The organism is Crossiella sp. NPDC003009, from assembly GCF_053591555.1.
Window position 1 is genome coordinate 1 of record NZ_JBSFUA010000016.1, and the last position, 114,843, is coordinate 114,843.

The window sequence follows — 114,843 nt, forward strand, 5'->3', positions numbered from 1 at the left end:
TTGCGAGGCTTTGGCGGCGGTTGCTGTGAGCGTCTGCTCGGCGGGATGCGGTACGCAGTCTCCAGGCCGTACGGAGAAGACGAGAGGACCTCTTGTGTGTCAAGCCAAAACCTCGCCAGCCTCGGGCTTCGCCCGCCCGCTAAGACGGGCGCATCACCGGCGGGTCGTCGTCAGCCGGGGGTTCGGGGTCGCGCCATTCTTCGGCGCGGGTGGGGCGGTTGGCTTTGATCATGCCTTGGGTTTCGGCTTCGAGTTGTTCGTCCTGCCGGGGGCCATGTTTGGTGTTTCCGCGTTCCATCGTGGGGTCCTTTCTCAGCTTCGGAGGAGGGCGGCTACGCCGTCGCGCAGGCCGGGGGTCACCTGGAGTTGGGCGCCGGTGGCGGCCGTGGCGCGCAGCAGGGCCGCGTCGGCGGGTTCCGGTCTGGGGTTGGGGACGCCCAGGTCGCGGAGCTCTTCTTGGGCCACCGCCAACTCGGTTGGCTGGTCGCCGACCCAGATCTGGTGGGCGCGTTCGGCTTCCGGGTCCATCAGCAGAGTGTCTACTGTGGACATTCGCAGGGCCGCTGTGACCTCGGGCAGGCCGCTGACGGCGTGGCCGCCTGGGCGGTTGAGCTCCTGGACGAAGCGTTCCTCGATCTCGCGGCCGTGGGCGGCGGCGATGTTGGCCACCAGGGACTGGACGGCCTCGGTCACCGTCTCCTCGTTGGCGTCGGCGCGGCTGGCGCCGGAGAGTTCGACGGCGATGGTGGCGCAGCGGTGGTTCAGGCTGTCGCGCACGTCGGCGCGGGCCTTGGGGTCACCGGCAAGCACCACCAGCTGGGCGTTCAGCGCCCCCACCATCCGGTCGATCTCCTCGGCGACCTGTTTGGCGTTGGCGTGCCAGGTCTCCTCGACCCGGTGCTGGATGTGGCCGTGCGACATGCCGCCACCGCCCACCTTGTGCACCGGGTGCCGGTCCCCTTCGACCTCCGGGCTGGCTGCCAGGCTGCCGTCGGCGGCGAATCCACGCAGGTCAGCGCCGGTTCGGTCGATCAACGCGACCACGTGCGCGATACCGGGAGTGCGGCCGGCGAGCAGGGGGCCGAGGTCGGGCAGTGCGCCGTAGCGGGCCAGGGGCTGGGGTGGTGGCACGCGCAGGGGCTCGTCCAGCCAGAGCTTGCCGCCCCCGGCGACCAGGGCCCGGCCGGCGCGGCCGACGGCGGGCGGGGCCTCGGTGAGGGCGCGGTCCAGCGCGGCCAGCGTTGGTGGGTCCGCGCCCTGTTCGGCGAGGCTGACTCGGGCGCTCTGCCAGCGCAGGTCGATCTGCTTGCCGGCCTGCGCGGTGTCGTGTGAGACGTCCAGGTACACCGTGGCGAACGGGCCGGTGGCCCCGGCCAGTTCGCGGAATGGGCTCAGGTCCATGCCGCCGGGTTACCCGGTCCGGCATAGTCCATTCAGCTCAACCTGTCTGGGCCATGGGCTCCTGCGCGAACTGGGTGCGGTACAACTCTGCGTAACGCCCGTCCTTGGCCAGCAGCTCCTGGTGCGAGCCCCGCTCCAGGATCCGGCCGTCCTCCACCACCAGGATCACATCCGCCGCCCGGATGGTGGACAACCGGTGCGCGATGACCAGCGCGGTCCGGTTGGCCAGCGCCTCGGTCAGCGCCTCCTGCACCGCCAGCTCCGAGGCCGAGTCCAGGTGCGCGGTGGCCTCGTCCAGGATCACCACCCTGGGCTGGGCCAGCAGCAACCGCGCGATGGTCAGCCGCTGCCGCTCGCCACCGGAGAGCCGGTAGCCGCGCTCCCCCACCACCGTGTCCAGCCCGTCCGGCAGTGAGGCGACCAGCTCGGCCAGCCTGGCCTGCCGCAGCGCGGTCCAGACCTCTTCGTCGGTGGCCTGCGGGCGGCCGTAGCGCAGGTTCGCGCCAATGGTGTCGTGGAAGAGGTGGCCGTCCTGGGTGACCACGCCGACGGCTTCCCGGATCGCGTCGAAGGACAGGTCCCGGACGTCCACATCGGACAGCCGGATGGATCCGGCGTTCACGTCGTACAGCCTGGGCACCAGGGAAGCTATCGTGGACTTGCCCGCACCGGAGGAGCCGACCAGCGCGACCAGCTGACCCGGTTCGGCGCGGAAGCTGATGCCGTGCAACACCTCCTGGCCGCCGCGCTTGTCCAGGGTCTCCACATCCTCAAGGGAGGCAAGGGAAACCTCGCTCGCGGCCGGATAGCTGAAGTGCACGCCCTGGAACTCCACGGACACCCCGCCCGGCGGCACCACCGTGGCATCGGGCCGCTCGGTGATCGACGGCGGCAGGTCCAGCACCTCGAAGACCCGCTCGAAGGAGACCAGCGCGCTCATCACGTCCACCCGCGCGTTGGCCAGCGCGGTCAGCGGCGAGTACAGCCGGGTGAGCAGCAGGGCAAGGGAGACAACGGTTCCCGCCGCCAGCTCACCCTGGATCGCCAGCCAGCCGCCCAGTCCGTACACCAGCGCCAGCGCCAGGCTGGACACCAGGGTCAGCGCGGTGACGAAGGACATCGTGGTCATCGCGTTGCGCACGCCGATGTCGCGCACCCGCGCGGCCCGCCCGCCGAACTCCTCGGCCTCTTCCCCCGGCCGCCCGAACAGCTTCACCAGGGTCGCCCCCGGTGCGGAGAACCGCTCGGTCATCTGGTTGGTCATCCCGGCGTTGTGCCCGGCCGCCTCCCGCTGCAGGTCCGCCATCCGCCGCCCGACCCGGCGGGCGGGCAGCACGAACACCGGCAGCAGCAGCATCGCCAGCACGGTGACCTGCCAGGACAGCGTCAGCATCACGCCGAGGGCCAGGGCCAGCTGGATCACGTTGGTCAGCACCCCGGACACGGTGGAGGTGAACGCGCGCTGGGCGCCGACCACGTCGTTGTTGAGCCTGCTGACCAGCGCGCCGGTGCGGGTGCGGGCGAAGAAGGCCACCGGCAGCTGCTGCACGTGCTCGAACACCGCGCGGCGCAGGTCGTAGATCAGGCCCTCACCGATCCGGGAGGACAGCCAGCGCTCCACCAGGCCGATCGCCGCGCCCAGCAGCGCGATGGCGGCGATGAGCAGCGCGATGCGGACGACAAGGCCCGAGTCCTTGCCGTCCACGATCGCGTTCACGACCTGCCCGGCCAGCACCGGGGTGCTGACCGCGAGCACCGCGGAGATGACGGTCAACGCGAGGAAGACCAGCAGCTTGCCGCGGTGCGGGCGCGCGAAGGTGAGCACCCGTCTCAGGGTGCCGCGCCGCACCTTCTTACTGGCGGCGTCCTGGCGCATCGCCCCACGCATCAACATCCACGTGCCGTCCACAGCCCCTCCTCGTGCTGGTTCGACCAGCACAACAACCGGAGCCGTTGAACTATTCCGTGGTGAAACTATTCAGCTGTGGGACCGGTAAGGGTTCAGGAACCGGCCGGGTTCATCAAGGCCCGCAGTTCGTTCAGCCTGCGCAGCTGGGCCGAGCGCTCGGCCGCGGTCTGCTCGGACAGCGACGGGCTGCCCGCGGCCTTGGCCAGCAGGGCCAGGGTCTCCCGGCTCGCACCCGGCATGGGCGCGACCAACCGCGCCACCAGGTTGGCCACCGCGGCATCCAGCGCGTCGGCTGGCACGACCTCGTTGACCAGCCCGATCCGCAGGGCCTCCTCGGCGCCGACCCGTCGGCCGGTCAGGCAGATCTCCACGGCTCGCGCGTATCCGACACACTGCACGAGCGGGAGGGTGCCGCCGAGGTCGGGAACCAGCCCGAGGCTGGTCTCGGCCATCGCGAACTGGGCGTCCTCCGCCGCGACCCGCAGGTCGCAGGCCAGGGCGAGCTGGAAACCCGCGCCGATCGCGTGCCCATGCACCGCCGCCACGGTGATGAAGTTCGACTCGCGCAGCCAGGTGAAGCCCCGCTGGAACTCGGCGATCACGGCATCGGAGTCCTCGGGCGAGCCCGAGGCGAGGGACACCAGACCCGGCTGCCCGTCAAAACCCTCCGCGGTGAACAACCGCCGGTCGAGGCCAGCGGAGAAGGCGCGGCCGACCCCGCGCACAACCACGACCCTGACCTCGTCCGACAGCGCCGAGCCGATCTCGCGCAGCGCGTCCCAGGTCGCGGGGGTCTGCGCGTTGAGCACCTCGGGCCGGTTCAGCGTGACCGTGGCAAGCGGACCTTCCACGGCGAGCTGGACACCCCCGCGCTCCAGCAGGCCAGCGTCGATCTTCGATTCATCTGGCATGGGGAACTCGTCGGCTCCTGGATTCTGTTGTGTGGTGGGAAAAATTCGCAGTCGTCGGTTGTCCCGACGTCACTTCTTCTTGGTGCGCGTGGCGCCGCCCCGGCCCCGCAGCGTCACACCGGACTCGCTCAACACACGGTGCACGAAGCCGTACGAACGGCCGGTGGACTCGGCCAGGGACCGAATGCTCGCGCCCTTCTCGTACTTCTTCTTCAGGTCAGAGGCAAGCTTGTCCCGAGCCGCGCCGGTGATCCGGGCGCCCTTCTTCAGGTCAGTCGCCACCTTGTCCCGCCTTCCGTCCGAGCAGGTGGGTCGATCAACGACCCCTTGGGGGCAATGATCGAACAGGAAGGCAGTAAATGCTAGGCGATCATGGAAAAACGTCGCCAAATGGTACCTGCCTCACCGATAGTTGATCGACGAAGCACGCTAAGTGTAGTCAGCACCGCCCGATCGGCGGTCGCGAACAGGGCCTAAGCGAGTTGCACCAGCTCCAGGTAGTCCGCTGACCAGTGATCTTCGGTGCCATCGGGTAGCAAGATCACCCGTTCCGGCTCCAAAGCCTCCACCGCTCCGGGGTCGTGGGTCACCAGCACCACCGCGCCGGAGAAACTACGGAGCGCGTCCAGCACCTGCTCACGGCTGGCCGGGTCCAGGTTGTTGGTCGGCTCGTCGAGCAGCAGCACGTTGGCCGCGCTGGAGACCAGACCGGCCAGCGCGAGCCTGGTCTTCTCGCCACCGGAGAGCGTCCCGGCCGGCTGGTCGAGCTGCTCGCCGCTGAACATGAAGGAGCCGAGCAGGGTGCGCAACTGCTGCTCCGGCGTGTCCGGGGCGGCGTGCCGGATGTTGGACCACACGCTCGCGCCGTGGTCCAGCGTCTCGTGCTCCTGCGCGTAGTACCCGAGCCGAAGCCCGTGACCTGCGACAACGCGCCCCGCGTCGGCCTTCTCCTGGCCGCAGAGCAGCTTGAGCAGGGTGGTCTTGCCGGCGCCGTTGAGGCCCAGCACGACCACCTTGGCGCCGCGGTCGATGGCCAGGTCCACCCCGGCGAAGATCTCCAGAGAACCGTAGGACTTGGACAGGTTCTCCGCGGTCAGCGGGACCTTGCCGCAGGGCGCGGGGTCCGGGAAGCGGATCCGGGCCACCTTGTCGGCCACCCGTTCCTCGTCCAGCCCGGCCAGCAGCTTCTCCGCGCGCTTGGCCATGTTCTGCGCGGCGACCGCCTTGGTGGCCTTGGCCCGCATCTTGTCGGCCTGGGCCATCAGCGTGGAGGCCTTCTTCTCCGCGTTGGCCCGTTCCCGGCGGCGGCGCTTCTCGTCGGTGGCGCGCGCGTCCAGGTACCGCTTCCAGTTCATGTTGTAGACGTCGACCTCGCCGCGGGTGGCGTCCAGGAACCACACCCGGTTGACCACGTCGGCGAGCAGCTCGACATCGTGGCTGATCACCACCAGGCCGCCGTCGTGCGCCTTGAGGAAGGAGCGCAGCCAGGTGATCGAGTCGGCGTCGAGGTGGTTGGTCGGCTCGTCCAGCAGCAGCGTGGTGGCCGACTTGCCGCCGCCGTCGGAGGCCGCGAACAGGATCCGGGCCAGCTCGACCCGGCGGCGCTGACCACCGGAGAGGGTCAGCAGCGCCTGCTCCATCACCCTGGGCGGCAGCCCGAGGTTGGCGCAGATCCGGGAGGCGTCGCTCTCCGCGGCGTAGCCGCCGAGGGCGGAGAAGCGCTCCTCCAGCCGGCCGTAGCGGCGGACCGCGCGCTCGCGCTCGGCGTCGTCGACCAGCTCGGCCATCTCGGTCTGGGCCTTCTCCAGGTCCCTGGCCAGCTGGTCCAGGTTGCGCGCGGAGAGCACCCGGTCCTTGACCGAGACCGAGAGGTCGCCCTCACGCGGGTCCTGCGGCAGGTAGCCCAGCTCGTCGGCGAGCTTGACCTCACCGGCGTGCGGCTCGCCCTCGCCCGCGAGCACGCGCAGGGTGGTGGTCTTGCCCGCGCCGTTGCGGCCGACCAGGCCGATCCGGTCGCCGGGCTGGATGCGGAGGTTGGCGCCGGAGACGAGGATGCGCGAACCAGCGCGCAGTTCCAGCCCGGTGGCTGCGATCAAGGGAAGCTCCAGGAAGTATTTGTGGTCGGCCAGGCCCAGCTGTCGTCGGCCCGCCTGTCGTAACCGGCGGGCTGTCGAGCGGCCTACAGCATCAGAACCACGGGACCATCTTACCCGGCGCGCGCACCTCATTTACCGTGCGCCCGCGCACACCTGGCCCGGACACCCCCGATCCGGCTCTCGTACTCGCGAGTAAGTTGACCTATTGTCTGGGCCATGAGCCAGCCGAACACGCCAGCGCGCACCGACTTCACCGGCAGGACCGCCCTGGTCACCGGGGCCAGCAGGGGTATCGGCCTCGGTATCGCCGAGGAGCTGCTCGGCCGGGGCGCGAACGTGGTCATCACCTCCCGCAAGCCCGAGCAGGTCGAGGCCGCGGTGCGGCACCTGGCGGGCACGGTGGCCGACGGCGACAAGCGGGTGCTCGGCCTGCCCGGCAACACCGGGGTGGACGTGGACCGGGAGGCCGCGGTGGACGGCACGCTGGCCCGGTTCGGCTCGCTGGACGTGCTGGTCAACAACACCGGCATCAACCCGGTCTTCGGCTTCCTGATGGACGCCGACCTGAACGCGGTGAAGAAGATCTTCGACACCAACGTGGTGGCCTCCCTGGGCTTCATCCAGCTGGCCTGGCACCGCTGGATGGGCGAGCACGGCGGCTCCGTGGTCAACATCGCCTCGGTCGGCGGCATCCGCTCCACCGGCGCGATCGCCGCCTACGGCGCGTCCAAGGCCGCGCTGATCCGGCTGACCGAGGAGCTGGCCTGGCAGCTGGGCCCGAAGGTGCGGGTCAACGCGGTGGCCCCGGCGGTGGTCAAGACCAAGTTCGCCGAGCAGATCTACACCGGCCGCGAGGACGACATCACCAGCGCCTACCCGATGAAGCGGCTGGGCACCCCGGAGGACGTGGCCCGGCTGGTGGCCTTCCTGGCCTCGGACGAGGCGGACTGGATCACCGGCGAGACCGTGCGCGTGGACGGTGGCCTGCTCGCCACCGGCACCCTGGGCTGAGCCGTGCTGAGGGTCGACCCGGACAGCCCGGCCCCGCCGTGGCGGCAGCTGCACGACCAGGTCCGCACCGCGATCGCGGCGGGCAGTCTGGCCCCTGGCATGCCCTTGCCGACGGTGCGCGGCCTGGCCGCTGAGCTGGGCATCGCCGCGGGCACGGTGGCCAGGGCGTACAAGGAGCTGGAGGCGGCGGGCGTGGTGCGCACCGCCGGTCGCAAGGGCACCGTGGTGGCCGACCAGCCGCCCGCCTTCGCCCCTGATGAGCTGCCGAACCTGGCCGCGCAGTTCGTGCACCAGGCCAAGTTGCTGGGCGCGGACCGGGTGGCGGTGTTCAACGCGGTCAACCACGCCTGGCCGGTGGACGGCTGAAGAACTCCGCCAGCGCGGCCGCGGTCTCCGCGGGTGCTTCCTCCGGCAGGTAGTGGTCACTGGGCAGCGCCTGCCCGGTGACCTCCCGCGCGTACTCCCGCCAGACCGCGGGCACGTCGTAGGTGCGGCCGACGAAGCTGTCCTGTCCCCACAGCGCGAGCAGCGGCACCTCGATCAGCCTGCCCGCGTCGGCGTTGTCGTGGGTCAGGTCGATGCCCGCGGCCGCGCGGTAGTCCGCGCAGGAGGCGGCGATGGCGGCGGGGTCGCTGAAGCAGCGCACGTACTCCGCGATCGCCGCTTCGTCGAAGGGGTCGCCGCCGTGGTGGCGGGCGGTCATCCTGGCGCGGATCCAGAACTCGGGGTCGTTGCCGATGAGCCGTTCCGGGATGCCGTTGCCCGCGGCCAGGAAGAACCAGTGGAAGTAGCCGAGCCCGAAGTGCTTGTCCGCGTGGGAGAAGGTGTGCCGGGTGGGCACGATGTCGAGCACGGCCAGCCTGGTCACGGCTTCGGGGTGGTCCAGGGTGAGGCGGTGTGCGACCCGGCCGCCGCGGTCGTGCCCGGCCACGCCGAACTCGGTGAAGCCCAGCTGCCGCATCACCGCGAGCTGGTCGGCGGCCATCGCGCGTTTGCTGTACTCCGCGTCCTCGGGGCCGGGCGCGGGTTTGCCGCTGTCGCCGTAGCCGCGCAGGTCGGTGAGCACCACGGTGAACCGCTCGGCCAGCCGGGGCGCGACCTCGTGCCAGATCAGGTGCGTCTGCGGGTAGCCGTGCAGCAGCAGGAGCGGCGGGCCGTCGCCGGCGGTGACGCAGTGGATGCCGATGCCGTCGGCGTCGACGGTGCGAGCGGTGAAGTCGCTGGGCAGTGGGACGCTCATGGCAGGAACTCCAGCAGGGCCGTGGTGAACTCCTCGGTGGTGGCGGTGCCGCCCAGGTCCGGGGTGCGGATCCCGGTGCCTGCCAACAGTTCCGCCAGCGCGGTCTGCACGGTAGCGGCCGCCTCGGAGTGGCCGAGGTGGTCCAGCAGCAGCGCCGCGGCCCAGATCGCGCCGATCGGGTTGGCGATGCCGCGTCCGGCGATGTCCGGGGCGGAGCCGTGCACCGGCTCGAACATGGACGGGAAGTCGCGCTCGGGGTTGAGGTTGGCCGAGGGGGCCAGGCCGATGCCGCCGGCGACCGCGGCGGCCAGGTCGCTGAGGATGTCGCCGAAGAGGTTGGAGCCGACGATCACGTCGAAGCGGCCGGGGTCCAGCACCAGCTTGGCGCACAGGGCGTCGATGTGCTCCTGGTCCCAGGTCACGCCGGGGTGCGCGGGCGCGGTCTCGGCGACCAGCTCGTCCCAGAACGGCAGGGTGTGCACGATGCCGTTGGACTTGGTGGCCGAGGTGAGCCGTCCGCGCCGGGTCGCGGCCAGCCGGAAGGCGTGCTCCAGCACCCTGGTCACCCCGGCCCTGGTGAACACCGCCTCCTGCACGGCCAGCTCCTCGGGGCAGCCGCGGTGCAGCCTGCCGCCGATCTCGCTGTACTCCCCCTCCACGTTCTCCCGCACCACCACCAGGTCCACCGCGCCCGGTTCCGCGCCGCGCACCGGGCTGGGCACCCCCTCGAACACCTTGATCGGCCGCAGGTTCACGTACTGGCGGAAGCCGCGGCGGATCGGGATCAGCAGGCCCCACAGCGAGATGTGGTCGGGCACGCCCGGTTCGCCGACCGCGCCGAGGAAGATCGCGTCGTGCTCGCGGAGCCGGTCCAGGCCGTCGGCGGGCATCATCGCGCCGAGCTCACGGTAGCGGGCGCAGGAGTAGTCGAACTCCTGGTAGCCGAACCGGATGCCGTGCCGGGCGCCGACCGCGTCCAGCACCGTGCGGGCCGCCGGGGTGACCTCGCGGCCGATGCCGTCGCCGGGGATCAGGGCGATGCGGTGGTGGGTCGTCATGCCCTCGATCGCACCAGTCCGGCCGCCACCGGGTCCAAGACCGGTTGCCGGTCATACCGATAGGCGCGGCCTATCAGTCGCCGGTGGCGCCGCGGCGCTCGATCAGCACGGTGTCCTGCCAGCGGCCGTCCAGCCGGGCGATCCGCTCGCGGATGCCCACGGTGCGGAACCCGGCGGCGCGGTGCAGCGCCAGGCTGGCCTTGTTCTCCGGGAAGATCGCGCTCTGCAGGGTCCACAGGCCGCCCTCGTCGGCGGCGGTGACCTGGCGGTGGATCAGCGACTTGCCCACGCCCCGGCCGCGGAAGGCCGCGCCGACGTAGAGCGAGGTCTCGGCGACCCCGGCGTAGCAGGCCCTCGGCGAGACCGGGGTGAGCGCGGCCCAGCCGGCGACCCGGCCGTCGGCCTCGGCGACCCAGCGGTGGCCGGGCAGCCACTTGCGGTCCAGGATCTCCCGGCGCGGTACCTCGGTCTCGAAGGTGGCCCTGCCGGTGGCGATGCCCTCGCCGTAGATGCGCCGGACCGCGGGCCAGTCCGCCTCGGTCATGGCGCGCACGGTGACATCGGCCGGCAGGTCGGCCAGGCCGCCCGGCCGCGCGGCCAGTGCGCCCATGACCACGTCGGCGGCATGCGGAAGGCCGGCCGCGCAGGCCTCGTTGACCGAAACCAGCGTGGTGGCGCCGACCTTCCGCAGCCGGAGGAAGCCGACCTCGGCGAGCTTGCGCAGGTGGTGCGAGCAGGTGGGCTGACCGACGCCGATCTGCTCGGCGAGCACGCCGACCGGTGCTTCTCCGGCCACGGCGACCGCGTGCAGCAGCCGGACCCGTGTCGGATCGGCCAGGCTGGCGAACCAGCTCGCGTAGGTGTCAGCGTCCTGAACAGCCAGTAGCGGCGTTTCCTCGATCGCGGTCATCCGCTCAGTATTGACGGCAATCAATACTCACGTCATCTACGGAGTCCTGTCGCCTCCGTCACGCCATCGAAACTTGTCGATGGATAGATGTTCACCAGAGGTGCGCGACGTCCACCACGACCCGGTTGGGCAGGGTGAAGACCCGGAACGGCAGCCGGGCGCGCACGCCGAGGCCGACGTGGGTCTGGCCCTCGAAGGAACCGGCCCAGGCGACCTGGCGGAAGGTCTGGTAGCCGGTGACGTCGACGAGCTCAGCGCGGTTGGCCGGGTGGTAGGTGAGGTTGCCGTGCTGGTCGTAGGCCGGGGCGTCCACCCGGATGAGCAGCTTCGCGCCGCCGCGCAACGGGACCGGGTTGCCAGTCGGGTCCTCGGTCACCTCGGGCACGTAGGACACCGCGTAGCCGTTGACCGTGCCGCGGAAGTCGAAGACCAGCCGGTCGAAGCAGTCCTGCCGGCCCGCGCGCAGGTTGGTCATCTCCGCCGTGGTGGTCAGCGCGGCGCTCTTGTCCCCCGAGCCCCAGTCGATCCCGCAGTAGCCGGGCGTGGCCGAGGCGGCCAGCGGCGCGGCCAGGCTCAGCGCGGCCAGCGCGGACAACAGCAGGGCCATTCGTCGTAACACCATGTCGTGCTCCCCTCCAGAAGCCGGAAGTTCGGCTGCCCCACAGACGTCCGGCGGGGACCGGGCGTTGTCCGCCCGCGGCCACCGTGTCCGGTTCGTGCCCGGAACGACATCTGGCCGGGCGGGCTGCGCGCCGCTCAGTCCACAGTGGACTCGGTGGCCACGGCGAGGAAGGCGGTGGCGGCCGGGCTGAGCGGGGCCTGCCTGCTGGCCAGCGCAAGGTCGAGGCAGGCGGGCGGTTCGAGGTCGAGCACCAGCGCGCCCGCGCGGCGGGCCAGCTCGGCCCAGGAGTCGGCGAGCACGGCGACACCGACCCCGCCGAGCACCAGCGGCAGGATGGCCTCGCGGTGCTCGGTCTCCACCACCTCGGTCAGCTCGACCCCGGCGGCCCGGATCTCCTCGACCAGGCGGCGCATGCCGGTGCCGGTCTGGCCGACCACCATCCGTTGCCCGGCAAGGTCTTCCGCCCGCACCACCTGACCGGCCCGGAACGGCCCGCCGACCGGTGCGATGAGCACGAAGCGCTGGCGGCCCAGCGGGGTGAGCCGGACGTCCACCGCGGGCGGCAGCCGGGTGGCGCCGAGCAGGCCGAGCTCGGTGACGCCGGTGCGGACCAGCTCGAGGACCTCGGGCGCGGTGAACGCGGCCCGGATGGTCACGGTCAGGCCGGGGTGCCGGGCGGTGAAGGCGGTGACCAGGTCGCTGAGCGGTTGCACCGCCTGGGAGGGCATGGCGGCGATCTCCACCCGGCCCACGGCCAGCCCCGCGGTGGCGGCCACGCTGGCGCGGGCGATGTCCAGGTCGCGCACCACCTGCCGCGCGGGTTCGACCAGCGCGCGCCCGGCGTCGGTGAGCACCAGCCGGCGACCGGCCCGGTGGAACAGGTCCTGGCCGAGGTCGCGTTCCAGGGCGCGGATCGCCTGGGACAGCGAGGGCTGGGCGAGGTAGAGCGCGGCCGCGGCCCGGTGCACCCCGCCGTGGTCGACCACCGCGAGGAAGTAGGCCAGCTGCCGGGCGTCCATGGCCCCGACGCTACCGCTCAGTGCCGCAGCGCGGGCAGCAGCCGGTCGGCCAGCACCGGGGCCAGCGAGGTCATGAAGCTGGCGGAGAGGTGGTTGTTGTCCAGGTACACCTGGATGTTGCCGATCACCGGCGGGCAGACGTCCGGGGTGCACATGTGGTCGCTGAGGTCCACAAAGGACACTGTGGGTGGGAGGTCCGGAATGGACAGATAGGGCGGTGGGTCGGGGTAGATCTCGGCTCGGGGCGCGGCGCAGACGGGTTCGTCGGGACCGAGCTCGTAGGCGCAGGTGGACGGCCAGTGGTCGAAGCGCGGGTTGTCCCGCAGCGCGACCACCGGGATGTCCGCCGCGGCCAGGCGCCGCCACTGCTCGACGAACCCCGGCGGGGTGACCTCGCTGAGGCCGATCCGCACGTCGCGGCTGGCCAGGGTGAACACCGCGTCCGGCTTGAGGTCGAGGATCTCGGCCGCGGCGGCGGCGTTCCAGGCCACGCAGGGCGCGTCGCCCGGCATGGACTCCGAGGCGGTGGAGAACGGGCACAGGCCCTTGAACATGGTGACCACCCGCCAGCCGCGCTGCTCGGCGATCGGCCGGACCGCGGCCAGGTACTGCTGCATGTGCGAGTCGCCGACCAGCACCACGGTCTTCGCGGGAGTGTCCACTGTGGACGTCGAGCACATCTCCAGGTCGCGGTTGCGGGCCGAGCGAGCGCAGTCCAGGCCGTCCAGGCTGGCCCAGTCCTCGGGCAACGCGATCCGCGGCGGCATCGGCGGCAGCTCCCCCGCGCCGCGGAACCCGGGCGTCATGGCCAGCGCGCCGGGGTAGTCGCGACTGCCGATGGTGATCGAGTACCGCGCGTCCCGCACCGCCAGCGCCTGCCAGGAGGCGGCCAGCGCCAGCGCGGGCACCAGCAACAGCACCGCGGCCCGGTAGGCCCCGCGCGGAACGGGCCGCTCGACCAGCCGGTGGGTCAGCACCGCCAGCCCCAGCGAAACCCCGATCACCAGCACCCCGCCCCGCCAGCCGACCTGGTCGCCGCCGCGGACGACCAGGTAGAGCACCAGCACCGGCCAGTGCCAGAGGTAGAGGGCGTAGCTGAGGTCGCCGAGCCGGACCAGCGGCCGCGCGGAGAGCACCCGCTCCGCCCCACCGGCGAGGATCACCAGCACCGCGGCCATGGTCGGCCAGAGCGCGGCGTAGCCGGGGAAGACGGTGCCGACGTCGAGCACGAGGCCGCAGCTGACCAGGGCGAGGATGCCGGCCCAGCCGAGGAACCAGCGCAGGCGGCGGGGCAGGGCGATCCGGTCGGCGACCAGGGCGAGCAGGCCGCCGAGGGCGAACTCCCAGAGGCGGGTGAAGGTGTGGAAGTAGGCGAAGGGCTGGTCGGTGGCGGTGAGGTGGATGGAGTAGGCGAGGGAGAGCGCGGTGAGCAGGGCGAGGGTGACGGCGACGGGGAGGCGGAGCCCGGGTGCGGTGGTGCTGGGGATGCGGTGCCCGGGTGCGGTGGCGGCGCGGCGCTCGGGTGGGGCGGCGGTGGCGGGGCTGCCCTTGGGCGGCACGACGGTGGCAAGTCGGCCCTCGGGTGACGCGGCGGCGGAAAGGTCGCCTCCGGCTGCCGCGGCGGCGCTCGGCCGCGATCCCCTCCCCCGCCATCGCTGGACCATCAGCGCGACCAGGGCGATCAGCACCGGCCACAGCACCATCAGCTGTGCCTGCACCGACAGCGACCAGAAGTGCTGCACCGGGCTGGCCAGGTTGTTGCGCGCGAAGTAGTCCACCGAGTCCGCGCCCAGCCGCCAGTTCTCCAGGAACAACGCGGCCGCCACCACCTCGCGGATGGTCTGGAACCAGCGCTCCGGCGGCAGGATCGCGTACGCCGCGACGCAGGTCGCCGCCAGCACCACCGCCGCGGAGGGCACGAGCCTGGTGAGCGTGCGGCCCCACTGGCGCGGGATGTCCAGGGTGCGTTGTTCCGCGGCGCGGAGGAGCTGGGCGGTCAGCAGGAAGCCGGAGAGCAGGAAGAACACGTCCACGCCGCCGGAGATCCGGTCGGAGTAGACGTGGTAGATCACCACCAGGGCCACCGCGAGGGCGCGCAGGCCCTGCAACTCGGGGCGGAACACCCGGCGTGGGGCGGCGGTGATCACGGCTCGGGTCACGGATTCGAGCTTGCGGCGTGAGTCTGAAGCGGCCCTGAAGAGCGGGCGCTGATCATAGGATCGCGCCATGCTGCCGAAGGTGACCGACGCCCGGCTCCGCGAGCTGCGCAACCTGGCCGACGACGTGCGCGACACGCTCGCCGAGGCCGGGCTGCCGATCACCGGCGACCTCGCGCCCGGACTCCGGGTGGGCGTCCGGGTGGAAGTCGATCCCGCTGACGACGAGGCGGGCGGGGTGTGGGTCGACTGGCACACCCATCCGCGGATGGCCACGGCGGCGGCGGACTGCGTCAACGAGGGGCGGCTGGACGACCCGGTGCTGACCCGGCAGGGGGAGGTGATGGAGGCGATGCAGCAGGCGATGCTCGCGATCTTGACCTCAGCGGGCTTCCAGGCCCGCGATCCGGACCACGACTACCGGCCGTACGAGCTGCAGGTCACCGCAGGCCCGGCCTAGGGCTCGGTCACCACCACGTCGACGCAGCGGGCGCGCAGCGCGGCCTCGTCCAGCACGGTGCGGCGGGGTTCGGGCACGTCCAGCACCCGTTCCTCGGCCCGGTTCATCAGCTCCGCGATCCGCCGGTCGGCGCGCAGCTCGGCCAGTGCGGAGCGGTCGCCGCCCAGCACCACGGCGTCCACAGTGGACAGTTGGGGCACCAGCACCCGGAACACGTCGTCGGCCGCGGCCTGCAAGGCGACCCTGGCCTGGCCCTCGCGGCGGCGGGCGAAGCGCTGCTGGGACCAGCCGCCGGCCTTGTTGCGGCCGTGCACCTGGCGGCGGTCGGTGGTGGAGAGCACCACCTTCCCGCCCTCGGCCACGCCGAGGCTGTGGCCGCCCAGGCGGACCAGCACCAGCGCGATCCGGCGCGGGCGCAGCAGGTGCGGCAGCAGGGGGTCCAGGTGCAGGCCCGGGGTGATCACCGGGTCGCCGGGCAGGCCGCCGAAGGGGATGTCGAGCTCGGCCTTCGCGCCGTCGGTGGCGGTGAACACCGCCTGCGCGGGGCCGAGGCGGGACTCGGTGACGCCCTGGTGGCGGGTGGCGAAGCGGTCCAGGAAGCCTTGCAGGCGTTCGGGTTCGACCTCGACGGCGCGGCCGCCGCCGGCGACCTGGCGGACCCGGCTCATCGGGGGGCCAGCGCGACGCACAGCGGCAGCGGGTGACCGCTTTCCGCTGGGGACAGGCATTGCACGGCGGCGAAACCGGCGTTGGTCAGCGCCTCAGCGACCTCCTCCACCGAGAGCACACGGTGGTGGGTGGACACCGCGCCCGCCACCGCCCAGCCCTCGGCGCTGCGCACCAGCTGCACCACGTCCAGGCCGTAGGAGCCGCCGTCCTCGGCCCAGTCCCACAGCTGCACGGTGACCTGGCGGTCCGGGCCGGAGCCGGTCACCCTCGGCGGGGGCGCGGTGGGTCGCAGCACACCGAGTTTGGCCAGCTCGGGCACCGCGGCCACCAGCACGCCGCCGGGGCGCAGCAGCCTGCGGATCTGGGTGAGCACGGTGTCCAGCGCGTTCTCGTGCGCCAGCCTGGGCAGCAGGTCGTCGTTGGCGCACACCGCGTCCACCGGGCCGCGGACCACCCCGTCGAGCAGGTCCATCAGGTCCACACTCAGGTGTCCGCCCGGACCGAGCACCGCGGCGGCCACATCGGCCAGCACGTCCTCTGGCGCGCGGGGCACCGGCACCACCTCCGCGGGGGCGACGGGAGCAGGTTGCGAGCCGGTCACGATCGCAACACTAGAACGACGGCGCCCCGCAGCGACGACTGGGTCACTCCGGGGCGCCGGTGTTCAACCGAGGGTCACTCGTATCCGTTGATGTGCAGCGAGACGTTCCGCAGGTGGCCGGCGTCGGTGCGGACGTTGTCCACCACCTTCAGCGTCCAGTTGCCGTCGGCGCCGCTGCGCAGCGTGGGCGCCAGTGGGGCCACCGGCCGCCAGGTGCCGGTGAACGGCGCCTGAGTCGCGGTGACGCCGCTGAACGGCTGGGCGGCGCCGTCGTCGAAGACCACCTGGCAGAGGTTGTTGCCGCCGCCGCCCTGCCGCTGGAACAGGGTGAGGACCTGGCCCGACGGCGAGGTCAGCGTGCCTGCCAGGTCACCGACGTAGGTGTGGCTGATGCCGGCGGTGGTGGAGCCCTCCGCCGCGGAGCAGTCGGTGCCGTCCAGGGAGAAGGTGACCTTGGACGGCCTGCCTGCGCCGGTCACCGGGATGGTGACGGTGACCCCGGCGGAGTCGCCGTCCGGGATCGCCACCGGCTCGCCGGCGTAGGCGAAGTTCTTGGCCACCGGCGAGGGACGGCCGATCGGGATGCTCAGCGCGGTGGTGGTCGGCGACAGCGAACCCGCGAAGGTCACCTTGGCCGAGAGCACCACCGGATCCCCGATCGGGTGGGCGGCGGGCACCGTGATGGCGAACTGGTTGAGCCCGGTCTGCCCGGCCTCGATGGTGCCGTAGTTCTTGGTGCGCGGCGCCACGGTCACCCCGGGGCTGGTCGCGGTCAGCGCCACGCTGACCGAGGCGGCGGTGCCGTCGCCGTTGTTGAGCACCGGCAGGAACAGCGCGGCGCTCTCCCCCGGCTCCAGGAACGCGTCGCCGTCACCGCTGGTCGGGCTGACCGTCGGCGACTGGGCCACGGCCCTCGGCTGCGGGCTGGCCCCGGTGTAGGCCAGCACCTTGTCGGTGAGCACGATGCCCGCGCCCGCGCGGTTGTCCACGCCGGGCGCGCCGATGTCCACCGCGGTGCTGGTCAGCGCCTGCCGCACCTCCGCGGCGGGCAGGCCGGGGTTGCCGGAGAGGATCAGGCCGGCGATCGCGGCGGCGTGCGGCGCGGCGGCCGAGGTGCCGTAGAACGGGCTGAAACCGGGGGTCTTGGTGACCACGCCGTCGGCGGCGGTCAGGTCCGGCTTCTGCCGCAGCTCACCCTGGGGCGAGGCGACCGGGGTGCCGTCGGCGTTGAAGAACACCCGGCGCGGCCCGTCGGAGCTGAAGCGCTCCAGCTTGGAGTTGCCGTCGAAGGAGCCCGGGTAGGGACCGGCCGGGTTGGCCGGGTCGCCGACCTCGCCGCCGGTGAAGGCCTTGGCGGCGGGGGCGGCGGCGACGCTGAAGGCATCCTTGGCCGCGGAGTGGCCACGGGTCACTCCGGCGGTGGCGAAGCCCTTAAGCTCACCGGCGTCCTTGAACCGGCCGCGCAGCACCGACAGCGACAGGTACTTGTCCTCGCCGCGGTACTTCACCACGGCCAGCCGCTGGCCGCCCGCGGTGGTGTTGACCCGTTCGTAGGGGTCCTGCAGCCCGTCCTGCACGCCCTGGCTGAGTGCGACCACGTTGCCGTTGCCGTCCAACAGGTACAGGTCGTAGTCGTTGGTGGCGCGCTGCAACGGGTCGGCCCAGAACAGGGTCACCGGCTTGCCGTTCGAACCGGCCGACATCGGGTTGATGATCTGCACGCCCGCGCCGGGGTCGAAGTCGTGCGCGGTGCCGACGAAGCGGCCGACCCCCTTGCCGGAGTCGGCGAACTTGCCCTCCCAGTGCCCGGAGGTGCCGTCGGCGAGGTTGCCCTCGTTGCCCGCGGAGGAGAAGAACAGCGCGCCGTTGGCGGTGACGTCGTTGACCGCCTGGGCGATGATGCCGTCCTGGAACGGCGACTCGTTGAAGTAGAGCACGTCGTCGACGATCACGTCGCACTTGAGCTCGAAGCGCAGCTTGCGGATGTTGTCGGCGAAGCTGGCGTCGCCGTTGAAGGCGGTGGCGAAACCGAGGCTGGCGCCGGGCGCGACGTCGTGCAGGATCTCCAGCATCGCGGTGCCCTCGTCACCGTCGCCTTCCTGCCCGGCCAGCACGTCCACCGCGGGCAGCTCGCCCAGGGTGCGCATGGCGGCCAGGGAGTCCACGCCGTCGGACATGGCGCACAGCTTCGCGCCGACGCCGGTGACCTTGTAGTCGCGGCGGGCGTTGTCCGCGTTGTGCGCCCGGTCGCCCTCGGAGGTGACCGCAGCGACCCCGGCGCGCTGCTGCTTGGCGGCCAGTGCGGCGCGGGCCTGCTCGGCGATCCGCTTGCCGCGCGCTTCCTTGGTCTCGGCGGACTTCGGCGCGCCCGCGCGGGCGGTCATCGCCTCGCTGGCCGGTTCGATCTGCCGGATGTCACCGCGGGCGGCGAGCTTGGCCAGCGAGGACAGCGGCAGCTCCGCGCGCACGGTGCGGGTGGCCGGGGAGACGTGCCGGAGCACGCCGCCGTGCCTGCGCACGTCGGCGACCAGCTCCTCACCCACCCGGTCGGCGCGGATCTCCACCAGCACGGATCCGTTGCCGCCCACCGCGATCCCGGTGTTGAGCTCAGGGGCCGCGTTCAGCAGCGAGCGGTCCTGGCGCAGCCGCTGCTCCACCACCAGTCGACTGTCCACTTTGGACTCAGCCTTGGACTGGGTGGCCTTCACCCGCTGCAGGACGTTGATCTGCCGCGCGGTCCGCTCGGACAGGCCCCCGTCGTCAGCGGCACTGGGCGCCGCCACGGCGGGTGTCACGGCGCCCAGAGCCGCTGCCAGACAGGTCGCCCCGGCCACCAGCACGGTGGTCAGCCGGGATGGACGTAACCGTAATCGCACGCGCCCTCCACGTGTTGTGCGTGCCCCGACACACGCGACTCGATCACCGGGATCCCCGGTGATCGGTAAACGTACGGTCGCGATTGACCCTGGTCAGCAGCCGTTCGGGGGAAGTACCGACGGGTGGGATAAGAGGTTTGACAAATGCCCACCGTTACACCGGCCGGCAAAGTTCCACCCAACGGCCGAAGGCACTGCTGCTACCGTCCGAACATGAGCGACGCGGTGCCGATCATCGACCTCACCCCCTGGTTCCAGGGTGATCCGGCCAGCCGCCGCGCGGTGGCCGCGGAGGTGGACAACGCCTTGCGGCGATCGGGATTCCTGCTCATCACCGGACACCGCGTGCCGGACGAGCTCCGCGACAACGTACGCGCCGCGGCCAAGGAGTTCTTCGCGCTGTCGGCGGAGACCAAACGGCGGTACGCGGTCAAGGTCGGCGAGCACGGCTGGCTGCCGCCGGGCGCGGAGGCCAACTCCTACGCCGAGGGCGCGGAGTCCCCGCCGGACCTCAAGGAGAGCTACTCCGTCGGCGCGGACCAGCCCACCGGCAACCCGGAGCTGGACCGGGAGTGGTTCGCGCCCAACGTCTGGCCCGCCGAGGCGCCCAGGCTCCAGGAGCTGGCCGAGGAGTACCTGCGGCACATGCGCCGCCTGGCCGACGAGCTGCTCACCGTGTGCGCGGTGGCCCTCGACCTGGCCCCGGACTTCTTCACCAGCCGGGGACAGCACCCGTCCTACACCATGAACATCAACTGGTACCCGCCACTGTCCACTGTGGGCAGTCCGCAGCCGGGCCAGTTCCGGATCGGCGCGCACACCGACTTCGGCACGGTCACCATCCTGGACCGCCAGCACGGAGTCGGCGGGCTGCAGGTGCACACCCTGGACGACGAATGGGTGAACGCGCCGTTCGACCCTGCTGCCTTCACGGTCAACATCGGCGACCTGCTGGCCCGCTGGACCGGCGACCGCTGGCGCTCCACCCGGCACCGGGTGCTGCCGCCGGATGCCAGCGCGCCGGATGAGGAGCTGATCTCGCTGATCTACTTCTACGAGACCGATCCGGAAGCCCGGATCGCCTCGCTGGGACCGCCGATCGGCAAGGTGGACTACCCGGAGGTGCGGGCCGCGGACTATTTGCGGGCGAAGCTGGACGCCATCACGATGGACTGACCGGCCGCGAGGAGGCGGGATCCATGCGCACGCTGTTGTTGGTCACGCTGGCCGTCACCGGCCTGCTTGCCGCCTGCGGCACCGGCGCGCCCGCGCCCACCAGCGGGTCCAGCCCGGCGCCGACCACCGCGCCACCCCAGCGGCCGCGCGAGGTGGCCGCGCACACCGTGCCGCCCTGCGAGCTGCTCACCTCCGCCCAGCAGAGCGACCTGCGGGTGAGCCGGATCGAACCGGGCCCTGCCGACGGTTCGCAGGACCCGTGGTGCGCCTTCGTGGTGGACCCGCCCGGCTACCGGTTCGTGGTGACCCCGTGGGCAGGGGCCGGGATCGAGAGCTGGCTGGGCATCTCCAGCGCGAAGGCCAAGCTCGTGGGCATCGCCGGGTTCCCCGCGGCCAGGGTGAGCTCCCTGGAAGGGCGCGCCGCGCCGTGCGGGGTGCACGTGAGCGTGGCCGACGGGCGGACGCTGAGCGTGACGGGCAGCGCCAGCAAGGACTCCTTCAGCGAGGACGAGCTGTGCCGGGAGACCGAGCGGGTGGCCGGGGCGGCGCTGGCCACCGCGCTGACCAGGTCCCGGTGACGCGAGAACCCGAATCTTGTCCCGTGCCACCGGTTTCTGCCATGGTGGGGGCAACGACGATCTGGGGGGTCGCATGGTCAAGACCGCTGCGCTGCTGCTTGCCGCCGGAGCGCTCACCGGGGTGCTGGCCGCGCCCGCCTCGGCCGCGCCGATCCGGGAATGCCTGACCTACGACGACTTCCCGAACCAGACCTGGGCCGTGGTCTGCGCGGAGACCCTGGCCACCGCGGACACGGTGGCCGGCTCCGGCAGCTTCGTCTTCAGCGACAAGACCGTGGCGCACCGGCTTGAGGTGCAGTTGCAGCGCCGCGCCGCCGCTGACCCCACGGCCGGTTTCACCGTGCTGGCCACCGCGACGGCACAGGGCGCGGGTTCGCTGAGCGCCCGCACCGCCGAGGCGGCCAAGGACAGCGACGCGGTGCACCGGACCTGCACGGTCGCCGTCGCCGAGGTCAGCGGCAAGCGGTACTCGGTCTGCGGACGCGCCGAATAGGCCCGCTACAGCACAAAAGCGTCGGTCCAGAGCTGGCCGGTGCGCCCGGAGAGCGCCTCCAGCATGGCCACCGCCTGCGAGTCGGTCAGCGAGGCGACGAAGTCCACCACCGCCCGGCCGCGGGCCAGTCGCCGCAACGAGTCCCGGCCCTCGGGCAGCTCGCCGGTGGCCCCGGCCAGCACCTGCGGCCTGGTCTTCGCCAGCGTCGTGTACTCCTCCTGGGCCAGCTCCACCAGGTCGTTGAGCCGCCTGGGCAGCCGGGAGCGCTCGTAGCGGTCGCTGAGCCACTGGTCGAGGGCCTCCACCAGCGAGGTCAGCAGCCGGGCCTGGCCACGCTGGTGCAGCGCCAGGTCAGGGCGGCCCAGCACGAAGCGGTGGTGCACGAACTTGAGCACCTGCACCTCGTGCCACTGATCGGGCGCGAGGGCCACGTGCGCGGTGCGGGTGCTGGGTTCGGCGAGCATGGTGACGCCCTCGACCAGCCGGGCGGTCCAGCGCACCGAGAAGTCGGCGACCAACTGCTCGGCCTCCACCGAACCGTCGAACGGGGTGGAGAGCAGGCCGTCGACCAGGTCCCTGCGCACCCTGGCCACCGCGGCGGCGAAGGCCTCGTCGTCGACCACCCAGCCGTCCTTGAGGTGCAGGCGGCGGCGCAGCAGCTCCAGCGACCGGCCGGGCCTGCGGGACTGGGCCTGGAGGTCGGGGCGGCTCAGCCCGGCCAGCTCCACGCACTCCCGCTGCCAGACGTCCAGCTCGGCGGCGACCGTGGCGTGCTGCAGGACGCCGACCCGGTGGAAGTCCTCCAGGTCGTGGATGGCGTAGGCGATGTCATCGGCGGTGTCCATCACCGAGGCCTCGACGGTCTGCTGCCAGTCCGGGATGCGGCCCTGGAAGGGCAGCCGGGCCTGGAGCATGTCGTCGATCTCGGAGACGTAGACGGAGAACTTGGCCGACCCGGTGCCCGGCGCGTCCGAGGGCTCGCCGGCGCCGCGCGGCGGCTGGGCCATGGTGCGCGGGTGCGGATCGGGGTGGGACAGGCGGGTCCACGGGTACTTCAGCATCGCCGCGCGCACCGCCACCGTCAGGTCCAGGCCGACCGCGGCGGGCCCGCGCACGTCGGTGGTGGTGACGATCCGGAAGGACTGCGCGTTGCCCTCGAAGCCGTCCGGCAGGCCGAGGCGGTGCCGGGCCAGCCGGTCCAGCACCTGCTCGCCGAGGTGCCCGAACGGCGGGTGGCCCAGGTCGTGGGCGAGCGCGGCGGCCTCCACCACGTCCGGGTCGCAGCCGCCCAGCTTGTCCACCAGGTCGGCGTGGAAGGGGTTGCGGCGCAGGCGTTCGGCGATCGCGCGGGCCACCTGGGCCACCTTGATGCTGTGCGTGAGCCGGTTGTGCACCAGCAGCCCGGAGCCGGAGGGGCTGATCACCTGGGTGACGCCGCCGAGCCTGGCGAAGAACGGGCTGGCCGCGACCCGGTCCCGGTCCACCCGGAACGGGCTGGCGGCCAGGTCCAGCGGCACCGCGACGGCCCCGGAGCTCCCGGAGCGGCGGAGCGCTCGCGCGTCGGTGGCGTGATCGTGCATGCGACGACGGTAGACGCTCGGTGGCCGGTTCGCCCCGCCGTATGGGCGCAGCGGCTGATCGGATTGGGCTCACCGGGTCGAACAGCCTTGCAGACCTGGTATTTCGTCAATTCTTGGCGGATTCTCGATCTATGGAGCTGAGCGGGGCGCGGATTCTCGTGGTGGGTGCCACCGGTGTCCTCGGTGGCCGGGTCAGCCGTGGGCTGGCGGATCGGGGCGCGAAGCTCGCGCTGGCCGGACGTGACCGCCGAAAACTCATCGCGCTGGCCCGCGAGCTGGGCGGCTGCCAGTACAAGCGCTTCGACGCCTACGACGTGGAGGGCTGCCCCTGGCTGGTGCGCGATGCCCATCAGGTGCTCGGCGGGCTCCAGGGCGTGGTGGTGTGCTCGGGCATCGTGGCCTTCGGCACCGCGGAGAACACCCACGACGTGGTCTCCGAACAGCTCTTCGCGGTCAACACCCTCGCCCCGATCGCCATCCTGCGCACCGCCTTGTCGGTGCTGCACCGGGGTTCGGCGATCGCGGCGATCACCGGCGTGGAGTCCGACCGGCCAGCCGCGGAGCTGGCCACCTACTCCGCGAGCAAGGCCGCGCTCTCGGCCTGGCTGGCCGCGGTGCGCGAGGAGCAGCGGCCGCGCGGGGTCACCGTGCTGGATGCGAAGCTGCCGCACGTGGACACCGGCATGGGCGAGCGCGCCGCCGCGGGCAGACGGCCCAACCGGATCGGCCGGGGCGCGGATCCGCAGTACGTGGTGGACCGGATGCTGGACGCGCTGGCCGGCGGCGCCGAGGAGATCCGGGTAGGGCCGGACGGCCGGACTTTGGAAATGAACTAACCACGCCGAGCGACCGGCTTCTCACCCGTTTGTCGTATTCCCGGGTATCCCAACGTTTGCCAAGATGGACGTGGTCTAGACCACACTTTGGCGAACGTTGATTCCACTTCGCCGCCGCCACGGTCCTCGCGGGACCGACAACCGGAATCTGCCGTTCTGTCGCCTCCACCCTGTGAAGGAGAGACATGAGCGTGAAAAGCAAGCTCGTCGCGGCCGCCGCCGGTATTGGCATGGTGCCCGCCATGTTGGTCGCCCTGCCAGCCACGGAGGCGAGCGCGCACGGCTACATCTCCAACCCGCCGAGCCGCCAGGCCCAGTGCGCCGCCGGCACGGTGTCCTGCGGTGACATCAAGTACGAGCCGCAGAGCGTGGAGGGCCCCAAGGGGCTGCGCAACTGCCACGGCAACGTGGGCCGCTTCGCCGAGCTGAACAACGACAGCAAGGGCTGGCGGGCCACCTCGGTGGGCCGCAACGTCACCTTCAACTGGCGGCTGACCGCCCGGCACCGCACTTCCACCTGGGAGTACTACGTCGGCGGCACCAAGGTCGCCACGTTCAACGACAACGGCGCCACCCCGGGGGCCACGGTCTCGCACAACGTGAACCTGGGCAACCACTCGGGCCGTCAGAAGGTGCTGGCCATCTGGAACATCTACGACACGGCGATGGCCTTCTACAACTGTGTCGACCTGCAGGTGAGCTGACCCGGTGACGCGGGCGCGGCGACGGAGACGGGACCGCCGCCGCGCCCGCACCGGTCAGCTCCGGAAACGGAACAGCCTGGTCGCGGCGGTCAGCGGATAGGACCCGGACGCCGGGACCGCCTCGCCTGCCGCCGTGGTCACCCCGCCGGTGACCAGCACCCGGCCGTCGGCCAGTTCGGCCAGCCCGAAGTGCGCGCGGTCCACCCGCAGCCTCGCCTTGCGCCCGGTCCCGGCCACCAGCACGGTGCCGTCGGCCATGGCCAGCGCGCGGTCGCCGGTGCGGCCGACCTCCCTGGCCTCGGCCAGGATGCGCGGACCGGCCTCGGCGTCGTAGTGCTCGGTCCTGGTCCACAACCCGCGGTCCGGGTCGTACAACTCAGCCGTCTGCAACGCGGTGTAGCCGCCCGCGCGGGTGGTGCTGCCGCCGGCCAGCAGCACCCTGCCGTCGGGCAGCAGGGTGGCGTGGTGGAAGAACCGCGGCTCGGCCATGGTTCCGGCCGGTGTCCACTCCCCGGTGGCCGGGTCGTAGAGCTCCGCGGTGGCCAGGCCCAGCGCGGGGAACTCCCTCGGCCCGGTGAGCCCGCCCGCGACCAGGATCCGGCCGTCGGCCAGCACGGTGGCGGAGTTGCGGCGGCGCGCGGTGGCCAGCGGCGCCAGCTCGGTCCAGCCGCCGTCTGCCTCGTCGAACCGGTAGACCTCGGCGCGGGCGCCGCGGCGGGCGTCCTCGCCGCCGATGGCCACGATCCCGCCGCCGGGCAGCCGGAGCAGCCCGTCGGAATGGCCCCACCAGGCTCGGGGGGACGGCAGGGGGCCGGCGCTGGTCCACTCCCCCGCGGCGCAGTCGAGAACAGCGACGCTTCCCATGCGATGACGGTGCCAGGCGGGTGCCACTCGAACGGCGGATCCGGCCAAGGTCCTCCCTTTCGGGCAGCGGGCATTCGACCAACCTCGCTCGGGTGTCGGGGACGCTGACTACTGTGGTAGGCCACGCGGTCACTTTCCGCGCAGGACTTCCTGGGGGTGTCACTGGTGGCGTTGGAGCCTGACCTCGGCCTGGTGGGTCGGGACAGCACGGCCGCGTTGCTGGCCTCGCTGATCGACCGCAAGGCCCGGCGGCCGCTCCCGCTGGTGGTCGCCTACGGGCCCGGCGGCAGTGGCAAGACCACGTTGCTGGACCACCTGGAGCGCCGCTGCCGGCCGGACGTGCCGCTGGCGCGGGTGGACCTGGACGAGACCGGCTCCAAGTCCTGCCGGGACGTCCTCGACGCGGTGTTCGGGCAGCTCCGCCGCTACCAGAACGTCCACTTCGGACGGATGCGACTGCCCCGCTACGAGCTGCTGCGGCTGGCCCAGAGCACCGCGGCCGAGCCGGAGGAGGACGGCGACCCGCACCGCAGGGCCCGCCAGCTGCTCGCGCACCGGCTCACCGGCCTGCCCAGGATCGCCGACGTGGTCGGCTCGATCGCCGAGTCCGCGCCCGCCCCGCACTGGCTGACCCGGCTGGCCAGGCCGCTGCTGGGCTGGCTGACCACGCTGGCCGTGGTGGCCCCGCCGCGGATCCGCTGGCTGCTCGCGCCGCGCCGCTTCGCCGCCACCTGGCGCTGGTACGAGAAGGTCGCCGGGGAGGGCGTGCTCGGGCTGGCCAAGGGCTGCAAGGTGGACGAGGTCATCGCCCAGGTCTGGCACCTGCTGCGCAGCGAGGAACGCCGGGACCGCCTGGTGGTGGACCGGCTGCTGGTGGCCGCCTTCCTGGCCGACCTGGACGGCGCCTACAAGGGCCACCGCAGGCGGCGGCGCCGGGTGAACTGCGTGCTGCTGCTCGACGGCGCGGACCTGTTGTCCCCCTTCGAGGTCAACCTGTTCCCGCCCGGCCGCACCACGCCGGAGCCGCCGGCCAGCGACCTGCTGGAGCTGCTCGCCGAGGCCAAGCTGCGCAACCCGGAGGTGCCGCTGCTGGTGGTGGCCACCAAGCAGGCCACCCCGGACCAGCAGGACATCCCGCCGCCGGACAGCGAAGACCTGGATCCGGCCGATGCCGCGCACGCCCGCTACCACGGCTGGCGGCAGCGCTTCGAGCAGGCGCGGGCCAACCACGGCCCGGCCGCCGCCGCGGTGCTGCCGGTGCGGCTGCGGCCGTTCACCCTGGCCCAGACCCGGCAGTTCCTGCACGAGTGGAACCGCAGCCGGGACTCCACGGTCCGCTCCGCCGCGCTGGTGGCCGAGCTGCACGAGGTGACCAAGGGCCATCCGCTGGCGGTCCGGCTGGCCACCCAGGTGGTGGACCGGCTCTACCGGCGGGACCGGGTGATCCCCTCGGTGCGCGCGGTCTTCGCCCAGCGGGTGCCGCGCGAGGAGGCCGCCGCCGAACCGGATGAGAAGGTCGGCGACTACCTGCTGGTCCGCTTCCTGCAACGCTTCCGGGGCTCCGACCTGCCCGAGCGGGCGCAGACCCGCAGGCTGCTGACCCGGCTGGCCGCGCCGCGCAGGCTCGACCTGGCCACCATCCAGCGGCTGGTGCCGGACCGGGACGCCGAGGAGATCTGGGGCAGGCTGTCCACCTACAGCTTCGCCGACCGCAGCGCCGACGGCCGGTGGATCGTGCTGCACCCGCTGCTGCGCGACCTGCTCGGCGCGCAGCTGCTCGCGCACGGCGCGGGCGCGGAGTACCCGTACGAGCACGTGCACCGCGAGCTGCGCAACCACTACACGATGCTGGGCCGCCAGGGCGACCGGCTCTACCACGCGCTGGCCCTCGGCGACACGCATGTGGTGGCCAGCCACCTGTCCTCCCGGCTGACCAGGGGCGACAGCCGGTGGGTGGCCGACCTGGAGGTGATCGCGGAGGCGCCGGGCTGGCGGCACAGCCGTCAGCTGCGCAGCCGGTTGAACTGGCCTCGGGTGCGCCGGGTGGAGGAGCTGCTGATCGCGGTGTGGAAGCTGCGCTCCAACACCTCCACGGTGCGGCGCAGCGCGGAGCTCTTCGACGACGTGCTGCGCGCCTACCGCAACCTGGACGCCGCAGGCCAGCCCGCGGTGGCCGACCAGATGTCGTTCTACCGCAACCAGGTCCGGCTGGCCGAGGACAACTCCATCGCCGAACCCGGTCCGGCGCTGCCCCCCTACAGCACCGGCGAGGACCGCCACCCGTATCCGACGGTGTGGCCGCCGCCGCACACGCTGCGGCGCAGCGCGGTGGCCGCGGTGGCGGTGCTGCTGCTCGGCTACGGCGGGATCTACCTGCGGCACCAGCTGGTGCACTGCGACCGGGACGGGGTCTTCGCGCCGGGCCGGGTGCTGGACTCGGTGTTCGACCCGAGCCTGATGCTGACCAAGTCCGCGCAGGGCGAGTGCTACGGGGTCACCGACGGCATCGGCAACTTCATGCACAACGCCAACGAGACCCTGCCCGACGACATCGAGGTGGCCGAGCTGAGCCGCCTGGTCGCCGAGCAGAACGCGCAGGTGCGCCGGGAGGCCGACCGGCCCAGCACCGACGACCGGCGGCGGCCCTACCTGACCATCGTGGTGGCCTCGATGCTGAGCTCTGCCAACGAGGTCCCGCGCCGGGACCTGTCGGCGGGGGTCAACGAGCTGCGCGGGGCCTATCTGGCCCAGCGGGCCTGGAACCGGTTCAACACCCCCACCATCAAACCGCCGTTCCTGCTGCGGCTGGTGCTGGCCAACTTCGGCGGCAACTCCGAGTTCGCCCAGCACACCGCGGAGAAGATCCAGTCCCTGGTGGACAGCGACCCGACCGTGATCGGGGTCAGCGGCATGGGCCAGACCCGGGACTCCACCATCCGGGCCGCGGAGATCCTCGGCTCGGCCATCGGCCACTGGCAGGGCATCCCGATGGTGGCCTCCGCGCCGACCGGGAACGCCTTCACCGGCAAGGACTTCTTCTTCCGGATCGCGCCGCCGAACAAGCGGCAGGCCGAGGCCGCGATCACCTTCGCCACCACCGAGCCCCGGCTGCGCACCCGCCAGCCGTTCCTGCTGCACGACCCGAACGACCGCTACAGCGCCGACCTCAAGGACGACTACCTGCAAGAGCTGCTGCGCCGCCGCAGCGGACTGGGCGAGCCGGTTGAGCAGCCGTATGAGGCGGGCAAGAGCAACACCGGCAACGTGCTGGCCACCAGGGTCAAGGAGATGTGCGAGCTGGCCGCCCAGCGCCGCCGCACCCCGCTGCTGATCTACTCCGGCCGCGCCAACGAGCTGCCCACCCTGATGGAGAAGCTGGACGAGTCCGACTGCGACCGGGACACCGTGGTGCTGGGCGCGGACGACCTGTCCCAGCTGGAGACCGCGGGCTACGCCGACCTGGCCGGCAACGAGCAGCAGCGCCCCCGCCGAGTGTCCTTTGTGGACGGACGGCTGTACTTCACCACGCTGGGCCCCACCGAGGACGGCTGGCGGCGGATCACCGGCGGCAACCCGCCGAGTGAGGCCGAGCAGTTCTTCACCCAGCACGCCGACGCGCAGAAGGAGCAGGGCGAGGCCGCGCAGGCCTTCCGCTCCGGCCCCAACGGCCACGTGATGCTGGCCTTCGACGCGGTGAACCTGTTGCTCACCGCGATCGAACGCGCCCGCACCGAACACACCCTGCCCGACCGCGCCAAGCTGTACGCGGCCTTGCGCGCCACCACGGGGTCGAACCTGTTCCGCGGGGTCACCGGGCCGGTGGACTTCGGGCAGGCCGATCCGGAGCTGCTGCGCAGGGGCGCGGATCCGCGGAGCAAGCAGGTGGTGGTGCAGCAGGTGATCGCCGACGGCAACCGGTTGCGCTCGGCGTTCGTGCGGGCGCTGACCTGATGCTGTACCTGATCGGCGGGCCGCCCAGGGTGGGCAAGTCGACGCTGGCCCGGATGCTGCTGGAGCGCGACGGTTTCCCCGGCTGTCCGACCGACGCGCTGGTCTCGATGTTGCAGCACGCCGCGCCGCAGCACGGGGTCCGGCACGGCACCCACCCGGACAAGGCCGAGGCCGCGCAGCCGTTCCTGATCGAGTTCCTGCGCGCGCTGGCCGACGGCCTCGACGAGTCCGACCCCCTGGACGGCTACGTCGTGGAGGGCGACATCGTGACCCCGGCCGCGGCCACCGCCGCCGCCGCGCTCGGGTTGCCGGTGGCGGCGGTCTTCCTCGGCAACAGCGCGCTCACCGAGGCCGGCCTGCGGGCCGCACCGGACTGGCTGGACGGGGCTGATGACGCCGCCTACCACCGGATCGCGACCTGGGTGGTGGACCGCAGCCACGCCCTGCGCGCGGCCTGCGCGGCCGAGGGCCACCACTACGTCGAGCTCGGGGCGGGCTTCGAGCAGGGCCTGGAACGGGCCTACTCGGTGCTCGCTCAGTTGCCGGGGACCAGCGGGGCGTAGGCGCGCACCAGGGTCTGCTCCGCTTCGTCCAAATAGGACACCAGCAGGGCTTCGGCGCGGTCGGCCTCGCCCTTTTCCAGCAGCTCCAGGATGTCCCGGTTGCCCGCCATGAACGGGACGTGGAAGGCCTTGGGGTCGTTCATCACCAGGAAGACCAGGCGGAGCTCGGCCAGCAGCTGGCGCATCAGCTCGTCCAGGCGGCCGCTGTCGGCCAGGGCCACGATCGCCTGGTGGAAGCGCATGTTCGCGGTGCCCACATCGCGCCAGCGGCGGTCGGTGGCGGCGCGGTCGGCCTCGGCGACGGCCTCGCGCAGCGAGGTCAGGCCCCCCTCCGGGGCGTTGGGCAGGTTGCGCACGCCCGCGGACTCCACCACCCGGCGGACCCGGTAGAGGTCCACCACGTCGGCCACCGACAGGGTGCGCACGAAGACGCCGCGGTTGAGCTGGTGGGAGAGCAGGCGTTCGTGGGAGAGCAGGCGGAAGGCCTCGCGCAGGGTGTTGCGGGAGACGCCGAGCGCCTGGCCGATGGCCTCCTCGGACAGCCGCTCACCGGGATGGAAGAACCCGGCGATGATCCGGTCCCGCAGGATGCCCGCGACCCGCTCGGCCGTGGAGCTGCGACCCAGCAGCTCGCGGTCGGCCGTCAGGTCCGCCAGGGGCGCGTCGCTCACCGTGACCTCCTCGTTGTGCTCAAGAAAATCATGGCACAAGCCCCTTGTTCTTTTGTTGAACAATCCTTATGTTGACTCGTACCACATCGTAGCGTGACCTGAGCCACACCGGGGGTGCACCGTGGAACTCGACGTCCGGCGTTTTGGCAGTTCAGCGGCCCTGGTGGAGCTGGCCGACGGCGCGGCGGCGCACGCCCTGCACGCGCTGCTCAGCCAGCGACCCCCGGCCGGGGTGCTGGAACTGGTGCCCGCCGCGCGCACCGTGCTGGTCCGCTTCGACCCCGCGGCCACCTCCTTCGCCGCCCTGCGCGAACACCTGGACCAGCACGCCCCGCCGCCCGGGATGCGCGCCCCGGCCCGCACGGTCGAGGTCCCGGTGCGCTACGACGGCGCGGACCTGGCCGAGGTCGCCGCGCTCACCGGCCTCTCCGGCGCGGAGGTGGTGCGCCGCCACCTGGCCGGGGACTACACGGTCAGCTTCTGCGGGTTCGCCCCCGGCTTCGCCTACGTCACCGGCCTCGACCCGGCGCTGCGGGTGCCGCGCCGGGACACCGCGCGCACCAGCGTGCCGGCGGGCGCGGTGGCCATCGCGGATGAGTTCGTCGGCATCTACCCGCGGTCCAGTCCCGGTGGCTGGCGGCTGCTGGGCCGCACCGACCTGGTGCTCTGGGACACCGCCCGCGACCGGCCCGGCCTGCTCACCGCGGGCACCAGGGTGCGCTTCCAGGAGGTGGCGTCATGATCGAGGTCCTCGACCCCGGCCTGCTCACCCTGGTCCAGGACCTGGGGCGGCCAGGACTGGCCGCGATGGGCGTCGGCCGCTCCGGCGCGGCGGACGCGCCCGCGCTGAAACTGGCCAACCGCCTGGTCGGCAACGCCGAGACCGCCGCGGGGCTGGAACTGACGCTGGGCGGCCTGCACCTGCGGTTCCACCGCGGCGCGTGGGTGGCGCTGACCGGGGCCCCGGCCGAGATCCAGCTCGGCGCGCCGCGCTCCACCGCGGATCATCGTCCCCGCCCGCGCACCGCCGCCGCGCACGCCCCCTGCTACGTCGCCGCGGGCACCACGGTCCGCATCGGCCGTCCTGCCCGCGGCCTGCGCAGCTACCTCGCCATCCGCGGCGGCCTCGACCTGCCGCCGGTGCTCGGCTCCCGGGCCAGCGACCTGCTCTCCGGCATCGGCCCCGAGCCACTCGTCCGAGGGATGAGGATCCCGATCGGCCGGGAGATCGCCGGTGACCCGATCGTGGATATCGCGCCGGTGGCGGAACTTTCCGCTGAACCCGTGCTGCGGGTGCTGCTCGGGCCCCGGCAGGACTGGTTCACCGCGAACGCCGCCTCCGCCCTGTGCTCCGGCCCGTACCAGGTCACCCCGGCCAGCAACCGGATCGGGGTGCGGCTGGCCGGGCCGCGGCTGACCAGGGCCCGCCAGGGTGAGCTGCCGCCGGAGGGCGTGGTCGGCGGCGCGCTCCAGGTTCCCCCGAACGGGCAGCCGGTGCTCTTCCTCGCCGACCATCCGGTCACCGGCGGCTATCCGGTGATCGCGGTGGTGGTGGACGAGGATCTGCCCAAGGCGGCCCAGGCCAGACCCGGTCAACGACTCCGTTTCCAGTGCGTCGAAAGGACACGCCGATGAGCAGCTCAGCGCCCACGCCGACCGCCCGGTCCGGCCGCAAGGTCATCGCGGCCAGCCTGATCGGCACCTCGCTGGAGTGGTACGACTTCTTCCTCTACGGCACCGCCGCCGCGCTGGTGTTCCCGAAGCTGTTCTTCCCCAGCTCGGACCCGCTGACCGGCACCCTGCTCGCCTTCGCCACCTACGCGGTGGGCTTCATCGCCCGGCCGGTCGGCGGGGCCATCTTCGGGCACTTCGGTGACCGGGTGGGCCGCAAGAACGTCCTGGTGATCACGCTACTGCTGATGGGCGTGGCCACCTTCGCCATCGGCCTGCTGCCCACGCACGCCCAGATCGGCGCGGCCGCCCCGGTGGTGCTGGTGTTCCTGCGGTTCGTGCAGGGCCTTGGCCTGGGCGGCGAGTGGGGCGGCGCGGTGCTGATGACCCTGGAGCACGGCGCGCCGGACAAACGCGGGCTCAACGCGAGCTGGCCGCAGGTCGGCGTGCCCGCCGGGAACCTGCTGGCCGCCGCGGTGATGGGGGTGATGTCGGCGACGCTGACCGAGGCCCAGTTCCTGGACTGGGGCTGGCGGGTGCCGTTCCTGCTCTCCGGGCTGCTGGTGCTGGTCGGCTTCTGGATCCGCCGCAGCATCTCCGAGAGCCCGCTGTTCACCCAGGTCGAGAAGACCGAGGCCAAGGCCAAGCTGCCGCTGTTCGACGTCTTCCGCGAGCACCCGCGCGAGCTGCTCACCGCGATCGGCGCACGCATCGGCACCGACGTGGCCTTCTACACCTTCACCCTGTTCATCCTCACCTACCTCAAGGACACGGTGGGGGTGAACCGGCAGGTCGGGCTGAACGCGGTGCTGATCGCCTCGGCCTGCCAGCTGGCGCTCATCCCGCTGTTCGGCGCGCTGTCGGACCGCTACGGCCGCCGCCCGGTCTACCTGGCGGGCGCGGTGGGCGCGGGGGTGTGGGTGTTCGCCTTCTTCCCGTTGCTGTCCACCGGCTCCACCGCGTTGATCATCCTGGCCACCATCGTCGCGCTGGTCACGCACGCGGCCATGTTCGGCCCGCAGGCGGCGTTCATCTCCGAGCTGTTCAGCACCAAGCTGCGCTACACCGGAGCCAGCCTCGGCTACCAGCTGGCCGGGGTGCTCGGCGGGGCGGTGGCGCCGCTGATCTCGGTGGCGCTGCTGCAGTCCTTCGGCAGCTGGGTGGCCATCGGCGTGTACGTGGCCGTCGCGCTGGCGCTGACGGTGGTCGCGCTGGTCATCGCCCCGGAGACGAGCAAGGCGGACCTGGCCGCCGAACCGCCTCTGGACAAGCCCGCACTCACCTGATCGGGTGAGTCGAGGATTCTGCGGAACTCTTTCAGGAGGGCAGTTGAACAGCTTGATCCGCCGCACCGTGACCGGTGCGCTGGCCGTGGGCGCACTGCTGGCCGCAGCCCCGCTCGCGGTGGCCGCCGAGGCCGCCACCCCGGCGAACTGCTTCGACCGCGCGGCGCCGATCCCGGTGGAGGAACAGCGCCTGACCCAGGCGGTGCCGCAGGAGATCCTGGCCCGCAGCGGCTTCGACCGCCGCGGCCCGGCCTTCGAGAAGTCGTTGTGCCGCACCAGGTCCGTCCGCGCGGCCAAGGTGCTGGCGCAGGTGCATGGCCGACAGCTGTGGCAGGCCGCGGTGGACCGGGTGCAGGGCAGGGGCCCGGCAGGCGGCGACCTCTCCCGCGGTGACGACCGGCCGCTGTACTGGGCCCGGTTGCAGCTGACCAGGGCGCTGCACCAGTGGCAGCCCGGCTTCACCGTCTCCGCCGCCGACCGCAAGGCGCTGGTGGACGTGGTGGAGACCGGTTCCCGCGGCCAGGACTCGATCGACCTGCCCGCCGGGGAACGGGTCAAGCGGGTGGTGCTGACCGGGTTCGACCCGTTCCAGCTCGACGGCGACATCCGCCGCACCAACCCCAGCGGCGCGACCGCGCTGGCCCTGGACGGCACCTACATCACCACCCCGGCCGGGCGGGCCAGGGTGGAGACCGCGATGTTCCCGGTGCTGTGGACCCCGTTCGAGGCCGGCATGGTCGAGCGGACCCTGTTGCCGCACTTCAAGGCCGGCCGCAAGCAGGTGGACCTGTTCACCACGGTGAGCCAGGGCAGGGCGGGGCAGTTCGACATCGAGCGCTACAACGGCCGCTGGCACACCGGCCTGGACAACAACCGGGAGAACCGGGCCTCGGGCATCCCGATCCCGGCGGGCGTGCCGACGGTGACGCCGCAGCCGGAGTTCGTGCCGACCACGTTGCCGTACAAGGAGATCACCGCGGCGAACACCGGGCAGTTCCCGGTCTACGACCGCACCGCGGTGACCGAGATCCCGGCCGGGCAGACCGAGCCGGTGACCCGGCCGGACGGCCCGACGCCGGGTTCGGTGGCCCGTGCCGGTGGCGGTGGTTCCTACCTGTCCAACGAGATCGCCTACCGGGCCACGCTGCTGCGAGACGCGGTGCAGGCGCAGGTGCCGGGCGGGCACGTGCACACACCGATCCTGTTCTTCGATCCCAGCAACAAGGACAAGGTGTCCGACCCGGTGCTGGAGAAGAACCGGACGGACATCGTGACGCAGACGCGCGAGATCCTGAAGGTCGCGGCCGGCACGCTGGACTGAGCCGGGACGGCGGCGCTACCGGCCCGCCGCGCGGCTCCTGGGCGGGCACTGGACATCCCGGTGCCCGCCCTTTCACGCCCGGCCCAGCAACCGGGTTTTTTCCAGCAGCCCCAACATGTCCCGCGCCTCCGCCTTGCTCAGCTCCGGCGCCTCGCAGAGCGGCGGCGGTTCCGCGCCCGATCGGGCTTGCTGCCGCGCCCGGTGGAGGCGCTCAGACCCGGCTGTACGGCGGGTACGGGCGGGCCGCCTCGGCCAGCGCGTCGGCGACCGCGGTGGCCTCCTCCACCGGCAGCGTCGCGGTGGTCACCCGCAGGTGGTCGCCGCCGGTGGGCTCGACCAGGAACGGCGAGCCGGGGGCCGCGCCGATGCCCTGCGCGGCCAGGGTGACCAGCGCCTCCCGCTCGCGGGCCACGTTGATCCACAGGTTGATCCCGTCCCAGCCGGTGGACTGGATGCCGCGGCCGGCCAGCGCGTCCTTGAGCGCGGCGCGGCGGCGGGCGTACACGGTGCGCGCGGTGGCCACCGCGGCCACGCAGCCGGGGTCGGTGAGCAGGCCGACCAGCACCTCCTGCAGCAACCGGCTGGACCAGGCCGCGCCCAGGTGCCGTCGCCCGATCAGCGGTTCCACGATCGCGGCCGGGCCACCGAGGGCGGCCAGCCGCAGGTCGGGGCCGTGCGACTTGGAGAAGCTCTGCACCCTGACCACCCGGTCGGGCAGCTCGCCGGCGAAGCTGACCGGCTCGGCCAGTGCCACGTCGCCGGAGTGGTCGGCCTCGATGACCAGCACGTCCGGGTGCGCGCGCAGCTTCTCCACCAGCTGGGCGGCGCGGCGCGGGGTGAGGCTGACCCCGGTCGGGTTCTGCGCGCGCGGCTGCATCAGCAGCACCGCGGGGTCCCGGCGCAGCTGGGCGGCCAGCGCGTCCGGCAGGATGCCCTCCTCGTCCACCGGCACCGGCAGCGCGCTGGCGCCCACGGTGTCCAGCAGGTCCAGGAACGGCGGGAAGGTCGGGTTCTCCACGATCACCCGGTCGCCGAGGCGGAGCAGCTGGCCGACCAGCCGGTCGATGCCGTCCAGCGAGCCGTTGACAATGGTCAGCGTCTCCGGGTCGCACACCGGCGCCCAGGCCTTGCGGACCAGCTTCTCCAGCTCGGGCAGCACCGGCGCGTCCAGGTAGCCCGACAGCGGCGGCTGGCCGTCGATGCGGGCCAGCGCGGGCCCGATCGGCGGCAGCAGCGCCTGGTCGGGCACGCCTGCGGAGAGGTCGCGGGCGAAGCGTCCGGTGTCCCCGGCCAACCGCCAGAACCGGGTGGGCTCGGCGTTGTGCGTGCGGGCGGTGACGAAGGAGCCGTTGCGGCCCTTGGTCTCGATCGCGCCGACCCTGGCCAGCGAGCGCCAGGCCTCGTTGACCGTGGTGGGGCTGACCCCGAGGGCCTGGGCGAGCGCGCGCACCGTGGGCAGCCTGGTGCCCACCGCCAGCTCACCCGAACCGATCAGCCGGTTGATCGCCGCGGCGATACCCGTGGCCGACCCATCCTCCACCACCGACAGAATCCGGCTCAGATCAGCGTGCATGACTCAGCATTGTGCGCAAGTTCTGACGGTTTGGTGACGTCCGACGCCGATGGCGCACACCGGTACGTCGTTCGGCCTAGCGTTTGGGGCATGCGAGTGTTGATCACCGGGGCGGCCGGGTTCATCGGTTCCCACATCCTCGACGCACTGTCCGGATCGGACACCGTGCTGCTGGACGCCCTGCTGCCGCAGGCGCACGGCGCGGACGGGCCGCCGCCGTGGACCCCGTCCGGCCTGGTGGTCGGCGATGTCACCGACGCCGGGCTGCTGGCGGAGCTGCTGCCGGGGATCGACGTGGTCTGCCACCAGGCGGCCATGGTCGGGCACGGGGTCGACCCCGGCGACGCGCCCGCCTACGCGCTGCACAACGACTACGGCACCGCGGTGCTGCTGGCCGCGATGCACCGGGCCGGGGTGCGCAGGCTGGTGCTGGCCTCCTCGATGGTGGTCTACGGCGAGGGCCGCTACCGCTGCGCGGAGCACGGCGTGGTGCGGCCGGGACCCCGGCGGCTGGCGGAGCTGGCCGAGGGCCGCTACGAGCCGCCCTGCCCGGTGTGCGGGGCCGAGCTGGCCGACGAGCTGGTGCCGGAGGACGCGCCGGTCGACCCGCGCAGCACCTACGCGGCCAGCAAGCTCGCCCAGGAGCACCTGGCCGCGGCCTGGGCGCGGCAGACCGGCGGCACGGTGTGGGCGCTGCGCTACCACAACGTGTACGGGCCGCGGATGCCGCAGCACACGCCGTATGCCGGGGTGGCCTCGATGTTCCGCTCCGCGCTGGAACGCGGCCAGGCGCCGGTGGTGCTGGAGGACGGCGGGCAGCGGCGGGACTTCGTGCACGTGCGGGATGTGGCGCTGGCCAACCGGCTGGCCATCGAGACCCCGCTGCCCAAGGGCGAGCTGTCCGCGGTGAACGTGTGCTCCGGCGAGCCGCACACCGTCGGCGAGCTGGCGCGGGCGCTGGCCGAGGCGTGTGGCGGTCCGGCGCCGCGGATCGTCGGCGGGGCCCGGCCGGGCGATGTGCGGCACGTGGTGGCCGATCCGGCCAAGGCGGCGGCGGTGCTGGGCTACCGGGCGCGGGTGCCGTTCCGGGACGGGGTGGCCGAGTTCGCCACCGCGCCGCTGCGGCGACCAGCGGCGCTCACCAGTTCGTGAGCACCAGGTGGTTGACCGCCAGCGCGGTGACCGCCTGGGCCAGCAGCCACCAGCGCCGGGACGGCCTGGGCAGCAACGCCGTCCCGGCGCTGAGCCACACCCCGAACGGCAGCCAGATCCGCTCCACCTCGGCCTTGCTCAGCCCGGAGACATCCGCGGCCAGCACCGCGAGCAGGGCCGCGCCGACCAGCACGGTGATGGCCCGTGGCCGTTCGGCGAAGGTGCGGCGAACTCCGGCGGCCAGCGCCGGGCCGGTCGCCAGGGCCAGCGCGGCGAGGTTGGCCCACACCCAGTAGGCGTAGGGGCGGGCGGTGGCGATGCCCTGGTAGTAGCGCTCGACGACCAGGTGGTAGCCGTCCAGCCACCAGAACCCGGCCAGCGCGAACGCACCCACCACGGCGAGCACGCCACCAGCTGCGGGCAGCAACCTGCCCCGCCCGATGATCAGCACCGCCAAAGCCAACGGCCCCAACAGGACCAGGCCGTAGCTGAGGAACAGTCCGAAGCCCAGCAGCAGTCCGCCGAGCAGCGAGCGCCACACCCCGCCCAGTGCCAGCAAGGCGATGCCCACGGCGGTGACCCCGGCGAACAGGCCGTCCGCGGAGACCCCGAACCACACAAAACCGGGCAGCAACACCACAAAAGGCAGCATCCGGCGGGCTACGTCCTGATCGGACAGTGCGCACACGGCGACCGGCACCGCGGCCGCGACCAGGCAGCCGAGCAAGATGGTCACCACCCCGGCCCAGCCACCGCCACCCAGGCCGATGCGGTCCAGCAGCACGTACACCAGCAGCGCGCCCGGCGGGTGCCCGGAGACGTGCGTGGTCCAGGAGTCCGGCTGGAAGTCCAGGATCCGCCCGGCGAACCCGGCGATCATCGCGCCGATATCGGTGATCCCCGCCACTTCGTGCAGGTACTCGTCCGTGGTGGTGAGCCGGCCGGCCAGCCCGCGCCGCCAACCGTCCACAGTGGCCAGTGACACGGTCCAGAGCACCGCGGTGACATAACCGGCGGCCAGCAAGCCCCGCCACGGCAACCGATCCGCCAGCCGCGGTCCCCAGCACACCACCGCGGCACCGATCAGCACCGAGGGCACGGTGCCGGGTCCGAGGTGTGGCAGCCAGTCGCCGAACAGCGGCGCGGCCCCGGCGAAGAGCGGAACCTCGTTGGCGCGCAGGATGATCCCGGCGATCACCGCGACCAGCACGAGCAGCACGAGCGCCGCCGCGGCCCACAGGTCGCGGCGGTCTTTGACAGACGGCACCCGGCCACCGTAGGCCCGGAACCGGCCCGTCACCCGGTGGATCCGGGGTCTGAAACAACTCGGTAAGAACTCCTCCGCCCGTCATAGTTTGGTAAGCAGCACAACGGTTCCCGGCCGCGCTGCACGGTTCTAACGTCCGGTGTCATGACCCGAGCTCCCGCCGCGGTGGACGTGGTGCTGCCCTGTCTCAACGAGGCCGCCGCCCTGCCGGCCGTGCTCAGCCAGTTCCCACCTGGATACCACGCGATCGTGGTGGACAACGGCTCCACCGACGGCACCGCCGCGGTGGCCGCCGCCCTCGGCGCGACCGTGCTGCACGAACCCCGCCGCGGCTACGGGGCCGCCGTGCACACCGGCATCGAGCACGCGGCCGCCGACATCGTCTGCGTGCTCGACGCCGACGGCTCCATGTCACCAACCCTGCTCCCGGCGCTGGTCGCCCCGGTGGCCACCGGCCGGGCCCGGCTCGCGGTGGGCCGCCGGATCCCGGCCGGCCGGGGCGTGTGGCCCTGGCACGCCCGCGCGGGCAACGCGGTACTGGCCTGGCTGCTGCGCCGACGCGGCCTCCAGGTCCACGACATCGGGCCGATCCGCGCGTTCCACCGCGAGGACCTGCTGGCCCTCGGGATCACTGACCGCGGCTTCGGCTATCCCCTGGAGCTGTTGATCCGCGCCGCGGAGGCGGGTTGGCCGGTGTCCGAAGTGGACATCGACTACCTGCCCCGCGCCGCGGGCACCAAGTCCAAGGTCAGTGGTTCGGTGCGCGGCACCCTGCGGGCAGCCAGGGACATGGCGGGGGTGCTGCGATGACCCCGACGATCCTGGTGGTGGCCAAGGCCCCCGTCCCCGGCCAGGCCAAGACCCGCCTCACTCCACCGGCCACCCCGGTGCAGGCCGCCACCATCGCCGCCGCGAGCCTGCACGCCACCCTGGCCGCGGCGCACGCCACCCCGGGCACGCGGGTGGCGGTGGCGCTGACCGGCGACCTGGACCGCTCGGTCGACCCGGCCGGACTGCGCCGGATCCTGGGCGGCTGCACGGTCTTCGCCCAGCGCGGCGAGACCTTCGGCGAGCGACTGGCCAACGCGCACCGCGAGGTTGGCGGGCCGGTGCTGCAGGTCGGGATGGACACCCCGCAGGTCTCCCCCGCGCTGTTCGCGGAGTGCCTGCGGCAGCTTGCGGAGCCGGGGGTGGACGCGGTGCTCGGTCCGGCGGCGGACGGCGGGTGGTGGGCGCTCGGGTTGCGGCGGGCGGCGGACGCGGTGGTGCTGGGCGGGGTGCCGATGTCGCGGTCGGACACCGGGGCGCGGACGCTGGCGGCGTTGCGGGAACGCGGGCTGGTGGTGCGGCCGGTCCCGGAACTGTCCGATGTGGACACCATGGTGGACGCGGTCGCGGTGGCCTGCGGCATGCCCGGGTCGCGGTTCGCGCGGGCGGTGGCCGCGGCGACGAGCAGACCCGTTGGGCAGACGACGCTCCGGGCCGAGGTGTCCCGGTGAGCGGCGAGTTCGACGCCGCTCTGCTCGGCGCCACCGGCACCCTCCACCTCCCCGACGGCCGCCGCCTCAGCCTGCCCATCGACCGCTGGTCCGCCGCGCCCAGCCCCGCCGACGAACAGCTCCTGCGCCGCTGCACCGGCCCCGTGCTCGACCTCGGCTGCGGCCCCGGGCGTCTGGTCGCCGCGCTGAGCCATCGTGGTGTGGTCGCCCTCGGCGTGGACAGCTCGCCCGTCGCGGTCCGGCTCACCGCGGCCCGTGGCGGTGTGGCGCTGTGCCGGGACGTCTTCGGCCGGCTGCCCGCCGAGGGTCGCTGGCAGCAGGTCCTGTTGGCGGACGGCAACATCGGCATCGGTGGCGACCCGGTGGTGCTGCTGCGCCGGGTGCACCGGCTGCTCTCCCCGGGCGGACTGGCCCTGACCGAGGTCGACCCGCCGGGCGCCGGGCTGCGGCGGGAACGGGTCCGGCTGACCGGGTCAGCCTTCGACTGGGCCTGGGTCGGGGCGGACGCGGTCGGGCTGCTGGCCGTGGTCAGCGGGTTCCGGGTGCGGGAGCTCATCGAGCACGGCGGGCGCTGGTTCGCGGTGCTGCGCAAGGAGGTGACCTATGCCTGAGTTCCGTGCTGCCGCGCACGATGCCAGGGTGACCAGCCGGATCGGGCTGTGGCTGGGCATCGCGTTCGGGCTGTGCTTTGTGACCGGGTTGCTGAGCCACGGGATCCAGCACCCGCCTGCCTGGTTCAGCTGGCCGACCCGGCCGGTGAACCTGTTCCGGATCAACCAGGGCGTGCACGTGATCAGCGGTATCGTCTCGATCCCGTTGCTGGCGGCCAAACTCTGGACGGTCTACCCCAAGCTGTTCGCCAAGCCCGCGATCCGCTCGCTGCCGCACGCGCTGGAGCGGGTGTCCGTCCTGGCCCTGCTCGCCGCCGCGTTCTTCCAGCTGGCCACCGGGCTGTTCAACGTGGCGCAGAACTACCCGTGGCGGTTCTACTTCGTCACCGCGCACTACGCGGTGGCCTGGATCGCGGCCGGCGCGCTGCTGCTGCACATCGCGGTGAAACTGCCCATTATCCGCGAGTCGCTGAGCACATCCGTTGGCCTGCAACAGGAACCCGCGGCCAGCCTGTCCCGGCGGGCGTTCCTGCGCACCACCGGCCTGGCCGCGGGCGCGGCGGCGCTGGCCACCGCCGGGGCCACTGTTCCTGGCCTGCAAGGGGTTTCCTTCCTCGGCTGGCGGTCCACCCGTGGCCCGCAAGGACTTCCGGTCAACCGGACCGCCACCGCCGCCGGGGTCGGCCGGATCGCCGATTCCTGGCGGCTGGAGGTCACCGGCCCAGGCGGCTCACGCAGGCTCAGCCTGGCCGAGCTGACCGCGCTGCCGCAGACCACCGCGGAGCTCCCGATCGCCTGCGTGGAGGGCTGGAGCCAGTCCGCGACCTGGACCGGTGTGCGGATCGCCGACCTGATCGGCAGCGTCGGCGCCGGACCGCGGGCGACGGTGCGGGTGGAGTCACTGGAGCAGGGTGGCGCGTACCGGGTCAGCGAGCTGCCCGCCGCGCACGCGCACGATCCGTTGACACTGCTGGCGTTGCGGCTCAACGGCGAGGAGCTGGACCTAGACCACGGCTTTCCGTGCCGGATCATCGCGCCGAGCCGGCCAGGGGTGTTGCAGACCAAGTGGGTCGGCCGACTGGTGGTGACCGGATGAGGTGGGCGCTGGGCGCGGCAGGCGCGGGACTGCTCGGCTGGGGCGGGTTCCTGTTGCTGCCCTTGCTGCTGGACTCCGTCGAGAACGCCGTCTCGCTGGGTGGCTGGCTGATTGGCGGGCCGGTGCTGCACGACGCGGTGGTCGCCCCGGTGGTCGGCCTGGTGGGCCTGGTGATCAGTCAGCGCGCCGGCCGGGCCTGGCGCACGCCGGTGGTGACCGGGCTGGTGGTCTCGGCGGTGCTGACCGCGCTGGCCGTGCCGTGGCTGTGGCGGAGCTTCGCCCCGTACGTCAACCCCGGCCTGCACGACCGGAATGTGCTGCTGGGACTGGTGATCGCGCTGGCCGTGGTGTGGCTGGCGGTGCTGGCCGCCGGGCTGGTCAACCGGCGGCGGCTCAGCGCAGCGCCGCCAGCCGACTGATGACCTCCTCGGTGCTGGCGTGCCCCACCGCCAGGGTCGCGGCCCGCTCGCCGTCCACCGCGAGCAGCGTCGGAAAACCTTGCACGCCCAACTCCTGCGCGCAGCGGAAGTCCGCCTCGGCTTCGGCCGCCGCGTTGGGTGAGGCGAACGCGGCCACCAGCAGGTCCGGCGCCAGCCCGGCCCGCTCGGCCAGACCGCGGTAGGTGGCGGGCTCGGACAGGCTCTCGCCGTGCTGGTAGAAGGCGTCCTGGAGCCGGGCGACCAGCTCGACCGCCCGCTCCGGCGCCAGCGCGCGCAGCGCGGCGACCCCGCGCGCGGCCGCCTCGGAGTCCATCACGAACTCCCCCGCCTCCAGCAGTCGCTCGAACCCCGCGCCGAAGGTGACCCCGGTGACCTCGGTGAGCCGCGCGTTGGCCTCCCGGATGAACCCGAACTCGCCGATCGGCCGCCGCCGAGCCCCGGTGAACAGCCCGCCGGAGACCACCTCCACCGGCAGCTCGGGATGTTCGGCGGTCACCTCCGCCATGGTCCGGGCGAACCCGTAGGACCACCCGCAGTAGGCATCCAGCACGTATACCAGCCGCACAGTCACCCGATCAGGTTAGCTGACGCGTCAGATGTTTGGTTTTCAACCCAGCGGCGGCAGCGCGTCCCTGGCCGCGAGGCTGATCAGCCGCAACTGCGCCTTGAACAACTCCCGCTGCTCCGGTGGCAGCACGTCCAGGAACAGCCGCTGCACGTTGCGCGCGTGCTTGCGCGCCGCTGCCACCGCGGTCCGCTCCCCCAGCTCGGTCAGCCGCACCAGCTGCACCCGCCGGTCCCCCGGCTCGGCCACCCGTGCCACCAGCCCTGCCCGCACCATCCGGTCCACCAGCCGGGTCGCGCCCCCGGTGGTGAGCACCTGTTCCTCGGCGATCCGCCGCATCGGCAGCCCCGGCACCCCGGCCCGCCCCAGGATCAGCAGCACCTCGAACATGACGTGGCTGATGCCAAACTCCGCCTCGATCTCCCGCCCCAGGATGTGCTCCAGCCGGTTCGCCGCCCCCAGCAACCGCCCGAACGCCACCACCCGCTCATCCGCGGCGGCCTGCGCCGCGCTGGTGATCTCCGGCTCCACTACAACCCCGCCCGGTCCAGCAGCGCCCGCATGGCCCCCACCGGCAGCACCGGGTTCGCCGCGGCCGCCTCCGCCACCTCAACCTCGCTGTCACTGAGCAAGTTGTCCAACTCCGCCAACGGAATCCGCGGGTGCCGGGCCGCCGCCACCCGCACGTACTCCACAGGATCACGGGCCAGCCGCACCAGGCACTCCTCCGGTAGGTCGTCGCGAGCCGCGGCCAGCGCACGCCGATGCGGCTGCGCGGCAGCGGCCAGCCGGGGCAGCGCCTCGGCCGGGAAGTTCGGATGCCGCACGAGCAACGGCTCCTCGCGCCGCTCACCGTGCTCGATGACCAGCCCGGCAAGCACCTCGCCTGGGCAGTCCGGCCGGCGCGCGACGATCCGCCGCACCTCGAGATCCGGGTGCTCGTCCAAGCGCCGCACCACCTCCGGCGGCAGCTCCGGCGAGGACGCCGCCGCCCGCCGGAAGCACGGGATCGACGAGTCCAGGTACCCGATCCGGTCTTCGAGGGGCAGGTCCGCGAGCCAGGCCGGCCGGTCGTGCTCCAGGTTGTCCAGCGCGAACCGCACCTCGTCGTGCTCCGCCCGCTGCGCGGCCACCAGCTCCCGGTACAACCGCTCGCGATGGTCCACGGCCAGGTCCCGGCGGAGCAGCACCTTGGCCCGCACCCACGGGCTCGGGTCCACGGCCAGCTGATCCCGCGCCGCCCGCGGCAGCTCCGGGTTGACCGCCAGCTCAGCCCGCAGGTCCTCGTCCCCGGCCAGGCAGTCCCGCACCGCCGCCGGCGTCAACGGCGCGTAGGCCGCCACCCGCTGCCGAGTGGCCGCATCGGCCAGCAACCGGGGCAGCAGGTCCGCGGGCACGGGCGGATGCGCCTCGCCCGCGGCCAGCGCACGGACCGCCGCATCCGGATCGACGAGCAACTCCCGCCGCAGCTCCTCGGGCATCTCTGCCCAGGACCGGGCCACCGCCGCCCGCAACACCGGATCCTGGTGCCGGGCCAGGGTGACCAGCCCGCCGTAGCAGTCGAGATCCGCCGGCGTGACCCAGTCACCGTTCCGGATGTCGTGCTCGATGCTCTCCCGCCGCGCCTCGCGGATCCGGGGATCCGGGTGGGTGGCGATGCGCTGCCGCGTGGTCTCGGACTGGAACCGGGAGTCCAGGGCGAAGGCGATGTCCGGGTCGCCGTGCGCGAGCAGCCACTCCACCACCGGGTCGGGCAGCTCCCGCCGCCAGGCCAGACGGCCCGCGACCGAGGGCTCGGCGGCGAGCCGGAACAGCACGTCCGGTGGCGCGGCGGGGTTCTCCGCCAGCCCGGTCAGCGCGCCGCGCAGCGCATCGTCCATCGCTCGACTCCCTCCGCCCCGCCAAGTCAACCAGCTACCATGATCACCGTGTGGGCGTCCATCACCAGTGGCGAGTCCGGTGCGGTGGTCAAGCGCAGTCCTGATGGCCGGCGTTATGCCAAACATGTCGCCGCCGGGCAACAGGATTCGCTGGCACAGGAACGGGATCGGGTCGACTGGCTCAGCGGCACCGGCATCCCCGGTCCCCGGGTGCTGGACTGGACCAGCGACGACAACGGGGCTTGCCTGGTCACCAGCGCGGTGCCCGGCGTGCCCGCGGACCGCCTCTCGCCCGAGGACCTGTGGCGGGCCTGGCCGGCCATCACCGAGGCGGTGCGCGCCCTGCACGACCTGCCCGCGGCGGACTGCCCGTTCAGCCGCGAGCTGACCCGGATGTTCGCCCTCGCCCAGGACGTGGTGGCGCGGGAGGCGGTCAACCCCGACTTCCTGCCGGTCGAACAGCAGGACACACCACCGATCGCACTGCTCGCGCGGATCGCCGAGCAGGTCGGGCAGCGGCTGGGGCAGGAAGCCGCGGACACCGTGGTCTGCCACGGCGACCTGTGCCTGCCCAACATCATCCTCAACCCGGACACACTCACCGTCGCCGGGTTCATCGACCTGGGCCGCCTCGGCCGGGCCGACCGCTACGCCGACCTCTCCCTGCTGCTGGCCAACTCCCGCGAGACCTGGACCGACGAGTCCCAGGCCGGTGCCGCCGACGAGGCCTTCGCCGCGCGCTACGGCATCGACCTGGACACCCCGCGCCAGCGCTTCTACCTCCACCTCGACCCGCTCACCTGGGGATAGCTGTTCACAACAACCTCGCGAAGTGAAACCCCGGCGACTTACGTCGGTACCCGCCCGCGCGTCCACAACGCACAGTCGGGCGCATGACCACCCTGCACCGACGCACCCTCCCCCTGCTGGCCGCCGTCCTGACCGGCGCGCTCGCTTTCACCCCCGCCGCCTCCGCCGCCCCGCTCGACTGGGGCCTGGACCGCATCGACCAGCGGGCGCTGCCGCTCGACGGCGGCTACACCGCGCCCGGCACCGGCGCGGGGGTCAACATCTACGTGCTGGACACCGGGATCCGCACCACGCACGAGGCCTTCGGTGGCCGGGCGCGCACGGTGTACGACCCGGAGGGCGTCGGCGGGGACTGCGCCTCGCATGGCACCGGGGTCGCCTCGATCGCCGCGCGGACCGCGACCAAGGCCAACATCCTGTCGCTGCGGGCGTTGTGCGGGCGGGTGGACGTGATCGAGGCGGTCCGCTGGGTGGCCAGGAACGCGGTCAAGCCCGCGGTGCTGAACCTGAGCCTGGGCAGCCCGAAGTCGCCGGCCATGGACGCAGCGGTGCAGCAGGTCCTCGACGCCGGGGTGCCGGTGGTGGTCTCCGCGGGCAACGCGCCCACCGACGCCTGCCAGAACTCCCCGGCCAGGGTGCCGGGCGCGCTCACCGTCGGCTCGGTGACCCGCACCGACCAGGTGTGGCAGCACTCGGCGATCGGGTCCTGCGTCGACGTGTTCGCCCCCGGCGCGGCGATCCCGGTGGCCGACAGCAAGTCCGACACCGCGACCGCGGTGCACGACGGCACCTCCGAGGCCGCGCCGTTCGTGGCCGGCGCGGTCGCGGTCTACCTGGGCGCGCACCCGAAGGCCACCGTCGCCGAGGTGAACAAGCACCTCGTCGACGGGGCCACCAAGGGCAAGATCACCGGGCTGAAACCGGGGACCGCCAACCGTTTGCTGTTCGTGGGCTGACCGGGGCTGGGTGACCGGCGGGTCAGAGCTCGCCGCGGGCCATCTTGATCAGCCGGTCCAGCACCGAGGCCGACCGGCCCGCGCCGTCGTGCTCGTACTCGTTGGTCACCCACACCTTGGTGCCGCGCACCGCCTTCGCGGTCGCCAGGGAGTACTCCGCGTCCACGTACATGTCGTCGAAGTAGACCGCCGCGGCCACCGGCACCTCGTTGCGCGCCAGCACCTCCGGGTCGTACAGCGGACCCCAGTCGGCGCGGGCGGCCAGGATCTCGGCCGTCTCCTTCACCGGGGTCAGCGCCGGGTCCTCGTCGAACTGCCACGGGTAGATCATCTCGCCGGTGAACAGCACCGGGCCGTCGCCCTCCAGGTCGAACTCGGGGAACTCCGCGCGCACCCGCTGCGCCGACCAGTCCGAGGCGCTGCCCTGGTTGTAGATCGCCTCGTGCACCAGCGCGTACAGCGGCGCACTGGCGAAGGACAGCCGGGCCCCGGCCTGGGCCAGGAAGTAGTCGGAGAGCTGCGGCCCGCCGACACCGTCCACAAAGGACGCTTCGAGCAAGTAGTGCAGCGAGTCGAACTCGCGCTGGGTGCCGAAGCCCATGCCCAGGGTCTGGAACCGGTGCGCGGTCAACCGTTCCCCGGTGGGCAGCCGGACGTCGTGCCCGAGCAGGTGCTCGACCACCTTGCGGGCGATCTCCTGATCGCCGGGGTAGCGGGCGAAGAACTGCTCGTTCTTGGCCCGCACCCTCGGGTACAGCGCCCGGTACACCTCGTCCGCGGTGGCGCTCAGCGGGGCCAGCCCGCCGGTGATCAGCGACTCGCGCAGGGAGCCGGGGAACAGCGACAGGTAGGTCAGTGAGCAGAACCCGCCGAAGCTCTGCCCGTAGATGCTCCACTTCTCCTCACCGATCAGCGCCTGCCGGACCAGCTCGGCGTCCCGCACGATCGAGTCCGCCCGGAAGTGCCCGAGGTAGGCGGCCTGCGCCTTGGCATCCCCGCGCAGTGGCAGCGTCTGCCGGTTCACCCGGCTGCTCAGCCCAGTGCCACGCTGGTCCAGCAGCAGCACCCGGTAGTCCTGCAGCGCCCGGCCCAGCCACGGGCTGGGCGCGGTCGGCCGCTCGCAGGGGTGGCCTGGGCCGCCCTGCAACATCATCAGCCAGGGCAGCTCGTCCTTCTCCCGGCCGGTGGCGACCACCTCGCGGGCGAACACGCTCAGGTGCTCCCCTTGCGGATCAGCATGATCAACCGGTACGTCAAAGGTGTAGGCGGTGGTCACCAGGCCGGGCAGCCGGTCGGTGCGCAGGCGGTTCGCAGTCGTCACGCCTGAACGGTAGGTCGTGTCCGGTGGGTCGCGCACGCGATCGCCGGGCCCAGCCCGTCCCTGGCGACACCACCGGAACGACCAAGTACGCCCAGTACGAGGCCGTTTCGGTGGCGCCGCCAGGAACGACCTGGACTCCGGCGCTCGCGCACACGACCCACCGGACACGACCTAACCGCACGGCGCCCGGGTGAATTTATGTTCGGTAACAATCAGCCTATTGCACCAGAGTGATGGGCTTCATAGGTTGCCGGGGTCGACCCCGACGCCCAGACCGGAAGCGAGGGGAAAGCTGTGGTCAACGTGGTTCGAGCCGCGATCTGCCAGCTGAAGTGGACCGGCGACACCGACTCGATGATCGAGGCGCACGAGCGCGCGGCGCGCACCGCGGCCGCCCAGGGCGCCAAGGTCATGGGCTTCCAAGAGGTGTTCAACGCCCCGTACTTCTGCCAGGTGCAGGAAGCCGAGCACTACAAGTGGGCCGAGCCGGTGCCCGACGGTCCGACGGTCAAGCGCATGCAGGCGCTGGCCAAGGAGACCGGCATGGTGCTGGTGGTGCCGGTCTACGAGGTCGAGCAGTCCGGCTTCTACTACAACACCGCCGCGGTCATCGACGCCGACGGCAGCTACCTCGGCAAGTACCGCAAACACCACATTCCGCAGGTCAAGGGCTTCTGGGAGAAGTACTACTTCCGGCCCGGCAACCTCGGCTGGCCGGTCTTCGACACCGCGGTCGGCCGGATCGGCGTCTACATCTGCTACGACCGGCACTTCCCCGAGGGCTGGCGCGCGCTCGGCCTGGCCGGGGCGCAGCTGGTGTTCAACCCCTCCGCGACCAGCCGCGGCCTGTCGGCCTACCTGTGGCAGCTGGAACAACCCGCCGCCGCGGTGGCGAATGAGTACTTCGTGGCCGCGATCAACCGGGTCGGCGTGGAGGAGTACGGGGACAACGACTTCTACGGCACCAGCTACTTCGTCGACCCGCGCGGCCAGATGGTCGGCGAGGTGGCCAGCAGCACCGAGGAGGAGCTGGTCGTCCGCGACCTGGACTTCGACCTCATCGACGAGGTCCGCCAGCAGTGGGCCTTCTACCGGGACCGCCGCCCGGACGCCTACGGAACGCTGACGGAGGGCTGACATGGGAGCGCACGCGGAGCTGTACGCCCGCCGCCAGGCGGTGCTGCCCAGCTGGCTGTCCGCCTACTACGCCGAGCCGATCGAGCTGGACCGCGGCGAGGGCAGGCACGTCTACGACAGCGAGGGCAACCGCTACCTGGACTTCTTCGGCGGCATCCTGACCACGATGACCGCGCACGCCCTGCCCGAGGTGACCAAGGCGGTCACCGAGCAGGCCGGGAAGATCCTGCACACCTCCACGGTGTACCTGAGCAGGCCGATGGTGGAGCTGGCCGAGCAGGTCGCGGCGGTCTCCGGCATCCCGGACGCGCGGGTGTTCTTCACCGCCAGCGGCACCGAGGCCAACGACGCGGCCCTGCTGCTGGCCACCGGCGTGCGGCGCTCCAACCAGGTCCTGGCGATGCGCAACAGCTACCACGGGCGCTCCTTCTCCGCGGTGTCCATCACCGGCAACTCCGGCTGGTCCACCACCAGCCTGTCGCCGTTCCAAGTGTCCTATGTGCACGGTGGCAACCGGTTCCGCGGACCGTTCCGGGAGTTCTCCGACGTCGACTACATCCGGTCCTGTGTGGACGATCTGCGCGATGTGCTCGACCAGGGCGACAAGAACGCGGCCGCGCTGATCGCCGAGCCGATCCAGGGCGTGGGCGGGTTCAGTGTGCCGCCGGACGGACTTTATGGTGCGTTCAAGGAGGTCCTGGACGAGCACGGCATCCTGTGGATCGCCGATGAGGTGCAGACCGGCTGGGGCCGCACCGGCGAGCACTTCTGGGGCTGGCAGGCGCACGGCGCGACCCCGGACATCGTCACCTTCGCCAAGGGCCTGGGCAACGGCATGTCCATCGGCGGCGTGATCGCCCGCGCGGAGATCATGAACACCCTCAAGGCGAACTCGCTGTCCACCTTCGGCGGCAGCCCGATCACCATGGCCGCCGGACTGGCCAACCTGCGCTACGCGCTGGACAACGACCTCCAGGCCAACGCGCGCGAGGTCGGCGGCTGGCTCAAGCAGGAGCTGTTGTCCGCCAAGGGTTCGCTGCCCGCGGTCGGCGACGTGCGCGGCAAGGGCCTCATGCTCGGCGTCGAGCTGGTCAGGCCCGGCACCCTCGAGCCGGACCCGGCCGCGGCCACCACGGCCCTGGAGGTGGCACGGGAAGGCGGGCTGCTGATCGGCAAGGGCGGCCTGCACAACAACGTGCTGCGCATCGCCCCGCCGCTCTCGCTGACCAGGTCCGAGGCCGAGGAAGGCCTGCGGGTGCTCAAGCACGCGCTGACCGTGGCCGGGGAGGGATCGGCATGAGCCGCACCGTGATCCGCAACGGACTGGTGGTCACCGCCGCGGACGAGCTGCTCGCCGACGTGCTCATCGAGGGCGAGAAGGTGGCCGCGCTGGCCGCGCCGGAGTCGGGGCTGGCCGAGTCCTGGTCCACCGGCGCGGACACCGTGCTGGACGCCACCGGCCGCTACGTGCTGCCCGGCGGCGTGGACTGCCACACCCACATGGAGCTGCCCTTCGGCGGCACCTTCGCCTCCGACACCTTCGAGACCGGCACCCGCGCCGCGGCCTGGGGCGGCACCACCACCATCGTCGACTTCGCGGTGCAGACCCCCGGCATGTCGCTGCGCGAGGGCCTGGACGCCTGGCAGGCCAAGGCCGACGGCCAGTGCGCCATCGACTACGGCTTCCACATGATCATGGGCGAGGTCACCGCGCACACGCTCAAGGAGATGGACCAGCTCGTCGGCGAGGGCATCTCCAGCTTCAAGCTGTTCATGGCCTACCCCGGCGTGTTCTACAGCGACGACGGGCAGATCCTCCGTGCCATGCAACGGGCCTCGGACAACGGCGGCCTGATCATGATGCACGCGGAGAACGGCATCGCCATCGACGTGCTCATCGAACAGGCGTTGCAGCGCGGGGAGACCGACCCGCGCTTCCACGGCCAGGTCCGGCACGCCCTGCTGGAGGCCGAAGCCACCCACCGCGCCATCCAGCTGGCCAGGGTGGCCGGCGCGCCGGTCTACATCGTGCACCTGTCCGCGGCCGAGGCGCTGGCCGAGGTGGCCAGGGCGCGGGACAACGGGGTCAACGCCTTCGCCGAGACCTGCCCGCAGTACCTGTATCTGTCCACAGAGGACCTGGCGCGGCCGGGCTTCGAGGGCTCGAAGTACGTCTGCTCCACCCCGCTGCGGCCGGAGCAGCACCAGGCCGAGCTGTGGAAGGGCTTGCGCACCAACGACCTTTCCGTGGTCTCCACCGACCACTGCCCGTTCTGCTTCAAGGGTCAGAAGGAGCTCGGCCTCGGCGACTTCTCCAAGATTCCCAACGGCCTGCCCGGCGTGGAGCACCGGATGGACCTGCTGCACCAGGGCGTGGTGGACGGGCACATCAGCCGCAAGCGCTGGATCGAGCTGGCCTGCGCCACCCCGGCCCGGATGTTCGGCCTGTACCCGCGCAAGGGCACCATCGCCCCCGGCGCGGACGCCGACGTGGTGATCTACGACCCCAAGGCCAAGCAGACCCTCTCCGCCGAGACGCACCACATGAACGTCGACTACTCCTGCTACGAGGGCAAGACCATCACCGGCAAGGTGGACGTGGTGCTCTCCAGGGGCAAGGTGGTCATCTCGGAGAACCGGTACCTGGGCAGCAAGGGCCACGGCAGTTTCCTCAAGCGCGACACGTGTCAGTACCTGGTGTGAGGACTCCGATGCGCACGATCAACCACTGGATCGGCGGCAAGACCGTCGAGAGCACCTCCGGCCGCTTCGGCGTGGTCACCAACCCGGCCACCGGCGAGCAGACCGGCAGGGTCGCGCTCGCCGATGTGTCCGAAGTGGACAGTGCAGTGGCCGCGGCCAAGGACGCGCTGGCCTCCTGGCGGAACTCCTCCCTGGCCACCCGCACCCGGATCCTGTTCGCCTACCGGGAACTGCTGCTGCGCCACCGCGAGGAGATCGCCGCGCTGCTCACCGCCGAGCACGGCAAGGTGACCTCGGACGCGGCGGGCGAGGTCTCCCGGGGCCTGGAGGTGGTCGAGTTCGCCTGCGGCATCCCGCAGCTGCTCAAGGGCGGCCTGTCCATCGGCGCCTCCACCGGCGTGGACGTGCACTCCATCCGGCAGCCGGTCGGCGTGGTCGCCGGCATCACCCCGTTCAACTTCCCGGCCATGGTGCCGCTGTGGATGTTCCCGCTGGCCATCGCCTGCGGCAACACCTTCGTGCTCAAGCCGAGCGAGAAGGACCCCTCCGCGGCGCTGCGGGTGGCCGAGCTGATGGCCGAGGCCGGGCTGCCCGAGGGCGTGCTCAACGTGGTGCACGGCGACGCCACCGCGGTCAACCGCCTGCTGGAGCACCCGGACGTGGCCGCGGTCAGCTTCGTCGGCTCCACCCCGGTGGCCAAGCACATCTACCGGACCGGCACCGGCAACGGGAAACGCGTGCAAGCCCTTGGCGGGGCGAAGAACCACATGGTGGTGCTGCCCGACGCCGACCTGGACCTGGCCGCCGACGCGGCCGTCTCCGCCGCCTACGGCTCGGCAGGCGAACGTTGTATGGCGGTCTCCGTGCTGGTCGCGGTCGGCGGCATCGGCGACGACCTGGTCCGCCGCATCCAGGACCGGATCGCCCGGCTCACCATCGGCCCGGGCACCGACGCCGGTTCCGACATGGGTCCGCTGATCACCCGCGAGCACCGCGACCGGGTGGCCAGCTACGTCGAAGCCGGCGCGGCGGCAGGCGCCACGGTCGTCGCGGACGGCCGCGGGCTGTCGGTTCCGGGGCACGACAACGGTTTCTGGCTCGGCGTCAGCCTGGTCGACCACGTCACCCCGGCGATGAGCGTGTACCGGGACGAGATCTTCGGCCCGGTGCTCTCCGTGGTCCGCGCACCGTCCTATGAGGACGCTCTGGGTCTGGTCAACGACAACCAGTGGGGCAACGGGGTGGCCATCTTCACCAGGGACGGCGGGGTGGCCAGGAAGTTCCAGCTGGAGGTCGAGGCCGGGATGGTCGGGGTCAACGTGCCCATCCCGGTGCCGGTGCCGTACTACCCGTTCGGAGGATGGAAGGCCTCGCTGTTCGGCGACAATCACGCCTATGGTGAGGACGGGGTGCACTTCTACACCAGGGGAAAGGTGGTCACCACCCGCTGGCCCGACCCGGCGACCAGCAGTGTCGACCTGGGGTTTCCACAGAACCGCTGAGTTGAGGGGACATCATGGACTTCGGACTGGTGCTGCAGACCGATCCACCGGCCTCGGCCGTGGTCGAGCTGATGAAACGGGCCGAGCGGGCGGGTTTCGCCTACGGCTGGACCTTCGACTCCTGCGTGCTGTGGCAGGAACCGTTCGTCATCTACAGCCAGATCCTGGCGCAGACCGAGCGCCTGGTGGTCGGCCCCATGGTGACCAACCCCGGCACCCGCGACTGGTCGGTGACCGCCTCGCTGTTCGCCACCCTCAACGACATGTTCGGCAACCGCACGGTCTGCGGCATCGGCCGCGGCGACTCCGCCATGCGCGTCATCGGCAACAAGCCGAACACGCTGGCCCGCCTCGGCGAGTCCATCAAGGTCATCCGCGACCTGGCCGAGGGCCGCGCCACCACCATCGGCGAGCAGGAGGTGCGCATCCCCTGGGTGCGCGAGGGCAAGCTGCCGGTCTGGATGGCCGCCTACGGGCCCAAGGCCCTCGCCCTCACCGGCCAGGTCGCCGACGGGTTCATCCTCCAGCTGGCCGACCCGTTCCTCACCGAGTGGATGGTCAAGGCCGTCCGGGACGCCGCCGAGCAGGCCGGGCGGGACCCCGACTCGCTCACCATGTGCGTGGCCGCCCCGGCCTACGTCACCGACGACCTGGCGCACGGCCGGGACCAGTGCCGCTGGTTCGGCGGCATGGTCGGCAACCACGTGGCCGACTTGGTGGCCCGCTACGGCAGCGATTCCAGCATCGTGCCGCAGGCGCTGACCGACTACATCAAGGGCAGGCAGGGCTACGACTACAGCCACCACGGCCGCGCGGGCAACCCGGACACCGAGTTCGTGCCGGATGAGATCGTGGACCGCTTCTGCCTGATCGGCCCGCCGGAGAAGCACGTCGAACGCCTGGAACACCTGAAGTCCCTTGGCGTGCACCAGTTCGCGGTCTACAACATGCACGACGCCAGGGAAGCCACCATCGACACCTACGGCGAGAAGGTCATCCCGGCCCTGCGCGGCTGATCCGGCACACCCCAGAGCTCATCGCGGCCGCCCGGACTCCCGGGCGGCCTTGCGCTGCTCCCACTGTTCCTTGACCTTCCGCAGGGCCTCGCTCACCAGGCTGAGGTACTCGGCGGAGGACTCGAAGCGGGCGCCGGCCGGGGTGTCCGCACCCAGGATCTCCACCGCGCGCAACGAGGCAGCCGTCAGCGACTCGTTCATCTCCATCGCCGCGTCGGTGGACCGGGTCCAGAGCTCCTCGTCGATGACATAGCGCTCGCGGCGCACACCGGTGGCCCGTTCCCGCCGCAACAACCCTTGCTGCTCAAGGAAAGTCACCGCGTGCGAGACCGAGGCCGCGCTGATCCGCAGGCGCTGCACCAGGTCCGCGGCGGTGAGGGTGCCAGAGTCGGTGAGCAGCAGACAGGCCAGCACCCTGGCCATCATCCGGGGAATCCCCTGCTGGATCAGCAAATCGGTGTAGGACTCGGCCAGCTCCTGGACCGCCTGGGGATCGCGGCCGTGGCCGCTGTCCGGGATGGACGGCGGCAGTGCGGGCGCCTGCTTGCGGCGGCGCGCCCGGTGCCGGGTCGCCTCCTCCGCCCGGTCCGCCCCGTAGTTCTCCGGCCCGCCGTTGCGGGTGACCTCCCGCATGATCGTCGAGGCCGGTCGCCCCAGGCTCCGGCCGATCTCCGCGTAGCCGAGCCCTTCGGCCAGCGCCTCGGCGATGTGCTGCCGGTCCTCGGTGGTGAGTCTGCCTCCGGGCATGGGTGCGCCTCTCCTGTCTCCCTGGTCGCCGCAAGTATGCATTCACCCGCAGTCCATTGCAATGCAGACCCGGATCGCCATTGCGTTCAGTCGCACAATCATTGCAATGGCTCCCGCTTTTTCCTCTCTATCAAGGCTTTCGGCCTAGCTCTGTTCGTTGACGGATTAGTGAACGCAATGTACGTTCATCATCGTTCGGGAAGTTCCGAACGCTCAGGAAGATACCCAAGGGAGTCAGTGATGAGTGAGAACAACCGCGGCTTCTCCGCGACCGGGCTGCGCCGGATCCGCGAGGTGCTGACCCGGCACGTCGACTCCGGCAAGATCCCCGGCCTGGTCGCCCTGGTCAGCCGCGGCGGGGAGGCACACGTCGAGGCGATCGGCACCATGCGCCACGACGGCGGCGCGCCGATGCGCCGGGACACCATCTTCCGGATGGCCTCGACCTCCAAGCCGCTGGGCGCCGCCGCGGCGATGGTCCTGCTCGACGAGTGCCGGCTGCGGCTGGCGGACCCGGTCGAGCAGTGGCTGCCCGAGCTCGCCGACCGCCGGGTGCTCAAGCAGATCGACAGCCCGCTGGAGGACACCGTGCCCGCGGCGCGGTCAATCACCGTGCGGGACGTGCTGACCTGCACCTTCGGCCTGCCCATGGACCTGACCCAGGCACACCTGCCGATCCAGGCCAAGATCCAGGAGCTGGGACTCACCGGCCACGGCGAGCCGGTTCCCGGGCCGGATGAGTGGCTGCGCCGCCTCGGCACGCTGCCGCTGATGTACCAGCCGGGCGAGCGGTGGGGCTACCACATCGGCTCCGACCTGCTCGGCGTGCTCGTCGCGCGGGTCACCGGCAAGTCCTACGAGGCGTTCCTGCGCGAGCGCGTGCTCGACCCGCTGGGCATGACCGACACCGGATTCCACGTGCCCGCAAGCAAAATCGACCGCCTGCCGCCCAGCTACGCCCCGCACCCGGAGACCGGCGAGTTCCTGATCTGGGACGAGGCGGCCACCGGCAGGCACAGCCAGCCCCCGGCGTTCCAGTCCGGCGGCGGCGGGATGGTCTCCACGGTCGACGACTACCACGCCTATTTCCGGATGCTGCTCAACCACGGACAGCACCGGGGCGAGCGGATCCTGTCCAAGACCGCCGTCGAGCTGATGACCACCAACCGCCTCACGCCCGAGCAGAAGGCGGCCAGGGACGCACTGGCCAGGCGCACCCAGCAGATGTCCTTCGGCCTCGGGCTGCACGGCGGCTGGGGCTTCGGCATGACGGTGCGCGTGGACCGGTCCGACTACCAGCCCCTCGGCCAGTTCGGCTGGGACGGCGGCGCCGGCACCTCGACCTACGCCGACCCGGCCAACCAGCTCGTCGGCATCCTGCTCACCCAGGTCGGCATGTCCACCGCGGACTCGCCCCGGCTCATCCACGACTTCTGGACCACGGTGTACCAGGCCGTCAACGATTGAGGCCGGAGCGCGCGGTCAGTTGTCGCACTTGACGATCAGCTCAGGATGCGACGGCGCGCTCCGGAGCCCGAGTTCCCTGGCGATCGACGGGATCTCGGGGTCGGTGAGGAACCGCTGGTAGTCCTCGGGATCCCAGTCGAAGATCGACCAGACGCGGCTGGGGTCACTGGGATCGCGGAACACCCGGGCCCCCCGGCACCCGTGCTCCCGCCTCTTGGCCGCACCCCTTGTCTGGAAGGTGTGCAGGAACTGGTCGAAGTCGGCTACAGCGGCAACGGTGACGATCATGTTCTTCCTCCGGCACGGTTGGTCGGCCTGTGTCAGGTGTAGGTTGCTGGCTCCAGCGCACCTGAGGTCAAGGGGGAGGAAACCCGTGAGCACCACGACGCCAGCGGTCCGCCGCTTCACCCCGGGGGGCGAGGGCGGGCCGGTCCGGTTCGGGGACCACCGGATCGTCATGACGCCCGCGGTCGAGGCCGCCGAGGGTGGGCCGCTGAGCACCTACTCGGCGTTCTTCGGAGCCGGGGAGAGCGCTGAATTGCCTGCCCCGTACGACGAGGTCTGGGTGGTGGTCCGGGGCAAGATCGTGGTCGGCGAGCCGGGGCGCACGGTCAGCGCGGTGGCCGGGGACCACCTGCACGTGCCCAGGGACAGTCCGGGCACGGTCGAGGCGATCGAGGACACCGAGCTGGTCTGCGTCTCGGTGCCCGCGCACTGACCTCGGGACCGGCCCGACCAGCCGCAGCCGCAGCCGCCGCTCGGCTCGGCCAAGACCACAGCCGGGCGCGGCACAGCCGGTGCCACCGCCGCCCGGCCCGCATTCCCCTCCGCTCGCCGCCAACACCGCCGCCCAACCCCCGTTCGCCTCAACTCGCTGCCAGCGCCACCGGTGGCATCGCCACCCAACCCCCGTTCCCTCGGCTGGCATCCACCAGCGCCACCGCGCCAACCCTCGTTCCCTCCACTCGCCGCCACCGCCGCCAGCGCCACCGCCGCCAACCTCTGCGCCCTCAGCTCGCCGCCAGCGCCACCGCCACCCAACCCCGTTCCCTCAGCTCGCCGCCAGCGCCACCGCCGCCAAACCCCGTTCCCTCAGCTCGCTGCCAGCACCGCCAGCGCCAGCTCCACCCACCGCTGCGCCGTAGCCGCCCCCGGTTCCACCGCGCTCTGCACCGCCAGCCCGCGCACCAGCGCCGTCACCGCCACCGACGCCCGCTCCGCGCGCACCGCGCCCAGCCGCCGCCCTGCCAGCTCCCGCCCGCGCAGCAGCTCGGTCAGCGCGACCCGGCTGCCCGCGCCGAACTCCACCAGCGCCCGCTCCGGCTCGTCGCTGCCCAGCACCAGGGTCAGCGCCTCCACTTCCAGTCGCAAGGCCCGCCAGCCCTGCACGGTGGAGACGAAGTCGTGGTAGGCGCGCACGTACCTGGTCACCACCGCGGAGGCGTCCAGTTCCGGTTCGGCGGCCAGTGCCCGCGCCTCCCGCTCGACGCCGCTCGCCAGGTCGGCCAGCACCGCGTGCAGCAGGCCCTGTTTGGAGCCGAACAGCGAGTAGATGGCACCGATGGTGAGCCCGGCCTCGGTGGCGATGGACTGGATGCCGACCCGGTGATAACCGTCGGCCAGGAACAGGTGGCGGGCCGCGGTGATCAGGGCGTGGCTGTTGCGGAGCTTGGACTCCGCTCTTCTGCCGGACATGCTCGATAGGATAGCGTCACTATTGAATAGCGTTGCTATCAGATGGGGTGGTCATGTTCGAGGGGATTCGGGCGGTGCTGGCCGAGCAGCCGGAGGCGGACCGGTATCCGACGGTGGACGAGCAGCAGGCGGAGCTGGACGAGCTGGCCGGGCGGTATCCGGGACTGGTCACGGTGCGACGGGTGGGCACCTCGCGACAGGGCGAGCCGATCCGGATGGCCTCGATCGGGGACGGGACGGCGAACGCGCTGGTGCTGGGCGGGCCGCATCCGAACGAGCCGGTGGGCGGGCTGACCGTGCGCGAGCTGGGCCGGTTGCTGTGCGCGCGGCCGGAGCTGCGGGCCGGGCTGCGCTGGCACCTGGTGCCGTGCATCGACCCGGACGGGGCCCGGCTGAACGAGAGCTGGTTCGCCAGCCCCGGTGACCGGGAGGCCTACGGGCGCGGCTTCTACCGGCCGGACCTGGCCGAGCAGCCGGAGTGGACCTTCCCGCACCTGGCCCAGCACTGGTACTTCGATCGGATGCTGCCGGAGACGGTCGCCCTGTCCCGGCTGATCGACGAGCTGCGCCCGGTGGTGCAAGCCTCACTGCACAACGCCGAGTACGGCGGGCTGTTCCACTACACCACCGGCGCGAGCCCCGAGATGGTCGCCGCGCTGGCCGCCGTCGCCGAGTGGACCGGCCTGCCGGGGCAGCACGCGGTCTGGGAGATCCCGGCCGCCAACGAGCTGGCTCCCGGCGTGCTGCGCCTGCCGCCGGTGGCCGAGCTGACCGAGGGAGCGCCCGCCGGCGAGGGCACGTTCGGTGCGAGCAGCGCGGAGTACGCGGCCCGGCACGGCACGGTCACCGTGATCACCGAGGTGCCGATGTGGGCCGATCCGCGCGCCGCCGACACCAGCCCGTCCAGGCAGAACCTCGCCGAGACCCTGACCGCCTGCCTGGCCGCCCTCTCGGCCGGCACCGAGGCGGTCGAGTCGACGCTGACGGTGGCCGAACCCGCGTTGCGCCTGGACACCCCGTACCACCGGGGCCTGCGCGGCATGCTGGGCGCTGCCCACCGGATGCACGCGGGCTGGCAACGGATGGCGGCAGGCCCGGACGGGGCGCGCCCGGCGACCGTGGCCGAGGTCTGCTCCTTCCAGTCGCTGCCGCACACCATGGTGCCGCGCATGGCCGGCACCCTGCTCCGGCTGCTGGACGCCGAACGAGCCGCGGGCAACGTGCGCCCGCCGCTACGCGCGGCACGGGCCCGGGCGGAAGAGCTGTTCACCGGATGGCTGCGGGCGGCCGAGGAGCTGCCGGGCACACCGATCCCGTTGCGGCAGCAGGCCGCGGCGCAGCTGGGCGCGATCCTGGCCGCGGCTGCGGTGCTCAGAAACTGAACCGGTACTCCCGGAAGATGTTGCGGCAGAACGGGATCGCGTTCATGAACCGGTACAGCCGCCGGTAGGCCGGGGACGGGATCTTGGCGTACCGAGCGGTGAAGGCGACCTCTTCCAGGCAGCGCAGTCGCGGGTGCCAGCGCTCCACCTCGCTGGCCTCGCGCAGGCCCCAGGCGCCCAGCGGCGAGAGCTTGGCCAGCCAGCGCGCCCCGGCGTCGAAGTGCAGCTCGCCGGAACCGAAGTGCGTCACCAGGCGCTGGAGCAGCTGCCGCACCTCAGCCTCGCCCAGGTAGGGCAGCAGGCCCTCGGCGATGACCAGCGCCGGTCGGTCCGCCGGGATGCTGGCCAGCCAGGACGGATCGGTGGCTGAAGCGCCGATCAGGTGGTAGTGCGCGCGTTCCGGGTACAGCTTGCGGCGCAGCTCGATCACCTTGGGCTGGTCGAGGTCAAACCAGTCCACAGTGGATGGTGGTGACAGCCGGAGCGCGCGGCTGTCCAGGCCGCAGCCCAGGTGCAGCACCACGGCGTCGGGGCGGCGGCGCAGGAAGTCGGCGGCCCAGTCGTCGAACTGGGTGGCGCGCAAGGCGACCAGGTACTGGTTGGCCTCCGGGCGGACCCGCCGGTGCAGCTTGGCGAAGTCGTAGTCGATCCGCCGGATCGCCTCGGCGGCGTGCTGGTCGCCCAGGATCGGCCGCGGTGAGCCGCTTTCCCAGGCCCGCAGGTACAGCGTGCCGAGCAGGGTCCAGGTGACGTCGTCGTCGGCGACGCCGGTGAAGTCGAGCCGCTCCTCGCTCATGCGCCCAACCGTAGCCGGGCCGCCAAGCCGTCCAGGTGCCGGGCCAGGCCGTGCTCGAACAGCCCGTCCAGGTCCTCCACCACGGCAGAGTCCATTGTGGACAGGTTGGGGTAGCGGCCGGAGTTCAGGTGCGCCATGACCTCCTGCTCCTGTTCCCGCCACCACTCGCTGCTGGTCAGCCCGGTGTCCTTGGTCGCGGCCAGCTCGGCGGAGTGCGCGAGGGCCACGCCGCGGACGTAGGCGGGCAGGGTGATCGCCTCGCGCAGGCGCTCGGTCAGGCTCAGCTTGAGCCCGGCCAGCGCGGCCAGCGTCCACTCGGTGTGCGCCATGGCCTCCGGCACCAGCCGCGGCCGGGTGATCGAGACCAGCTCGGCCAGCCAAGGGTGCGCGCGGTAGAGCGCCCACTGGGTGCGGGAGACCACGGTCAGCCGCGCGCGCCAGCCGGGCGGCGGCGGCACCGGCAGCGGGCGGCTGGCGAAGACCCGGCGCATCATCAGGTACACCAGCTCATCCTTGCCCGCCAGGTGCCGGTACAGCGACATCGGACCCGTGCCCAGCTCGGTGGCCAGGCGGCGCATGGACACCGCGTCCAGGCCCTCGGCGTCGGCCAGCCGGATCGCCGCCGTGGTGATCCGGGCCCTGGTCAAGGTCGGCGCGACAGCGGAGGACCGCCGGGGCGCACCGGCGGGGGCGCGAACCACGGTGCCCGCGCCCGGATGGGTCTCGACAAGTCCTTGTTGCCGCAACAGGTCCAGCGCCTTGGCCGCGGTGGCCAGCGCGACCCCCCACTCGCGCATCACCGCGCGGGTGGACGGCACCCGGTCGCCTGGCCCCAGCTCACCTGCGGTGATCCGCGCGGCAATGGCGGCGGCAATGCGCCGGAACGGCGGTTCGACCTCGCTCACGAGCCCAAGTGTACTAGTACGGCTTGGTGGAGTTATCTCCCCTTTTCACCCGAATTCGTTGCCGTGCCGTGCGTGCTCTCGGCACAGTTTGGCCATGGCACCGATACAGCGTACGCACGACGCCGTCGAGATCCTGTGCGACGCCTTCCTGGAGGAGGCGCTGACGCGGTGGATGTTCCCCGCTCCGCCCGAGCAGCGGCGGGTCAGCGCGAGCAGGCTGTTCGAGCAGGCGGTGACGGAGTCGGCGAAGGCCGGAACCCTGGACGTCGCCGGCGCGGACGCGGCCGCGGTGTGGCTGCCGGTCCCCGCTGACGCGCGGATCGCCCCGCCGCCGGAGGTCGAACTGCCCGCCCGGCTGCGGATCCTGGTGGACCTGTTGGCCCAGCGGCATCCCCTCGAGCAACCGCACCTGTACCTGGCGTTCCTGGGGGTTACGCCAGGCAAGCAGGGACTCGGTCTCGGCGGGGAGCTGCTGGCCGAGGGCCTGCGCCGGGCCGAGGCCGAGGGGCTGCCCGCGTACCTGGAGGCCAGCTCGAGCCGGAACCTGCCGCTGTACGAGCGGCACGGCTTCCGGCGACTGGGGAACCCGATCGAACTGCCCGACGGCCCAACCGTGTGGCCGATGTGGCGCGACTGCAAGGAGAACTGACATGTCGAACACGATCATCGCCGGTGGCGGCGGCTCGGACTTCCTGACCCTGCGCCAGGTGAGCGCCGGTGGCGACCAGGCCGCGATCGGCGGCGCGCTGGCCGAGGCCGCGCGACAGACCTACGGCTGGCGGCCGGCCCCGGCGGACCGGCGCAAGGAACTGGCGCGGCGACGCTGGTTCCAGCTGAACTGGCCGCAGCACCACGAGCGGATGCGGGGCGCGGCAACGGCTCTCGGCCTGGACTTCGACGCGGCTGACTACTATGTGGACGGTCTGAGCCCGGTGCCCGGCGGCTCGGCCTGCTCGGCGACGCACGTGCCGCCGAACCAGACCGAGGAGGGTCGCGGGCTGCTCGCCCGCAACTACGACTTCTTCACCACCAGCCAGTCCGAGCTGTTCGCAATGATGACCGGCGCCCCGGTGCCGCCCTCGGCCGAGCCGCCGATGGCCTCCCGGCCGACCCTGGTGCACAGCAGGCCGGTCGACGGGCCGGCCACGCTGGTGCTGACCATGGACACCCTGGACGGTTGCATGGACGGCATCAACGAGCACGGCCTCGCGGTGGTGCTGCTGATCGCCGACGCGGAGAACGCCACCGCCCCGGTGGACGAGGGCCCGCAGGTCGGCGTGAACAGCGTGCAGCTGCCCCGGTTCCTGCTGGACACCTGCCGGACCGCCGAGGAGGCCCGCGCCGCGCTGCTGCACGCCAAGCAGTACGACATGGGCACTCCCCTGCACTACCTGGTCGCCGACGCCAGCGGGGACGCCTTCGTCTGGGAGCGCGGGCCGGGCGGGAACGAGCACATCACCGACGGCGACGGTGCGCTGTGCGTGACCAACCACCTGCTGCACCGGCACCCCGGCGCGGAGAACCTGCCCGAGGACAACGTGGAGACGCTGTTCACCTTCCAGCGCTACCAGCAGCTGGCCAAGAGCACCGGGACGACCATGTCCGCGGACTCGCTGCGCGCCGCGCTGGCCGACATCGGCTTCGACGCGAGCTCGCCCACCGACTACCCGGTGCGCACGCTGTGGCGCACGGTGTTCGACCTGGGCGCGGGCACCATGTCGGCGAAGTTCTACCTGGCCGACGGCCGCTACACCGAAGAGCTGGTCTTCTCGGTTTAGCAGCCGGGTTCACAGCCGCACCACCCGGTCGGCCATCCGGTCCACCACCGCCTCGTCGTGGCTGATCAGCACGATGGCCAGGCCGAGGGTGTCGCGCAGCTCGTCGAGCAGGTCCAGGATCGCGGTCCTGGTGCCGGGGTCCAGCGCCGAGGTGATCTCATCGCACACCAGCACTTCCGGGCCCGCGGCCAGCGCCCTGGCCAGGTTGACCCGCTGGCGTTCCCCGCCGGAGAGCCGGGCCGGGCGGTGCTCGGCCAGCCCGGGGTCCAGGTGCACCCGGCGCAGCAGCCGGGTCACCTCGGCCGCGCGGTCGGCCCTGGGCAGGCGCAGCGGGCGGGACAGCGCGGTGCGCACGGGTTCGCGGGGGTTCAGCGCACCGAGGGAGTCCTGCGCCACCAAGGCGATCGCGCGGCGGCGCGGGGCCGGGCTGTGCAGGGTGATGCGGCCGTGGCTGGGGCGGTGCAGGCCGACCAGGCAGCGGGCGGCGGTGGTCTTGCCGGAGCCGGAAGGTCCGGTGAGGGCAAGGCATTCGCCCGCTGCCAGGTCGAAGGAGAGGTCGCGGAGGACCGGGGTGTGGTCGTGGGTGGCGGAGAGGTCGCGGACGCTGAGCAGCGGGCGGAGCGAGCGGGCGGCCGGAGCAGCGGGCACGGCGGGCGGAGCAGCGGCTGAGTGATCGGGCTCGGCGGACGGAGCCGCAGCCGGGCGATCGGGCACGGCGGGCCGCTCGGTGGCCGAGCGATCGGGCGGGGCGGGCCGAGCGGTGGCCGGGTGTGCGGGCGGGGCGGGTTCCGCCGGGGCTCGGTCCAGCGACACCACCTTCCGCGCCAGGTCGCGCACCAGGTTCGCGTCGTGGCTGATCACCACCGCCGCGGCCTTGGTGCGGCGCAGGTGGTCCTTGAGCACCGCGCGGAACTCCACCGCCAGCCGGGCGTCCAGCCCGCTGGTCGGCTCGTCCAGCACCAGCAGCCTCGGCATCGCCGCCAGTGCGATGGCCAGCGCGATCCGCTGCGCCTGCCCGCCGGAGACCTGGTGCGGGTAGCGGCGCAGGAACCCGGGATCGGCTGGCAGGTTCAGCCGGTGCAGCAGCGCGGTGGTCTCGGCCGGGTCCCGGGCGGTGTCGGCGAGCTGGTTGCGCAGGCGGCGGGCGGGGTTGAGGCCCGCCTTGGGGTCCTGGCCGAGATAGCTGATCACCTGGCCGCGCAGGTCGTGTGCCGAGGGATCGGCGAACATGTCGGTCCCGGCCACCCTGACGATTCCACTGTGGACGGACAAGCCGGGGCGGAGGTGGCCGAGCAGGGCGAGCGCGGCGGTGGTCTTGCCCGAGCCGGAGCGGCCGACCAGCGCGACCACCTCGCCCTCGGCCACCGCGAAGGACAGCCCGTCGACCAGGCGGCGACCGGCGAGGCCGGTGATCACCAGGTCGGTCACCGAGGCGATCATGTGGCCACCCTGCCCCACTGGTCGGCCAGCAGGTTGACCCCGATCACGAAGGCCGCCAGCAACATCGCGGGCGCCAGCACCGGCCAGGCGGTCAGCGACAGCCCGGCCAGGTTCTCCGCCACCATCTGGCCCCAGTTCGGCGCCGGCGCGCCGTGGCCGAGGCCGAGGAAGCCCGCGGTGGAGCTGAGGTAGATCGCGGCCACGAAGCGCACTCCGGCGTCGGCGAGCAACTGACCGCGGATGTTGGGCAGGATGTCGTGCCGCAGCAGGGAAAACACGCTGTCGCCCCGGGCGCGGGCCACCTCGACGTAGCCCTGGGCGGCGACCGCGCTGGTTGCCGCGCGCACCACCCTGGCGCTCATCGGCGCGGTGGTGAGCACCACGGCCAGCACGATCACCAGGTCACAGCCGGGAAATCCGGCCGACAGCACCAGCAGCACCAGCAGCGGTGGCGCCACGGTGAGCGCGTCCAGCACCCGCATCGCCGCCCGTCCCCAGCGGTTCGGGTACAGCCCGGCGAGCATCCCGGCCAGCCCGCCGAGCGCGGTGGAGACCACGGTGGCCAGCGCGGACAGGCCGAGCACCAGGTAACCGCCGTGCAGCAGGCGGGTCAGCACGTCCCGGCCGAGCTTGTCGGTGCCCAGCAGGCAGTGGTGGTCCGGCGGCTGGAACGGCGCGCCGACCGGGGTGGTCGGCGACCCGGCGGCCAGGAACGGGCCGAGCAGCGCCACCGCGACCACCAGCGCGCACACCGAGAACGCGGTCCAGCGGCGGATCACGACGCCGCCCACGGGGTGAGCAAGCGGGTGCACACATCGCCCAACAGCAGCGCCAGCAACGTGATCGCGCACAGCAGCAGCGCGACCCCTTGCAGGGTGGGCACATCGCGCAGGGTCACCGCGGTGGTCAGCGCCGAGCCGAGGCCCGGGTAGTTGAACACCGTCTCCACCACCACCGCGCCGCCGAGCAGACCGCCCGCGCCGGTGGCCAGCACCTGCACCGCGGGCGCCAGGGTGTTCGGCAGGATGTGCCGCAGCACCAGGCGCCGGCCGCGGATCCCGTTGAGCCGCGCGGTTTCCAGGTACGGCGCGGCCAGGATCCCGGCCACCGCGGCCCGGATCAGCCGGGTGGTGGCGGCCAGGCTGAGCAGCAGCAGGGTGAGCACCGGCAGCACCAGCGTCTCCGGGGCGTCCAGCGCGGAACCGCCCAGCGGCACCACCGCCACCCCCGGCACCAGGCCCAGGGTGTGGGTGAGCAGGGCCAGCAGCAGTCCGGCGGTGAGGAACTCGGGCACGCCGACGCCGAGCAGGGTCGCGCCGGAGATCAGCCTGTCCGGCAAGCTGCCCGGTCGCAGTCCCGCGGTGACCCCGAGCAGCAGCGCCAACGGGATGAGCAGCGCGTACACCACCCCGGCCAGCAGCAGGCTGTCGGGCAGGCTGTCGCCGAGGATGTCGGCCACCGGCCGTCCGCCGATCAGCGAGCGCCCCAGGTCCCCGTGCAGCGCACCACCGGCCCACTCCAGGTACCGGTCCACCGCGGGGCGGTCCAGGCCCAGCTCGGCCCGGACGCGCGCCAGCTGCGCGGGGGTGGCGTTCGGTCCGGCGACCACGCCGACCGCGTCGCCGGGCAGCACCTCGGTGGCGGCGAACACCGCGACCGAGAGCGCCACCATGGTCAGCGCGGCGGGCAGCAACCGGTGCAGCACATAACGGAACGCGCTCACCGCAGACCGGTGTGCAGGAAGCCGGGATACTGCTCCAGCAGCCCGTCGCCGGGGGCCACACTGGGGTTGGCCGCGCACAGCATCGGCCGGAAGGCGGGCACGATGGTGTTGCCCTCGGCCCACAGCAGGCGCTGCGCGGCCACCGCGGCCGCCTTGCTCCTGCCCGCGTCCGCGGTGCCCCTGGCCTGCACGACCAGCGCGTCCACATCGGGCCGGTTCCAGCCGAACCCGCCGGGCGAGCCCGCGGTGAACAGCGACTGGTAGTACAGCATCGCGGGCACCGCCACCGAGTAGCTGCCCGCGAACGGCAGCTGGGTGTAGGCCAGGTAGTCGGTGAACAGCTGCCCCGGCGGGCGGGCGTCCAGCTTCGCGCGCACCCCGACCTTGCTCAGGTGCTCCACCACCAGGGTCGCCGCCTCCACCATGCCCGCGGTCTCCGGGCCGGTGGTCAGGGTGATCGGCAGGTTCGCCGCCCCGGCCTCGCGCAGCAGCGCGCGGGCGCGGTCCGGGTCGTAGTTGAGCTGCTCCACCTCGCCCGCGTAGTCGGGGAAGCCGAGGGAGAACAGGTCGTTGCCGATGTGCCCGCGCCCGAACAGCACATTGTCCACAATGGACCGACGGTCGATGGCGTACTTGAACGCCTGCCGCACCCGCAGGTCCTGGAACGGCTGGTGGCCCAGGTTCAGCTCGAAGACCAGGCCGGTGGACAGCGCCATCGCCGACTCCAGCACCCGGACACTGTTGTCGGTGGCCAGCACCTTGGCCTGCACCGGGGTCAGGTCGTGCACGAAGTCGACCTGGTGGCCGCGCAAGGCGTTCAGCCGCGCCTCGGGGTCGGCGATGGACAGCAGCTCCACCCCGTCCAGCCGGGGTTGGCTGAGATCGTCACCGGCGAACCCGTCGTGCCTGGCCAGCTTGCTGCCGCGGCCGGGCTCGAACTCGATGAGCTTGAACGGCCCGCAGGTGGGCAGGTCCTTGGTCACGTTGGTGGTGCCCGCCTTGAGCACGTAGGCGGTGCCCATGCACAGCACCAGGTGCCCGTCCGCGATGGGCTTGCGGGTGGGCAGCAGCACCTTGTCGTCCCCGTCGGCCCTGGCGCGGTCCAGGTCGAAGTCGGCCAGCAGCCGCACGTAGTGCCCGGTGCCGGTGCTCGCGGCCAGCGCGAGCGAGGCGAGCACGTCGCGGGAGGTGACCGGGCTGCCGTCGGTGAACTTCAGGCCCTTGCGCACGCGCAGGGTGTAGCTGGACAGGTCGGCGGCCCGGTCGATGCCGGTCAGCACCTGGTAGCGCACGCCGTCGGGGGCGTTCGGGTCCAGGGTGCCGAGCACACCGTGCAGGGCTTTGGCGCGCGCGGTGTCCAGGGTGCTGGACTGCTGGAACGGTTGCAGCGTCTCGGCCGCGCCGGAGCCGACCAGCGCGGCGCGCAGGGTGCCGCCGGGCTTGGCGGGGCCCGCGGTGGTCGTCGGCGCGGTGGCCGGGCCACCGGAGCACGCGGCCAGCATCGAACCACCGACCGCGACGGCCAAGCCGCGTAACACCGTGCGCCGGCTCAGGTTCCTGTCCATGCTGCCGCTCCTGTCGTTCATGTCGTGCACCCCAGTTGTTCGTGCGCGGTGATCGGATCGGGATCCTGGCCGCGCACCAGGTCAGGCTGGCCGAGCCGGCCGGTGAGATCCTGCCAGGCCCGGACCGCGCCCAGCGTGAACTGCCCGTGCCGCAACGGGTCCCGGTCCGCCTCGATCGCGGCGGCCAGCTCGCGCACGGCGGCGGCCGCGGCGACCGGCCAGGTGTGGCCGAAGACGTCCTGGTAGCTGCCGGGACTGACCGGTCCGAGCAGGGTGCCGGTGGGCAGCGCGAGCTGCGGCCCGTCCAGCTCCAGCGCGCCGTGGGCGTCCCGGTCGGCGTGCAGCCGCGGGGTCCAGACCACCGGGCCGTGCGTGTCGGCCAGGGTGAGCACGCCGCCGGGCATCCCCAAGGCGATGCGGTGCAGGAAATGGCCGTGGTTGTCCGGGTCGTCCGGGTTGATCTGGTTCTGCACCCGCAGCGTCACCGGCACCCCGCCGAGCACGCCCTGCGCCAGGCGGAACGGCGGGTCCTGCCGGGTCAGCGCGCGCACCTCGGCACCGGGCGGCGGCAGCGCCTCCCAGGCCCAGGGGCGCAGCGTGCCCAGGGTGCGGCCGAGCAGCTCGACCATCGGATAGCTGACCTGCACGCTGCACGCGGCGTCCAGGAACACCGGCTCCTGGGCGGCGCGCAGCCGGGCCGCGGCGGCCAGGAAGCGGGCGATCGGCTCGACGTGCGGGTAGAAGGCGTTGAGCTGGTACTGGATCTTGTTGGCCCGCGCCAGTTTCAGGCAGGCGGTCAGCTCGTCCTGGTGCACCGGCTGCTCCTGCAGCACGTGCGTGCCCCTGGCCAGGAACTCCTGCGCGAGCTCGGTGCCGCGCCCGCCGACCACGCCGGAGCGCACCACCACACAGGCGATCCGCACCTCGGCGGGCACCTCGGCCACGCTGCCGTAGAGCGGCACGCCGAACTCCTCGGCGGTGGCCGTGGACTGCGGCCCGCCCTTGCCCAGGATCCCGGCCAGCTCGAGCTCCGGGGCGAGCCGGATGCCGCGGGCGTAGAAGCGGCCGAAGGAGCCGCCTGCCACCACGACCTTCACAGCACGCCCTCCTCGTCCTCGGCTCCGCCGTCGATGATCGCCTCCAGCACGGTGACCGCGCCAGCGGAACGAACCCGCTCGACCAGAACTTCCGGTTCCAGCGCCTGGGCGGCGAAGTGCACTCCCGGCGGGATGGCACCGGCCAGCACCTGTTCCACCGCGGCGACCGCGACGGTGGCGGTGAGCCGGTAGCTGTCCTCGGTGCGCAGCACGGCGGTGGCCCGGTGCGGGGTGCCGTCGGCGGTGCGGCCCTCGGCGCGCACGGTGATCACGTAGTACGGGCTGCGCCCGGCCAGGTCCACCTCGGCCGCGGTGACCAGGTCAGTCACCGCGCGGTCCACTGTGGACGGTGTGGTCGGCGGTTCGGCGCGCCAGCGGGCCAGGGACATCCGGGCGCGGGGGCCGGGAAAGACGGTGTGCCACTCCACCCTGGCCGCGCCGAGGGTGCGAGCCAGGCGCTGGGCCTCGGTGCTGAGGTAGGGCTGGACGGTGACCGGGTCCGGGAAGAACGGCAGCCGGGTGTCCTCGGTGACCCGCAACGCCCCTGGCCGCACCGCCCCGTCCTGCCAGGCGGCCAGTGCCTGCCCGTAGGAGCCACCCGCGCCATCGGTCCCGGTCACGCTGAGCAGCATGTCGGCCGCGGCGGCTGGGGTGCAGCGTTCCAGCCCGCCGGCGTGCGCCGACACCCGGTCAAGGCTGGCAATACCTCTGCGGGTCAACCAAATCGGCAGCACGCCGGACAGACCTGGCACGGTGCCAGCGGACAGCACCGCGATGAAGTCCACTGGGAGAACAGCGGACCGGAGAGCTTCATGCACCACGTCATCACCAAAAGCGTCCACATAGGACGCTCCGGCGACCAGTGCGGCCCTGGCGACCCGGTCCCCGAGAATGGCGGACGGGCCAGCGCAGTTGAGGACTACCGTACACCCTCGGCAGAACTCGGCCAGCCGGGCCTCGTCCGTGATGTCCGTCTCCACCACCTCCGCACCCGGCCTGACCTGCGCGGGACGCCGTCGCGATCCCAGGCGCAGCGGCAGTGGCAGCAGCTCGGCAGCGGCCGAGCCGACCGCGCCGGAGGCGCCGAGCAGCCCGATCACCGGCCCGCCCCTGGCAGCAGGGCGAGCACACCGGCGGCGTTGGCCGGGCCGAGGCAGGTGAAGTGGTCGCCGGGGATCTCCTCGATCCGCAGCTCGCCAAGGCACAGCTCTTGCCAGTACGTCGTCATCCCGGCGTGCAGGTCGGGCACGAAGTGCACGTCGCCGCGGTCCATCAGGAAGGTGATGTCCCCGGCGTAGGGCTCGGCCTCGAACGTGGTGACCGCGCGCAGGCTGTGCGCGAACACCGCGAAGCTCGCCGCCAGGTCGACCGGCTCGGCCAGCAGCGCGCCGATCGCGGCCAGCCGCTGCCCGTGCGGGCGCAGGGCCAGCGCGCCGAACCGGGCGGCGACCTCGGCGAACTCGCCGTCCAGCGCGGCGAAGCAGCCGTCGGGGAGCAGGCCGGGGCTGTGCCGGAGCACGGCCTGCACGGCCGCGCCGAGCCGCTGCTCGTCCTCGGGGTAACCGAGCCGGGCCGGGTCCACCTCCAGCAGCCTGGCGAAGGCATACTCCAGCAGCAGCTCATCCTCGATGCGGTAGGGCATGCGGTAGCAGCTGATCACGGTGAGGCTGTCCACCTCGGCGCCGGACTCGGCGAGGGTGCGGGCCAGCTCGGTGGCCAGCAGGCCGCCCATGCAGTAGCCGACCACGTCCACCCGGTTGTGCCCGGCCGCGCGCAGCTCCCTCGCGTAGTCGGCGGCCAGCCTGGGCAGCAGCACCTCGGCCGGAATGTCCACATAGGACACTGTCGGTTCCAGGCCGAGCACGGTGCGGCCGCCGCGGCGCAGCTGCTCGACCATGGCGCGGTAGGGCGCGAGGGTGCCGCTGCCGTCGTGCACCAGCACCAGCGCGGGTTCTCTGTTGCCCGGCACCAGCTCGATCAGCGAACTGCCGCCGCCGTGCTGGCCGGTGCTGGCGGGTGCGGCGCGGAGGTGGTCGGCGTAGTCGGCCACGGTGGTGCCGCGCAACACGATCCGCAGCTGGGTCTCCCAGTCCAGGGCGGCGGCCTCGGGGATCTGCTCACGCATCCGGCCGACCACCTTGGCGGCCAGCAGCGAGTCGCCGCCCAGGGCGAAGAAGTCCTCGTCCCGGCCGACCCGGTCCCGGTTGAGCAGTTCGGCCCACACCTGGGCCAGCGCGGTCTCCAGCTCGTCGCGCGGCGGTTCGGCGCTGGCCTCCGGCACGCCGGACTCCACCGGCAACCGGGATGTGAGCGCGGCGCGGTCGAGCTTGCCGTTGGCGGACAACGGCAGCTCGTCCACGATGTGCAGCTGGGCAGGCAGCATGTGCTCGGGCAGCCGCTCGGTGAGGTGGCGGCGCAGCGCGGTCTCGTTGACCGGCTGCCGGTCGGTCTTCACCCTGGCCACGAACACGTGCTGGCCCACCTCGGGGAAGTGGTCCTGCGGCCGGGGCAGGCAGGCCAGGACCTGCGCGCCCACGCCGTCGAGCTGCGCACGCCACTCCGGCGCGGAGAGGAACACGCGGTGGTCGTGCCGCCGCAGGTCCTCGTAGCCGGTGAGGCCCTCGTGGAACTCCTTGGAGATCAGCAGCGGGTGGTTGTCGCCGGTGGCGTCGATGAACACCAGGTGCCCGCCGGGCCGCAGCACCTCGCGGAGCCGGGCCAGCACGGTCGGGATGTGCTTGGCGTTGTGCAGCACGTTGGCGCACAGCACCACGTCCACCGAGTTCGGCCGCATGTCCTGCCGGACCAGGTCCACGTTGAGGTCGAAGATCCCGTAGTCCACCCAGGGGTAGTCGGCGTAGCGCTTGCTCGCCTCGGTGAGGAAGAACTGGGACAGGTCGGTGAACCGGTAGCGCACGTCGAACTCGGCCAGCGCCGGGATGAGGTCGGTGCTGGTGCCGCCGATGCCCGCGCCGACCTCCAGGATCCGCAGCGGTTCCGGTCCCTGGTGGGCGGCGGCGAGCTCGCGGACCGCGCCCACCACGAACTGGTTGATGTACCGGCCGATCAGGTTGGTCTGGTAGATCGCCTCCGCCACGGTGAGCTGCCCCTGCGGGAACAGCAGGGTGAGCGGGTCGATCTCGTCGCGGAACAGCGCGGGCAGGTGCGCGGAGCTGGCCCGCACGTAGTCGAGCAGCTCGCGACCGTAGCGGAGTTCGACCTGGAGTTCGTCCACTATGGACCACAGGTCGGCGGTCTCGCCCTCAGCGCGCAGGCCGTGGTAGTGCTCGCCGTCGCGGTGCAGCAGCCCGGCTCCGGTGAGCGCGTGCAGCCAGCGGTGCACGAGGCCGTGGTGCCGGGGCACCGCGCCGAGCGCCTCGATCACCTCGGCCGCGGAGTGCCTTGCCCCGGCGGAGAATAATCCGGCGTCGTGCAGCGTCCCGGCCATGATGCGCAGGGTGACCCGGTCGAAGGCGGCGGTGAACGCGGCGTAGCGGTCCGGGTCGCGGTCGGCGACCACCGCGTTCGCCCTGGCCGCGGCCCGGTCGGCCAGCTCCGCGTCCGGCGCACTGTCCGATGTGGACTTGGCGGCCGGGGTGGCGAAGGCGACCAGTCTGCGGTCCAGGGTGGTCTCGCCGACGACCAGTGCGGCGGCCGATCCGACGGCCGGGTGGGTGGTCAGCGCGGACTCCACCTCGGCCAGCTCGATCCGGTGGCCGCGGATCTTGACCTGGTTGTCCTCCCGGCCGAGGAACTCGATCACGCCCTGCTCCCGGTAGCGGCCGAGATCACCGGTGCGGTACAGGCGTTCCCCGGTGACCGGGTGCCGGCGGAAGCGTTCGGCGGTGCGCTCGGTGTCGCCGAGGTAGCCGAGGGCCAGGCCGTGGCCGCCGATGTACAGCTCACCGGGCACCCAGTCCGGGCAGGGTCGCAGGGCGTGGTCGAGCACGTGGAAGGTCTGGTTGGTCAGCGGGGTGCCGTAGGGGATGCTGCGCGCCCCGGCCGGGACCTCGTCGATGGGGTGGTGGATGGACCAGATGGCGGCCTCGGTGGCGCCACCGAGGCTGGTCAACTGGAGCTGGGGAACGCGGGCGCGCACCCGGTCGGGCAGGGTGACCGGGATCCAGTCGCCGGAGAGCAGCGCGGTGCGCAGGCTGGGCAGCTCGATCCCGGGTTCGGCCTCCAGGTAGTGCTGGAGCATCTCCAGCTGCGCGGGCACCGAGTTCCACACCGTGACGCCGTGCCTGGCAACGAGTTCTGCCCAGTGCGAAGGGTCGCCCCTGCGGTCGGCGGCGGGCAGCACCAGCGCGCCACCGGCGCCGAGCACGCCGAAGATGTCGAAGACGGACAGGTCGAAGCCGAGGCCGGCCAGGCCGAGCACCCGGTCCGCGCCGGTCACCGCGAAGCGCTGGTTGATGTCGCGCACGGTGTTGAGCACGGCGCGGTGGCTCATCATGACGCCCTTGGGCGTGCCGGTGGAGCCGGAGGTGTAGATCACGTAGGCCAGCTCGTCCGGGTCCGTGTCCAGTTGCGGCAGCACGGATCCGAACGGGTCCAGCGCATCGACCGCGACCACTCGCACGGTCTCCGGCCAGGTGTCCCCGGCGAGCCAGGACTGGGTGAGCACCAGGCGGCAGCCCGCGTCGGCCAGCACCAGGTCGCGGCGGGCGGCCGGCTGGTTGGTGTCCACCGGCACGTACGCGCCGCCGCCGAGCAGCACGCCGAGCACGGCGGCGACCTGCTCGATCCCCTTGTCCATCACCACCGCGACCCGGCCGCCCCCGGCCGCGTGCACGGTCCCGGCGACCGCGGTGGCCTGGCGCAGCAGCTCGCCGAAGCTGACCACCCGCTCCCCGGCCAGCAGCGCCGGGGCGTCCGGTGTGGACAGTGCGGCGCGCAGGAAGTCCTCGTGCAGCAGCCCTTCCGGCAGCGGGGCCGTCGTGGCGTTGACCCGGTCGCGGACCGCGCGCTGGCTCGCGGGCAAGGCGACCGGGTCGGCCGCGGTCCAGGCGGTCTCGTCGGCGGCCAGGCCGCGGAGCAGGTCGGCGAAGGCGGCAAAGGCGTCCTCGACCAGGCCGTCCGGGAACAGGCCGGTGCGCACGTCCCAGTTGAGCAGCAGCTGCCCCTTGGCCTCCATGGCCTGGCAGTCGATCCACACCTGCGGGGTCTGGGTGATGCCAAAACCCAGGTCTCCCAAGGCGAGCAGGCCGTTGGCGTGCGCCTCGTCAGAGTCGTCGCCCAGGCCGATCATGCTGGTGAACACCACCGGCATCAGCGCGGCGGCCCGGCCGCGGCGGCGAGCCAGCTCGCGGAGCACCTCCACGCCGGTGCACAGCCGGTGGTCCATGTCCGCCCACAGCCTGGCTTGCAGGGCCTGGGTGAGCCCGGCCAGGTCGCGGGGTTCGGTGCGGTCGACCTCCAGCAGGTTGACCGAGGTGAAGTCGCCGATCAGCTGGTCCACCTGCGGGTGCAGCGGCAGCCGGTTGAGCAGGGTGACGTTGAGGGTGAACCGGGGGTTGCGGCTCCACCGGCCGATCACCTCGGCGAACACCGAGAGCACCGCGGCCGAGGCGGTGACCCCGTGCCGCGCGGCCAGTCCGCGCAGCGCGGACCATTCCACTGTGGCCAGTGTGATTCGGTGCCTGGTGAACTCGGCCCGGCCGCGGCTGCGGGCGTTGTCGGCCAAGGGCAGCTCGGGTGCGCCGGGCAGGCTGTCGATGCGGTCCCACCAGTAGGCGTGGTCGCGGGCGCGGGCCGCGGCGTGCGCGGAGCCGCTGTCGCCGAGGGCGCGTTCGGCCAGCACGTAGTCCCGGAAGGTGATCTCCAGCTCGGGCAGCGGCCGGTCCGGGTGGTGGTAGAGCCTGCCCAGCTCGGTCAGCAGCCGGTTGACGCTGAGGTAGTCGGCGATGAGCAGGTCCACCGAGATGTGCAGCACCGCGCGGTCGTCGGCGCGGGTGAGCCGCAGGTCGTAGAGCGGCCACTGATCGGGCTGGTAGATGTGGTCGGCCAGGGCCACCCTGGTGCGCTCGATCGCCTGGGCCACCTCGGTCTCCGGCCTGCCGCGCAGGTCGTCCGTCCTGATCGGACGGTCCGGCACCTCGGCCAGCACCTGCTGGTAACCGCCGGGGTGCACGATCGCGCGGAGCATGTCGTGGCGGCGCACCAGGATCGCCCAGGCGGCGGAGAGCCGGTCCGGGTCCAGGTCGGGGAAGGTCAGCTCCAGGTAACCGTGGCACGACACGCCGCCGTAGTCGAAGGCGTCCTGGCGGCCGAGCAGGTAGGCGGCCTGGATGTCGGTGAGCGGGAAGGGTTCGGTGCGCTCGTGGGGCCGGGCGGTGAGCGCGGCCTCGCCTGCCTGGTCGGTGAGGTGCGCGAGCACGGTGCTCTTGTGCGCTTTCAGCCGGGCGAGCAGGTCGCCGGTGAGCACGCCGGCGGGGGCGCGGTAGCGCAGCTGCCCCTCGTCGGCCCACAGCCGGACGCCCAGGGCGCCGAGTTCGGCGAGCAGTGCGGCAACGGGTTGGCGTGCGGTCACAGGGCACCTTCTTCGAAGGACAGCTCGGGGTCGAGCTGCTGGGTCTGGGTGAGTGCCGCGAGCGCGGCGATGGTGGGGGCGGCGAAGAGCTGGCGCAGGCTCAGCTCAAGGCCGAACTCGTTGTGCACCAGGGCGACCAGCTTCATGGCCAGCACCGAGTCCCCGCCGAGGGCGAAGAAGTTCTCCTGCCGTCCCAGGCCGGGCAGGCCGAGCAGCCTGGCCCACAGCGCGGCCAGCCGGGTCTCCAGCTCGCCCCTCGGCTCGTCGCCGCCCTGGTCGCCCGTCGCCTCGGCCAGCTGGGCCAGCGCCTTGCGGTCGACCTTTCCGTTGGCGGTCAACGGGAACTCGGTGACCTGGTCGATCCGGGGCGGTACCGCGTAGGCAGGCAGGCGTTCACCGAGGAAGGCGTGCATGCCGGTGGTGTCGAGATTCTCGTGCTCCAGCACGAAGGCGTGCAGGCGCTGGTGGCCGCGTTCGCCGAGGGCGATGGCCACCGCCTGGCGCACCAGCGGGTGTGCCTCGATCGCGGCTTCGACCTCGCCGAGCTCGATCCGGTGGCCGCGGATCTTGACCTGGTGGTCGACCCGGCCAAGGAACTCCAGGGTGCCGTCCGGCCAGTACCGCCCCAGGTCGCCGGTGCGGTACCAGCGTTGCCCGTCGTGCTCGACGAACCGGGCCGCGGTGCGCTCGGGATCACCGCGGTAGCCGGTGGCCACGCCGACGCCGCCGATCCAGAGTTCGCCGGGTGCCCAGTCGGGGCGGTCCCGGCCGCGTTCGTCGACCACCCGGTAGCGCTGGTTGCGCAGCGGGAAGCCGTAGGGCACGGACGTCCAGTGCCGCGGCACCTCGCGCACGGTCAGCGCGTTGGACCAGATGGCCGCCTCGGTCGCGCCGCCGAGCGCGACCAGACGGCAGTCGGGGGTGGCCGCGCGCAGCCGGGCTGGCAGGTCGAGGCCGACCCAGTCGCCGCTGAGCAGGGCCAGCCGCAGCGGCGGGAACTCAGCGGTCTCCCCTGCGGCCAGCAACATGTCCAGCAGCGCGGGCACCGTGTTCCACACCGTGACCCGGTGCTCGCGGCACAGCTGGAGCCAGCGCCCGGCCTCACGGCGCTCCTCCTCACCGATGAGCACCAGCGCGCCACCGGCGGCGAGCAGGCCGAAGATGTCGTAGACGGACAGGTCGAACTCCAGCCCCGACACCGCGAGCACCCGGTCCTCGGGACCAACGCCGAAGCGTTCGTTGATGTCCTCGACGGTGTTGACCGCGGCCCGGTGCGAGACCTCGACCCCCTTGGGCTCCCCGGTGGAACCGGAGGTGGCGATCAGGTACGCGGTGCTCGCGCGGTCCACCCGAATCGGCGCGGGCAGCGGCGCGGCCCGCTGAGCGTCCACAATGGACTCTTTATCCAGGCTGGTGACGACGTTGGCAATCCGCCGGATCCGCTCCTGGCGCTCCGCCGGGTGGTCCACGCCGATCGGCACGTAACAGCCACCGGCGGCGAGCGCGCCGAGCACGGCGGTGATCTGCGCCGGCCCCTTGGGCAGGGTGATCGCCACCGAGTCGCCGGGCTTGACGCCCGCCGCGACCAGGTGCCCGGCCACCCGCAACGCGCGTTCGGCCAGTTCGCGATAGGTCAGCTCGCCGCCGTCCCAGCACAGCGCGATCCGCTCCGGCGCTGCGGCGGCCATGGCGAAGAAACCCTCGTGCAACAACCGATCCGGTTCCGGGCCGTCGGTCTGGTTGACCCGCTGCCGCACGGCCTGCTGGTCGGCGGGCAGCAGCTCCGGCAGCGGCTGCACCCAGGCGGCCGGGTCCTCGGCCAGCCGCCACACCAGGTCGCGGTAGGCGGCGAACATGGCGTCCAGCAGCCCGGCCGGGAACAGCTCGGCCACCGCGTCCCAGTGGCACACCAGGTCGCCCGCGGCCTCGTAGACCTGCTGGTCCAGCCACACCTGTGGGGTCTGCGAGATGGCCCAGACCTGTTCCAGCCGGGCCGCGGCCAGGTTCTCCCACATGGACTGGTCGAGGCCGAGCGCGCTGGTGAACACCACCGGCATCGCGGCCGCGGCCACACTGCCCAGTCGCCTGGCCAGTTCGCGCTGCACCCGCACCGCGGAGAAGTCCCGGTGCTCCAGGTCCCTGGCCAGCTGGCCCTGGGTGCGGCGCACCGCGGCAACCCAGCTCTCCCCGGGTTCGGGCTGGTGGGCGAACAGGGCCAGGGAGGTGAAGTCGCCGACGATGTTGGCCAGGTCGGGGTGCAGGTCCCTGCGGTCGAACAGGGTCAGGTTGACCGTCAGCTCCTGCTGCGCGCTCCAGGCGGCCAGCACCTCGGCGTAGCAGTGCAGCAGCACCGCGGACGGGGTGAGGCGGTGCGCGCGAGCGAGGTCCTTGATCCGCTGCCAGTCCCGCGCGGGCAGCCGGGCGGAGCGGCGGGTGAAGTGCGGTCGCACCACGGTCGCCGGGTCCACGGCCAGCGGCAGCTGCGGAGCGGCCGGCAGCGCAGGCAGCCGGTCCAGCCAGTAGTCCACGGAGGACTGCTTGGCCAGGTCGACACCTTCCACCGCGAGCAGGTAGTCCCGGAAGGAGACGTCCACTGTGGACAGTTCGGCGTCTGGGTCGACGTAGAGCCTGGCGGCCTCGGAGAGCACGATGAAGGTGCTCATGCCGTCGAAGACGATGTTGTCCAGGCTGATGCCGATGCGCAGCCGGTTGCCGCCGTGCCGGACCGCGCGGATGTCGAACAGCGGCCAGGTCGACAGATCGGTGACCCGGTGCGACAGCTCCTCCCGCAGCGCGGCCAGCGCGGCCTGCTCGTCGGTCCCGGCCTCGGTGACCTCGATGGTGAAGCGCGGCACCTCGGCCAGGATGCGCTGGCGGCCGTCGGCGTCGAAGACCGCGCGCAGCATCTCGTGCCGCCGGATCAGCCGGTTCCACACCTGGGCCAGGCGCTCGGGGTCCACGTCCACGCCGTCGAACTCGAAGTAGGAGTGCGCGCCCACCCCGCCGAGCACGAACTCGCCGCTGCGGCCGAGCAGGTAGGCGCGCTGCACGTCGGTGCACGGGAAGGGTTCGTGCCGGTTGGCCGGGTCGGGCCGCAGTGCCACCGACGGCTCGTCCTCGGTCCGGCCACTGTGGACGGTGGCGGCGAAGTCGGCGAGCCGGGGGTTGCCGAAGAGCCGGTCCAGTCCGGCGTCGGCGAACCCGGCCGCGGCCAGCCGGGCGATCAGCCGGGTGGCGACCAGGCTGTCCCCGCCGAGCAGGAAGAAGTCGGACTCGCGGCCGATCTCACCGACCCCGAGCACCTCGGCCCACACCGCGGCAACCGCGATCTCGGTCTCACCCCGCGGCGGAGTGAGGAGCTGCTCCGGTGTGGCGTGCTCGGTGAGCTCGCGGCACACCCGGGCGCGGTCGATCTTGCCGTTGACGGTGAGCGGGATCTCCGGCAACACCACCAGCAGGTCGGGCACCATGTGCGCGGGCAGCCGTTCGGCCACCGCGGCCAGCACCGCCGTGCTGTCCACTTCAGACTCAGCGGTGATCGCGGCGAACAGGCGGCGGCGGTCCACGCTCGGCGTCACCACCGCGCGCCACACCCCGGCGCACTGTTCCAGGGCGTGCTCGACCTCGCCGAGCTCGATCCGGTGGCCGCGGATCTTGACCTGGTGGTCGGCCCGGCCGAGGAACTCCAGGGTGCCGTCCGGCCAGTACCGGCCCAGGTCACCGGTGCGGTACCAGCGTCCTCCGTCATATTCCACAAAGGATTGGGCGGTCAGCTCGGCATCACCGCGGTAGCCGGTGGCCACCCCCGCGCCGCCGATCCACAGCTCGCCGGGCACCCAGTCCGGCCGGTCCCGGCCGCTCTCGTCGACCACCCGGTAACGCTGGTTGCGCAACGGAAAGCCGTAGGGCACCGACACCCACTCGGCGGGCACCCGCTCGATCTCCAGCGCGTTGGACCAGATCGCCGCCTCGGTGGCACCGCCGAGGGCGACCAGCAGGCAGTGGCCGTCGCTGGCCGCGCTCAGCCTGGGCTGGAGGTCCAGACCCACCCAGTCGCCGGAGACCAGGGCGAGGCGCAGGCTGTCCCGCAGCCCGCGCTCCCCCGCCGCGACCAGCAGCATGTCCAGCAGCGCGGGCACCGTGTTCCACACCGTGATCCCGTGCCGTCGCACCAGCTCGGCCCAGCGGGCGGCGTCCCGGCGCTCGTCCTCGGTGATGGTGACGATCGAGCCGCCTGCGGCGAGCGGCCCGAAGATGTCGTACACGGAGAGGTCGAAGTCCAGCGCGGACACCGCGAGCACCCGGTCACCGGGGCCGATGTCGAAGCGCTCGTTGACCTCCTCGACGGTGTTCACCGCGGCCCGGTGCGACACCTCGACGCCCTTGGGTTCCCCGGTCGAGCCGGAGGTGAAGATCACGTACGCGGAGGCGTCCGCGGCCGGCTCGACCGGCGCGGGCAGCGGCGTGCACCCGGCGGCGGCGGTCAGCGCGGCGGCGTCCACGGTGACGGAAACCCCGGCTCTGGCCAGGATTCGCGCGCGGCGCAGCGGCGGCTGGTCAACCCCGATCGGCACGTACATACCACCGGCGGCGAGCACGCCAAGCACCGCGATGATCTGGTCCGCGCCCTTGGGCAGGGTCACCGCGACCGGGTCGCCGGCGCGCACCCCGGTGGCGGTCAGCCAGGCGGCCAGGCGCAGCGCGCGGGCGGCGACCGTGCCGTAGTCCAGATCGCCGTCCGCGCCGCGGATCGCGGTCCGGCGCGGATCCCGTTGGGCCCAGGCGAAGAAGTCCTCGTGCAGCAGCTTGCCGGACTCGACCCGGGTGCTCGCGTTGACGGCCTGTCGCACCGCCCGCTGCGCGGCAGGCAGCTCCAGCGGGGCCGGCAGGTCCCAGGTGTCGGTCTTGGCGGCGAGGTGGCCGACCAGGCGGGTGTAGCCGTCGAACAGGTCATCGACGAGGCCCTCGGGGAACAGCTCGTCCACCGCGTCCCAGGCCAGCAGCAGCTCGCCGTTGTCCTCGTAGACCTGGTGGTCCAGCCAGACCTGCGGGGTCTGGGAGAGCATCCAGCTCCACTCCCCCAGCTCCGCGCGCACCCGGGGCGGGATGAACTCGCCGCCCAGGTTGCAGGCGAAGACCACCGGCGCGCTGCGCTCCCGCCCGGCATCGGCTCTGGCCAGCTCGCGCAGCACCTCGATGCCGGAGTAGTCGGCGTGCTCGACGTTGCGCCGCAAGGTGGTCTGCACAGCCTTCGCGCGGTCCACAAAGGACTGTGGCGCGGACACGTCGACGGGTAACAGCACCAGGTTGGTGAAGTCGGCGACCAGGTGCGGGACCTGGGCGTGCAGCTGCTGCCGATCGAACAGCGGCAGGTTGAGCAGGAAGCGCGGCGCGGCGCTCCACCGGCCCAGTGCCTCGGCGTAGGCGGTGGCCAGCGCCATGGCGGCGGTGACCCCGCGGGCGCGCGCCCGTTCCTGGAACCGCTGCCAGTCCGTTGTGGACAGTCGGTGGGTGCGGCGGCGGAACCACGGCCGGTGCACGGTTTCCGGGGCGGTGGCCAGTGGCAGCTGTGGCCCGCCGGGCAGCTCGTCCAGCTGATCTTGCCAGTAGGCCTTGGCGCGCTCGCGGTCGGCGGCGCGGGCGGCCTCGCGCTGGGCGAGGTACTGCGGGAAGCTGAAGTCCAGCGGCGGCAGGGCTTCGCCGCGGCCGACGTACAACTCGGCCAGGTCGGCCAACAGGATCTGGATGCTGAGCACGTCGGCGACCAGCAGGTCGATGTTGAGGTGCAGCACCGAGCCGCCGTCGAGCTGGGTGAGCTGGACGTCGAACACCTCGCCCCGCTGCACCGCCAGCCGCCGGTGCCCGAGCTGCTCGCGCACCTCGGCCAGCCGAAGCGCCGCAACGGGTCTGGCCAGCCCGGTGAGATCACGCACGGTCAGCCCCGGCCACGGGCTCTCCGGCAGCACCTGCTGGGTGCCGTCCTCGTGGAACCGCGCCCGCAGCATCGGATGCCGCGCCGCCAGCGCCCGCACCGCCGCCTCCAGGCGTCCGGCTTCCAGCGGTGGTCCGGTCAGCTCCACGCAGGCGTGGCAGCCGACCCCGCCGAGCCGCTGGTCATCCCGCCGCCCGATCCAGTACGCGTGCTGCACCGGGGTTAAGCCGAACGGCGCAGTGGGATCAACCTCGGGCACCACGGCCGGACTGGCAACTTCCTGACTCTCGCCAAGGCGTCGGCACCACTCCCCCAGCGTCGGGTGCTCGGCCAGCTCCGCGGCTGAGACCCGGACTCCGGCCCGCCGCCAGCGCCCGACCAGCTGCATCAACCGGATCGAGTCCAGTCCCAGCTGTAGCAGATCGTCCTGCTCCGCCAGACTCTCCGGCGCCACCCCCAGCACCGCGGCGACCGCTTCCCGGACCGCATCGCGCGTCAACGCCCCGCCCACACAGGCACCCCATCCCCATCGACGTCACTCACCAGAGTGAGTACTTAGGGCAGCCTAACCTGAGCTTTTGTTCGTTGTTCAAACCGGTTTCGATTTTATGATGACGATCACGGCCCCGATCGGCTCGGTGCTAGCGAAGCTCGTCGCACTACGGTTCGCCTGCCCGCCCGTACTGTGCCGGATACCCCTGCGTCTTGGACAGCCCTTCCACATAGACACCTTTGCGCTTGAGTTGACGAGCACCGCGCACGTCTGCCCAGCCGTCGGTGATCACTGAGCGCAACCGGGTCAACCCGGTCAGCGGTGTCAGGTCGAGCGTGTGCCTGCCGTGGTCGTCGAGCAGGACGAGCTGTTCCAGCGACTCGGCCGCGGCCAGCGCGCTCAGGTCCATGGTCAAGCCGGAGTCCCAGAGTTCCAGCCGGGTCAGCCGGGGCAGCAGCGGGCGCAGCACGGCCAGTCCGCCGAGCGCGATGGCGCCGCGCAGCACCAGCGTGCGCAGCGAGGTCAGCGCGCACAGGGCGTCCAGCCCGTTCCAGCGGCCGGCGATGAGCAGGTCGAGCCGGGTCAGATTTGGGATCCGGTGCAGCGCGGGCAGTCCGGTCAGGCCCGGCGCCCGCACGGCCAGGTGCGCCAGCTCCGGCAGGTCGCCGTGGAAGCGCAGCCGGACCGGGTTCTCGTTGCCGATGTGCAGCTCGCGCAACCGCGGCACCAGATGTGCCCAGGCGGCCTGTGCCGCGTTGACCTGGATCGGGCCGTCCGGCCGGAACGGCACCTGCCTTGCGTAGTCCTCGGGATCGTAGTAGCGCCAGCAGTCCACCAGCACCCGCTGCACTTCCGGCGACGGGTGGGCCGCGTACTCGCGCAGCAGGGCCAGCGCCCGGGGACCGCCGACGTGCGCGGCGGCCAGCACACAGGCCACCGCGGTCTCCCCGGAGTAGGAGGCGATGCCGGGCGGCAGGTGGTCCAGCACCACCTCGCCGACCACGGCCAGCTCAGCCGCGGCCTTGGTGTCCTTGGGCGGCAACAGCTTCTCCGTGGCCAGCCGCACCCGCTCCAACAGCTCGGCCGGCAGCGTGGAGGCGCCGCCGCCCGCAGCCACCGCGAGCATGCGCAGCGTGGTGGCGTGGTCGGGACTGCGCTTGGCCCGGCTGAGCAGGCCGCGGATCAGCTCGGCGCGCTGCGCCAGGTTGGCCTGGCCGGGGGTCATCAGCACCACCTCCCGCCAGGCCACCTCGTGCGCCCGCTTGATGAGCATGGGAATGTGGTTCTCCTCCGCGATCTCACCGGCCGCCAGGTACTCCTGGAAGGTGCGGTGCACGAAGTCGATCCGGCCCACCACCGGTTCCCTGATCAGTCCACTTCGGACCAACAGGTGGTCCAGCACCTCCCTGGGTGCCAGCGCGTTCACCCGGAAGCTGGGCATCAGCTGGAGCTTGCGGAACATGGTGGCCTCCACCTGGCCACGGTCCAGTTCGGACTGTTCGTTGAGGGTGAGCCGCCAGGCCAGGTCGCGCAGCAGCGTCACCTTGCCGCGGTAGTCGAGCACCTTGTCCAGCGGCATCCGGATGCCGCGCCGGTCGTCCCGGTGTTCCAGGAACATCTCCAGTGCCGCCTGGTACAGGCCGTTGCGGTCCTGCGGCAGGCGGGACTCGCGGTCCAGGTTGAGCGCGCACAGCATGGCGCACAGCAGCGGGCTGGTGGCCAGCTGGGCGAGGTGGTGCTGGGTGTCCAGCTTGCGCAGCAGTTCCGCTTGACAGGCGGGCAGTTCGGTTTCCAGATCGGGCGGGGCGAGGGTGGCCATGGCCTCGTGCCACTGGCGGATGAAGGCGCGGATGTCCGCACGCGCCATAGGTTCTACGGTCACGGTGTGGAAGTCCTCGGAGGCCAGCCAGTCCTCGGCCACCGCGGCAGGGCGGGAGGTGATGACGAACCTGGCTCGCGGGTAGGCGTGCAGCCAGGAGTCCAGCCAGGACCGGACTTCCTTGCGCCGCACGGCAGGCAGCTCGTCCACGCCGTCGATGAGCACCAGCGCCCGGCCGGAGCCGAGCGTGCGGTGCACCCAGTTCGGCGGCTGTAGCTCAAAAAGCGGGTCGTCGGCGCCGGTGAAGAGCTCGCCGGGCCGGGGGAATCGCAGGGTGTCGGCGAAGCTGCGCAGTTTGACCAGGAACGGCACGCACCCGTTCCAGGAGGCCAGGTCGCCGTCGAAGGCGTTGCGGGCGGCGGTGACCGCGAGCCAGCGCAACAGGGTGGTCTTGCCGCAGCCCGCCTCGCCGCGGACGAAGGTGCGCGCGTGCCCGGCCAGCGTGGTGGACAGGCGGGTGGCGCCGGTGGCGGTGAGGTTGAGGTAGGCGATGCTGAGCTTGACCCTGGCCCGATGCCGCAGCGGCAGGCCGAAGAGCTCCAGCAGGTCCCAGCGGGTGCTGATCAGCTCCAGGTAGCGGAAGCGGAAGTCCTCATCGTGGTCGGCCCCGGCCGGCGCGTCCAGGGTGGTGTAGGGCAGGCGGTCCAGGATCAGCGCGAGCTGACCGGCCAGGTCGGTGAGCCGGGCCAGGGTCTCCGCGGAGGCCCTGGCGGGGAAGGGTTTCAGCTGGGTGATCATGCGGACCAGGCACAGGCAGGCCAGGTCCAGCAGCCGGTCGTAGACGGTGTGCGCGTCGGCGCTCAGGCCGGTGGGCGCGGGCACCTTGGCCCGGATGGCGATGGCCAGCTTGCGCGCGTCGGCATCGGCGGCGAACAACCGATCGTCGGACAGGTCGGCCTCGGCCAGCGTGTCGCCGACGGCGAGCGCGGCGGCGGTGAGCTCCCGTTCGTCCAGGGCGCGGAAGTCCTCGCGGGCGCGGTCCAGCAGCCGCTCCAGCACCTCGGTGACCATGCGGTCCAGCTGGGCGAGGACCTTGCGCCGGGTGAGGGTGTCCGTCCAGTGACCGCGTACCAGCTCGGCCAGGTCGGTGTGCCGTTCGACCCGGTCGCGGTGGTCGGCCAGCAGGGTGCGGGCGGCCTGCAGGACCACCGCGTTGGCCGCCTTGAGGGCGGAACCGCCCAGGTCGATCATGGCAACCGAGCGTAGTGACCCGGGTCAGCGCGGGTAGCGGATTCCGTTGAAGTTGACTCGAATCGAGTACACCGAGCTGGTCGCACAGATGTATAGGTTATTCCTTTTGGGACCGCCAAAAGTGAGGTTGGCGCAGACCTCGGGCACCCGCAGCTTGCCGATCAGCGTGCCGTCCGGGGCGAAGCAGTGCAGCCCGTCCCCCGCGGCCAGCCAGACCCGGCCCAGCTCGTCCAGCCGGATGCCGTCCGGGTTTCCGGCGGTGCACTCGGCGAAGACCTCACCGCCGCTGAGGGTTCCGTTGTCCCGCACGGTGAATCGCCGGATGTGCCGGTGGCGGGTGTCGGCCACGTACAGCTGCTGCTCGTCGGCGGAGAACGCCAAACCGTTGGGGCGCGCGAAATCCTCGGCAACCCTGGTGACCTCGCCGCCCGGGTCGATGCGGTAGACGTGGCAGCCGTCGGTCTCACTCTCGGCCCGGTTGCCCTCGTAGTCGCTGTCGATGCCGTAGCTGGGATCGGTGAACCAGAGCGACCCGTCCGATCGTTGGACGATGTCGTTGGGACTGTTGAGCTTCCGCCCCTGCCACTGGTCGGCGAGCACGGTGACGGTGCCGTCCGGTTCGGTCCGGGTGACCCGCCGCGCGCCTTGTTCACAGCTGACCAGGCGGCCCTGCCGGTCCACGGTGTGGCCGTTGCTGTAGTTGGCCGGCTGCCGGAAAACGCCGACGGCGCCAGTAGTCTCGTCCCAGCGCAGCATGCGGTCGTTGGGGATGTCGCTGAACACCAGGTACCGCCCGGCCGGGAAGTAGGCGGGCCCTTCGAGCCAGCGCCCACCGCCGAAGAGGACCTCCAGGTAGTCATCCCCCGCGACCCGCTGGAACCGCTCGTCCAGCACCTCGTACACAGCCCGTACTCGGTCAGCCATCTCTGCCTCTCCCTGAATCAGGTTCGGCGATAAGCTAGCATGACCACATGAGGTTCTGTCGATGATGGATGACACAGATCGCAGTCTGCTCGCAGAGCTACAGCGGGACGCCACCCAGTCCTATGCCGCCCTGGGCGCCGCGGTGGGCCTGTCCGCAGGCGCGGCACACGAGCGGGTCCGGAAACTGAAGGAACGTGGGATCATCCGCCGCACCACCGTCGAGGTCGACCCGGCCGCGATCGGCGCGGGCGTGCTGTCCTTCGTACTGGTGGAATCCAAGGCCTGGATGGGCGAAGCCGCCACCCAGAAAGCCTTCGCGGCGATACCGGAGATTCAGGAAGCGCACATCGTGGCGGGCGCGGCCTCGGTGATGCTGAAAGTGCGGACCGGCACCACGGAACAGTTGCAAGACGTGCTACGCCGCGTCTTCGCGGTCAAAGGAGTCTCCGGCACCCAGACGGTGATGTCCCTGGAGACGATGTTCGAGCGATCAGTCCACTGTGGACACCCTGGACCCGTGGGCACGCCGGGCTGACAGACGGCGCGCCCACGGGAGATCAAGGACGTCAGTACCAATGCGGCCGGCCACCCACGGCTCGGCCGGTTCCGCCGAGGACCGCCAGGACCAGCCCGATCACGACCAGCACCATGCCGATCGTCCACAGGACGGAGATGTCGGCAAGAAACCCAATGAGGAGCAGGATCGCACCGAGAATGATCACTGTTGCCTCCCTTTCTGGTGGGGACGCTTCGGGGATTACCGTCCCCACACCTGGCCAAACCTGCCGCGCGGGGGTGCGGCCGTTCGGCCCAGCGGGGCGGCTAGTCCCGGATCATCGACACGCCTCTCTGGTCAGTGTGCAGCTCCACTCCTTGTCTCAGCAACGGCTCGAAGTCCAGATCATCAAGTTTAGCGTTGGTGTGCACCGTTTCCAGCTGTGGCAACGTGAGCAGCGGGCTGAGGTCGGTACCGGGGGCAAGTCCCCACAAGGTCAGTGACCGAAGGTTGGCGCACCTCGGCAACGACGCCAAGTCGAGCGGCTCGTGGACGTTGATGAGCGCGAAGGTCTCCAACTGATCCATCCGCTGGAGCACCTCCAGAACCTGCATGTCCTGGAGGTCGAACACCATCAAGTCACGCAGCTTCGGCAACTCGGCGACCAACTGGAGATCCGTACCGGTGCACGGGTCCCCCAAGGTCAGCACCTCCAGTGCACGCAGGTGCTTGACTGAGGCCAAGTTGGGCGGTCCGTCCACACCATAGAGTGTTAAGACACGGAGATTCGGCAGCCGAGTCAGCGCGGGAATGCCCGTGACCCGCCGGGTGTTGATGAGCGCCACCGTGTCGAGAATCGGAAATAGATCCACGAGCCCATCCAGATCAGCTTGGCCGGCACGTTCGAGGCAGAGGCCGGTCAGCAGGGGCAGGGTCGGTAGGTCATTGATCCTGACGGTCTGGAAGTTGAGCAGGAGCCTTCGGAGCTTCCGGAGAAGCGGTAGGTGGGGAATCATGCCTGGGGCATCAACCCTGATCCAGGCCGAATGGAGTGGTGCATCGGCAAGAACGTCTCGGGCATACTGGCCATGGTCGAAGCTTGCCCAGCTCGCCGCCAAGCCAGCCTGGACTCGCGTGTCAGTCGCGTAGCCAGCCAGGAGCCGTTGTGCTCTCGGCCCGCCGATCATGGCCGCCAAAGCGACACAGTGCTTTGCGCCCGAGCTATCCAAGGGCTCCGAGCGAGCAGGCATGAAGTCCAGCAGCCATTCTCCCGCAGCGGCGAACTCTCGGATCTCATCCCACTGCTTGGGCGGCAGCAACTCCGTCGCAACCTGTTCAATCCGCCGCCGCAACTCCTCCCGGATCGGTCTGGGGTTGGCCATGGCCGTGATCACCAACAGTCGCAGTCTGCGCGCGAGGTCCGGAGCTTCCCGGTCGGCTCGATCGAGCAGGCCGCTGAACAGCTCGACGCGCTGCGGGTTGGTGGCCTGTCCCGGTGTCATCAGCAGAACCTCGCGCCAGGAGGGTTCGTGCGCCTCCTTCACCAGTCGCGGGATGTGGTTCTCCTCGACGATCTCCTTCGCCGCCAGGAACTCCTGCAAGGTCAGGTGCACGAAGTCGATCCGGCCGACCACCGGCTCTCGGATCACTCCGCTGCGCTCGATCAAGTAGTTGAGGATGGTCTCACCGCTGAGATCCTTGCCTGCCAGGCGGATCATCGCACCGGCGGCTTCGGCGAACTTCTGCTCGACCTGACTTCTGTCCACTTCGGACAGTTCGTTGAGCGTCAGGTGCCAGGCTAGCCGTTGCAACAGCGTCTGTTTAGCTTGCAGATCCAGCAGCTGGTCCAGCTCGGTTCGGATGTTCCGGCTCTGATCCCGGTTCACCAGGAGCATCTCCAGGGCCGCCTGGTACAGGCTGGTGCGGTCCTTGGGCAGCTGGGTCTCCCGATCCAGGTTCAGCGCGCACAGCATGGCGCACAGCAGAGGGCTGACGGCCAGTGCCTGGAGGTGGTCCTGGATCGAGAGCTGGCGCAGAAGCTGGTCCTGGAACGTGGGGAGTTCGTCGTCGACGCAGCTCGCCCGCCCGCGAATGGCCTCGTGCCAGCGGCGGACGAAGACGTGCACCTCTTCCGGCCCCATCGGCTGGACTGTGGCCGAGTGGAACTCCAGCCCACTGAGCCAGTCCTGGGTAGCCGCCGCGGGCCGGGAGGTGATGACGTACCGGGCATGCGGATAGGTGCGCACGAGTCCTTGGAGCCAGGACCGGACCAGATCCCTGCGCTGGTGCGGCAGCTCGTCCACCCCGTCGATCAGCATGATCGCCTGGCCCGCCAGCAATTGACGGTGCACCCAGCCTGCTGGGAGGAGTTGGAACAGCGGATCGGTCTCCTTCGCGAAGAACTCGTCCGGCCGGGGCAGCCGCTCGGCCTCAGCGAAGCTGCGCAGCTTGACCAGCAACGGGACCTGGCCATTCCAACGCTCCAGCTCATCCCGGAACCGGCTGCCCGCCGCCGTCACCGCCAGCCACCGCAGCAAGGTGCTCTTGCCACAACCCGCGTCTCCACGCACGAAGGTGCGGCGATGAGCACCCAGCACCTTCGAGAGACGGCTGTCGTAGCTGTCGTCGGCCCGCAAGTTCAGGTAAGCCACGCTGAGCCTGACCGACGACCGCTGGCTGACTGGCACACCGAGCAGGTCCAACCGGTCCATCGTCGAGGTGATGAATTCCAGGTAGCGGAAGCGAAAATCTTCGTCTTTCTCCGCTCCTTCGGGAGCATCGAGGCTGGTGAAGGGCAAACGGTCCAACACACGCTCAACGGCGTCAGCCAGCGCGGTGAGCCGGGACAGCGTCTCGACCGACGCCCGCGGCTGGAAAGCTTCCAGTTGGATGACCAACCGGACCAGGCACAGGCAGGCGATGTCCAGGAGTCGGGAGTAAACAGTCTCCGCGTCAGTGGACAAGCCATCTGGCGGAGTCGTGCGGTCCCGAACCGACCTGGCCAGCTTGCGATGATCCAGATCAGCCTTGAACAGCGCCTCATCCGTCAGCTCATGCCCCGACAACGCTTCGCTAACAGCCGCCAATGCCGCCGCGATCTCGTGTTCCGGCAAATGGCGGAACTCCTGCTCCGCCGGAGCCTGGAACCGGGCGAAGACATCCGTGACCATCCGCTCCAGCTGCTCGCGCACCTTCCGGCGGGTCAAGAAGTCTCCGACACTGGCATTGACCAGCTCCGACAGTTCCGCGAAGCGCTGCTTGCGGGCCTTCAGATCCGGCAGCAACGGCCGGATCACCTGGATGACCGTCTGGGTGGCCACGCGCAGCAGGGACGTTTCGAGAGCGGTCACCGGCAGAGGCTATGCCGGTTAGTTCGGCCGTTGTGTGCGTTGCCGCACGGTGGTAGGCCATTCGGCGACTTGCCCCGGACCGGGTGACTGGCATGGAATCTGGGTCCAGGGGCGAGGTATGGGAGTGCGGTGGCGGTGAATCCGCGGACTGAGGCACAGCAAGAACCCGGCGAGACCAAACCCAGGCGGCTGGCCTGGCTTGATCCGCGGTACATGCTCGCGGAGAACGGGGAGCAGCGGACGCGGTGGTTCATCGCGGTCATCTTGTTCGTGCAGCGGGCCTCCTACCTGATCCCGGCCTCGATCGCGATGGCCAGTGCCGACCTGCACCGGCACTCCAGCCCGGCGCTCAACGGGGCGCTGCTCGGGCTGGCCTGGGGGTGGCAGGGCTATCTCGGCTACTACGTGCGCAAGCACGGCTGGTTCACCTACCGACATGTCGGCGTGGACATCGTGCTGGCCTGTGCGCTGATGACCGTGGTGACCTCCAACGTGCAAGCCGGGTTCGAGTTCACCACGGTCAACTGGGCGCCGAAGTACGCCCTGGGCACCGCGGCGCTGATCGGGGCGGTGCTGCCGCTGCGCTGGGCGCTGGCGCTCAACGCGGTGCCGATGGCCTGGTACGTGCTCACCCTCAGCGCGGAGACCCAGCCGGGCCAGCCGCTGCTGCCCGCGGTGGTCGGGCACCTCAACTCGTGCATCTTCTTCGGCGCGGTCCTCTACTTCATGACCCGGTACCTGACCGCGCAGGCCCAGTACCTGGACGAGCAGACCGAGGCGCGGCTGCGGGCGGAGACCCGGCAGGCCGCCGAGCGGGCCCGGTTCGAGACCAGGACGCGGCACTACCGGGCCTTGCACGACAACGCGCTGGCCACGCTGACCGCGATCTCCATGGGCGGGCTGGACCACCGGTCGGAGGAGGTGCGCAAGCGCTGCGGCAAGGACGCCGAGTACGTGCGGCGGCTGATCGCGGCCGACACCACCAACTCCTTCACCGGGCTGGGCGACCGGCTGGCCGAGGTGGTCACCGACGCCGAAGCCCTTGACCTGCGGGTGCGCTACATCCCGGACACCGTGCCGGGTCACCTGCCGCACCACGTGGTGGAGGCGGTGGCCGACGCCTGCCGGGAGGCGCTGAACAACGTGGCCAAGCACGCCGGCACCGACCAGGCCTGGGTGACCGTGTCCTGGGTGGAGGGCACCCTCAGCGTGCGGGTGGTGGACCGCGGCCGCGGGTTCGACCCGATCCGCACCCCGCGCGGGCAGGGGCTGACCTCCTCCATCGGCGGGCGGATGCGGGAGATCGGCGGGAGTGTGCAGGTCGACTCGATGGCCGACAGCGGGACCTGCGTGGAACTGGTCTGGTCGCATTCGAGTTGACCTTCTGTCCACACCGGACCTTTGCGACGAAAGTCGTGACCGGGGGCTGCCTTCTCCGGTGGCCGGTGCGCGGGCAGAGGTGTTGGCTGGGTGGACAACCCTGTTCCGCCGCCGATTGGGGAGTCCACCATGAGGAGACGACTTCGGCTGCTGCTCGCCGCGACCGCTGTCGCGGCCCTGCCCCTGGGAACCGCTGCCGCCGAACCGGCCGCGGTCCGGGTGATCGCGCAGAACCTGGCCTACACCTGGGGCGTCGGCTTCCTGCCCGACGGCTCCGCGCTGGTGACCGAGCGCAACAGCGCGCGGGTGCTGTCCATCAAGGGCACCGCGGTCAGCACCGCCGCCACCATTCCCGGGGTGCGCCCGGGCGGTGAGGGCGGACTGATGGGCATCGCGGTGTCGCCGAACTACGCCAGTGACGGCTGGATCTTCGTCTACTACACCTCGGCCAGTGACAACCGGATCGCCCGGTTCAAGCTGGGCCAGGCGCCACAGCCCATCGTCACCGGCATTCCGAGGGCCAACATCCACAACGGCGGGCGGCTGGCCTTCGGGCCCGACGGCCACCTCTACGCAGGCACCGGCGACGCCGCCAACACCGCCAACTCGCAGAACCCGAACTCCCTCGGCGGCAAGATCCTGCGGATGACCCTGGACGGCAAACCCGCGCCGGGCAACCCCTCCGGCACCCTGGTCTACACGCTGGGGCACCGGAACGTGCAGGGACTGGCCTGGGACAGCAGGGGTCGGATGTTTGCCTCCGAGCTGGGCCAGAACCGGCAGGACGAGCTGAACCAGATCGTGGCCGGGTCCAACTACGGCTGGCCGACCTGTGAGGGCCGCTGCAACGACACCCGGTTCCGCAACCCGCTGCTGACCTGGACCACGGCGGAGGCCTCGCCGAGCGGGATCGCGGTCTACAACAACAACGTCTACGTGACCGCGCTGCGCGGGCAGCGGCTGTGGAAGGTGCCGCTGACCGACTCCGGCGTCGGCAACCCGACCGCGCTCTACCAGGGCACTTACGGCCGGCTGCGGGACGCGGCGGTCGCGCCGGACAAGACGCTGTGGGTGCTGACCTCCAACGGCCCCAGCGGGGTCGCCGGTGGTGACAAGGTGCTCAGCACTGACGGCTAGACCAATCAGTCGGAGCGGGAGCACCGAAAGCCGCGAATCCGGCCAGATTCGGGTGTCTTCTTGACCACCGGGAACCGTGTGGGCGGTTACGGTGAGGGGCCAGACGCCACGCGTGGACCGCCGCCCTGCGCAAACTGACCTGAGCCCGTCAAGGAGTACTCGTGTTGGTGGAGCGGTCATCCGAGCTGTCCGCACTTCGGGCCGCGGTGCACAGTGCCCAGTCCGGCGTGGGCCGGACCGTGGTCATCGAAGGACCCAGCGGGATCGGCAAGACGGCGCTGCTGGACGCGGCGGCCGAGCACGCCGTCACCGCGGGCTGTCATGTGCTGCGCGGCGGGTGCCGGGCGGCGGAGCAGGACACCGAACTGGGGCTGGCCGCGCAGCTGGTGGCGCCGCTGCTCCGGGAAGGGGAGAACGGGCTGGAGTTGTTCTCCGGCCCCGATGTCACGGTGCTGGGCCGGTTGTGCCACCTGCTGGCCGGACCGGCCGCGCCCGGCCCGCTGTGCGTCTTCGCCGACGACGTGCAGTGGGCCGACCGGGCTTCACTGGACCTGCTGGTGCGCTGTGCCGGGCACACCGCGGCGCTGCCGATCGCGCTGGTGGTCACCGCGCGGGCGGGCAGCGGCGAGGCGCGCGCGCCGGAGGCGGCCGAACTGCTCGAGGCCATGGGCGGCGAGCCGATCCGGCCGGAGCCGCTGACCGAGCGCGGGGTCGGCATGCTGCTGCGCAACCGGCTCAACCAGCAGCCGGCCGAGGCCTTCACCTCGGCCTGTCACCGGTTGACCGGCGGTGAGCCGCAGCTGCTCACCTCGGTGCTGGACTCGCTACAGCGCAAGGGGATCGAGCCGCAGCCCGAGCAGTTGTTCGCACTGCGCGCGATCGTCGGCCAGCTGCGCACCGGGCTCGCGGTGGCCCGGTTGCGCGCGGAGTCCCGCGCGGTGCGGCGGCTGGCCGAGGTGATCGCGCTGCTGGGCGAGTCCACCAGCCTGGCCGTGGTGGGCGAGCTGATCGGGCTGGCGCCCGAGCAGGCGGAACGGGCCGCGGCCCGGCTGCGGCAGCTGTCCATCTTCGGCAAGGGCCAGCGGCTGACCGTCAGCGATCCCAAGGTGCGCCAGACCGTGCTGCGCTGGCTGCCCTCCCGCGACCACCACCGGCTGCGGGTGCAAGCGGCGAAACTGTTGCGGGAGCACGGGGAGTCCCCCGACCTGATCGCGCCGCACCTGGTCTCGGCACGGCCGGAGGGCGACCAGCAGGCGGTGGACGTGCTGCGCACCGCGGCCGGGAACGCGTTGCGGCGTGGGGACCACCGCTCGGCGACCGGCTACCTGCGGCGGGCTTTGGCCGAGCCGCCAACGGGTTCGCTGCGGGCCACGGTGCTCACCGAGCTGTCCGCGGCGCGCTACCACACCGACCCTGGCGCGGCCGCGGACAGCCTGCTGGACGCCCTCGCGCTGGCGCCGACCCCGCACGCGCAGGCCGCGCTGCTGACCAACTACCCGCATCCCAGCGTGATCAGCTCGACGCCTGCGCTGGTGGGCGTGGTCAAGCGGATCGTGCCGCAGCTGTGGCCGGGTGAGGGCAGCGTGGAGCCCTCGCCGCTGCTGACCGCGGCGCGGCTGCTGGCGCTGGTGCCGGCCACCGATCCGCAGGACGCGGACACCCGCTACGGCTCGGTGCGGCGGAGCGTGCACCAGCAGTGGAACAACCTCAAGGCCACCAGGGTCGGGCGGCAGCTGCTCGCGGTGGAGGCCTACAACCAGGCCATCCGGTGTTCCGGCGAGATCGAGCAGATCCGGGCGCTGGCCAGGCTTTCCCTCACCGACGCGCCGGACACCGCGGAGTTCCTGACCTCGCCGCTGCTCTACGGCGGGGTCGCGCTGGCGCTGACCGACGACCTGCCGGAGGCGATGGCCGCGCTGGACGCGCCGATCGTGGACGCCCAGCGCAAGGGGTCCACCGCGCGGCTGGTGACCGGGTTGAGCTACCGGGCGATGATGCTGATCCGGCAGGGCAGGGTGCAGGACGCGATCGGCGAGGCGCGGATGGCCGCGCGGCTGCTGCGCACGGTGCCGGAGCACCCGAACCGGGGTGCGGTGGTGCTCGCGCTGGGCGGCGCGCTGCTGGAGAACGGGCGGCCGGAGCGGGCCGCGGCGGTGGTGCACAAGTACGTCACCGGGCGCGGCGGCGGATTCCGGGAGTGGGACCAGGTTTTCGCGCTCTCCGGCCGGATCCGCCTGGTGCAGAAGGACGCCACCGGCGCGCTGCGGGACGCGCTGGAGTGCGGGCGGCGGCTGGCCGAGGTCGGCTGGACCTATCCCGGTTGTGTGCCATGGCGTTCGGTGGCCGCGATCGCGCACCTGATGATGGACCAGTCCCGGGAGGCCTGGCCGCTGGTGGAGGAGGAGCTGGCGCTGACCCGCAGCTGGGGTTCGCCGGAGCCGCTGGGGGTGGCGCTGTGCACGGCGGCGCGGCTGACCGGGGAGCGGGCCGGGTTGCGGTACCTGGACGAGGCGGTGACGGTGCTGCGCGGGCGGACCAGCAGGCTGGAGTTGGCGCGGGCGCTGATCCAGCGCGGCAAGGCGCGGCAGCGGCTGGGGGTGGCCGGTGCGGACGAGTCGCTGCGCGAGGCGCTGCGGCTGGGCGAGCGCTGCGCCGCGCCGCGGGTGGTGACCAGGGCGCGGACCCTGTTGCGGGAGTACGGTTTCCGGGCCGACGGCGGCGGTGAGCTCAGCCGCACCGAGCTGCGGGTGGCCGCGCTGGCCGCCGAGGGGCACACCAACCAGGAGATCGCCGAACGCTTCCACGTCGGCCTGCGCACGGTGGAGATCCATTTGACCCACGCCTATCGCAAGCTCGGCATCCGCGGCCGCACCCAGCTGGCCGAAGCCCTGGCCAAGGCGAACTGAACCCACCTCGCCGTGTCGGCGGGCAACGGCCGGCACGGCGGGGCGGGATCGGTTAGCTGGTGCGGCGGCGGCGCAGTTGGCGGGAGATGCCGTTGGCGGGGGCGTCGAGCTCGGCGGGTTCGGTGAAGGACCACTGGCGGGTCGGCGGTTTGGGGGCCATCCGCGGGATCGGGCGGGCCGGGGGCATCGGGATGGGGCCGGAGGCCGGGCCGCCGGGGCGGGGCGCGGCCACCGGGACCGGGATGCCTTGGGGCGGCGGGAACGGCGGCGGGGTGGACTGGGCGAGCGTGGGTGCCGGGAACGGCGGGGGTGTGGCCGGTCCCGGCACCCGGCCCCGCGCGGAGGGAGGACGCGCGGGGGTGATGGTGGCGACCGAGGCGGGCGCGGGGGCGTGCAGGCGCGGCCTGGTCTGGCGGTCGAGCTCGGCGGTCCAGGTGAGCAGGGCCTGCGGGCTGTTCAGCGCGACCAGGCCGACCAGGCGGCCGCCGGAGACGAAGCCGGTCACGCTCTGGTCCGGCCGGGACGACGGCAGCAGCTGGACGGTGTCCTCACCGAGGGCGGGGAGGCCCGCGCCCTGGATGCGCATGCCGTGCTGTTCGGACCAGAACCTGGGCACCGGGGTGAACGGCTTGGCCGCGGCCCGGCCGGCGAGCAGGCTTTCCGCGGCGTGGCGGCCCATCTCGATCGCGTTGAGCCAGTGTTCGACCCGGCGGGGGCGGGCGTCGAAGCGCAGGTTGGGCCAGCGGGCCACGTCCCCTGCGGCCACGATGTCGCCGCGGCCGAGCACGTGGCAGGTCGGCTCGCAGAGCACGCCGTCGTCGATGGTCAGGCCGGAGCCGCGCAGCCAGTTGACCGCGGGCACCGAACCGGCGCACACCACCACCGCGCCGGCCACGATCACCTGGCCGCTGGAGAGGTTGAGCACCACGCCCTGCTGCTGCGGCAGCCAGTGCAGCACCCGCTCCCCCAGTGCCAGGTCGACCCCGTTGCCGCGGTGCAGCTCGGTGATCCGCTCGGCCAGCTGCGGGCCGACGGCCTTGCCCAGCAACACTTTCGACCGGCCGACGATGGTGACCTCGCCGCCGAGGTGGTGCGCGGTGGAGGCCAGCTCGCAGCCGATGAACCCGGCGCCGAGCACCACCAGCGGACGGCGGGTCCGCTGCAGGTTCTGCCGCAGGGCCAGCGCCTCCTCGACGGTGTGCAGGAAGTGCACCCTGGGGTCGTGCACCGGAACCCCTGGCAGGTGGCGGGGTTCCACGCCGGTGGCGATGACCAGGCCGTCGTAGCGCAGCTCCTCGCCGCCGGGCAGGTGCACCACCTGGCGGCGCGGGTCCATGCCCAGCACCGGGGTGGCCAGCCGCCACACCGCGTCCAGCTCGATGTAGCTGGGCAGCAGCAGGTCGCTGGGCCGCAGCTTGCCGCAGAGCAGCTGCTTGGACAGCGGCGGCCGGTGGTACGGCCGGGTCTGCTCGGCGCCGACCAGGACGATCTCGTCGGTGTAGCCCAGCTCCCGCAGGCGTTCCGCGGTGCGCAGGCCGGCCACGCCGGCGCCGACCACCACCACGCGTTCCTTCTTCCTCACTTGACACGCTCCTGAACGGTGATCGCGCGCATCGGGCAGCAGCGCGCCGCGGCCTTGGCCTGGGTGGCGAACTGCGCGTGCGGGCTGGTGTCGTACCGCAGCCGCCCGTCCTCCACCAGCTGGAACACCTCCGGGGCCGCGGTCTCGCAGATCCCGTACCGCTGGCACCGCTCGTTGTCCACGCTGACCCCGACCTTCCCGGCGCGCGGGTTGGGCGGCGCGGCCGGGTCCTGTTGCACCGGCTGGACCGCCGGTTCGGCCGAGACCAGCCCGACCTTGGTGAGCAGCCTCGGCGGCAGGAACCGCAGCGCGGTCAACGTGATCACCGGCACCACCAGGGTGATCCCGGCGGTCTGCAGCAGCGCGAGGTTGCCGTTGGCGGCCGCGCCCAGCCAGGCGTGGATCACGGTCAGCCCGACCGCGAGGTAGCCGAGCTGGTGGAAGCGCAGCCAGTGCCGGTAGACCAGCCACCGGCGCACCGCCACCGAGATGGCCACCGCGGTCATCAGCTGCAGCCCGATGATGCCGGCGGCGTGCCGGGCCAGGCCGCCCTCGGCGAAGGGGACCATGACCTTGAAAACGCCGAAGTCGATGTCGGTGACGAAGATGAAGGCGAAGCCGTGCAGCGAGCCGAAGGCGATGGTCATCACCGCCAGCATCATGTGGCCGCTGCGCAGGGCCTGCCTGCTGGTGGTGCGCCGCACCCACCCGGTGGCGGTGAGCACCCCCCAGACGAGGGTGAAGCACATCATGGCGTAGGCCAGCCTCGCGGAGAGGGCGGCCACCTGACGGACGCCGGTGTCGTGCGGGGAGATCTGGGCGAGAATCGCGTCCAACGCGGTGATGTCGGCGAGTGGGCTCAACACCGGATGCCTCCAGCGACTCGGGAGAAAAGGGGGCGAGGCGAAACCCGGGCGGCGTGGTGGGCGCCTGCCCGGCCGTGGCGAACGGGGAGGCACGGCCGGGCAGTGCGAATGAGAGTTCAATACCTCCCCTCTTTCAGCAGCTCAATTACCTTGGTGGCGCACTGAACGAATTGCGGAGGCGAGCTCGACTGGAACAATTCCATTGTTGGACTCGCTCCAGAAAATGCCGGGTTGTCTATCTGGACTGCACGAACCGGACCACCCCGATGGTGGCCGCGGCCAGCCCGGTGCACAGCAGCAGCACCAGCAGGATCATCCCGCCGCCACCGGCGTCGTCGGCCCAGGAGGAGGAGCTGGCGTTGGCCACGTCCCGCTGCTGCGGCGGCTCCACCGGCTCGCCGGCCGGCGCGGCCGGGGTCGGCTTGGCCCGCACCGAGGGCTTGGGCGCGGCCGGCGCCTTGGTGGTGCCCGGCGGCGCGGCGGCCCCGCCGCCGGTGCTGGGCGCGGCCGAGGGCGGTGGCGCCGCGCCGGGGTTGGGCGGCAGCGGCAGGTCCTGGAAGTTGACCAGCTTGGTGCTCTCCAGCAGCGTCATGTGCCGCATCACCGCGTTGATGCCCTCCTGGGCGAACTCGCGGACCAGGTTGTTGCGGCTGCCGGAGCGGACCGCGGCGACCACGGTGAAGACCTTGCCGTGCGCGGCGCGCAGCCGGTCGGCGAAGAGCTGGTCGAAGGCCTCGCCGGTGGCCCCGCGCAGCTCGGCCATCCAGCCCTGCTGGTCCGCGCTGGCCTCATCGGGCAGCGGGACGCCGAGGGTGGCGGCCACCTTCTTGACCCTGGTGTCCAGCACCTCGTGGTCCTTCATGATCAGCCTGCCCACCTCCTTCACCCGCGGTGCGGCCGCCCTGACCTGGGCTTCATCGCCCATGGGCATCTCCCAGAGCCCGGCCTGGCGCACCTTGACCAGCAGGTCGCGGTCGGCGGGCCCGAGCGGGCCGTAGTTCGTCTGCTCCCAGCCAGGGCCGGAGGTCTCGTCGTCCGGCTGGGTGACCGGCGGCGTGGGCGCCGGTTTGGCCGGTGGCGGCGCGGCCGGCTTGGAACTGGCGGGGGGTGGCGGCGCGGTGGTCTCGTCGGCCAGCGCGGCCCCCGCGGGGGCGAGCGCGACGGCCGCGGCGGCGACGGTGAGCGCGCTCCCCCGTAAGAGCCGGGTGCGAACGGATCGGTCAGTTGCCACTTGCGTTGCCTCCATTCGCCGGTGCCGCCGCCTTCTTGCCGTCGGGGGTGGCCGCGTGCCAGGTGCCGCCCTTGCCGTGTCCGTTGGACTCGCCGGGCTTGGCGTCCTTGGCGAAGCGGTACAGCGGCCAGCCGCCCACAGTGACCTGCTGTTCGCCGTCGGCGCGCAGGATCGTGTTGACCAGCGCCGGGTCGATCCCCTCGACCTGGAAGTTGCCGTTGGCGAGCACGGGTGGCCACTGCGCGGCGCAGGCGTCGACGCAGTTGGACTTCGCCGGTTTGGCGGTGTCCTTGTCGAATCGGTACAGGGTGTAGCCCTCGTGGTCGGTGATTACCGAACCCAGTCCGGCGACCTCTCTGGCGTGCATCAACGAGCTTTCGTGGCCAGGCTGGAAACTCGCCGGGACCTCGCCGGAATCGCCGCTGCCGCCGGCCCTGGGGGCGCCGTCCCCGCCACAGGCGGCGGACAATGCGGCGGCGAAGGCTATCGCCGCCAACGCGGGGGCCTTACTGCCGCTGATTTTCATCTCGGTCACCTTTCCCACTGCACATCACGCCCGACGCCCAGGACTACGGATCTCCCTCAGGGGTGGTTCAGGACCAAATCCGCGATTACCGAAAAAAGGTGATCTGGGTCACATACGAGGTATGAAACTACGCTGGGTCATGCCCGGGGCACAGCACGATGTCGCCATGCCAGAGCAACTTCGCGTCCACCACCGCAGAGCCCACGGCCCCGCGCATCCGGGCGCGGAACTCCTCGAGTGGCTCGACCTGAACTTCGGCAGGCGGCTGCTGCGGTTCACCACCGCACTCACCGGCGGCGACCGCCAGTGGGCCGAGGACGTGGTTCAGGAGACCTGGCTGCGCGCCTGGCGCAACGCCGGGAAGCTGCGCCCGGAGGCCGATGAGGTGCTGCCGTGGCTGTTCACCGTGGCCAGGCGGATCGTGGTGGACGGGGTCCGCCACCGCAAAGCCAGGCCGACCGAGGTGGACCTGACCCAGCTGGGCGAGGCCACCGTGCGCGACGAGGCCGACCACGTGGTCATCAGCATCACCGTGGCCGACGCGCTCAACCAGCTGAGCAAGGAGCACCGGGAGGCCATCCGGGAGACCTACCTGCGCGACCGCACGGTCAACGAGGCGGCCCGCATCCTCGGCGTGCCACCGGGAACGGTGAAGTCCCGGGTCTACTACGGCCTGCGCATGCTCAACCAGCTGCTCCAGGAGCGGGGGATCACGCCGTGACGGCAGCGTGCTCCCCCGCCCGCCGGAGCGCTACTCCGGCGCCACCGCGTTGTCCGCGACCACCTTGGCGTAGGCGTGTGCGGAGTCCTTGAGGGTGCGCGCCTGGGTGGCGAAGTCCACGTGCACCAGGCCGAAGCGCTTGTCGTAGCCGAAGGCCCACTCGAAGTTGTCCAGCAGCGACCAGGCCAGGTAGCCGCGCACGTCCACCCCGGCCTGGATGGCGGCGTGCACCGCGCGCAGGTGCGCCAGCAGGTACGCGGTGCGCTCGGGGTCGTGCACCTGGCCGTCCGGGCTGACCTCATCCGGGAAGGCCGAGCCGTTCTCGGTGACCAGCAACGGCATGCCCGGCGCCTGCTCGGCCAGCCAGCGCAGCAGGTCGGTCAGCGCGGCGGCCTCCTGCTCCCAGCCGGTGTGGGTCAGCGGACCCTCCGGCGGCAGGATCTCCACCCCGCGCAGGCCCGGCAGCGCGCCGGGGGTCTCGAACAGCGGGTCGGCCGCGGGGGCGACCCTGGTGGGGTTGTAGTAGTTCACCCCGAGCCAGTCGATCGGCGCGGCGATCTCGGCCAGGTCGCCGTCCCGGATCGCCGGGGCCAGCGCGTTGAGGTGGGCCACCTCGGAGAGCACGTCGGCCGGGTAGTCCCCGCGCAGCACCGGTTCCAGGAACAGCCTGCCCGAGATGCCCTCGACCTTGCGCGCGGCCGCCAGGTGCGCCTCGTCGGCCACCGCGACCCTGGCGGTGCTGAAGTTGAGCACCAGCGAGAACTGCTGCCCCGGCCGGGCCTGTGCGCGCATCGCGGTGGTCGCCCGCCCGTGCGCCAGCAGCAGGTGGTGCGCGGCCACCAGCGCGGAGGCCGGGTCGGTGATGCCGGGGGCGTGGATGCCGATGCCGTAGCCCAGGTAGGCCGGGCAGAACGGCTCGTTGAGCGTGGTCCACTGCTTGACCCGGTCGCCGAGGTGGGCGTGCGCGATCCGGGCGTACTCGGTGAAGTGGTCCACGGTGTCCCGGTTGACCCAGCCGCCCTTGTCCTGCAACGCCTGCGGCAGGTCCCAGTGGTAGAGCGTCACCATCGGCTCGATGCCCGCCTCGAGCAAGGCGTCCACCAGGCGGTCGTAGAAGGCCAGCCCGCGCGGCTCGGCCGGCCCGGTGCCGGTGGGCTGGATCCGGGGCCAGGCAAGGGAGAACCGGTAGCTGGAGACGCCGAGCCGCTGCATCAGCGCGATGTCCTCGGGGTACCGGGTGTAGTGCTCGCAGGCGGGTTCGCCGGTGTCACCACGCTCCACCTTGCCGGGGGTGGCCGCGAAGGTGTCCCAGATGGACGGCCCTCGACCGTCCACTGTGGTCGCTCCCTCGATCTGGAACGCCGAGGTCGCGGTGCCCCAGACGAATCCCGGCGGGAAGGCCAGTGGCGCTCGACTGGCGGCCGGCGCCGCGACGGAGCGGTCGGCAGAGTCGGTTGTGGTCAAGTTCCCCTCATCCCTTGACGGCGCCCTGCATGATCCCGCCCACGATGTGCCGGGCGAGCAGCAGGAACAGCGCGATCACCGGCAGCACACCCAGTGTGGCCCCGGTCAGCATCAGCGAGTAGTCGGTGTAGTAGCCACTGGCCAGCGTGGACACCGCGACCTGCACGGTCGGGCTGTCGTTGGGGTCCAGCACGATCAGCGGCCAGAAGTAGTCGTTCCATGCGGTCATGAAGGTGAGCATGCCCAGCACCGCGGCCTGCGGGCGGATCGCGGGCAGGGCCACGGTGAAGAAGGTGCGCAGCACCGAGCAGCCGTCCACCCTGGCCGCCTCGATCAGCTCGTGCGGCACGGTCTCCTCGCAGGCCTGGCGCATCATGAACACGCCGAGCGCGCCCACCAGCGCGGGCAGGATGACCGCCTGGAGCTGGCCGTACCAGTCCAGTTCGGACATCAGCATGTACAGCGGGATCACGCCCAGCTGGGTGGGCACCATGGCGGTGCCGACCACCACCAGGAACAGCGAGTCCCGGCCGCGGAAGCGCAACCGGGCGAAGGCGAACCCGGCCAGCGAGGACAGCAGCACGTTGGCCACCGCCACCGTGGCGGCGATGATCAGCGAGTTCTGGATGGCCAGCCAGAAGTCCACGGTGTCGAAGACCCTGGCGATGTTGGCGAACAGGTTGCCGCCGGGAATCAGCGGCGGCACCTTGTCGCCGATCGCGGAGTTGTCCTTGGAGGCCACCACGAAGGAGAAGTACAGCGGGAACACCGAGGCGAGCAGGAACGCCGAGAGCAGGCCGTAGACCAGGAAACCCGGCCGTCGAGTGGTCAGCACCGGCCTCACCCCTTGGACGCGATACGCCGCGCCAGCGTGAAGTTGACCAGGGCGAAGACCAGCACCACCAGGAACAGCACCCAGGCGATGGCCGAGGCGTACCCAGCGTCGAACAACCGGAAGCCCTTCTCGTACAGGTACATCGTCAGCGTCTGGAACTGCCGGTCGCTGCCGCCGACGCCGGAGGCGCCCTTGGGGTCGAACAGGGTGGGCTCGACGAAGAGCTGCATGCCGCCGATGGTGGAGACCACGATGGTGAACAGGATCGTGGGCCGGATGCTGGGCACGGTGATGGACCAGAACATCCGCCACCGGGAGGCGCCGTCCACGGTGGCCGCCTCGTACAGCTCCCGTGGCACCGACTGCATCGCGGCCAGGTAGAGCAGCGCGTTGTAGCCGGTCCAGCGCCACATCACCATCGCGCTGACCGCCAGGTGCGAGGACCAGGAGTCGGCCTGCCAGTTGATCCGGTCCAGGCCGATGAGCTCCAGCAGGTAGTTCACGATGCCGAAGTCGCGGCCGAAGATCTGGGTGAACACCAGCGCGACCGCGACCACCGAGACCACGTTGGGCAGCAGCAGCCCGGCCCGCCAGAAGGTGCGCCCGCGCAGCCCCCGGTCCAGCAGCGCGGCCAGGCCGAGCGCGGCCAGCAGCTGGGGCACGGTGGAGAGCAGGAACATGCTCACCGTGTTGCCCAGCGCGTTGTAGAAGTTCGGGTCGCCGAACAGCGCGGTGTAGTTGTCCAGGCCGACGAAGCCCTGCTCGCCGTCCACCAGCTGCCAGTCGTGCAGCGACACCCACGCGGTGTAGAGCAGCGGGAACAGCCCGAAGGCCCCGAAGATCAGGAAGAACGGGGTGACGAACAGGTACGGGGTGAACTTGGCGTCCAGACGGGCCAGCGGCCACCGCCGCTTGCGCGGCGATGGCTGCTGGGGTGTCCGAAGTGGACGGTCGGTGACCGGGGCCGCCATCGAGCTACTTCACCTCGTTGCGGGACTGGGTGACCGCCTCGCCGAAGGCCGCCTCCGGGGTGGCCTTGCCCTGCTCGATCCTGGACAGCGCCTCGTTGAAGCGCGGGCGCACCTTGGAGTCCTTGGTGCCGCGGTAGTTGGGCTTGAGGCTGTCCGCGGCGGCGGCGAAGATCTGGCCGACCGGCGCGTCGTTGTAGTACGGGTCGACCTTGCCGAGCACCTCGGGGTCCTTGTAGACCGCGGGCTCGCTGGGCAGGTTGCCGGTCTTGGCGAAGATCTTCTTCTGCTGCTCCGGCGCGGTGAGGTACTTGGCGACCTCGTAGGCTTCCTTGGTGTTCTTGCCCTGCTTGGGCACGGTCAGGAACGAGCCGCCCCAGTTGCCGCTGCCGCCGGGCACCGAGGTGACGTCCCACTTGTCCGCGGCCTCATCGCCCGCGCCGGACTTGATCTGGGCCAGTGCCCAGGCCGCGCAGGTCTCGGTGGCGAAGCTGCCCTGCTTGAGCCCGATGGTCCACTCCGGGGTGAACGGCTTGACGCCCGCGGTGTGGCCCTTGGCGCCCATGCCGCCGGCCAGCAGGAAGGCTTCCTTGACCTTGGGGTTGGTATCGGCGATGAAGCTGTCGTCGGCCTTGGCGAAGTAGCCCTCTTCGCTCTGGTAGAGCTTCGCGGTGAAGACGTTCTCCGCGGACCCGGCGAACTTGACGTTCGGGGTCTTCTCCTTGAAGCGGTCGGCGACCTTGGCGTAGTCCTCCCAGGTCGGCCACAGCTTGGCCACCTCGTTGCGGTCAGTGGGCAGACCGGCGGCGGCGAAGAGGTCCTTGCGGTAGCACAGCGCCAGGCTGCCCATGTCGGTGCCAAGACCCATCACGAAGTTGCCGTCGTCCAGGACGCCCTGGTTCCACTTCCAGGGCACCCACTGGTCCTTGAGGTCCTTGGCGCCCAGGTCGGCCAGGTTGACGAACTTGTCCTTCGAGCTGCGGAACTGGGCCAGCCAGCCCTCCTCGATGGCGACCACGTCGGCCGCGCCCCTGCCCCCGGCGAGCTGGGTGGCCAGCTGCGAGTGGTGCGCGTCGAACTCCAGCTTGCGCGCCTCCAGCTTGATGTTGGGGTGCGCCTTCTCGTAGTCGGCGAACAGCGCCTCGTAGCCGAAGTCGCTGAACGTGCCCACGGTGATCTTGATCTTGCCGTCGTCCGCGGAACCACCACAGGCGGCGGTTCCGGTGGCCAGGACGGCGGCAGCCGCGAGCGCCACCGCCCGGCGCGTCGCGATGTTGGTCATTGGTCCTCCTCGACCGGGGTGTCGAGCTGATGATCGGCAACTGGATCGGCGATACTGAGTGAGAGCGCTCTCACTCTTGGGTGGCCGGGGTCACATGTCAAGTCACGGCCGGTGATCCGACATCGTTCCGTGATCGGTCCGGCCCAGCTCAAGGCCTCGACATGGGAGCGCTTCCGTGCAGGTGGACGGGCAGATCGACCGGCTACGCTTGGCGGGAACCGGACAGCAGGAACAGGGGTGCGCAAGTGGCGGAACGACCGGCCCGGCCGACGCTGGAGGATGTCGCCGCGCACGCGGGCATCTCCAGGGCGACCGTCTCCCGCGTGGTCAACGGCGCGAGCCGGGTGAGCGCGCAGACCAGGGAGACCGTGCAGCGCGCGGTGGCCGAGCTGGGCTACCGGCCCAACCAGGCCGCGCGCTCGCTGGTCACCCGGCGCACCGGCACCCTGGCGGTGGTGCTCTCCGAACCGGGCGAGAAGCTGTTCGAGGACCCGTTCTTCGCCGCGGTGATCCGCGCCGCGCACCACGAACTGTCCACTGTGGACGCCCAGATGGCGCTGCTGATCGCCCGCTCGCCCGAGGAGGTCGAGCGGGTGGTGCGGTTCCTGTCCTCCGGGCACACCGACGGCGCGCTGCTGTTCACCCCGCGCCGCGGCGACCCGCTGCCGGATGCGGTGCGCTCGCTGGGCATCCCGGTGGTCTTCGGCGGCCGCCCGTGGCGCGGCGAGCAGGGCCTGGACGTGGTCACGGTGGACAACGAGGGCGGCGCCCGCGCGGCCACCGAACTGCTGCTGGCCCAGGGCCGCAAGCGGATCGTGACGGTGTGCGGCCCCGCCGACCAGGCCGCCGCGGTGGACCGGCTCACCGGCTGGCGCACCGCACTGGGCCTGGCCGAAACCGAGGCCGCGCACTGCTCCGCCCCCGCGGAGTTCAACCTGGAAGGCGGCGAGCGCGCGATGACCGAGCTGCTGGCCCGGGTGCCGGACCTGGACGGGGTGGTCGCGGCCAGCGACCTGATGGCGGTGGGCGCGCTGCGGGCGCTGCGCGCGGCCGGCCGCCGGGTGCCGCAGGACGTGGCGGTGGTGGGCTTCGACGACCTGCCCTCGGTGGTGCAGCAGGCCCAGCCGAGCCTGACCACCATCCGCCAGGACCCCGGCGCGCAGGTCCGCGAGATGGTCGCCATCCTGCGCGAACGCCTGCGCGGCAACGAGGTCACCCACCCCAACCGCATGCTCCCGGTCGAGATCGTCCGCCGGGACTCGGCTTAGGCCGTGTCGCCCAAGCCCCGTCTGCGGGAGTCGTGATCGGTTTGGCCGCTGGCGGTGCGGCCGGGACACCCTCATACCGGGCGTATTCGGGCGTTCCGGCCGTGCCGCCAGCGGCCGAACCGGCGCGGCTACCGCGGGCGGGGCTTGGGCGACACGGCCTACGCCCATCGGGCCAGGACGGCTCGGCCGAACCCGGGCAGGGCCACGGCCAGGCGGCGGGTCTTGGGGACCACCACGCGGCGGTCCAGGACCCGGTAGTCGGCGGCCTCGATCTCGTCCAGGATGCCTTGGTAGAGCTCGAAAGCGGTCGCCACGCAGGGGCGGGAGACCGGGGCCAGCATGGCGATGCCCGGTGCGGCGCGGCGGTAGGTGGCGCGGGTGCGGGAGACCAGGTGGGCCAGTGCGGCGCGCAGCGCGTGGTCGGTGTGGCCGCGCTGCCGGCAGTGCTGGAGGCGCTCGCGGTCCACGCCGAAGGCGGCCAGCTCCTCCAGCGGCAGGTAGACCCGGTCGCGGTCGAGGTCCTCGCCGACGTCGCGGAGGAAGTTGGTGAGCTGGAAGGCCTCGCCCAGCGCGGCGGCGTGCGGTTCGGCCTCCGCCCTCGGCGTCACGGTGCCCAGCACCGGCAGCACCTGCAGGCCGATCACCTCGGCCGAGCCGCGCACATAACGGGCCAGCTCGGTGAAGGTGGCGTACTCGCGGACCTCGGTGTCCATCCGCATCGAGGTGAGGAAGTCGGCGAAGTAGCCGCGGTCGATGTCGTAGCGCGCCACCGTGTCCACCACCGCGGCCAGCACCGGGTGCCTGCTGTGGCCCTGCGCGAACCCCTCGGCCAGGTCCGCGCCCAGCTCCGCCAGCGCGGCCCTGCGCTGGGCCAGGGTGCGCCCGTCGCCCTGGTCGTCGACGATCTCATCCGCCCAGCGGGCGAAGCCGTAGAGGGCGTGCACGGCGGGGCGCTGGGCCGGGGTGAGCATCCGGGTGGCCAGGAAGTACGTGCGGCCGTAGCGGGCGTTGATCTCCCGGCAGCGGCGGTAGGCGGTGCGCAGCGACGGTTCGAGCACGCCTGCGGCGTCCAGTTCGGTGGTGGTCAGCGGGGACACGTCACGAGTCTGGCGGTTGCTCCGTTCGGCTGCACGCCGGGGCGTCACCTGCTGCCGAAACTGGCCGCGGCCCACCCCGTCAGCTCGGTCTTGGCCTGGGCCAGCAACGCCGGGTCCGTGGTGGCCGGGGCGATGAGCGCCACGTGCAGGGTGCCAGCGGGGCCGCCTGGCAGCAGCAGCCGCGTGGCCCCGGCGTGCCGTTCCACGCCGATCCCGCTGCCGTTGTAGGCGGGCAGTGCGCCGAAGGTCCCGAGATCCGAGACCAGCGCGCCCGCCGCGAGATCCTCCGGCAGCTGCACCTCGGTGGGCGCGGCCGAGCCGGTGGACCGCCAGATGAGCACCGCGTGCCGCCGGTCCGCGGTCAGCCGGGCCATCGCGGGGTGTTCGGCCGGCACCCGCTGCCACTGCTGCACCGTGCCGCCGTCCCGGCTGAGGTCCTCGAAGCTGAAGGCCAGGGTGCGCCCGGCCACCGCGCGCGGGTAGGCCCGGTCGATCACCCGCCGGTCCACCCTGGGCACCACGGCGCCGCTGTTGTCCTTGTGCACCGGGGAGAAGTCCTCGTCCATCCAGGCGTCGGCCTCGGTGAGCACCTTGTTCGGGTTGCCGTTCATCAGCTCCCGGTGCCGTCCGCTGTTGGTGTCCCACTGCCATTGGGTGGCCGACATCGGCGGGGCGGCGTTGCGCGCCTCCCGCCACCAGTTCTTCCCGGCCAGCCCGGAGTCGAGGGACTGGTAGGCGGCCTTGAGGATGCTGGGCGTCTTGTCCGAGGTGAAGCCGGTGATCGGGTGACCGAACTCGGTGAGGATCGGCGCGGTCCGGTGGTACTGCGCGCGTTCCCGCACCGCGCGGATGTCGGCGGTGTACTCGCCGTCACCGGCCTTGCCCGGCTTGAGGATGCCGGAGCGGGCCTTGGCGTCGTAGAAGTGCGCGTTGAACACGAACCGCTGGCCCAGCGGCGGGATCTCGGTCAGCCCGCCCGGCTCCTGGAAGACGGAGGTGTTGATGTTCCAGTACACCAGCGGTTCGGCGAACAGCGGCTTGGCGGTCCAGCCCGCGCGGTCCATGGCCGCGCGCACCCGCTGGTAGAACGGGGCCAGCAGGTCGCGCTCCCAGGCCGGGCCCTGCTGGCCCTCGTCGTAGCGGCCGGCGTAGGGCTCGTTCAGCGGGTTGAAGCCGACGACGCGCCGGAACTCGGTGGCGCTCAAGGAGTTCCGCAGGTGGTTCAGCGTGGTCTCGGTCTGCGCCAGGAAGGCGTCCAGGATGCCGCGCGGGCCGGCCTCGGTCTCGATCCGCCGGTTGTGCCAGAAGTCGTAGGTGGCCATGGTGACCGCCTTGTTGTTCTTCATGTTCTGGCCCCAGTTGACGCAGGCCTCGCAGTACTCCTTGGGGTAGCCGCCGGCCCGCACCACCCACTCCGGCGCGCCGTCCCCGGTGTACCAACTGTCCACATTGAACAGATAGCGGGAGTACAGGTCCTGGTGGTAGTCCAGGAAGACGAACAGCCCGGCGTTGAGGAACTCCTTGACCTGCGCGGCCACCCGGTCCAGGTAGCCGCGGTCGATCTGTCCGGCCCTGGGCTCGACCCGTTCCCAGGTGATCAGGAAGCGCACCGCGTTGGCCCCGGTCAGCCTGCGCAGGCTGCTCGCCGACACCGCGGCCTCGGCGGTGCTGGGGAAGGGCAGGCCGCCGTGCTCGGCGAGCTTGGCGGTGCCGGAGACGTTGTAGCCGCGCAGCAGCACCTCGCGCCCGTGCCCGTCCCGGAAGGTGCCCTCCGGCGAGACGGTGACCACCTCAGCCCGGCCGTCGTCGAACCACCACCGCGCGGGCTGGGCGGGTGCGCCGGGCACCGCCGCGAGTCCGAGCACCACTGCCAGCATTCCGGTGACCACGCTGCGCCACATGCCTGTCGACGCTACGGCCGGGCGCGGCCGTCGTCACCCGCCGAATGAATGTTCTTCACGTTTTAGGTTGGCCTTGGCCCGCGCCTCCCAGCGCGCCCGCGCCGGGGCGCTCCGGTACAGCGGCTCCCGCGCGATCAGCCCGGCCAGCACCGCACCCCGCCCGCGCCGCCAGTCCGGCTCGGGCACGTGCGCGTACTCCGCCCGCACCGCCCGCGCGTAGCGGTCGTACTCGGCCTCGGTGCCACCCAGCACCGCGAGGTCGGCATCCAGCAGCGCCAGGGTCAGCGGGTCCTCGCCGAGGTGGTCGATGGTCGCCAGCACCAGCCGCGCCACCGCCGCCCGGTGCGCCTCGGCCACCCCCGCCGCGCCTAGCCGCTCGCGCGCCCACTCGGCGCTGCGCCGCTCGTCCTGGCCCGGCACGCCGTCGTAGACCACGTCGTGCGCGGCCGCGGCCAGCGCGAGCACCGCAGTGTCCACTTCGGACAGTTCGAGCTCCGCGCCGAGCCAGGCCGAGTCGCGCAACACCGCCTCGACGTGGGCGAGGTCGTGGTAGCGGCGGTGCGGCTCGCGGTACCGCTCGATGAGCTCCGCACCGCTCTGCCGGGCCGTGTCCGAATCGCCGCCGAGCCTTGTCACCGCTGTCACCCATGCCTCCAGCACCACGGTGTCTCCTCGCCTCACCACCCAGTGTGACCGCCGGTCTCACAAGATCGGGGGACACGGCTCACGACCACAACACGTGAATCCTGTGTCACACTCAGTGAAGACGCTCCGCTGCTGTCCTTCGACCGGCGAAGGGGGAACGCTGGTGGACTTCCGGATCCTCGGGCCTGTCTCGGTCTGGGTCGACGGTCGCCAAATCGGCATCGGTCAACCCGAACTGCGACGGCTGCTCGCGATCCTGCTGCTCGCCGACGGTCGCCCGGTGCCGAAGGAGCAGGTCATCGCCGACCTGTGGGACGGCGCGCCGCCGCTGCGGCCCGCTCGCGCGCTGCGCAGCCAGTTCGCCCAGCTCAGCGAGACCCTGCCACTGACAGAGGCCCAGCTGCACAGCGCGCACGGCAAGCACCAGCTGCAGGTGGACCTGGAGCGGCTGGACTGGCACCGGTTCCGCCAGCTGGTCGGCCGGGGCCGTACCGCCGCCCGCGGTGGCCGCTACCAGGCCGCGGCGGACATCCTGGCCCAGGCCCTCTCGGAGTGGCAGGGGGACGCGCTGGCCGATGTGGACGGCGACTGGGCCCGCCGCTGCCGGGCGCACCTGGAACGCCAGCGGCGCAGCGCGCGGCAGTGCCTGGTCGCGGCCAGGCGGGCCTGCACCGGCCGCCAGATCTTCGTGCCGATGCCCCGCCGCAGCGAGGTCGAACGCGGTCCGGTGCCCACGCAGCTGCCGCTGGGCATCGCGGATTTCCTTGGCCGGGAACAGGAACTGGCCGCACTGGGCACCGCGCTGCCCGGCACCGTCACGGTGATCAACGGTCCGCCCGGCAGCGGCAAGACCGCGCTCGCGCTGGCCTGGGCGCACCGGATCAGCGACCGGCACCCCGACGGCGCGCTGTTCGCCGAGCTGCGCGGGCACGGCCCCGGCGAACCGGTGCCGCCGACCGAGCTGCTCGCCGACTTCCTGACCAGCCTCGGCGTGGCCCCGGCGAAGATCCCGGCGGCGGAGAGCTGCCGCGCGGAACTGTTCCGCACCCTGCTGATCCGCCGCCGCCTGCTGCTGGTGCTCGACGGCGCCCGCGACCTGGCCCAGGTGGAACCGCTGCTGCCCGGCCTGCCGGGGGTGACCGTGGTGATCACCAGCCACGAGCCCCTTGACCTGCCGGGGCGGCGGGTCACGCTCGGCCCGCTGTCCCCCGCGGATGCCACCGGCCTGCTCAAGGAGCTGATCGGGCCCGGCCGGGTGGCCAACCAGGCCGGCGCGCTGGCGGATCTGGCCCGCTACTGCGGCTACCTGCCGCTGCCGCTGCGGATCGCCGGCCGCAGGGTGGCCGCCCGCCCGCACACCTACCTGGCCGACCTGGTCGGCGAGCTGCGCGAGGAACGCCAGCGCCTGGAACGGATGGCCCCGGACACCGACGGCTCGGCCGCGATGCGCGGCACCTTCCGCTGGTCCTACCGCGCGCTGCCGCTGCCCGCGCAGCGGATGTTCCGGCTGCTCGGTCTCTACCAGGGCGTGGACATCGACGCGCCTGCCGCGGCCGCACTGTCCGGAATGGAGGCTGAGCAGGCGGCGGAGCTGTTACGGAGCCTGGCCAAGGCGCATCTGCTGCAACCGAGTCCGCGCGGGGCCTTCCAGCTGCACGACCTGCTGCGCGGCTACGCCGGGGAGCGGGCGCTGCGCGAGGAGGGCGCGAACAACCGGCAGGCCGCGGTGCGCCGCCTGCTGGACTTCTACCGCGCCGCGGGCGCCGATCCCGGGCACGGCTGGTGCGACACCGAACTGTTGAACCTGGTGGCCGCGGCGAACAGCGCGACCAGCACCGGCCAGCACGAGGTGGCGGTGGACCTGCTGACCACCGCGGGCGCCATCCACCGCTCGCGTGGCCAGCTGGACCGGGCGATCGCCCGCTACCACCAGGCCTGGGTGAGCGGGGACCGCACCGGCGACACCGACATCGCGCACCGCCTCGGCGAGGCCTACCTGGCCGCCGGGAGGTTGTGCGCGGCGGTGGAGGTGCTGGGCCGGGCCGCCCCGGACGCGCTGACCCTGGACCTGCTGGGCGGCTGCTTCCAGCGGCTGGGCCGCCCGGACGCGGCGATCCAGCACTTCCAGCGCGGCCTGCGCCTGGTCAACGAACCGGCGGGCGAGGCGCGGCTGCTGTCCAGCCTCGGTGAAGCGCTACGGCGGCTCGGCTCCTTGACCCAGGCCAGGGAACACCTGACCCGCGCGCTGGAGCTGAGCCGCCGCATCGGCGATCACGGGGTGACCGCGCACTGCCTGCACAGCCTGAGTCAGCTGCCCAGCACGCTCACCACCCAACCCTGACCCGGGAAGCGGCCACCTTCCCATCCGGGGTCTCGAACCCGAGCAGCACCTCGGCCGGCCGCCCGCCGGTCACCGGAACGGGCACCTCCCGCCAGCCCCTGGACAGCTCTACCGTCTTACGCCCCAACAGTTTCCCGTCCTTGTCCACTACGAAGACGTGCGCCGTGCCGCGTGCGCCCAGGACTCCCGCGATCACCGTGTCGCCGTGCGCCCTGGCCGAACGCAGCCGCGCCGCCTCCCGGCCACTGGCGATCGGCTTGCCGCCGAGGGAGATCCCGGTGCGGGCGGACTGGGCCACCGACTGGGCGGAGTCCACAGAGGACAGTGCGATCAGCGGCAGCTTCGCCGGTGGCGGTTCCACCGGGCGGCCGGCGGGCGGGGTGTAGCCGTCGAAAGTGGCGCGGCCCCAGCGGTACGGGTCGCCCTGCACGCCGCCCCAGGTGGACCAGCCGATCCGGGTCTGGCCGGTCTTGTCCTGGGTGTCGGAGTCGTAGACGAACAGGTTCAGCCCGACCTTGGCCGGGTCCAGCGCGCCGGGCACCGCGGCCAGCGGCAACGCGAGCTCGATGGTGTAGCCGGTGTACGGGCTGCTCACCTTGCTCGCGATCTTCAGTCCTGGCACCGTTTCCGCGGCCGGGCCCTGGAAGTTGTCGGCGTCCCTGGCCGCACAGGGCCCGCCCTCGGTGGTCGTCGGGAAGACGGCCAGCTTCAGCGTGGTGGAGGTGTTCTCGGACTTGCCGCGCGGGTCGATGGCCAGTTCCAGGGCGTCGGTGCGCCAGTGCCGCTTGCAGTCCGCGGCGGCCAGCACACTGCCCAGCTTGTCGTCGGTGACGGTCACCGCCGCGTACAGGGTGTCGTTGTGCCAGGCCAGCTTGGCCTTGGCCGAGCAGTCCGCGGCGGAGGCGCACTGCTCGCCTTCCCAGCGGGTGGAGATGTCCAGCTCCGGCCCGGCGTACTCCCCTGGCGCGGCCACCCCGTCCACCGTCGGCGCGGTGGCGGCCTTCGGGATTGTCGTGCGCGGCACCAGTTCCAGGGCCGGGGTGCTGCTGCTGACACCGGTGACGGACAGGGTGTACCGGTAGTCGCCGCCCTGCATGCCGGTGCGCAGGCCGGCATCGGTGTTGGTCACCTTGCCGGAAACAGTGGTGCTCGCCCCGGCCGCGAGTCCGGTGAACGGCAGACTGGCGGTGGCGCTGAACCCGGTCGGCGGCGTGATGGTCACCGTGCCGGAGCGGGTGGCGGAGCCGTTGTTGCGCACCAGGACCGGCAGCTCGCGGTCACCGCCGGAGGGCAGGGTCAGCACCGGCGGCACCAGGTCGGCCAGCGCGGGCACCCCGCTGCGCTGCGCCCAGTCGCGGAACTGGGCGACCTGCGGCAGCGGCTGCTGTTCGACGGTCAGCTCCGGCACCACCGCGACCACGGCCTCGGTGTACCCGGTTGCGTTGCCACTGCTCAGCTCCACCGGGATCCGCACCCGGCCGGGCTTGGCCGCAGTGGGCACGGTGACGGTGAACTCGGCGGTGGCCGACCGTCCAGGAAGGACAGTCCCGAGCCGCCCCGACCCGCTGACCTGCCAGTCGGCGGGCAGCCCGAGCTTGGCCGCGACCCTGGTCAGCGCCCGGTTCTCCGGAGCGGTGACGGTGACCTTGACCGGCACCGAGGCACCGGCCACCAAGCTGAACTTCCCGGCTTCCACCTCGGCCCCGGTGCCCAGCGGCAACCCGCCGGGGGCCGGGATGAGCGCGCCGTGCAGGGGCCCGTCCGGGCCGTTCGCGGTCGGTGAGAACGGCACCCGGCTGGCCACCTGGGTGAACCAGTCGCAGCCGATCAGCTTCGGATCCGTTGGCACGTCGGGGAACCCGGCCCAGCCCTGGGTCACGTACTCCCGTTGCGCGGACCGCTCCTCCTGCGCCCAGCTGCGACCGGCCACAGTGGACGGACGCCCGTCCCACACCCCGTACACCCGGTCGGTGGCCTCGGCCGGGGTGAACTTCGCCGCGCAGTCCGGCCCGGCAGGCTGCCGGCCGCGTGCCCCGCCGGTGAGCAGCCGCTTGACCGCCCACGGCCGCAGTCCTTCCTCGCGGAGCTGCTCCGGATAGGCGGCCGGGTCCGCGGCCACCCGGTAGGCCTCGATGGCCAGGCGGGCCGCGTACTGGTGGTTGCCGTGGTTGCCGGGCGTGGGCGCGGGATCCATGGTGACCACCAGCTCCGGCCGGGTCTGCCGGATCGCGCGCACCAGCTTGCCCAGCACATCCTTGTGCTGCCAGCCCTGTTCGGTCAGCGGCGAGCTCACCGTGTAGTAGAAGTCGGCCTCATCGAGGTTGAGCACCTCGGTGATCCCGGCCCTGGCCACCGCCCTGCGCTCCTCGGCCTCCCGCAGCCGGCCCAGCTCCGGGCCTTCCTCCGGCCCGGCCGCGTTGCCGCCGCCCTCGCCGCGGGTGATGGTGACCACCCCGGCGCGGACCCGGTGGTCGGCATGCCACTGCCCGAAGGTGGACAGTGCGAACGCCTCGTCGTCGGGGTGCGCGCCGACGAACAGCGCGTCCAGGTCTGCCGCCGGGCGCGCGGCCTGCTCGGCCACCGCGGTGGCCGGATCTTCCATGGCCACCAACGCGACCAGCGCCGCGGCCACCGGCAGCAGCCCGGTCAGCCAAGCTCGCTTCACCAGTACTCCTCAGTCAACCCTTGACCGCGCCGTCGAGCATGCCGCGGATGAAATGTCGTTGCAGGAACAGGTAGAGCACCACCACCGGCAGCGCGACCAGCACCGATCCGGCCGCCAGCAGCGGCACGCTGGTGGTCGCCCTGCCCTGGAAGAACCGCAGTCCCAGCGGGGCCGTGCGCAGGCCCTCGTCGGTGACCATGACCAGGGCGAGCAGGAACTCGTTCCAGGTCCACATGAACACCAGCACCACCAGGGTCAGCACCGCTGGCCTGCCCATCGGCAGCAGCACCCGCCACAGGATCTGCCAGTGCCCGGCCCCGTCCAGCCGGGCGGCCTCCACCACGCTGGCCGAGCTGGACCGGAAGTAGGCGCGCATCCAGAACACGCCGAAGGCCACCGACTGCGCGACCTGCGGCAGCACCAGCGCGGCGTAGGTGTCGAGCAGGCCGACGTCGCGCAGGTCGAAGTACAGCGG

Annotated in this window: 93 protein-coding genes (1 of these 93 only partly in view); 39 read left to right on the plus strand and 54 right to left on the minus strand. The window is 72.0% G+C overall.

What is annotated here, in order from left to right; all coding sequences use genetic code 11:
- Positions 1–139: 139 nt before the first annotated feature.
- The 6 genes from ACWDY5_RS18950 to ACWDY5_RS18975 all read right to left on the minus strand — a co-directional run bounded on the left by ACWDY5_RS18950 (position 140) and on the right by ACWDY5_RS18975 (position 6,317).
- Positions 140–298 (minus strand): hypothetical protein, encoded by a 159-nt coding sequence (locus ACWDY5_RS18950; protein ID WP_449723485.1) that lies wholly within the window; start codon positions 296–298, stop codon positions 140–142.
- Positions 299–312: 14 nt separating this feature from the next.
- Positions 313–1,401, minus strand: a complete 1,089-nt coding sequence (locus ACWDY5_RS18955) for an Rv2629 family ribosome hibernation factor (RefSeq protein ID WP_449723486.1) — start codon at positions 1,399–1,401, stop codon at positions 313–315.
- 37 nt (positions 1,402–1,438) lie between these two features.
- On the minus strand, positions 1,439–3,310 hold the full coding sequence (locus tag ACWDY5_RS18960; RefSeq protein ID WP_449723487.1) for an ABC transporter ATP-binding protein: 1,872 nt from the start codon (positions 3,308–3,310) through the stop codon (positions 1,439–1,441).
- A 92-nt stretch (positions 3,311–3,402) separates the two neighbouring features.
- Positions 3,403–4,221 (minus strand): enoyl-CoA hydratase/isomerase family protein, encoded by an 819-nt coding sequence (locus tag ACWDY5_RS18965; RefSeq protein ID WP_449723488.1) that lies wholly within the window; start codon positions 4,219–4,221, stop codon positions 3,403–3,405.
- A gap of 69 nt (positions 4,222–4,290) precedes the next feature.
- Positions 4,291–4,503, minus strand: a complete 213-nt coding sequence (locus tag ACWDY5_RS18970) for a helix-turn-helix domain-containing protein (RefSeq protein WP_086780855.1) — start codon at positions 4,501–4,503, stop codon at positions 4,291–4,293.
- Between the two features lie 191 nt (positions 4,504–4,694).
- Positions 4,695–6,317: an ABC-F family ATP-binding cassette domain-containing protein gene (locus ACWDY5_RS18975; RefSeq protein WP_449723489.1), complete on the minus strand. Its 1,623-nt coding sequence runs from the start codon at positions 6,315–6,317 to the stop codon at positions 4,695–4,697.
- A 216-nt stretch (positions 6,318–6,533) separates the two neighbouring features.
- Here ACWDY5_RS18975 and ACWDY5_RS18980 point away from each other — a divergent pair, with 216 nt between their 5' ends.
- Positions 6,534–7,328 (plus strand): SDR family oxidoreductase, encoded by a 795-nt coding sequence (locus ACWDY5_RS18980; RefSeq protein WP_449723490.1) that lies wholly within the window; start codon positions 6,534–6,536, stop codon positions 7,326–7,328.
- 3 nt (positions 7,329–7,331) lie between these two features.
- Positions 7,332–7,694 carry a GntR family transcriptional regulator gene (locus ACWDY5_RS18985; RefSeq protein WP_449723491.1) on the plus strand — a complete coding sequence of 121 codons (363 nt, stop codon included), beginning with the start codon at positions 7,332–7,334 and terminating at the stop codon, positions 7,692–7,694.
- Here ACWDY5_RS18985 and ACWDY5_RS18990 read toward each other — a convergent pair.
- The 6 genes from ACWDY5_RS18990 to ACWDY5_RS19015 form a co-directional block, all read right to left on the minus strand.
- Positions 7,666–8,568, minus strand: coding sequence for an alpha/beta hydrolase (locus ACWDY5_RS18990; protein WP_449723492.1), 903 nt, complete (start codon positions 8,566–8,568; stop codon positions 7,666–7,668). The two genes, ACWDY5_RS18985 and ACWDY5_RS18990, sit on opposite strands and share 29 nt — an antisense overlap.
- Entirely contained in the window at positions 8,565–9,626 is a 1,062-nt protein-coding gene (locus tag ACWDY5_RS18995) for a tartrate dehydrogenase (RefSeq protein ID WP_449723493.1), read from the minus strand. The genes ACWDY5_RS18990 and ACWDY5_RS18995 overlap by 4 nt, the downstream gene beginning before the upstream one ends.
- 73 nt (positions 9,627–9,699) lie before the next feature.
- The gene (locus tag ACWDY5_RS19000) at positions 9,700–10,536 is read right to left on the minus strand and encodes a helix-turn-helix domain-containing GNAT family N-acetyltransferase (RefSeq protein WP_449723494.1); all 837 of its coding nucleotides are present in this window, start codon (positions 10,534–10,536) and stop codon (positions 9,700–9,702) included.
- A gap of 91 nt (positions 10,537–10,627) precedes the next feature.
- A complete protein-coding gene (locus tag ACWDY5_RS19005; RefSeq protein ID WP_449723495.1) occupies positions 10,628–11,158 on the minus strand; it encodes an AMIN-like domain-containing (lipo)protein in 531 nt (176 codons plus the stop codon).
- Between the two features lie 134 nt (positions 11,159–11,292).
- A complete protein-coding gene (locus ACWDY5_RS19010; RefSeq protein ID WP_449723496.1) occupies positions 11,293–12,177 on the minus strand; it encodes a LysR family transcriptional regulator in 885 nt (294 codons plus the stop codon).
- A 17-nt stretch (positions 12,178–12,194) separates the two neighbouring features.
- On the minus strand, positions 12,195–14,336 hold the full coding sequence (locus ACWDY5_RS19015) for an acyltransferase family protein (RefSeq protein ID WP_449723497.1): 2,142 nt from the start codon (positions 14,334–14,336) through the stop codon (positions 12,195–12,197).
- 67 nt (positions 14,337–14,403) lie between these two features.
- Here ACWDY5_RS19015 and ACWDY5_RS19020 point away from each other — a divergent pair, with 67 nt between their 5' ends.
- On the plus strand, positions 14,404–14,793 hold the full coding sequence (locus ACWDY5_RS19020; RefSeq protein WP_449723498.1) for a hypothetical protein: 390 nt from the start codon (positions 14,404–14,406) through the stop codon (positions 14,791–14,793).
- Here the strand turns inward: ACWDY5_RS19020 and ACWDY5_RS19025 are convergent.
- From ACWDY5_RS19025 to ACWDY5_RS19035, 3 genes are all read right to left on the minus strand, one after another.
- Positions 14,790–15,461 (minus strand): acVLRF1 family peptidyl-tRNA hydrolase, encoded by a 672-nt coding sequence (locus tag ACWDY5_RS19025; protein WP_449723499.1) that lies wholly within the window; start codon positions 15,459–15,461, stop codon positions 14,790–14,792. The two genes, ACWDY5_RS19020 and ACWDY5_RS19025, sit on opposite strands and share 4 nt — an antisense overlap.
- A complete protein-coding gene (locus ACWDY5_RS19030; RefSeq protein ID WP_449723500.1) occupies positions 15,458–16,063 on the minus strand; it encodes a hypothetical protein in 606 nt (201 codons plus the stop codon). Before ACWDY5_RS19030 ends, ACWDY5_RS19025 begins: the two co-directional genes overlap by 4 nt.
- Before the next feature lie 74 nt (positions 16,064–16,137).
- Positions 16,138–18,939 (minus strand): S8 family serine peptidase, encoded by a 2,802-nt coding sequence (locus ACWDY5_RS19035; RefSeq protein WP_449723501.1) that lies wholly within the window; start codon positions 18,937–18,939, stop codon positions 16,138–16,140.
- A 213-nt stretch (positions 18,940–19,152) separates the two neighbouring features.
- On the opposite strand from ACWDY5_RS19035, the gene ACWDY5_RS19040 reads away from it, so the two are divergent.
- The 3 genes from ACWDY5_RS19040 to ACWDY5_RS19050 all read left to right on the plus strand — a co-directional run bounded on the left by ACWDY5_RS19040 (position 19,153) and on the right by ACWDY5_RS19050 (position 21,186).
- Positions 19,153–20,115, plus strand: a complete 963-nt coding sequence (locus ACWDY5_RS19040) for an isopenicillin N synthase family dioxygenase (protein ID WP_449723502.1) — start codon at positions 19,153–19,155, stop codon at positions 20,113–20,115.
- A gap of 23 nt (positions 20,116–20,138) precedes the next feature.
- Positions 20,139–20,693: a DUF3558 domain-containing protein gene (locus ACWDY5_RS19045; protein ID WP_449723503.1), complete on the plus strand. Its 555-nt coding sequence runs from the start codon at positions 20,139–20,141 to the stop codon at positions 20,691–20,693.
- A 73-nt stretch (positions 20,694–20,766) separates the two neighbouring features.
- On the plus strand, positions 20,767–21,186 hold the full coding sequence (locus ACWDY5_RS19050; protein ID WP_449723504.1) for a hypothetical protein: 420 nt from the start codon (positions 20,767–20,769) through the stop codon (positions 21,184–21,186).
- 5 nt (positions 21,187–21,191) lie between these two features.
- Here the strand turns inward: ACWDY5_RS19050 and ACWDY5_RS19055 are convergent, their stop codons facing one another.
- Positions 21,192–22,766, minus strand: a complete 1,575-nt coding sequence (locus tag ACWDY5_RS19055; RefSeq protein ID WP_449723505.1) for a deoxyguanosinetriphosphate triphosphohydrolase family protein — start codon at positions 22,764–22,766, stop codon at positions 21,192–21,194.
- A 131-nt stretch (positions 22,767–22,897) separates the two neighbouring features.
- Between ACWDY5_RS19055 and ACWDY5_RS19060 the strand changes: the two genes are divergently transcribed.
- Complete coding sequence (locus tag ACWDY5_RS19060) at positions 22,898–23,602, plus strand: SDR family NAD(P)-dependent oxidoreductase (RefSeq protein WP_449723506.1); 705 nt, start codon at positions 22,898–22,900, stop codon at positions 23,600–23,602.
- A 185-nt stretch (positions 23,603–23,787) separates the two neighbouring features.
- A complete protein-coding gene (locus ACWDY5_RS19065; protein ID WP_252483014.1) occupies positions 23,788–24,306 on the plus strand; it encodes a lytic polysaccharide monooxygenase auxiliary activity family 9 protein in 519 nt (172 codons plus the stop codon).
- A 54-nt stretch (positions 24,307–24,360) separates the two neighbouring features.
- On the opposite strand, the gene ACWDY5_RS19070 is transcribed toward ACWDY5_RS19065, so the two are convergent.
- Positions 24,361–25,170 carry a Kelch repeat-containing protein gene (locus ACWDY5_RS19070; protein WP_449723507.1) on the minus strand — a complete coding sequence of 270 codons (810 nt, stop codon included), beginning with the start codon at positions 25,168–25,170 and terminating at the stop codon, positions 24,361–24,363.
- Between the two features lie 165 nt (positions 25,171–25,335).
- Here ACWDY5_RS19070 and ACWDY5_RS19075 point away from each other — a divergent pair, with 165 nt between their 5' ends.
- A complete protein-coding gene (locus tag ACWDY5_RS19075) occupies positions 25,336–29,121 on the plus strand; it encodes a hypothetical protein (RefSeq protein ID WP_449723508.1) in 3,786 nt (1,261 codons plus the stop codon).
- Positions 29,121–29,684: a hypothetical protein gene (locus ACWDY5_RS19080; RefSeq protein ID WP_449723509.1), complete on the plus strand. Its 564-nt coding sequence runs from the start codon at positions 29,121–29,123 to the stop codon at positions 29,682–29,684. The genes ACWDY5_RS19075 and ACWDY5_RS19080 overlap by 1 nt, the downstream gene beginning before the upstream one ends.
- Here ACWDY5_RS19080 and ACWDY5_RS19085 read toward each other — a convergent pair.
- Positions 29,657–30,355, minus strand: a complete 699-nt coding sequence (locus tag ACWDY5_RS19085; protein WP_449723510.1) for a GntR family transcriptional regulator — start codon at positions 30,353–30,355, stop codon at positions 29,657–29,659. The two genes, ACWDY5_RS19080 and ACWDY5_RS19085, sit on opposite strands and share 28 nt — an antisense overlap.
- A gap of 121 nt (positions 30,356–30,476) precedes the next feature.
- Here ACWDY5_RS19085 and ACWDY5_RS19090 point away from each other — a divergent pair, with 121 nt between their 5' ends.
- From ACWDY5_RS19090 to ACWDY5_RS19105, 4 genes are read left to right on the plus strand one after another with little or no spacing between them, the layout of a single operon-like run.
- On the plus strand, positions 30,477–31,097 hold the full coding sequence (locus ACWDY5_RS19090; RefSeq protein ID WP_449723511.1) for a 5-oxoprolinase subunit B family protein: 621 nt from the start codon (positions 30,477–30,479) through the stop codon (positions 31,095–31,097).
- Positions 31,094–31,990, plus strand: coding sequence for a 5-oxoprolinase subunit C family protein (locus ACWDY5_RS19095; RefSeq protein WP_449723512.1), 897 nt, complete (start codon positions 31,094–31,096; stop codon positions 31,988–31,990). Before ACWDY5_RS19090 ends, ACWDY5_RS19095 begins: the two co-directional genes overlap by 4 nt.
- Positions 31,987–33,312, plus strand: a complete 1,326-nt coding sequence (locus tag ACWDY5_RS19100; RefSeq protein WP_449723513.1) for an MFS transporter — start codon at positions 31,987–31,989, stop codon at positions 33,310–33,312. The genes ACWDY5_RS19095 and ACWDY5_RS19100 overlap by 4 nt, the downstream gene beginning before the upstream one ends.
- A 43-nt stretch (positions 33,313–33,355) precedes the next feature.
- Positions 33,356–34,633: a pyroglutamyl peptidase gene (locus tag ACWDY5_RS19105; RefSeq protein WP_449723514.1), complete on the plus strand. Its 1,278-nt coding sequence runs from the start codon at positions 33,356–33,358 to the stop codon at positions 34,631–34,633.
- A gap of 211 nt (positions 34,634–34,844) precedes the next feature.
- Here the strand turns inward: ACWDY5_RS19105 and ACWDY5_RS19110 are convergent, their stop codons facing one another.
- The gene (locus ACWDY5_RS19110) at positions 34,845–36,206 is read right to left on the minus strand and encodes an aminotransferase class I/II-fold pyridoxal phosphate-dependent enzyme (protein ID WP_449723515.1); all 1,362 of its coding nucleotides are present in this window, start codon (positions 36,204–36,206) and stop codon (positions 34,845–34,847) included.
- Between the two features lie 90 nt (positions 36,207–36,296).
- On the opposite strand from ACWDY5_RS19110, the gene ACWDY5_RS19115 reads away from it, so the two are divergent.
- Positions 36,297–37,358, plus strand: coding sequence for an NAD-dependent epimerase/dehydratase family protein (locus ACWDY5_RS19115; protein ID WP_449723516.1), 1,062 nt, complete (start codon positions 36,297–36,299; stop codon positions 37,356–37,358).
- On the opposite strand, the gene ACWDY5_RS19120 is transcribed toward ACWDY5_RS19115, so the two are convergent.
- Positions 37,345–38,625 (minus strand): hypothetical protein, encoded by a 1,281-nt coding sequence (locus ACWDY5_RS19120; RefSeq protein WP_449723517.1) that lies wholly within the window; start codon positions 38,623–38,625, stop codon positions 37,345–37,347. The two genes, ACWDY5_RS19115 and ACWDY5_RS19120, sit on opposite strands and share 14 nt — an antisense overlap.
- A gap of 144 nt (positions 38,626–38,769) precedes the next feature.
- Here ACWDY5_RS19120 and ACWDY5_RS19125 point away from each other — a divergent pair, with 144 nt between their 5' ends.
- From ACWDY5_RS19125 to ACWDY5_RS19145, 5 genes are read left to right on the plus strand one after another with little or no spacing between them, the layout of a single operon-like run.
- Positions 38,770–39,435, plus strand: coding sequence for a glycosyltransferase family 2 protein (locus ACWDY5_RS19125; RefSeq protein ID WP_449723518.1), 666 nt, complete (start codon positions 38,770–38,772; stop codon positions 39,433–39,435).
- Complete coding sequence (locus tag ACWDY5_RS19130) at positions 39,432–40,124, plus strand: TIGR04282 family arsenosugar biosynthesis glycosyltransferase (protein ID WP_449723519.1); 693 nt, start codon at positions 39,432–39,434, stop codon at positions 40,122–40,124. The genes ACWDY5_RS19125 and ACWDY5_RS19130 overlap by 4 nt, the downstream gene beginning before the upstream one ends.
- On the plus strand, positions 40,121–40,735 hold the full coding sequence (locus ACWDY5_RS19135; protein ID WP_449723520.1) for a methyltransferase domain-containing protein: 615 nt from the start codon (positions 40,121–40,123) through the stop codon (positions 40,733–40,735). The genes ACWDY5_RS19130 and ACWDY5_RS19135 overlap by 4 nt, the downstream gene beginning before the upstream one ends.
- Positions 40,728–41,831, plus strand: a complete 1,104-nt coding sequence (locus ACWDY5_RS19140) for a molybdopterin-dependent oxidoreductase (RefSeq protein WP_449723521.1) — start codon at positions 40,728–40,730, stop codon at positions 41,829–41,831. The genes ACWDY5_RS19135 and ACWDY5_RS19140 overlap by 8 nt, the downstream gene beginning before the upstream one ends.
- On the plus strand, positions 41,828–42,250 hold the full coding sequence (locus tag ACWDY5_RS19145; RefSeq protein WP_449723522.1) for a hypothetical protein: 423 nt from the start codon (positions 41,828–41,830) through the stop codon (positions 42,248–42,250). The genes ACWDY5_RS19140 and ACWDY5_RS19145 overlap by 4 nt, the downstream gene beginning before the upstream one ends.
- Here the strand turns inward: ACWDY5_RS19145 and ACWDY5_RS19150 are convergent.
- From ACWDY5_RS19150 to ACWDY5_RS19160, 3 genes are read right to left on the minus strand one after another with little or no spacing between them, the layout of a single operon-like run.
- Complete coding sequence (locus tag ACWDY5_RS19150; protein ID WP_449723523.1) at positions 42,225–42,842, minus strand: DsbA family protein; 618 nt, start codon at positions 42,840–42,842, stop codon at positions 42,225–42,227. The two genes, ACWDY5_RS19145 and ACWDY5_RS19150, sit on opposite strands and share 26 nt — an antisense overlap.
- 36 nt (positions 42,843–42,878) lie before the next feature.
- Positions 42,879–43,367 carry a MarR family winged helix-turn-helix transcriptional regulator gene (locus ACWDY5_RS19155; RefSeq protein WP_449723524.1) on the minus strand — a complete coding sequence of 163 codons (489 nt, stop codon included), beginning with the start codon at positions 43,365–43,367 and terminating at the stop codon, positions 42,879–42,881.
- Positions 43,367–44,716, minus strand: coding sequence for a hypothetical protein (locus ACWDY5_RS19160; protein WP_449723525.1), 1,350 nt, complete (start codon positions 44,714–44,716; stop codon positions 43,367–43,369). The genes ACWDY5_RS19155 and ACWDY5_RS19160 overlap by 1 nt, the downstream gene beginning before the upstream one ends.
- A 39-nt stretch (positions 44,717–44,755) precedes the next feature.
- Here ACWDY5_RS19160 and ACWDY5_RS19165 point away from each other — a divergent pair, with 39 nt between their 5' ends.
- Both ACWDY5_RS19165 and ACWDY5_RS19170 read left to right on the plus strand, forming a co-directional pair.
- Positions 44,756–45,526 carry an APH(3'') family aminoglycoside O-phosphotransferase gene (locus ACWDY5_RS19165; RefSeq protein ID WP_449723526.1) on the plus strand — a complete coding sequence of 257 codons (771 nt, stop codon included), beginning with the start codon at positions 44,756–44,758 and terminating at the stop codon, positions 45,524–45,526.
- Positions 45,527–45,609: 83 nt separating this feature from the next.
- Positions 45,610–46,482 carry a S8 family peptidase gene (locus ACWDY5_RS19170; protein ID WP_449723527.1) on the plus strand — a complete coding sequence of 291 codons (873 nt, stop codon included), beginning with the start codon at positions 45,610–45,612 and terminating at the stop codon, positions 46,480–46,482.
- A 22-nt stretch (positions 46,483–46,504) separates the two neighbouring features.
- Here ACWDY5_RS19170 and ACWDY5_RS19175 read toward each other — a convergent pair whose 3' ends face one another.
- On the minus strand, positions 46,505–47,803 hold the full coding sequence (locus tag ACWDY5_RS19175; RefSeq protein ID WP_449723528.1) for an alpha/beta fold hydrolase: 1,299 nt from the start codon (positions 47,801–47,803) through the stop codon (positions 46,505–46,507).
- Between the two features lie 294 nt (positions 47,804–48,097).
- On the opposite strand from ACWDY5_RS19175, the gene ACWDY5_RS19180 reads away from it, so the two are divergent.
- The 5 genes from ACWDY5_RS19180 to ACWDY5_RS19200 are packed head-to-tail and all read left to right on the plus strand — an operon-like array spanning position 48,098 to position 54,161.
- Positions 48,098–48,940 carry a nitrilase-related carbon-nitrogen hydrolase gene (locus tag ACWDY5_RS19180; RefSeq protein ID WP_283659991.1) on the plus strand — a complete coding sequence of 281 codons (843 nt, stop codon included), beginning with the start codon at positions 48,098–48,100 and terminating at the stop codon, positions 48,938–48,940.
- A 1-nt stretch (position 48,941) separates the two neighbouring features.
- Positions 48,942–50,240: an aspartate aminotransferase family protein gene (locus ACWDY5_RS19185; protein ID WP_449723529.1), complete on the plus strand. Its 1,299-nt coding sequence runs from the start codon at positions 48,942–48,944 to the stop codon at positions 50,238–50,240.
- A complete protein-coding gene (gene hydA, locus ACWDY5_RS19190; protein ID WP_449723530.1) occupies positions 50,237–51,643 on the plus strand; it encodes a dihydropyrimidinase in 1,407 nt (468 codons plus the stop codon). The genes ACWDY5_RS19185 and hydA overlap by 4 nt, the downstream gene beginning before the upstream one ends.
- 8 nt (positions 51,644–51,651) lie before the next feature.
- Positions 51,652–53,145 (plus strand): CoA-acylating methylmalonate-semialdehyde dehydrogenase, encoded by a 1,494-nt coding sequence (locus tag ACWDY5_RS19195; RefSeq protein WP_449723531.1) that lies wholly within the window; start codon positions 51,652–51,654, stop codon positions 53,143–53,145.
- 14 nt (positions 53,146–53,159) lie between these two features.
- Positions 53,160–54,161, plus strand: coding sequence for a TIGR03842 family LLM class F420-dependent oxidoreductase (locus tag ACWDY5_RS19200; protein WP_449723532.1), 1,002 nt, complete (start codon positions 53,160–53,162; stop codon positions 54,159–54,161).
- An 18-nt stretch (positions 54,162–54,179) separates the two neighbouring features.
- Here ACWDY5_RS19200 and ACWDY5_RS19205 read toward each other — a convergent pair whose 3' ends face one another.
- Positions 54,180–54,908, minus strand: coding sequence for a helix-turn-helix domain-containing protein (locus tag ACWDY5_RS19205; protein WP_449723533.1), 729 nt, complete (start codon positions 54,906–54,908; stop codon positions 54,180–54,182).
- 240 nt (positions 54,909–55,148) lie between these two features.
- Here ACWDY5_RS19205 and ACWDY5_RS19210 point away from each other — a divergent pair, with 240 nt between their 5' ends.
- The gene (locus ACWDY5_RS19210) at positions 55,149–56,375 is read left to right on the plus strand and encodes a serine hydrolase domain-containing protein (RefSeq protein ID WP_449723534.1); all 1,227 of its coding nucleotides are present in this window, start codon (positions 55,149–55,151) and stop codon (positions 56,373–56,375) included.
- A gap of 15 nt (positions 56,376–56,390) precedes the next feature.
- Here the strand turns inward: ACWDY5_RS19210 and ACWDY5_RS19215 are convergent, their stop codons facing one another.
- Complete coding sequence (locus tag ACWDY5_RS19215; protein WP_449723535.1) at positions 56,391–56,663, minus strand: antibiotic biosynthesis monooxygenase; 273 nt, start codon at positions 56,661–56,663, stop codon at positions 56,391–56,393.
- Positions 56,664–56,748: 85 nt separating this feature from the next.
- Here ACWDY5_RS19215 and ACWDY5_RS19220 point away from each other — a divergent pair, with 85 nt between their 5' ends.
- A complete protein-coding gene (locus tag ACWDY5_RS19220) occupies positions 56,749–57,093 on the plus strand; it encodes a cupin (protein WP_449723536.1) in 345 nt (114 codons plus the stop codon).
- A gap of 374 nt (positions 57,094–57,467) precedes the next feature.
- Here the strand turns inward: ACWDY5_RS19220 and ACWDY5_RS19225 are convergent, their stop codons facing one another.
- A complete protein-coding gene (locus ACWDY5_RS19225) occupies positions 57,468–58,070 on the minus strand; it encodes a TetR/AcrR family transcriptional regulator (protein WP_449723537.1) in 603 nt (200 codons plus the stop codon).
- A 53-nt stretch (positions 58,071–58,123) separates the two neighbouring features.
- On the opposite strand from ACWDY5_RS19225, the gene ACWDY5_RS19230 reads away from it, so the two are divergent.
- Positions 58,124–59,452, plus strand: a complete 1,329-nt coding sequence (locus tag ACWDY5_RS19230) for a M14 family zinc carboxypeptidase (protein WP_449723538.1) — start codon at positions 58,124–58,126, stop codon at positions 59,450–59,452.
- Here ACWDY5_RS19230 and ACWDY5_RS19235 read toward each other — a convergent pair.
- Together ACWDY5_RS19235 and ACWDY5_RS19240 are read right to left on the minus strand one after the other, a co-directional pair.
- A complete protein-coding gene (locus ACWDY5_RS19235; protein WP_449723539.1) occupies positions 59,442–60,248 on the minus strand; it encodes a class I SAM-dependent methyltransferase in 807 nt (268 codons plus the stop codon). The two genes, ACWDY5_RS19230 and ACWDY5_RS19235, sit on opposite strands and share 11 nt — an antisense overlap.
- Positions 60,245–61,153 (minus strand): TetR/AcrR family transcriptional regulator C-terminal domain-containing protein, encoded by a 909-nt coding sequence (locus ACWDY5_RS19240; protein ID WP_449723540.1) that lies wholly within the window; start codon positions 61,151–61,153, stop codon positions 60,245–60,247. Before ACWDY5_RS19240 ends, ACWDY5_RS19235 begins: the two co-directional genes overlap by 4 nt.
- Positions 61,154–61,247: 94 nt before the next feature.
- Between ACWDY5_RS19240 and ACWDY5_RS19245 the strand changes: the two genes are divergently transcribed.
- Both ACWDY5_RS19245 and ACWDY5_RS19250 read left to right on the plus strand, forming a co-directional pair.
- Positions 61,248–61,802 (plus strand): GNAT family N-acetyltransferase, encoded by a 555-nt coding sequence (locus ACWDY5_RS19245; RefSeq protein WP_449723541.1) that lies wholly within the window; start codon positions 61,248–61,250, stop codon positions 61,800–61,802.
- A gap of 1 nt (position 61,803) precedes the next feature.
- Positions 61,804–62,931 carry a C45 family autoproteolytic acyltransferase/hydolase gene (locus ACWDY5_RS19250; RefSeq protein ID WP_449723542.1) on the plus strand — a complete coding sequence of 376 codons (1,128 nt, stop codon included), beginning with the start codon at positions 61,804–61,806 and terminating at the stop codon, positions 62,929–62,931.
- A 9-nt stretch (positions 62,932–62,940) separates the two neighbouring features.
- On the opposite strand, the gene ACWDY5_RS19255 is transcribed toward ACWDY5_RS19250, so the two are convergent.
- The 10 genes from ACWDY5_RS19255 to ACWDY5_RS19300 form a co-directional block, all read right to left on the minus strand.
- A complete protein-coding gene (locus ACWDY5_RS19255; RefSeq protein WP_449723543.1) occupies positions 62,941–64,371 on the minus strand; it encodes an ABC transporter ATP-binding protein in 1,431 nt (476 codons plus the stop codon).
- Positions 64,368–65,162 carry an ABC transporter permease gene (locus ACWDY5_RS19260; protein WP_449723544.1) on the minus strand — a complete coding sequence of 265 codons (795 nt, stop codon included), beginning with the start codon at positions 65,160–65,162 and terminating at the stop codon, positions 64,368–64,370. The genes ACWDY5_RS19255 and ACWDY5_RS19260 overlap by 4 nt, the downstream gene beginning before the upstream one ends.
- Positions 65,147–66,094: an ABC transporter permease gene (locus ACWDY5_RS19265; RefSeq protein ID WP_449723545.1), complete on the minus strand. Its 948-nt coding sequence runs from the start codon at positions 66,092–66,094 to the stop codon at positions 65,147–65,149. The genes ACWDY5_RS19260 and ACWDY5_RS19265 overlap by 16 nt, the downstream gene beginning before the upstream one ends.
- A complete protein-coding gene (locus ACWDY5_RS19270; protein WP_449723546.1) occupies positions 66,091–67,659 on the minus strand; it encodes an ABC transporter substrate-binding protein in 1,569 nt (522 codons plus the stop codon). Before ACWDY5_RS19270 ends, ACWDY5_RS19265 begins: the two co-directional genes overlap by 4 nt.
- A 17-nt stretch (positions 67,660–67,676) precedes the next feature.
- Positions 67,677–68,756, minus strand: a complete 1,080-nt coding sequence (locus ACWDY5_RS19275) for a Gfo/Idh/MocA family oxidoreductase (RefSeq protein ID WP_449723547.1) — start codon at positions 68,754–68,756, stop codon at positions 67,677–67,679.
- The gene (locus ACWDY5_RS19280) at positions 68,753–69,856 is read right to left on the minus strand and encodes a saccharopine dehydrogenase NADP-binding domain-containing protein (RefSeq protein WP_449723548.1); all 1,104 of its coding nucleotides are present in this window, start codon (positions 69,854–69,856) and stop codon (positions 68,753–68,755) included. Before ACWDY5_RS19280 ends, ACWDY5_RS19275 begins: the two co-directional genes overlap by 4 nt.
- Positions 69,853–75,288, minus strand: coding sequence for an amino acid adenylation domain-containing protein (locus ACWDY5_RS19285; RefSeq protein WP_449723549.1), 5,436 nt, complete (start codon positions 75,286–75,288; stop codon positions 69,853–69,855). The genes ACWDY5_RS19280 and ACWDY5_RS19285 overlap by 4 nt, the downstream gene beginning before the upstream one ends.
- Positions 75,285–81,731: an amino acid adenylation domain-containing protein gene (locus ACWDY5_RS19290; RefSeq protein ID WP_449723550.1), complete on the minus strand. Its 6,447-nt coding sequence runs from the start codon at positions 81,729–81,731 to the stop codon at positions 75,285–75,287. The genes ACWDY5_RS19285 and ACWDY5_RS19290 overlap by 4 nt, the downstream gene beginning before the upstream one ends.
- A 148-nt stretch (positions 81,732–81,879) precedes the next feature.
- Positions 81,880–84,783 (minus strand): NACHT domain-containing protein, encoded by a 2,904-nt coding sequence (locus ACWDY5_RS19295; RefSeq protein WP_449723551.1) that lies wholly within the window; start codon positions 84,781–84,783, stop codon positions 81,880–81,882.
- A 24-nt stretch (positions 84,784–84,807) separates the two neighbouring features.
- Positions 84,808–85,707: an SMP-30/gluconolactonase/LRE family protein gene (locus tag ACWDY5_RS19300; protein ID WP_449723552.1), complete on the minus strand. Its 900-nt coding sequence runs from the start codon at positions 85,705–85,707 to the stop codon at positions 84,808–84,810.
- A 61-nt stretch (positions 85,708–85,768) separates the two neighbouring features.
- Here ACWDY5_RS19300 and ACWDY5_RS19305 point away from each other — a divergent pair, with 61 nt between their 5' ends.
- Positions 85,769–86,242, plus strand: coding sequence for an Lrp/AsnC family transcriptional regulator (locus tag ACWDY5_RS19305; protein WP_449723553.1), 474 nt, complete (start codon positions 85,769–85,771; stop codon positions 86,240–86,242).
- Between the two features lie 31 nt (positions 86,243–86,273).
- Here ACWDY5_RS19305 and ACWDY5_RS19310 read toward each other — a convergent pair whose 3' ends face one another.
- Positions 86,274–86,429 (minus strand): DUF6131 family protein, encoded by a 156-nt coding sequence (locus ACWDY5_RS19310; protein ID WP_247763934.1) that lies wholly within the window; start codon positions 86,427–86,429, stop codon positions 86,274–86,276.
- A gap of 100 nt (positions 86,430–86,529) precedes the next feature.
- The gene (locus ACWDY5_RS19315) at positions 86,530–89,553 is read right to left on the minus strand and encodes an NACHT N-terminal Helical domain 1-containing protein (RefSeq protein WP_449723554.1); all 3,024 of its coding nucleotides are present in this window, start codon (positions 89,551–89,553) and stop codon (positions 86,530–86,532) included.
- A 135-nt stretch (positions 89,554–89,688) separates the two neighbouring features.
- On the opposite strand from ACWDY5_RS19315, the gene ACWDY5_RS19320 reads away from it, so the two are divergent.
- The 3 genes from ACWDY5_RS19320 to ACWDY5_RS19330 all read left to right on the plus strand — a co-directional run bounded on the left by ACWDY5_RS19320 (position 89,689) and on the right by ACWDY5_RS19330 (position 94,976).
- The gene (locus ACWDY5_RS19320) at positions 89,689–90,933 is read left to right on the plus strand and encodes a sensor histidine kinase (RefSeq protein ID WP_449723555.1); all 1,245 of its coding nucleotides are present in this window, start codon (positions 89,689–89,691) and stop codon (positions 90,931–90,933) included.
- 129 nt (positions 90,934–91,062) lie between these two features.
- Positions 91,063–92,070, plus strand: coding sequence for a PQQ-dependent sugar dehydrogenase (locus ACWDY5_RS19325; protein WP_449723556.1), 1,008 nt, complete (start codon positions 91,063–91,065; stop codon positions 92,068–92,070).
- Between the two features lie 167 nt (positions 92,071–92,237).
- A complete protein-coding gene (locus tag ACWDY5_RS19330; protein ID WP_449723557.1) occupies positions 92,238–94,976 on the plus strand; it encodes an ATP-binding protein in 2,739 nt (912 codons plus the stop codon).
- A 52-nt stretch (positions 94,977–95,028) separates the two neighbouring features.
- Here the strand turns inward: ACWDY5_RS19330 and ACWDY5_RS19335 are convergent, their stop codons facing one another.
- From ACWDY5_RS19335 to ACWDY5_RS19350, 4 genes are all read right to left on the minus strand, one after another.
- Positions 95,029–96,558, minus strand: coding sequence for an FAD-dependent oxidoreductase (locus tag ACWDY5_RS19335; protein ID WP_449723558.1), 1,530 nt, complete (start codon positions 96,556–96,558; stop codon positions 95,029–95,031).
- The gene (locus ACWDY5_RS19340) at positions 96,555–97,424 is read right to left on the minus strand and encodes a 4Fe-4S domain-containing protein (RefSeq protein ID WP_449723559.1); all 870 of its coding nucleotides are present in this window, start codon (positions 97,422–97,424) and stop codon (positions 96,555–96,557) included. Before ACWDY5_RS19340 ends, ACWDY5_RS19335 begins: the two co-directional genes overlap by 4 nt.
- Before the next feature lie 235 nt (positions 97,425–97,659).
- Complete coding sequence (locus ACWDY5_RS19345) at positions 97,660–98,655, minus strand: DUF4142 domain-containing protein (protein ID WP_449723560.1); 996 nt, start codon at positions 98,653–98,655, stop codon at positions 97,660–97,662.
- On the minus strand, positions 98,645–99,181 hold the full coding sequence (locus ACWDY5_RS19350; RefSeq protein WP_449723589.1) for a hypothetical protein: 537 nt from the start codon (positions 99,179–99,181) through the stop codon (positions 98,645–98,647). The genes ACWDY5_RS19345 and ACWDY5_RS19350 overlap by 11 nt, the downstream gene beginning before the upstream one ends.
- A gap of 166 nt (positions 99,182–99,347) precedes the next feature.
- Between ACWDY5_RS19350 and ACWDY5_RS19355 the strand changes: the two genes are divergently transcribed.
- A complete protein-coding gene (locus ACWDY5_RS19355) occupies positions 99,348–99,902 on the plus strand; it encodes a sigma-70 family RNA polymerase sigma factor (protein ID WP_449723561.1) in 555 nt (184 codons plus the stop codon).
- A 30-nt stretch (positions 99,903–99,932) separates the two neighbouring features.
- On the opposite strand, the gene ACWDY5_RS19360 is transcribed toward ACWDY5_RS19355, so the two are convergent.
- From ACWDY5_RS19360 to ACWDY5_RS19375, 4 genes are all read right to left on the minus strand, one after another.
- Positions 99,933–101,306 carry a GH1 family beta-glucosidase gene (locus tag ACWDY5_RS19360; RefSeq protein WP_449723590.1) on the minus strand — a complete coding sequence of 458 codons (1,374 nt, stop codon included), beginning with the start codon at positions 101,304–101,306 and terminating at the stop codon, positions 99,933–99,935.
- Between the two features lie 67 nt (positions 101,307–101,373).
- Entirely contained in the window at positions 101,374–102,198 is an 825-nt protein-coding gene (locus ACWDY5_RS19365) for a carbohydrate ABC transporter permease (RefSeq protein ID WP_449723591.1), read from the minus strand.
- Between the two features lie 8 nt (positions 102,199–102,206).
- Positions 102,207–103,172, minus strand: coding sequence for a carbohydrate ABC transporter permease (locus tag ACWDY5_RS19370; RefSeq protein WP_449723562.1), 966 nt, complete (start codon positions 103,170–103,172; stop codon positions 102,207–102,209).
- A gap of 4 nt (positions 103,173–103,176) precedes the next feature.
- Positions 103,177–104,451 (minus strand): extracellular solute-binding protein, encoded by a 1,275-nt coding sequence (locus tag ACWDY5_RS19375; protein WP_449723563.1) that lies wholly within the window; start codon positions 104,449–104,451, stop codon positions 103,177–103,179.
- 245 nt (positions 104,452–104,696) lie between these two features.
- On the opposite strand from ACWDY5_RS19375, the gene ACWDY5_RS19380 reads away from it, so the two are divergent.
- Positions 104,697–105,719 carry a LacI family DNA-binding transcriptional regulator gene (locus tag ACWDY5_RS19380; protein WP_449723564.1) on the plus strand — a complete coding sequence of 341 codons (1,023 nt, stop codon included), beginning with the start codon at positions 104,697–104,699 and terminating at the stop codon, positions 105,717–105,719.
- Between the two features lie 158 nt (positions 105,720–105,877).
- On the opposite strand, the gene ACWDY5_RS19385 is transcribed toward ACWDY5_RS19380, so the two are convergent.
- Genes ACWDY5_RS19385 through ACWDY5_RS19395 form a run of 3 tightly spaced genes read right to left on the minus strand, consistent with a single transcriptional unit; the run spans position 105,878 to position 109,362 of the window.
- On the minus strand, positions 105,878–106,807 hold the full coding sequence (locus ACWDY5_RS19385; RefSeq protein WP_449723592.1) for a phytoene/squalene synthase family protein: 930 nt from the start codon (positions 106,805–106,807) through the stop codon (positions 105,878–105,880).
- 53 nt (positions 106,808–106,860) lie between these two features.
- Positions 106,861–108,717 (minus strand): cellulase family glycosylhydrolase, encoded by a 1,857-nt coding sequence (locus tag ACWDY5_RS19390; RefSeq protein ID WP_449723565.1) that lies wholly within the window; start codon positions 108,715–108,717, stop codon positions 106,861–106,863.
- A gap of 33 nt (positions 108,718–108,750) precedes the next feature.
- Complete coding sequence (locus tag ACWDY5_RS19395; RefSeq protein ID WP_449723566.1) at positions 108,751–109,362, minus strand: HD domain-containing protein; 612 nt, start codon at positions 109,360–109,362, stop codon at positions 108,751–108,753.
- Positions 109,363–109,525: 163 nt separating this feature from the next.
- Here ACWDY5_RS19395 and ACWDY5_RS19400 point away from each other — a divergent pair, with 163 nt between their 5' ends.
- A complete protein-coding gene (locus ACWDY5_RS19400) occupies positions 109,526–111,703 on the plus strand; it encodes a tetratricopeptide repeat protein (protein ID WP_449723567.1) in 2,178 nt (725 codons plus the stop codon).
- Here ACWDY5_RS19400 and ACWDY5_RS19405 read toward each other — a convergent pair.
- Together ACWDY5_RS19405 and ACWDY5_RS19410 are read right to left on the minus strand one after the other, a co-directional pair.
- Positions 111,687–114,368, minus strand: a complete 2,682-nt coding sequence (locus tag ACWDY5_RS19405; protein WP_449723568.1) for a sugar-binding protein — start codon at positions 114,366–114,368, stop codon at positions 111,687–111,689. The two genes, ACWDY5_RS19400 and ACWDY5_RS19405, sit on opposite strands and share 17 nt — an antisense overlap.
- A gap of 13 nt (positions 114,369–114,381) precedes the next feature.
- Positions 114,382–114,843 carry the 3' portion of a carbohydrate ABC transporter permease gene (locus ACWDY5_RS19410; protein WP_283660034.1) on the minus strand. The gene runs 345 nt beyond the window's last position, so the window shows 462 of its 807 coding nt (coding positions 346–807); the start codon falls outside the window, past its right edge — the gene reads right to left on this strand; it ends in the stop codon at positions 114,382–114,384.

What these genes read in the sequence shown, in the direction of transcription:
- ACWDY5_RS18950 (WP_449723485.1), bottom strand. Translation starts at nt 298, where the DNA reads ATGGAACGCGGAAACACCAAACATGGCCCCCGGCAGGACGAACAACTC.
- ACWDY5_RS18955 (WP_449723486.1), bottom strand. Translation starts at nt 1,401, where the DNA reads ATGGACCTGAGCCCATTCCGCGAACTGGCCGGGGCCACCGGCCCGTTC.
- ACWDY5_RS18965 (WP_449723488.1), bottom strand. Translation starts at nt 4,221, where the DNA reads ATGCCAGATGAATCGAAGATCGACGCTGGCCTGCTGGAGCGCGGGGGT.
- ACWDY5_RS18980 (WP_449723490.1), top strand. Translation starts at nt 6,534, where the DNA reads ATGAGCCAGCCGAACACGCCAGCGCGCACCGACTTCACCGGCAGGACC.
- ACWDY5_RS18990 (WP_449723492.1), bottom strand. Translation starts at nt 8,568, where the DNA reads ATGAGCGTCCCACTGCCCAGCGACTTCACCGCTCGCACCGTCGACGCC.
- ACWDY5_RS18995 (WP_449723493.1), bottom strand. Translation starts at nt 9,626, where the DNA reads ATGACGACCCACCACCGCATCGCCCTGATCCCCGGCGACGGCATCGGC.
- ACWDY5_RS19000 (WP_449723494.1), bottom strand. Translation starts at nt 10,536, where the DNA reads ATGACCGCGATCGAGGAAACGCCGCTACTGGCTGTTCAGGACGCTGAC.
- ACWDY5_RS19005 (WP_449723495.1), bottom strand. Translation starts at nt 11,158, where the DNA reads ATGGTGTTACGACGAATGGCCCTGCTGTTGTCCGCGCTGGCCGCGCTG.
- ACWDY5_RS19010 (WP_449723496.1), bottom strand. Translation starts at nt 12,177, where the DNA reads ATGGACGCCCGGCAGCTGGCCTACTTCCTCGCGGTGGTCGACCACGGC.
- ACWDY5_RS19020 (WP_449723498.1), top strand. Translation starts at nt 14,404, where the DNA reads ATGCTGCCGAAGGTGACCGACGCCCGGCTCCGCGAGCTGCGCAACCTG.
- ACWDY5_RS19025 (WP_449723499.1), bottom strand. Translation starts at nt 15,461, where the DNA reads ATGAGCCGGGTCCGCCAGGTCGCCGGCGGCGGCCGCGCCGTCGAGGTC.
- ACWDY5_RS19040 (WP_449723502.1), top strand. Translation starts at nt 19,153, where the DNA reads ATGAGCGACGCGGTGCCGATCATCGACCTCACCCCCTGGTTCCAGGGT.
- ACWDY5_RS19045 (WP_449723503.1), top strand. Translation starts at nt 20,139, where the DNA reads ATGCGCACGCTGTTGTTGGTCACGCTGGCCGTCACCGGCCTGCTTGCC.
- ACWDY5_RS19050 (WP_449723504.1), top strand. Translation starts at nt 20,767, where the DNA reads ATGGTCAAGACCGCTGCGCTGCTGCTTGCCGCCGGAGCGCTCACCGGG.
- ACWDY5_RS19055 (WP_449723505.1), bottom strand. Translation starts at nt 22,766, where the DNA reads ATGCACGATCACGCCACCGACGCGCGAGCGCTCCGCCGCTCCGGGAGC.
- ACWDY5_RS19060 (WP_449723506.1), top strand. Translation starts at nt 22,898, where the DNA reads ATGGAGCTGAGCGGGGCGCGGATTCTCGTGGTGGGTGCCACCGGTGTC.
- ACWDY5_RS19065 (WP_252483014.1), top strand. Translation starts at nt 23,788, where the DNA reads ATGAGCGTGAAAAGCAAGCTCGTCGCGGCCGCCGCCGGTATTGGCATG.
- ACWDY5_RS19070 (WP_449723507.1), bottom strand. Translation starts at nt 25,170, where the DNA reads ATGGGAAGCGTCGCTGTTCTCGACTGCGCCGCGGGGGAGTGGACCAGC.
- ACWDY5_RS19080 (WP_449723509.1), top strand. Translation starts at nt 29,121, where the DNA reads ATGCTGTACCTGATCGGCGGGCCGCCCAGGGTGGGCAAGTCGACGCTG.
- ACWDY5_RS19095 (WP_449723512.1), top strand. Translation starts at nt 31,094, where the DNA reads ATGATCGAGGTCCTCGACCCCGGCCTGCTCACCCTGGTCCAGGACCTG.
- ACWDY5_RS19100 (WP_449723513.1), top strand. Translation starts at nt 31,987, where the DNA reads ATGAGCAGCTCAGCGCCCACGCCGACCGCCCGGTCCGGCCGCAAGGTC.
- ACWDY5_RS19110 (WP_449723515.1), bottom strand. Translation starts at nt 36,206, where the DNA reads ATGCACGCTGATCTGAGCCGGATTCTGTCGGTGGTGGAGGATGGGTCG.
- ACWDY5_RS19115 (WP_449723516.1), top strand. Translation starts at nt 36,297, where the DNA reads ATGCGAGTGTTGATCACCGGGGCGGCCGGGTTCATCGGTTCCCACATC.
- ACWDY5_RS19125 (WP_449723518.1), top strand. Translation starts at nt 38,770, where the DNA reads ATGACCCGAGCTCCCGCCGCGGTGGACGTGGTGCTGCCCTGTCTCAAC.
- ACWDY5_RS19130 (WP_449723519.1), top strand. Translation starts at nt 39,432, where the DNA reads ATGACCCCGACGATCCTGGTGGTGGCCAAGGCCCCCGTCCCCGGCCAG.
- ACWDY5_RS19140 (WP_449723521.1), top strand. Translation starts at nt 40,728, where the DNA reads ATGCCTGAGTTCCGTGCTGCCGCGCACGATGCCAGGGTGACCAGCCGG.
- ACWDY5_RS19145 (WP_449723522.1), top strand. Translation starts at nt 41,828, where the DNA reads ATGAGGTGGGCGCTGGGCGCGGCAGGCGCGGGACTGCTCGGCTGGGGC.
- ACWDY5_RS19160 (WP_449723525.1), bottom strand. Translation starts at nt 44,716, where the DNA reads ATGGACGATGCGCTGCGCGGCGCGCTGACCGGGCTGGCGGAGAACCCC.
- ACWDY5_RS19165 (WP_449723526.1), top strand. Translation starts at nt 44,756, where the DNA reads ATGATCACCGTGTGGGCGTCCATCACCAGTGGCGAGTCCGGTGCGGTG.
- ACWDY5_RS19170 (WP_449723527.1), top strand. Translation starts at nt 45,610, where the DNA reads ATGACCACCCTGCACCGACGCACCCTCCCCCTGCTGGCCGCCGTCCTG.
- ACWDY5_RS19185 (WP_449723529.1), top strand. Translation starts at nt 48,942, where the DNA reads ATGGGAGCGCACGCGGAGCTGTACGCCCGCCGCCAGGCGGTGCTGCCC.
- hydA (WP_449723530.1), top strand. Translation starts at nt 50,237, where the DNA reads ATGAGCCGCACCGTGATCCGCAACGGACTGGTGGTCACCGCCGCGGAC.
- ACWDY5_RS19195 (WP_449723531.1), top strand. Translation starts at nt 51,652, where the DNA reads ATGCGCACGATCAACCACTGGATCGGCGGCAAGACCGTCGAGAGCACC.
- ACWDY5_RS19200 (WP_449723532.1), top strand. Translation starts at nt 53,160, where the DNA reads ATGGACTTCGGACTGGTGCTGCAGACCGATCCACCGGCCTCGGCCGTG.
- ACWDY5_RS19205 (WP_449723533.1), bottom strand. Translation starts at nt 54,908, where the DNA reads ATGCCCGGAGGCAGACTCACCACCGAGGACCGGCAGCACATCGCCGAG.
- ACWDY5_RS19210 (WP_449723534.1), top strand. Translation starts at nt 55,149, where the DNA reads ATGAGTGAGAACAACCGCGGCTTCTCCGCGACCGGGCTGCGCCGGATC.
- ACWDY5_RS19215 (WP_449723535.1), bottom strand. Translation starts at nt 56,663, where the DNA reads ATGATCGTCACCGTTGCCGCTGTAGCCGACTTCGACCAGTTCCTGCAC.
- ACWDY5_RS19225 (WP_449723537.1), bottom strand. Translation starts at nt 58,070, where the DNA reads ATGTCCGGCAGAAGAGCGGAGTCCAAGCTCCGCAACAGCCACGCCCTG.
- ACWDY5_RS19230 (WP_449723538.1), top strand. Translation starts at nt 58,124, where the DNA reads ATGTTCGAGGGGATTCGGGCGGTGCTGGCCGAGCAGCCGGAGGCGGAC.
- ACWDY5_RS19235 (WP_449723539.1), bottom strand. Translation starts at nt 60,248, where the DNA reads ATGAGCGAGGAGCGGCTCGACTTCACCGGCGTCGCCGACGACGACGTC.
- ACWDY5_RS19245 (WP_449723541.1), top strand. Translation starts at nt 61,248, where the DNA reads ATGGCACCGATACAGCGTACGCACGACGCCGTCGAGATCCTGTGCGAC.
- ACWDY5_RS19250 (WP_449723542.1), top strand. Translation starts at nt 61,804, where the DNA reads ATGTCGAACACGATCATCGCCGGTGGCGGCGGCTCGGACTTCCTGACC.
- ACWDY5_RS19255 (WP_449723543.1), bottom strand. Translation starts at nt 64,371, where the DNA reads ATGATCGCCTCGGTGACCGACCTGGTGATCACCGGCCTCGCCGGTCGC.
- ACWDY5_RS19270 (WP_449723546.1), bottom strand. Translation starts at nt 67,659, where the DNA reads ATGGACAGGAACCTGAGCCGGCGCACGGTGTTACGCGGCTTGGCCGTC.
- ACWDY5_RS19295 (WP_449723551.1), bottom strand. Translation starts at nt 84,783, where the DNA reads ATGATCGACCTGGGCGGTTCCGCCCTCAAGGCGGCCAACGCGGTGGTC.
- ACWDY5_RS19300 (WP_449723552.1), bottom strand. Translation starts at nt 85,707, where the DNA reads ATGGCTGACCGAGTACGGGCTGTGTACGAGGTGCTGGACGAGCGGTTC.
- ACWDY5_RS19305 (WP_449723553.1), top strand. Translation starts at nt 85,769, where the DNA reads ATGATGGATGACACAGATCGCAGTCTGCTCGCAGAGCTACAGCGGGAC.
- ACWDY5_RS19325 (WP_449723556.1), top strand. Translation starts at nt 91,063, where the DNA reads ATGAGGAGACGACTTCGGCTGCTGCTCGCCGCGACCGCTGTCGCGGCC.
- ACWDY5_RS19350 (WP_449723589.1), bottom strand. Translation starts at nt 99,181, where the DNA reads ATGAAAATCAGCGGCAGTAAGGCCCCCGCGTTGGCGGCGATAGCCTTC.
- ACWDY5_RS19355 (WP_449723561.1), top strand. Translation starts at nt 99,348, where the DNA reads ATGCCAGAGCAACTTCGCGTCCACCACCGCAGAGCCCACGGCCCCGCG.
- ACWDY5_RS19370 (WP_449723562.1), bottom strand. Translation starts at nt 103,172, where the DNA reads ATGGCGGCCCCGGTCACCGACCGTCCACTTCGGACACCCCAGCAGCCA.
- ACWDY5_RS19375 (WP_449723563.1), bottom strand. Translation starts at nt 104,451, where the DNA reads ATGACCAACATCGCGACGCGCCGGGCGGTGGCGCTCGCGGCTGCCGCC.
- ACWDY5_RS19390 (WP_449723565.1), bottom strand. Translation starts at nt 108,717, where the DNA reads ATGTGGCGCAGCGTGGTCACCGGAATGCTGGCAGTGGTGCTCGGACTC.